The sequence below is a fragment of the Porphyromonas somerae genome, from assembly GCF_022845615.1.
Lineage (GTDB): Bacteria > Bacteroidota > Bacteroidia > Bacteroidales > Porphyromonadaceae > Porphyromonas_A > Porphyromonas_A somerae.
Map to the genome: position 1 here is coordinate 1094891 of NZ_AP025559.1, position 115343 is coordinate 1210233.

The window sequence follows — 115343 nt, forward strand, 5'->3', positions numbered from 1 at the left end:
ATGACAAGCTAGATGGATTGAGGGAGTCATGGAATAAAGGTGGCGTCCTTGAATACATAGAGAGCTATAAGGCGGGAAAGCTAAATGGACTATGTGAAGAGTGGTATGACAATGGGCAACTCTATTCTCAAATCAATTTTAAGGATGGGAGGGAGTATGGACCTTATGAAACGAGATACCCTAGTGGGGCACTTTGGGTTCGTGGAAACTGTGTCAATGGGGAGCAAGATGGAGTTATAGAAGAGTGGTACGAGAATGGGAAACTATTCCAAAAGGAAACCTATAAAGAAGGTAACCCTCATGGTTTACATGAAGAGTGGGACGAAAATGGTCGATCACGTTGCAGGATAAACTACAAGAATGGAAAGAGGGAAGGAGAACAACTACAGTGGTACCCCAATGGACAGCTCCAATTTCGGATGTCCTTCAAAGAGGAGAGGAGGAATGGAGTAGAAGAAGAGTGGAGCAAGGATGGAAAGCTTATCTACCGAAAAAACTACAAGGATAATGAACTAGATGGCATTCAGGAAGAGGCAAATGCTGATGGAACAGTGACTCAAAGTCTATACAAGGATGGAGTGTTTCTGTCCTCAAAGGTGATTAAAGACTTCACAAACTGATAGAGAATAAAACAATAAACAAATAACAATATAAATATATGATATTATGGAAGCATTAAACAATAATAGTATGGAGAGGGATTATGAGTCCACCATCCCAAATGGGATAAGGGTAGAAAAGGAGTATTGGGATAATGGTGAGTTGAAGAGTATCACCTCCTATAAAGGCGATCTAAAGCATGGAGAGGCAAAGCGGTGGAACCAAGATGGTTTACTTATTAGTTTTGAAAACTACAAAGACGACAAACTAGATGGGCCATCAAAGAGTTGGTGGGACAATGGACAACTAGCGATCTCCACTAATTACAAAGATGGGAAAGTGGATGGCACCCTAGAAATGTGGAAAATAAATGGGAAGCCTGTAAGAAGAGAAAACTACAAAGATGACGTTGAACATGGGGCATTTGAGAGGTTCCACGAAAATGGGCAACTCTGGACACGAATTAATTACAACAATGGGGTGCCAGAGGGTCTAAAAGAACAGTGGTATATAAATGGGAAACTGTCCTACAGAGGGAATTATAAGAATGGAAAAAGGGAAGGTCTAGCTGAATGGTGGGAGGATAATGGGAAGCTCAATGGTCGTGAAAACTATAAGAATGGCAAAAAGGATGGGCTCTCTGAAAAATGGTACTCTAATGGACAACTAGAATTTAGTGAGAACTATAAAGATGGCAAACTAGAAGGTCCTCGGGAAGAATGGTACGAAAATGGAAAGCTCGCAGAGCGTGGAAACTATAAGGAAGGCTTTATGGATGGACTACAAGAGAGGTGGTACCCCAATGGGAAAATAGAACATCGCATTAATTATAAATATGGAAGAGCGGAGGGGAGCTACGAGTCTTGGTTTAGAAATGGGGAGCCCGAGTTTAGAGGGAGCTATAAGGATTGGGAGCTAGATGGGATATGCCAAGAGTGGTATGAAAATGGGGAGTTAATGTCCAAAAAGAAATACAATGAGGGAAAGGAAGATGGTCTTTGTGAGGAGTGGTTCGAGAATGGACAACTTTGGACTCGAGGAAATTACAAAAATGGGAAAAAAGATGGGTTGGCAGAGAGCTGGTACTCTAATGGACAAATGTCTTCTCGTGGTGAATATAAGGATGGAAAAGAGGAAGGAACCCATGAAAAATGGTACAAGAATGGGCAACCCTTCTATCAATATAATTACGAAAATGGAAAAATGGAAGGAGCCCAAAAAGAATGGCATGAAGATGGGCAACTTTTTACTAAAAGCACATACAAGAATGGAAAGCTAGATGGCCCTTGTGAGGAATATGGAATGGATGGATCAGCAATTAAAACTTTCTACAAAAATGGAGTCCCCAACGACCCTGATATTTCTATTGAGCAGACCTCCCAAGAGACCAAGAAGAAGATAACGCTAAAGCCTAAGAAGAAAGGAGGAGTGAAAATATAACAACATAAATAGATAATAGCATGGAAACATTAAGTAATAAAAGAGTACAGCAATTTGAGATTGGAGACAATCTCGCTACTGACCTATTAAACATGAAACAAACGAAAAGAGGTCGTGAAGTGGTGACAGACGAGGATGTAGCAGAAGTGAAAGACATCGTTGATGAGTGGTTAGAAGAGGAGGAGAAAGAAGATGATTAGTAAGAGAGTACTTAAAACAGCAGAAGGATGGCTAAAGAAAAGGGATGACCTCTTAGAGGAAGAGAGAAGTGCCTTCTTGAACTACATCAAACCGATGGATAATCTAACGGCACTAGCGACAGCAAAGTGGTTTGCAAACGAAGTGCTACGTGTTCCCGAGGACCAACCCAAGGTGAGCGAGGCAATCATAGTTGCGAAGAAGGCAAAGGTAGACCCACTCACCTACTCTAGCCCAATGAATATTCTAAACACCTTTAAGGAATACAAGATCAAGGAAAAGGCAATCGATCCTGATACAGTCCCTGAACTCACCAATGGCCGACCAATAGGTCCTCTTTCTTTTTCCATACGTGTCTATGACGTAGAAGACACTAAGGAAGGGCAGTTAGCCATGAGGAGGATTATCAATACTCATTGGGGTGAAGATGCTAACCCATGGTGTTTGTTGCAGGGTGATGGTAATGGCAACTTAAGTAGCGATGCTTGGAGGTATTGGGGTCACTATAATGGTGTGCCGAAGCGTGTGGCGTTTCAAGATGGAAAGCTACTCGCCTTTTGTGCAAATGACGAGAGGGTGGATTGTTGGTGGGATCGACAGGATGAGCCACATGATACTATCTCTTTTGAAAGCTTGATACCTAAGGATGAATTGGAGAGAACTGCTTCTTATGAGATGGATGAGTATGGTTATTTATATGGGCCTTTTAATATCCATAGGGGTAATGAGCAGAATGGGGTATATGAAGAATGGGATGATGATGGTGGACAGATAATGGTTCGTGAAAACCGCAAGAATGGAAAGCAAGAAGGTGTTCGTGAGTGGTGGTATGACAATGGACAATTAGAACAGCGTGAAAATTACAAGAACGGATTGCTAGATGGACTTTTGGAAAGATGGAGCTATAAGGGGAATTTAACTGCTCGAGGTAATTATAAGAATGGGAAGGCTCATGGTCTCTATGAGAAATGGTCTGACGGTGTATTGGAATCCCGCGAACAATATAAAGAAGATATGCTTGACGGTATTCGTGAGCTGTATTATAGCGATGGGTCGCTAAAGTCTAGGCAAATGTATAGTGTTGGTTTTCGCAATGGTCTTGGCGAAGAATGGTATGAGAATGGGCAGATAAGGGTTCGTGCCAATTATAAAAATAGCGATTTTGATGGTCTCGGGGAGGAGTGGTATGAGAATGGACAAATCAAATGCCGAGGAAACTACAAGGAGGGTAGATATGATGGATTATATGAATTGTGGTATGAAAATGGGCAATTGTACAGTCGGAAAAACTTCAAGAATTTTGAGCTAAATGGATTATGTGAGTATTGGCACGAGAATGGACAAATAGAATCTCGGAAATTATTTAAGAATGGCATATTTGTTGAGGACTTGACTGACGATGTAAGGTTTAGAAATTACTTAGCTCGTGAGGGGATAAGTGCCGAGACTATAAGAAGTGAAAAAACAAAAAAGATAACCTTACAATCCAAGAATAAGGGAGGAATAAAGAGATAACAACCTAAATAAATAATAGCATGGAAGTATTAAATGATAACAATATGAATACCAAAGAAGAGGCTCCCAACGCTAATGGACTTAGAGTGGAAAAGGAGTGGCATGAGAATGGACAACTCAAGAAAATGACAACCTATAAGGGCTACATGAAGGATGGGGAATGCAAAGAGTGGTATTCCAATGGGCAACTATCCACCTCAAAAAACTACAAGAATGGTAGACTTGATGGTTCTATTGAAGAGTGGTGGGATAATGGAAAGCTAGCACTACGTGGCACCTACAAAGAGGGAAAGAGTGAGGGGGTTCGGGAAGAGTGGTACCCCAATGGTGAACCTCGCTCTAAGCAACATTGGAAAAATGGAAAACTAGATGGAGTGCTAGAGTCTTGGGGACCCTATGGGGAACTAGACCAACGATGCACCTACAAGGAGGGGTTGCCAGATGGACTTAACGAAACGTGGTATGACAATGGGCAGCCTAGAACAAGGTGCAAATTGTCAAAGGGATTGGTAGAGGGGGTATTGATAGAATGGTACCCAAGTGGTCAGATGAGGGCAAAAACCAACTTCAAGAACGATGAGAAGGATGGTCTCCTAGAAAAGTGGTATGAGAATGGAAGGCTCAAAGCTCGGGAAAACTACGTAAATGGAAAAAGAGAGGGGCTAACTGAGTGGTGGCACGCCAACGGACGCCAAGAAGCTAAGATTGAGTTCCGACAAGGGGAGATGGATGGCAAAAGAGAGACATGGTACAACAATGGGCAGCTCCTCTCCACAAGCAATTGGAAGAGTGGTAAGCATGTAGGGCAAGCACTTTTCTGGGGGGCTGACGGTCAACTTCGAGCAAGAAAAAACTACGACGATGGTCTGCTTGATGGTGTACAGGAATGGAAAAACGATGATGGTACCATCTCACAATCTGTCTATAGAAATGGGTGGCTATTATCTGAAAGAGCGATCGATCACTTTACAGAGGAGGTAAAGGCGAATGAAGAATCTAAGAAGAAGATAACAATTGCACCTAAGAAGAAAGGAAGAATAAAAATATAACGACTTAAATAAATAATAGTATGGAAGCATTGAGTGGCAATAAAACAGAACAAATGAATGACGCTAACCCTAAAGGTGACATCTTGCCAAGGATAGACCACCTAACATCGATTATTGAAATACACACTCTTAAGTTGACAGGTGTTCAAGAGGCTTGCTATGAGAATGGACAGATGGCATATCGCAGATATTATAAAGATGGAAAAGAAGACGGAAAACATTATCAGTGGTACCCAAATGGGCAGCTCAAATCCACAATAAACTGGGTGGCCGGAGATTTTGAGGGTCTTCAAGAGGATTGGGATAAAGAAGGTCGGCTCATCGAGCGTAAGTATTTTAAGGGATCGGAGATACAGTGGCAAGAGCGGCTAGATATCACTTCTAAGAGAGTAAAGCGTGCTACCTTCAAGAAAGGGTTTTTGTGGTTTACCAATCAGATTGACCACTTCACCGACCTGACTGCCCAAGAGCCCAAAAAGAAAATAACACTAACACCTAAGAAAAAGGGAGGTATAAAGATATAATTAGCTAACGACATAATAATTTAATAATATGGAAGTATTGAACAAAAATACAGAAGTACAAAAAAAGACGATCTCTCTGTAGATGGTGTCAGAACAGAAATGGAATGGTACGAGAATGGAAAAGAAAAGAGTGTAACAACCTACAAGGGAGATGTTAAGCATGGAGAGTATAAGGAGTGGTACGAAGATGGGCAACTAAGAGTTAAGACCACCTATAATGAGGGCAACCTTGATGGTTTGTATGAGCGGTGGTACCCCGATGGGAAACGTGAGTTGGAGGAAAACTACAAGAGTGGAGAAAAAGATGGAGAGCAAAAGGAATGGTTTCGGGATGATGACCAAATTTGGAAACGAGAAAACTACAAAGCTGGAAAGCTAGATGGTCCTTATGAGTCCTATTGGGATAATGGACAGTTGAAGCAGAGTTGTGTCTATCTCAATGGTAAGGTAGAGGGCCTTGAGGTAAGCATGTATAAAAATGGTTCTTTGTTGTCTCATCGCCCATTTAAGGATGGCAAGTTGGATGGGCTCGTTAAACGTTGGTACTCTGACGGAGAACTTCAAGAGAGCCAGTTTTACAAAGAGGGGAAAAGAGAGGGTCTTTGTGAGCGGTGGAATAGGAGTGGGACGAAAGTGGATGCCTTCTCATTAAAAACAACTACAAGAATGGGAAAAAAGATGGTGTCCAAGAGATAATAAATATAATAGACAGACGTATTACACGGGCCTTTTATAAGGATGGAAAACTCCAACCTCAGGGAACACTATGAGTATGAGAATGTGATTAGGTTATAATAACTCCATTAGACCAACTTAAGGCTAGTAGGGGATAAGGAATAGGAGTGGCTTACTACTTCTGTTCCTTTTCTTATACACACGTCAAGGGATTAGAACACATAAAAAAAATACACAACGCCCCAAGCCTTACCCCTCTCTCGCATTCAAAATCATTTGATATGGCAAATAAAATCTCATGCGACAATTCGCAACTCTGGTTTTAGGAAACGAACCATCGTAATATTGCCTAGAAATTAATTCTAAATGATACACAAGATAAGATAAACAACAGAAAATGAAGAGAGAAGAATTCAAGAAGACCAAGTGGAGCGAAGAGACAAGCGTACTGGATTTGAGTTTACCGTGGCTCGCATATCTCTGGACGACAGAGACCCAGACATGAAGGCTACTATATAGGCAGACTTTGGCGGTAGCGAAGTGTTGCCTGTATTGGATGTTGATTTAGAGATGCGACTCTTGGGATTGATCATTATGGCAAGTATATGAGAGTGCCATGTGAGGATGTGGAGATTGTAAAGGAATAGTAATATGAAAAAGATGCTGTTTAACGACAAATACGGACTTACAGATGCCGTATTGCAAGGGAGAAAGACACAGACCAGAAGGATTATTAAGCCACAACCGATTCTCGATAAGAATGTTGGGATTAAGTGGAAAGGTCATGCGTATGGACTTGGATATACCAGGGAAGAAACCTTTAGAAACTTTCTTAGTTGTGTGAAACCTCCATATCAAGTTGGAGAGTTTGTTGCGGTGGCTCAACCATATAAAAACGTATTCTCCCCTGATGAGATATTATATGTAACACATGGAGAGGGGTATAGGATGGTAAAAGTAAAAAATATAGCTGGATGGAACAATAAGCTGTACGTCTGTGCAGACCTTATGCCTCACCAAATTCGAATCACAAATGTGCGTATTGAGCAACTACAAGATATTTCCGATGAAGAGTGCATAAAAGAGGGCATAAGAGAAGTATTGGGTGTTAGTAACAATTGGGGAAACTCTGCCACTCATACTGAATACAATGTTCCATATTATGATAAACGAGGAAATCAACAACTAATTAGAGGCTTGAAGTCTCAAGAAACCTATTCGTATCTAATTGACAAAATTAGTGGTATAGGTACTTGGGATAGCAATTCCTGGGTGTGGGCGTATGAATTTGAGTTAGTTAAATGAAAGGAGGTAATAATGGAAGATAACACCAAACAAAAAATCCTAGATAAGATACAAAAGCTGCTGAAACTCCAGCACTCAGCAGAGAATTTGGGAAATGAGGGAGAAGCCTATGCTGCTGCTACAGCAGTTCATAGACTCCTAACAACTTACAATCTATCACTACAAGATATTGTAGGAACCGGAGAAGAAGATAGTAATATAATTAAGTCAGACGATATTACCTATCGGAGTCAATTTGGGTGTCAATGGAAACTGTCCTTGCTGACGATAGTTGCGGACAATAACTATTGTAGTGTGCTAGTAAAATCATATAAACAACACATGCTTATTGTCGGTCATCAAGACAATGTAGAAGTTGTTAAAACCCTGTACAGTTATCTTGTTTCTGCATTTAATAAACTATCTGTCCGAAGAAGGGCGGAGTTTTCGGCGCAACTTCGTGAAGAAAATAAAAGGCTTACAGAAGCAGGGAAAAAGAAATTTATGAGATCATACTATATTGGAGCTGTAGCTGGGTTACTAGAGAATTTCAATAGTCATAAACCTACGTCAGAAGAAACGGGATTGATGATTTGTCATAAAACAGAGATCGAGAAATACCTTTCAGAAGATTCAACTTATAATGGTAAAACATTTAAGGGCAAAGGAATCAACAAAGACTTAATGTTAGAAGGGGTACTTGCTGGAGAAAATGATGGTCGCAACATAAATCTTAATAGACAAATTCAGTGCAATTATGAGAGATAATACAAAGCCAAATATCCTAGATAAGACCCAAAACGGATTAGATGGGAGAATTGGTAGGCGACAGATGGATAATGGATTATTAATGCAAAAGGAGATTGAGAGATGAAGACTAAGTGGTATAACTGGTGGGCGGCAAACGGAGATGTTACGGCGGAGTATGAGGTGTATGTGGATTGGAAAGAAATTCCACCATTTTGGGTGAAGTTCAATCTATTCATAGGGCTAGAAGTTGGCGACCGCTTTTGCGTAAACGTGACTGATTGGGAAGGTCGAGATGTCATAGCCCCTAAGAGGTTCGAAAGTCTTAAAGAAGCCCTTGATTATCTCTCCGATGTGGACTGCGAGAAGTATGTAGATGAGCGGCGGGAGGAGTTCTAAAAGATGATTTGATAGTGAAGCTATGCGAGTGATTGTAATGTGGAGTGGTGGCAAAGACAGCCACGCGTGTCTTATCAAAAGTGTAGAGCAGTATGGTGCAGTTAATGTGACAGCGGTGTTTTGCGATACCGGCTGGGAGCATAAAGACACACTAAAGCACGTTAAGACGATTGCAGATGCAAACGATGTGGAGCTGGTGACATTAAAGCCGGATTTGGACTTTAGCGAGTTGGCTATCAAAAAACGTATGTTTCCAAGCTTTGTGCGGAGGTATTGCACGATAGAATTAAAGGTGAAGCCATTTGTGGATTGGTTACTCACACAAGATGATAATTTTATAGTGGTGCAAGGGATTAGAGCGGAAGAAAGCCAGAGACGAGCAAAGTATGAGGTGGAGTGCGACTATTTTAAGCCGTGGCATACTGGTGAGGCTACTTATCGGAAGCGTGAGGTATTGGAGTTTGCGAGCCACCACGACGTGAGTGTGTCAAGACCAATTTTCAAGTGGACAGGACAGCAGGTGGTGGATTTTATCCTAAAGCACAACCAAGAAATTAACCCACTATATATGCGTGGCTCAAAGCGTGTCGGTTGCTACCCTTGTGTGTTTTGTAATAAGCGAGACATCAAGAACCTAGCAAATGATGAATGGTATGCACGGAGATTAATAGACCTAGAAAAGCAAGTGGAGCTTGAACATATTAAGCACAACCCCGACAAAGTGAATGTACCTACATTTTTCCGTATGGGAACGATACCGGAAGAGCTGTGCAAACGCAACGATAATGGAGTGCCAACCGCTAAAGAGGTATTTGCCTATGTGAAGTTGCAAGAGCTGGGTGCGTTGCAATTTGATGATGATAACTATTCGTGTATGTCTGTTTACCATGGACTATGTGAATAGAGTGAGGAGACAGTTGGGTTCTGGGACCACGGTATATATAAGGTATTACCATACAATCGTGTAGAGATATTAAAGTAAAAAATATTAAAGTAAAAATTTATGACTAGAGAAGAATTTAATCAAGTGCAATGGCACAAAGGAATGAAAGCAATTAGCAGATTGCGAGGCGTTGAACGAGTGATGGATGTTGTAGGTGTAGACTTTGAATTTTACAAGATAGGGTTGAATTATATGTCTACATCCATCAGTCGTGACTGTGAGGATGTGGAGTTGGTGGGTGGATTCGAGAGAGAAAAGCTTTGTGGTGACGTTAATAAAAAGGGCAAGGATGATCGAGTAAGGATTATTGCTAGAGGTGTGGTAGTAGATGCCTTGAAGAATATATCGATGGCTACATTAATAATCACAACAATTGTAATATTCTTTTTCCGACCCCACCTATCGGAATTGGAGCATGCCATCGTTTCCCTATTCGTAGGGGTCATTGTCGTGGTGTATACATCGCTTTTTTTAGGAGGAGTGGTGTATGAAATGGTATGCGAATGGCGAAATAAAGACAGACGTAAATGAAGAAGATAATGTTTAGCGACAAGGTGGGTTTGACAGGAGCCGTCTTGAAGGGCAAAAAGACAATGACGAGAAGAGTTATCAATCCACAGCCCATCTATGATGAAGAAAAGGGTTTATTATGGAATGGATGTTATAGTGGTCTTGGCACAGACAATCCTAGAGACGCTTATCGCAATTTTCGGCATAACTCACTTTACAAGGAAGGAGAGGTCATTGCAATAGCACAAAGCTATGCGACCGTTCTTAAAGGAGAAAATCAAGAGTACTCCGAAAAGGTCTTTAATCACCTAGAGTTGAATGGCTATGGAGCTGGACTTGACAACAAAATGTTCGTTCGTGCCGATTTGATGCCACACAAAATTAAGATCACAAGAGTGGAGGTCGATAGACTACAAAATATAAGCATTGATGATTGTTTCAAGGAGGGCGTAGGAAAAACACAAAACTTATACTACCGACTTCCATTATTTGATGGGCACTTCTATCGCACACCAATAACCGCATTTACAGCGATGATTGAAAAGACAAATGGAAAAGGGACTTGGGCAAGAAACCCTTATGTCTTTGTGTATGAGTTTGAGCTACTATAAGAAAAAAGGAGAGTGAATTTGAGTTGTTAAGTATTACTTAATAACTAAATTTAATAGGAGAGAGCATGAAGTGGTATAGGATTAGTGGAAAAGATGATTTAAATGGTAATTCTTAATTGTAAAATAGCGATTGAGAGGTAGACAATGGAGAATAATTTTATTTTTACGAATTGGCAAAGGTACACAGGGGATGAGCTATGCGAGGTTGACGCTTCTATACATGGCAAGAGGAGAAGAGAGGATTGGAGTCTAGAGGAGGTCTTCATCTGGATTACACTAAAGACTACAAAACAAACCGCCGTGATATTCCGCCACTACTTGGACGAGCGCCTACAAGAGGAGGAGGTTAAGTACTACACCGACACAATGGAGATGATGAAGGAGATTAAGGCGTATATAGACAATTTAGACAAGTAAAACACATGGAAGACTTTGTATTTGGCGATTGGGAGATTGACTGCGATACCGACAAGTTTACTTCCGTCATTAGGTGGATAACAAAGGAAAATGAGGATGGCAGCGTGCGGAAGATAATGATTTCGCTAAGTATCGGTAAAGGCGACAATCCATCGGTGATTGGGGTTCACGATCCAGAAAAAGACGTTGCGGGAGTTATATATTGCGATGACGTGGCAGATGCACTAAACAAGGTGGAGGGATTATATAAGATAAAGAAGAATTTTTATGAGTTGGATTAGCGTAACAGAGACATTGCCAAAAGAAGGTCCGCTTGTATTGAGCAAAACAGAGCTCTCTGAAATCGACACAGACATTGATTTGTGTCGCTATGTAGGAGGGAGGTTTAAGCTCTATATTCCGAATCAGCCAAATGACTGTGGGGCTCAAGGGGCAATTAGAGAAGACCTTACCAAGGTGACAAACTATTGGAAGCCTGCAAATTGATTTAATGTTGAACAATAAAAATATAAATGTAATGAGTTGGTTTAATTGTAAAGTAATCTACGATAAGCTTGTAGTAGAGAGTGGTAAAATGCGTAAGGTGAGCGAAGTATATCTTGTGAATGCAGAAGACTTTACTGAGGTGGAAACACTGATGGCGAAGTTCTTGAAAGGGAGGGGCCCTTATGTCGTTGACAGGGTCAGCAAAATACGCCTCTACGAGCTGTTTCTTGACAATAAAAGCGAGCGATACTACAAATGTAAGGTCGGATTTATCACTCTTGATGAAAAGGCAGGAGTGGAGAAAAGAAAGTATGTACAAGTATTCGTACAAGCCGATGATATTAACTTAGCATTGAAGTCACTACACAAAGGTATGAAGTACACCCTTGGAGACTATGAAGTTGCTAGTGTTGTTGAGACAGACTGCATTGACATTGTTAAATAAGCTTTGGAGGGTTTGAAGGAAATTCAACTCTTATGTGTGAAGTGTTAGAGTGGTGAAAAAATCTATCAATATGAGGGACAAAGACGAAATGACGAGCTATGAAACCCCCTATGAAAAGGAGCGGAGGGAGAGGGAGCATAAACTCTACAATGAGTATGTTACCCTCACAGCTGACGAGGGCAATTCAAAAACCATGGTGATGAAAAGCCTGATAAAGAAATATGGGTATCACTCCATCAGCACAGGCTATAGGATTATTAATAAGATAAACAAGGAGAGACAAAAAGGCTAATGGAGAAGAGAGAGATAATAGTTCGTGATGTTTTGGATTGGTACGATGGTGCTCAATTATTCTTGGGCATTGACCAACTGGGCAATAGCTATATATGCTTACTCGTTGAGCAGGAAGGTATAGACTATTTAACCGTAAGAGTGAACTACAAAGTATTGGAAAGTCTACTCAATGGAAAAATTGACCTTCGGGACCTATATCTAAATCCACCAAAGGAGGAGTATTACTTCGTCAACTCTAGTGATGACAGAAGGCTCTATATCCAAAAGGCAGATGAAACCTTTGCACCCAATGGAGCTATGCTACCTCGTCAGGGCTACAAGTTCAGTGCCGATGCACAAGCCATAGTAACACAGGGTGGGCATAAGAAGTGGAACATGGCAACATTCCAATATGGGCAAGTTAATATACTCCAAAAGGATAATGGGAACGGTACAACAACCCTCTCTGACAATGGTGAGGTTATTAGAAGCTTAGAGAAAGTTCAGAGCGACATTGCTTTGAAAAAAGCTGTGGATATGATTGACAACTGGAATATGATCGTGCACAACCAAAAAATAAGCACCGTCTCTAGTAGTGAGGAGAACTTTGGTGGAGCACTATATAATATTATTTCTTGTATTACGGCTTTACAACTCTATGGTTACACTAGTTAAGAAAACAGAAATGGATGACCCCCCTTAAATAGAGAGATAATATGGATTGGAATGAAGTGAAAAAACTAGCAAAATTTGTTTCACGATATGATGCTAAAACGAACGATTGGGAGTACTTGGAGGTAGTTAATATCAATGATCTGGTAAGTCTTGGGTTGGACGCTGCTGAGCTCAGCAAGGTCAAAAAGAGCTCGATTAGCACAACAGTGGTTAAGACGAATGGTGAAGAAAAGAACATGGCGGTTATCCCAATTTCTTCACTAGCAAACATTTTAGAGATGGATTTATGACACATGCAAGTTTATTCAGTGGAATTGGTGGCTTTGATCTAGCAGCAAAGGAGTTAGGTTGGACCAACCTATTTAACTGCGAGATAAACCCCATCTGTCGTAGAGTTTTAGACTACCATTTTCCAAACGTAGAGGCATACACTGATATTATGCAAGCAGATTTCAGGAAGTGGAATGGGAAGGTAGATGTGCTATCTGGTGGGTTCCCCTGTCAGCCATTCTCTTTAGCTGGTCATAGAAAAGGGGAGGAGGATGAGCGATTTCTTTGGCCACAAATGTTGCGGTGTATTAAAGAGTGTCAGCCAACTTGGGTCGTTGCCGAGAACGTGGTTGGGCTTCTTTCTATGACACAGTTGGGCGATACAAGTAGTATGGTCGTCAATGAAGATCTCTTTGGCAACAAGGAAATAAGCACAACAACCACACACGAGTTTACAATTGATAAGATACTGTCGAGTATAGAAGAGTTGGATTATTCGGTTGCCACCTTTGTCATACCAGCTTGTGCTATTGGTGCACCACACCGTAGAGATAGGGTGTGGATCGTGGCATGCAGGGAGGAAGAACAAACAACCCTAAGGGGAACAAACGAGACAACAAAAGAGGGTCCTAAGAACTTCTGGGACAACTTTCCTTCTCATTTTCCATTATTAGGTAATGACAACATTCCTAGAGAGTTGGATGATATTTCTTTCCCTAGGTGGAGATTGGAAGCTGTAAAGGCATTGGGCAATGCCATTGTCCCCGGAGTGGCAATTGAGATATTCAAGGCTATACAGAAAGTGAGTAATAAACAATTATAATATGGGAACTAGCCTCTTAAAATATAGTGCCAAAAAATATGCTCGTAATCTTTCTTCGGACAGAATGATAGATGCATTCACGAGGGAGATGTTAGGCAATAAAAATTGGCATAGTAGTCATAGGCACCTTAAGTGGAATGCTATTGTCGCCTATTCGGCAAAGACAATAAGCGAACGTGTACACTTTGTTGGAGAAAAGTCTTTAGGCAGAACTAAGAAAAACGAAAAATATGAGTTCTCTAAGTATTTGGTGTATAAGTTAATGCCATTCACCTCAAAGGAGAGTGATACACTTGAGGTGGGAGGTCTATTTGACACAGATGATTTTGAGGGCATAGACCTAGAAAACTCTCTATTACCCACCCCCACCGCTAGCGATGGGCAAAGAGGTGGACAAAAGGTAGATGGGAAAAAGAAAGAAAGAAGTAGTGGACAGACCTACAGCTCCAACATTGTAGACTTAGCAGTTAGTGAGCTATTACCCACACCTACCGCAATGTCTGCGAAGGGGAATGTAACGCAGAATAGAGGCTACTATAACCTCACTGACATAATAGCTGTAAGGTACCAGATAGAACCGATGGATGGTGGAACCTCTCTCCTTAACCCTCTTTACGTAGAGGAGATGATGGGCTTCCCAGAGGGATGGATTCTATTGCCATTTCTGAAAAACAAGTCCAAAGGGAACGTGAATGATAATTCAGTTGTCAAAGATTATTTGACAACTGAATCTGCCATAATAGAGAAAAACAATTGAAGAGATGAAAAACAACAAGTTAGAAAAATCCTGTGGAAAAGCACCTATCAATGTCAGCTTATATGAGTTGATTGGAGGGAGCATTCGCTCTCGGTCCAATATCAAGCGGCTAATTGAAAATGTTGATTGGGATAACAACTACCTACTAGACTTTTCTAATGTTCAATTTATGTCACGAGCTTTTTCTGACGAGCTATACAACTTCCTAAAGAGACATGCGAATGTCGTCATTAATGAAGAAACGATGTCGAAAGACGTTAGTGCTATCTACAAAGCGGTTAGAAGTAGTAGAGAGGGAAAAAGAAAGAGGAGTGAGAACAGTGGAGATATTATAATTCTAAATACGGTTGAAGAGGTGTCAGACTACTTTTCCTCATTCTAGTAGCCAAATAAAAGGATATGCGGTAATTGGAATGGTGTTGGGGTTGTGAAGACCATATCAATCAAACAATAGATAAAGCATTCGTCGCTTAATACCTGTACGCTGATGACGTTTTCAAGTTCGCTTATTTGATAAGTATTCTTCTTTATTTTTTTATGATTATGCTTTTCTTATATTGTTAATATCTATATCCGTTAGAAGATCTTTTTGACACTCTGTATAGTTTCTTAGAAACTTTTGAGATGCATCCCAATATCCCTTATAGGCTTTACTCATATATTTGTGAATTTTTCTTTGTGTTGCTATATCTGGAATTGGAATAAACACCGAGTTTAGAAATGCATCTTGCTGGACTCTTGCTCTTGATGACGAGGATCCTGTAGCTAGTCTTACTAGTTGTGACTTGACTAACTCAGATTGTAGAATAGTTGCGAGTACGTAATTACTAATAATCATCCCATCATCTTTTAATGATAAAATGTAGGCTTCTTTAGAAATAAGCACCTCATTGATTTCTTCTGGGATAATAAATACCCTGTTTAGCCTTGGGTTAATTCTAGTGTAGGCAACATCTCCCCCTTTTGCTAAATTAAAAGAGTCCCCTATTTCACTTCCTTTCAACTTTCTAATGTTTGATATTGTTCCTGTGTTAGGCGAAATGTCTGGAATTTCTAAATAGTAATACTCATCGTTTTCGAGTGGTTTTATGGGGCAATTATCTATATCGCAAACTTTGTCAAGTCTTTGAAGGTTGGGGAACTTGGAGTGAATTGCTTTTATGTCTATTGAATTTATTAAGTATGGAGAATCTATCCTATAACTAGTTACGTCTTCTTGTTTAATCCAAACATATTCTCCTCCATTTTTTGTGGTTTTAATGCCTCATCCGATATTCTGGGTGATGAGGGTGATTGTGATACCTTGAGACTACTGCGTCAGCCTGTATACACCAATCATCTTGCGGGATGAAATCCGCAAGATATGGGCGACGGAGTCTTTTTTCTCTTTGAAAAATTGAAAGAAAACTGGAAATCCATTATAATTGAGCGAATCATCCACTAAACGCTTAATTACACAATGGATACCAGTTTTCTACGACATGTATATGGTCTTGTTGGAGTCAAATGTACTGCTACACACTACAAAGCTAACAAAATAGTTTTAGATATAGAGTATTCTAAAACGAAAAAGAGGTGCCCGTGCTGCGGGGAATACACTCTCGTGAAGAATGGCTACCGGTATCGTAATATCCACGCACTACCAATTGGTTCCACCAAAACCATATTGCACATGAAAGTACAAAGATACAAATGCAAAGAATGCGGAAATGATGATTACGAGAGGGTCAGCTTTGTTAAAGGCAATAGGTCGTACTCTAATCGCTTTGCCAAGTACGTGGTTGATTTACTAAGGGCTATGACTATTCAGGAGGTTTCAAAAAGGTTGGGTGTTAGTTGGGATGTAGTGAAGGATATTCACACGACCTACCTTAAGAGACACTACAGCAAGCCCTCTTTACAAGGGGTGCAGTGCATAGGCATTGATGAGTTCGCTGTCCGAAAAGGACATGTTTATAAGACAATCGTAGTGGATCTAATCTCTGGAAGAATCCTTCATGTTGGCGATGGAAAGGGGGCGGATGCTCTTACAACGTTTTGGAAAAGGGTAAGGAAGAAGAACGTTCAGATAAAGTATGTGGCGACAGATATGTCATCAGCCTTCTCAAAATCAGTACGTGAGAATACCCCTGATGCCATACACGTATTTGACCACTTTCATGTCATCAAGCTAATGAATGATACCCTTGATAAAGTGCGAAGGGAGTTAGTGGCAAAAGAGGTGGACGAGGGAAAGAAAAAACTAATCAAGGGAACAAGATACCTCCTACTTGCCAACGGGGAAAAGATGATTGATGAGAAAGGGAGAACGAAGCTCCAGAAAGCACTCGCAATGAACGAACCCCTCTCTCAAGCCTATTACCTCAAGGAGGACCTGAGAGAAATATATAATCAACGAACCATTAATGAGGCAGAGGAAAGATTAAACAGCTGGGTGTCAATGGCACTAGATACAGATTCAAAACCTCTAATCTCATTAGCAAATACAATCAATGCTGCTAAAAAGGAAATACTCGCTTGGTATTATGGACGGCTATCAACGGCCAAAGTGGAGGGCATAAACAATAAAATTAAAGTGATGAAGAGAAATGCTTACGGATATAGAGATGATGACTATTTCAAACTTAGACTTTTTGCACTACATGACTGCCGTATCACACGAAATGTCGGATGAACCGTTTTAATATCATGACAAACACCACTTGATTGGCTAAATGTAAACTCAGCTAAGTCGTTGTCCGCCTCAATAGGTTTGTAGGTTGATTTCCCCACTTCGTAGCCAACAGCACTAGCTGTTCCGAGAAAAACGTACTCTGGCTTGTTGTCGAATAATTTATTATGTTTTCTTAGTCCGAGAATGGCAGTCTTTGAAACCGACTTTCCAAATGGTATAAAAGCTCCTTCAGGAAGACTAACGGAGAGCGTAATATAGCATTTAGACAAAATCCACTCTCTAAAGTATTGGTAACGAGGTAAGTTTAAGAGACCTTCTGGGAGAACTACATACAGTTCACCATTTTCCTTCAGTGACCTAATGCACTTTTCAACAAATAAAATGTCAAGTTCTTGACTTTCCCTTCCTATTCCAAGTTCAAACTCATTGAGGACGTCGTCAAACGTGTAAGGGATTGTAAAAGGTGGATTGGTAAGAACTAAGTCAAAGTAATTCTCAAGTATCTTCTCATTTCTTAGAGAGTCCCCTTGGTAGATATTATTATATCCATCACCATGCATAATTAAATTGATTTTAGCTAGTACATGCAGGTCTTCATCTGCTTCACCTCCCCACAGGCATTTGTCAATTAACTCTTCGAAAACAATCCTTTTTTGAGTCTCGGAGAGTGGAGAATTGAGAATCTTTTGGTTGACATGAAGGAATGATTGAATAAGGAATCCCCCAGAACCGCAAGTGGGGTCAAGGATTTTCTCACCGATATTTGGGTTCGCAAATTTTACAATAAAGTCAACTATTTCCCTAGGAGTGAAATATTGATCAAAATCGCCTCTCAAAGTTGACTTTAGAAAAATTTCATAAACCGCCCCCTTTATGTCATCTCCAGTTCCTAAAAAAGACCATGGTTCCAGTTTTTCAATAACAGAGAGAAGACATTTTTCATCTATGATGTTTATGCTTTCATTTGGGTTCGTATATATAGGGTATGATTGTTTCGCTTGAGAAAAAAGATTAAGGAAGACTACGTAGGGAGTAGTATCATCAGCTTTCGCCAATCTCTTTAGTATATCAATTTGAAATCTATTTGTTTGCCCATTTTTAGTTCTTCTCTCTTCATTCATTTTTACAAGGAGGATTTTTGTCATCTCCTTAAATGATTGATCAGAACGAATTAAACCTCTTTTTTCAATAATGTCCTTTGACTCTTTTATTATTGAATATAATTCTTCAGGCTTATTAAGAGTCAACATAAGGCTTTGAACCTCTCGGATTTCAATGTCAGAAAGTTCTCTTTTCCGACTTCTCGCTATATCTCGGATTAATTCACTTCTACTAGGGATTCCTGAAGTTTGTCTTCCTGTGTATATATTAGTTGTTATCACATCAAAGCCATTGGTTACAACTGCATATAGAGCTGGTGGAGTAGAAACCAATTTAGCGTAACTAATGCTTTGTAATATTTCTTTTTCATTTAATGAAATGTTTGGCGCTTTGACATCGATAATAATTTCAATATTGTTGTTTTCAAACACTTCAATATCAGAGATGACAGTTACACTCTTCGTCCCAGCTTGAACACTCATTGAGTTTTCAAATCGCATGTCCTTAATTTCATACTCCAATGATTTTAAGTAAGGGAGAATGATATGAACTTTAACATCTTCCTCAGTCTTAATTCTCTTGGAGTAGTCTGAGATATTATTTGTAATCCACTCTTTTATGTTCATCTTACTGCCATTAATATAATTTTCGTACAACAATACCGCCCCATACTGCATGCTGTTTGCATATTCATAATTAGTATCATAAACCCACTAACTGTGAATGCCGCCTCCCATTTAGATGCAGGATAAACTTTCCTACTACAAATATACAATATCTCTTTCAAATAAGAGATATTTCCCCTATTGGGTATTGCTTGCTATGTCCATTTAGTTTAAGACTTAGATTGGTCCAATAGTTCTCTTAGTTTATATTCTCTTTTTTTCCACCTTCCTTCGTATGCGGCAATTAGGTGAGCCAAGGTGTTCTACTCCGTGACCAATAGATTTGCAATAATAACAATCAATATAACAAAGCAAGACATATCGATGGATGGTATTAAAGCAAATCAAAAACAAAAGATGGACGGTCTTGTTCTCCTTTCAAAAATGAAAGATGAGACTATAAAACTTGCCTTCTTTGACCCTCAATATAGAGGTGTCCTTGATAAATTGAATTATGGTAACGAAGGTGAGAAAAGGGGCAAGAGAGATCTAATTTGCCTCAAATGAGTGAAAAGACAATATTGGAGTTCATTAGTGAGATGAATAGGGTCTTAAAACCTAGTGGCTATCTAATGATGTGGGTGGATAAGTTTCACTTGTTGCAATCGATCAAAAAGTGGGCTACAGCTGTCAGCTCTTTTGAAATAGTGGATATGATCACTTGGGATAAAATGAGAATGGGGATGGGTTACAGGAGTAGGAGACGCTCTGAATACCTTGTTGTGCTACAAAAGAAGCCAACACTCGCTAAAGCAACTTGGACAATACACAATATCCCCGATGTTTGGGAGGAAAAAATAAAAGATAAAAGCCACCCTCATAGTAAGCCCATTGAGCTACAAAAGCAACTTATATTGGCAACCACAAGTGAGGGAGGCTATGTGTTAGACCCAGCAGCAGGAGGCTACTCTGTCCTCAAAGCGTGCGAGAAACTAAAGAGAATTTTTATTGGTTGTGATTTAGTATTTGATTAGAGATATATGAAGATAATAATTAGAACTACTATGCTAGTTTTTTTCGCATTAATAACTAGCTCTTTCTTTCCTAAGCTTTCAATACCGTACAATAGTAACGCAGCTTTATTTGTGGTCGTTGCCATATTATTTTCAATTGGTATGTCGCTCATTATTAGCGTTAACACAGAAGATGTTCGCAACCCAAGCTACTTAAAGAAGATTGATTGGGCATTCACTATCATTAGAAAAAGCTTTATAGAAGCATTCACCATAGCATTATCCCTACATTTGGTCAATTCAATTATTCCGAGTTTCTCCTTTTCATTCTATCGGCTTCACTTTGATCTATCTGTCCTTGTAATGATCGTACAAACGTTCATCATTATCTATTTTATTTATAACCTATCTGATATAGCAGACTTCAAGAAAAGATTGTCAGATAGGATTAGAGAGGAAAAAGAGAAAAAGGAAGTAAGCTAATACGAGATACGAGACCTTTCGTGATAAAGAAAAGAGAGGGTGGCTAATAAATAGCTACCCTCTCACGTTGTGAATCAAAAGTTATTCCCTAAAAGTAATCAATCCACAACAACCAAAACGGTTACAATGGTTGCAACCGAATCAAAGATAGCAACTTATTTTTAAGTCACCCAAACTTTAACATTGTTTATACTTTTAGAGGTCGAAAAAGTCGCTTTTTAGTTAGATATATTTTTCTAGTTCAAAAATCTTTCGTATATTTGTGGTACGTAAGGGGAGGAGAAAGTTTGACCACATCAACCAAAACAGCGAAGGGTGCAATGCTTAATAACCGCACAACTAAAGAGATGACAACATTTACATTTACTCGTGAGACCCTAGAGAATGGTAAGGTTTACTTTGATAGGTTCAGTGATTGGTGCAAGAATGATGTTTTAGACCTTGAAGCTATTGCCAATCAAGAGCGATACTGCTGTTGCAATTGCGGTTGTCTCACATATGAAGAAGTGATGGTGTCGCTGAGTGATGAAGCCGATGGTGGCTTTCTAGATAAGATTGCCAAAAAGTTAGAGGAAATGGGTGGTGGTGCTTGCATTTGGAATTCCAACCGAGATGAGTTTGAATACTTTACAGAGGAGGAACTTGCAAACCTAACAAGCGTATGCTTTGATGGTGACAGCTACGAGGTTGTGGAGCTAGACAGCGACAACATCAAAGAGGTGCTTACCTATGTGAATGAGGAGATACGGGAGTATGACGACCAGGTGAGGTTTCTAAATATGATTTGGGGTTCGTATGATGACCTCGCAAGGTATAGCCACGAAACCCGCAAGTGGAAGCCAGTCCAATACCTAGAGGAGCTTTAATGATGAATGATATTATCCAAGCTATCAAGGACGAGATGAAAGAGCAGGCGATAACAGCATATCGCCTAGGTCAACTCTCAGGAGTTAGCAGAGTGGGAATAAAGGGAATCCTTGATGGAGTTAACAGCCCCACCCTTGACACCCTACAAAAGATCTTGAAGCCACTAGGGCTACAGATTAGAGTTGAAAAAGGAAAAAAGGAAGAGGGACAAATAGATCGGGATTCGCTGAAATAAGTTGCTATATAGCAGCTAGTTGGAGAGCAAGAAAAGTGGGAGAAATGTTTGGTGGATTAGTGGAAAATTGGTATCTTTAGGTATGAGAAATAAGATGATTTCCAGTGACTTATGAGGATAAAATTGTATATTGACAAACCAAATAAAACGAGATAATTATGAAGCGGATAATGAATCAATTGGGACAGAGCTCGCAAAGGAATCTATTAGCGAAGGCAGCACTATATACACTAGTGGGATGTATGGCATTAATGAGTTGTAACGGAAAGGACAGACCTATCCCTCCGGAACCGACACCAGAGCCTAAGCCTGAGGAAGGACAGAACGAAAAGAAACCTGATGTGGAACCACCTACAACCTTTGAGGTCGCTGTTGAAGCATACGTAAAAGAGAAAAATGGTGTTCTAAGAAAAATAGAACATCTCGAAGAAGACCAAACCAACTATGGGTATGGGACCATTGTTGGCGATGGGCAGTACAAAAAGAGTGACCCTGTAGTGGTAAGTGCGAGTATAAATGACTTTCTTAAACACTCTTTGATCGCAGTGTATGAAAAAGATGGGAAAGGTGGATATACTGAGGACAAAGGGCTTGTGGACAAAACTCAAACCATCTCGGAGGGTTATAAGTTGGAGAAAAACATATCTGCTGAACTGACGTTTCAGATAACAGAGAACATGACTTTTATGGTGGTCTTTGAGGACTACGTGGCACCCCCTATTCAGTTCGCGACACACGAGAGCCACTCATACTGGGCTCAAAAGAATAAGGAGGCAACAGCATATATTAAGCCAAGAATAAAGAGGTATAGTTCTCCGAGAGAGGCTATGCTTGCGACAAATATTACTCTCAATGCTCCCCAGCTTGACGAGTCAATGGTGGAAAGAACTATATATCGGGAAAATCCTTTACTGATTGACTACAACACAAGGGTGTTAAGCCCCGTTAGGAGAACAAGAGGCGAGTGGGACAAACTAACTCGATATACTTATGCACTAATGACACTTAGTGGCGAGGTGGTAGAAGTCTTTCCACCCTCCTATAACAATGATGGCTTTATATCCACATTGCTCACTTACGTGACTGCCCCCGAGGGGACATATAGAGTTGCCTTGCTTTGGAACCGACCATCCGACAGGGAGGTGTGGCACCTAATCCCAATAATACCAACTTTCACCAAGTTTGATGAGCTATATTGCAAGTCGTTGGGATGGGAGGAACATACTTTTTTACCAGAGGGACAAAATTGGTGGCGAGACACCGACATTATATATGTCAAAAACAGAGAAAAAGAAAGCGATAACGTCCCAATATGGGGCAACCCTAGGGTGAAAGAACTAAAAAGAGTAACAGATGTGGAAATAACTATTTCTGTCACTAATATCAGCAATCAAAGGATAGAAGGGGATGTGGTCATCGCTGACGGATATAAGAAATGGTTCCATGAAGAGGGCAGAGCACTAATGGACCAAAGGATGCAGATGGTTTGGAAAAAGGAAGGGAAAGGAGAAAGGCACATGTATGACACTTGGGAGTTTGACCGAGGGATAGAAAAGGTTAGACTTGAACCATACGAAACAAAAGAGGTGACATATTTAATCAAGGACAGAACCTACGCTAGAGAGAAATTGTCTGGCTCATTTCCAACTGCTAGTGAAGCAAGAGGAAGCACGAGGTATTCATGGGATTCTTTTTTCCACGGATTCCATACAACTATATATTGGGAAGGAGTGGACAGGAAAAGAGAAAGAATGCTCAATGGCTGTCAATACGAACTAAACACAATGAGGGCAAGAGATTGGGGCAGCCTATCGTCAAGGCATATATGGACTTATAGCACAGAATTTGACGAAGTTGGGAAAAACTGGGATGCCAGTGACTGTGTAATCGATGTGATATGGCCTAATAAGACTAGCATATACCCATCAAGGCATTGTATTCGCCTATAGTAAAATAGTTAAGGGGACGTTAGAAGCGTCCCCTTAACTCATTCCAAAACTCACTTCTGAATTATACAATACGAGCTTGTCTTAACCACCACCCCCCAAAGGGGCAACACAAATGCAACAGATTACTCTTCATCGTAGTCAATGTTGGCAATCTTAATATAATTGTACCTGAGATCGAAAAACCTTCTGCCCTCCTCAGTTTTCTCATGAAAATCCATCTTCATCTTTGAAGGCAGAAGCTCATTAGTCCTATTATAAAAATCGATATACTGCTCACGATATTTAGACAAAGCATCGTTAGCAGCATTCCACATCTTAAGCAATAACTCATCATTAATCGGAAGTCCTTGTCGACCTCTTTGATACTTATATGTAAATGGCTTACAATACACATCATCCCGGCCAACTATTCCTTTCACTGTGCCTTCGGCTAAGTACTTTTGCATTTCTCTAGTTTTAGGAGATATTAAATTGGCAAGCTTTGTGTCGGCAGCATCTACGAAAAGAAGTGCTCGAGCACGATGAAGACAAGGAAGTATTTGAGATATTCGTTTACCCTTCACCAACACATCATAAATAGCATTAGAATAGCCATAGTCATATTTATCAACAAAATATGCACAATAATCATCTATAGTATCATCATCACCATCTTCAGCATACTCCCAATATTTCATATATTCCTTGGCCTTACTTTCAATTTCTTGTTTTACACTAGTATCATTCCACAGGGAATAAACTAGCTCATTACCTCCATTGTGCTTCTGAAAGAAATACATAAAATCATCAGTGAAGAATTCATAGGTTTCTGATACTGTCCAACGATACAAAGGAGCGTAAAAGCGACTGTTAATAGCTTCTATATCATCTTCAAATCCCTTGAACCCGTTGTTCATTGCTCTCTGAAACACTCCGTTCTGTTCTTTTATGTGATCAAGAATAGGGAAAAGTCTAGGTGCTGAAAAATTTCCACTATATCTTTCTCGAATAGGGGGAAAAGCGTCATAATCTTCCACATTGGTGTTTGGGTCTTTCCAATCACCACCACTTAATCTTAAACGCAAGCTGTAATGCTTTGTCTCATCCAAGCTTTCAGGCATCTTAATGATGAGCCCTTCTGCAACATTAGAAACCCCTTCTTGCATTTGAAGCGTATTAATATTAAATGAGGAGTTCACAATGTTATAGCTAGCATTATCTGGGTCAAATATTCTGTACCCCAGCTCCTTCACGTAAATATCGTGTTTTGCCTCAACACTAAACTTTAGCTCTTTTTGATGCTTCTTTAGATAGTCCCACGAATAAAATGTGGCTAAAGATAACTCTACATCCTTTCCCGACCCAGCTAGACCTAGAAGTTCATTGGGATTGCCAGCACGCAACGTTGAACCATCGCCAACATCATCAACTTCAAAAACAATCTCTACTCCGGGCGTGTTGGAATCCCACTCTTCAACCACCGAAGCGGGAGGGGTCTCCGTCTCACCACCTTCAAGACGCTTGTTAGGACAAGGCTTGTCCGAGGGTTCACAGCTTGCGAACCCAAGGGCAAGAACCGAAAGAACTAGCCCTTGCCACATCATCAAATTAATTTTCTTCATACTCATAAACTTTTTAATTAATTAAAAATCTACTATACATTTAGCGTCATCACATAGACACACTATTTACTTAGCACAAAAATACCAGATGCCTCATCCACCACCCACTTATTCCAATTGCCGCATACGATTGAAGAAGGGAAAAAGAAGAAAAGAGATCTGGAATAGGGAACTTCTTATTAGTCTCCAAAAGTTCTACGTATGTTTCTTATGTGTTGGGTAACAATCCTTGAATTATTGCCATTCTCTTGGCATTGTTGGAGATAGCTCATTAGTGCTGGCATATTTTGATACCTACAAGGAGGGTTTGAACGAAGTATATCTTGTATAGTACTTGCCAACTGATTGGAGTATATCAAGCTTGTATCAAAAGGTATTTCATTCACATTTTTGAAAACACAAGAACCATAGAAGACAACAACAGAGTAGAACGGCACATCGGCAACAAGTCGGAGCTTTTTCCTTAGCACTTCTATATGTCGATTATTCTGCAATATAGGATTGTAAAAATGATTTTTACTGTGTCTGAAAGTCTGGCACCAGCTTTCTTGCGTACCATTACCGAATATCCAACCGCTAAAATCTTTTACTTCAAAAACTATTATTCCAACATCAGTCACTGCTAGAGCATCTACTTGCGTGTACCACTTCAACCCATTTTGAACATATAAGTCATAAAACACATTTGAGGCAGGTATTCCACCACCTATGATAGAGCTTACACAATGCCTTTCAGAGAAGGTTCCTCTCCTTCTCTCTCGCTTTCTAGCACGAAGAGAGGAGGAATAATTAAGTAAGACTGCTAATATAATAACACAACCTACCAGCAAATAAAACTTTACCAAAGGGTCCATACTCAATTAGTTGATTTCAAATTATTCTAACTATTCTTCCTTTTTTCAATTCCATATCTGGTAAAAGCCCATTTAGGAGGCAGAGCTCCTCGAGATCCCAATTCTTCTCCTCACAAAGTTCCTCTAATGTGGCGTCAGCTTTTAGTCGATAGGTACGGAGACTACCCCCCACCCTCTTCTTAGGATAGAGTGACTTCGTCCAAAGAAAGGTTTTGTTCTTAACCGTAGACTTATTGAAATCAATTATCAATGATGGATTGAAGTCTCCACCAAGAAACCGAGTCTCAAAGTGCAGGTGTGGTCCTGTGCTTCGCCCTGAGTTACCACTCAATCCAATAACATCTCCAGCCCTTACGACATCGCCACGAAATGACAACACTTTACTCAAGTGAGCATATACAGTCTCGAGACCATTGTAATGTCTTACCACCACATAATAGCCATAACCCTTTTTCTCGTTCCCCGTTGTCCGTACAACGCCATCCCATGCTGAATAGATTGGAGTATTCATTGGAACAGAAATATCCACTCCACGATGCATTCTACCCATTGACTTCCTCCAGCCATATTTACTACTTGTACGGCCCAACCCATCTGTGGGAGAGTAAAAAGGCAACAAATCAATATGGGCACTCTTAGGGAGGCTAACACTTCTTCCTATATATGGATTTACCCTCTTTGATGCCCATGAAGCGTCATCATACCATTCGCTAACAGGACCATTGGAAAAAGAGAAAACAAAAGGCACCATTATGCACAATAAGACGTATATTATCTTATGTCTCATTTCGTTTTGTGCCTATTAATCATCTGTAACTAGCAAACCACAAAGCAATGGATCAGCAGCTATACGAGCAGTCTCATCTTTAATTATTTGCTCAACCTCCTTTTTTATCCCTATATAATTGTCTTGTACAATCTGAGGTAGTCGGTCCTCACCTTCATCGTCTATCATATTTGCGAGGACAGGCAGTGGCTTCCAATTTGCCGACTCTTTTTCTATCTTCTTTGTATCAACTACGATCTGGCAGTTAAACATCTTAACCTTAATATTCTCACCAAAGTTGTCCACAACAGAGCCTACAAATTGTCCTTGCGACAAAGTAGAGATCTTACTTGATGGAATTAGATTGTGCATTTGACTAGATAGAGATACAGATGTACCCGTTTCGTTAATAGAGGTCGATTGCTGTGCTTGCACATTCTGCCCAAACCTCTTTGACAGTGAATCTGCTGTATCTCCAGTCACCTGCCCACTAAATAGATTACCAATTGTATTGATGATAGCCTTCGCTTGCTTATCGCCATAGTCCCTAATAATCTGAGTGAAGTCTTGGAAGCCAAGGCATACAGAGATTAAGTTACTACGGGCTGTTGCAATCAAGTTATCAAGACCTCGGAAATAAATAGTCGGCAACTCATCTACAATCACGCTACATTTCTGCTTATACTTTCTGTTTATTCGAGCCACTAATCGGAAGTTGATAAGACCCAAAGCAGCTGCATAGATATTTTGTCGCAATGGATTATTACCAACGCATAAGATCTTTGGATCATCTGGGTCATTAACGTCAAGACTAAAGTCATTACCACTCATCACCCAATAAAGCGATGGAGAGGTAATACGAGCAATACCAAGCTGTGCACTCGCAATCTGACCTTGTAACTGATCTTGAGCACCGCCCTCCCATGCGCCTACGAACGGTCTCATATAGTTAGTCAGCTCATCATAAGACATCAAAATTGGAAAGAGCTGTTTATAGTCAGTACTAATCAACTCTAGCAAGTGAGGAAGAGTACAATACTTTCCATCTTGATACAACTTTAGGAACCAGATACATGCACTCGTAAATATAATAGCAGATTCCGTAAAGAACTCACCTTGCTTCTCCACCCAAGTCTTATTAAGGTTCATCATAATAACGTACGCACTCTCGTATGCGTCTGAAATATCCTCTAGGAACGATGGGTGCAAAGGATTACAACGGTGCGTTTTTCGTAAGTCATCGAAATTGACGATATAGAAATTAGGGATTTTACCTTTTTGCTTCTGTCCGGGTCCCGTCTTCACCGTAACATCTTTATACCGCTCTTTGTACAGCTCAAAGTGGTTGTATGCTATCTCCGTGAGGTCAGGAAACTTAAAGTCATATATATACATTGTAAACCCCTTTTCAATATGCTGCCTAATATACTGATTGATGACCGCAAACGACTTTCCCGAACCCGGCGTCCCGAGGACCATCGTAGCACGGAAAGGATTAATGACATTTATCCAACCCTCATGAAACTTCTTCTTATAATAGAAACGGCTCTTCAAATTCACAGAAAACTCATTATCCATATACTCTTGGTTCTGCATAAACGACTCATTCTCGTCATTGAAGGGGTCATCAATATTCTGGTTATATGAGATGTGCTGTGACACTAAGACAGAGCCATAAAAAATAGCGAAGAAAGATAGTAGGCTTACGACAACATAGATCAACATAGACAACGGTAGTAGTATGACACTAATCAAAAATATTATAGTGCCAACCGCTAATATTGAAATGGCGATTTTAATATCAACATCAGGTTTCTTTTTTCCACTAGAACCAAGACAACTTATCCCCACCATAAGAGCCACAACCATTTTTGAGACCAATGGACCATTATAAAAACCTATCGGCTTGAAAAAGGCAAGAAATAAATCATCCACTATTGGGTGAGTCAACCCTATTTGAACAAATAGAGGTTTACACCAAACATAAAAATGTACCAATAAGAAAAAGAAGGAGACCATTCGAAAGAAGTCCACCATCTTATCTAATTCTGTATTTGCCATATATCAACTCTCTTTAATAATAAACAATCACAGCAAAACTAAATGAATGGGCTCCACTTGAGCAACAATTCAATTTGCCGCATAAGTAAGACGCTATAAACAAGAAAGCCTCAGTAAAGATAAACTCTACTGAGGCTTTACAGCACTTGATATAAGCGTACTAAGACTTATTAGAATCGCTAGTCTTACTATCCTTCTTCTCTAGTGGTGGCAGCTTAGCTTTTTGCTCCTCATACGATCTATAAGCCTTCTCAAAATCAGAGGCCCATCTCTGCTTTTCAGCGGCCCAAAGGTCTGTATTTGCAACACGACTAAGAGCATCAGCATGGTCTTTTTGCAGTTCCATAATCATCTTCTGCAAATCCGCATTGCTCCTCTTTACCATAGAGAGCTCTCTAGTCATTCTTCGAATATCTCTTCGAAGAGCATCTAGTTCTACAAGGTCAATAGACGAGGGGTCATCTTTGTAGTCTGGCAATGGGTGTCTACCCAACATGTCATTATTTTCTCGCTCCACAATATTTTCCACTCGTTTATCTTCATTCATAATGGCATTAGCTGCGTTCGCATAGTCCATCATTGGGGAGGAACGGCTTTCAGACTTCTCCTTTTCCTTCCCATCAGATTGGTTCTCCTCTTGCCCTTCGCTTTTTCCCATGGGATTATCGCTAGACTGTTCCAGCTCTTCACCTCCATCATCAAGGTCAACCGAATTATCAGTTTCCTTTTCCGAACCTCGTTTATTCTTAAGTCTATTTTCAGTAACCATAGGATAAATGAGGTAAAAAGCAAGGGTCAACACAATAATCAGAATGATGATCAGCCCACCAACCTGTAAGATAATATTGTTAATCATTTTCAACCTCCTTTCTCAAACATTTCACAATTCTATCATAAGGGTTTCTTTTGAATGTTGACTTCACCTTATCAGCGTAAGGGTCACAAGCATCAATAATACCCTTCAAAACAATATTTGACAACAGGTCTTGAGGAGAGATAGTAGGCTTAATGAAACACAGACACCGAGCCAAATCAAAGACATCGCTGTCTATCTCAATGGTCACCTTGCTATTGCTATAGTCAATCTGAGCAAACAAGTCGATGTCAGTTGGACTTTTATTTTCTTCCTTCTCCATAGCCTCAGAAAACATCTTCTCAAACTCAGCCTTACTGCTGTTGTTCGGTTTCATGGTCTCCCTCCTCTAGCTTCTCTGTGGGCTCAGAGGGCATTTCCTCTTCTGCACTTTGGGTTTGCTCAACTGGTCTCTCCTCGGGGACCTCTGGCATAGGAACTGGGGTACGACCGAAAACCCTCTTGATCTCCTCTACCGACATAGAGCAAAGGTTCTGGTAGGTTGCCAATATCTCCTTGTGCTTTTCTGAGAGATCCGACATAGCACCTGTCACATTCCCCGTAAGCTCTGTCAACTCATCAAGCTGTTGCTTCAAATCCTCAATGATAGTCTTATGAAGAATAATAGGATCCTTGATCACTTGTGGCGCTACCTTCTTATCCTCAATAATACCAGTATCAAGGAATATTTCTTCTGCCACCTGATGAACATTCGTCTCCTCCAGATACAACTTCGATGGTTGCAAATAAACCGAGACAAAGAAATCCATATTCTCCCTTGAAACACAGCTAAAATCTCGAGAAGCACCTCTAAAATGAAGCACTGTGTTTTGAAGTGTAGCAACATTAGCCTTCGCTGCCTCATCTTCCAGCCATGCCTTTAGGGCTAAGTCACAATTCTCATCATTGAACTGATTGAAGAGCAAAAAAGACTTCTTCAATCGAGGGGTCTCTTGTCCACTCTCGTTTACGAGCTTTAGACCGAAGTTAATGCCTTGCATCCAATAAAAAGTAGGACGTGAGTTGACAGAGTCAATGACAGTCGGAAGGATGATGTAATCCATCTTAGTCAAATAGATATACACCGCCGAGTACCCTTGAGAACCCATGAAGTCATAAATATAGACATCATAATCAGGGTAAGTTTCCTCCACCATCTCAGGCATAACTGTCACGTCAAAACCATCCTTCATCTTGTAGATTGGTGGTGCAATCTTCTTGGTAACCTCCATACCACGGCTCTCAAAGATTTCTTTGGCGAGCTCTGGGTGTCGATTGATGAAAATATCATCACGCTGTTTCTGAGCTGTGATAGGAAATTGATAATAGTCACAATCAACAAAGCAGACCTTCTTTTTATAGGTCTCTCCTAAAATGGTACCAAGTACCATTGACAATGTGGTCTTACCGATACCACCTTTTAGCCCTGCTAGGGCAATTCTAACCTTCTCCATAGTTAAATAATAAATTAAAGTTATTGATATATGTGATTAACAATCACTACTACTCTTTTTGTTCCTTAAGCCACTTCGTAAATAACTCGATAGCCCTTTTGTCCAGCTCGCTCAAATCCGATGCCTCTTCTGGATCGTCAGGAGTTAAGTTATCAGTGACTTTCTCTTCTATTTTTTCATCGACCTCTTCGCTATTCTCGCCCTTATTTAAGGAAGGGAAAAAAGAAGAAGAAGCTAGGTCATCAGGCATATATGGGACATCCTCCATGAGATATTTTATCTTGGAAATTCCCAAAGAATCAATCCATTCTTCAATCATGCGAAGCTGAGTTGCAGACACATTATTGTTTTGAACAAACCCTTTCGTCTTATTCAAAGCTAATAAGAGTTCATCTATTTTACTTACAATAAAATCATTATCAATGATGTGTCGCTCTTTAGTTACCCTACGAGCCTTGACCCCATTTTCCACTTGTGCCCCATCGATAAATTCAATGATATTTTTCACCACCTCACTAGCATTTGTCACGATGAGGGTACCATCATCTGGGACAATTGAAATTGATTGGAAGAAGACAGATTCATTCCCAGATACGTCTACTCCCTTCCCAATTAATTCATTAGCGAACACCTCAGATTTTACGACTTCCAATCCCTCTTCTTTGGCTGTTTTTACCCACCACTCTTTATGTCTTCTTTGGTCTGGATCATCAATATTATACTTATTGAATAACAACATTATTCCTTTATTTCGATCGCCATAACCCTTCTGACCTAGTGAATAAAGCATACCTCTAATCCACATATAAGATGGTCTCAAACTGGTGTTATCTAGTATTAAAGGTACAATAATATAGTCCATCTGAGTTAGTTGAAGCATAAACTCGGGCTCCACTTCTGACCCTTTTGTGTCAAATATAAACAAGTCACACTCGGGATGACGAGACTCAACACCTTTGATGGCACTCTCTGAAAGATCTCTTATTTTCTCAACTGGCAACGGTGCAAAATACTTTGATTTATTTGCTCGCTTTCCATTCAACTCTTGAAAGAAATTTGGCTTGTTTAATAGAAGTGTTTCTTCTGTTTTAGACAAGTGAGACAATGTTTCTTGGTATTCATCGCAATCTACTAAACAGACTGTCTTGCCATATAATTCACGACTAATAAGGCCTAAAAACATCGCAACGGTAGATTTTCCCGTTCCTCCCTTTATGCCTGATATAGCGACCCTTATTTTTCTTTTTTCCATTTCAATTATTATTATTAATAACTAACATTCTAATGCTTTTTTCCATCCAAAACAAATTTGAGAACTAACAAATAAACCCCTCGGATTAGATCATGAGTAGAGAGGTCATCAGAGTTTGAAGGTCGAAATCCTTCCACTTTATTCCACACGTCTTTCTTCAATCTAATCGTTCTCACCTTGGAATTATTTCTTATCCTCATTTGAGAAATAGATGATCTATTCTCTTGAATAAAAGTCCTTACTTGATCCTTTTCTCCATTGAACAAGTCATCTTCAAGTGTTGTTTTCAGCAAAAACCTTGTATCTCTAATAATTTTATCATACTCCTTATTATCTACCTTTTCATTGACACACATCGTTTCAATAAACTCATCATTTATAGGGGTTCTCTTCCAATTATTAACATCACCACTTCCCTCGTACGATGCTTTATTCAACTGTTGAAACAAGGCGTCTAGGGTTTTAGAGTTGTCAGAAGTTAGCATTTTGCTAACCTCCTCTCGTGTCAAAGCTAAGATCACTTCGGGGTCTTGTATTCCATTAAATGCACACTCTTTATAGTACTTGCATGCGTTCACGTATGGGTCTGATTTCTCGTCATACTTTTCTTCTTTTTCCAAACTTTGTTTGTAAAGAGGAGATATAGCAGCATTCTTTTTTGCGACCACAAGATGATCGTAAAAGTCTAAAGGGCTCTCCCCATGCTTCTCTGCTATTTTTTTCAATTTCTCAATTGCGCTCATGTCTTAGACATCTCTAAAGTTTTGGAATTACATTTACGCCACAAATGTACGTTCGCAAATTGGATTTTTGGAGACTTACCCAATTGCCGCATACGATTAATTTGAAAAAGGGAAAAGAGGTATGGGGGCGATAGAGACCAGAGACCAGAGACCAAGAGACCAGAGACCAAGAGACCAGAGACCAAGAGACCAGAGACCAAGAGACCAGAGACCAAGAGACCAGAGACCAGAGACCAGAGACCAAGAGACCAAGAGACCAGAGACCAAGAGACCAGAGACCAAGAGACCAGAGACCAGAGACCAGAGACCAGAGACCATAAAATATACCCTATTGCAAGATGTGTCTTTTGTATACAAAAGACGTACACCCCTCCCCAAGCCCCTCCGGAGGCATTGGGGAAGTGGTGTTGTTACTCTGCTCCAAAGTCGCAGAGTGTGGGTTCCCTTTCCTTGCCCGAGGGCAAAATCCATGGTCAATCTTTATTGAATTTAGGCACATCATTTTCAGATGTTTACTCCTCCTATAACCTTAGAACCCAACTCACGCTATGCGACAATTGGGGAATTTTGAGGATGTGCATTCTTCTAAACACCTTTGCCCTACGTTCCAAATGTAGTAGGACGAAGGTAAAAGAACATAAGCTATTGGTTATGGGAAACGGAAGAAAGATTGAAAAAATACAGAATAAATCGGGTGAGAAAATAGTCTCATTTAGAATGCAAAATGAAGACTTTGAGATATTGAATCGTAAGATGAAAGAGTTAAATCTGAAAACAATATCTGACTATTTAAGGTTTTTAGTGAGCGAAGAAGAGGTAAAAGTAAGAGAGGTTTACAAAGAAAACCCAGAGCTAATTGAACTACTAGAAGAGTTAATCTATCAGACACGGATGATCGGAGTTAATATGAATCAAATCGCTTATGGGGTTAACATTGGTATGGGTATTCCAGATGATTTCTTTCCTTGGGCGAAGGGTGTCATTCAGAAAATCAATAGGCAATATAAGGATCTATTGATGGAAATGAATAGAGATTTTACTATTAAAGAAAGGCTATGATCACCAAAATACAACCACCTCATCCCTACCTCGCTGTAACACTTAGATACAACTTTAGAAAGGTCGAGAAGGGAGAAGCGTCAGTGTTATACACTAGAGGTTTGAAGTTCAAAAACACAGAAGATGTATTCTTTGAAATCACAAAGCAACGCTTTTACGACACACTTCCCGAGCACTATAGAACCGTAAATATTGTATTTCATGCATCTATAAATCCACACAAAGATGACAACTTGGACGACCAAACAATAGAGTATTTTATTGATGACTACATGGAAAAACTTGGGTATGGAGGACAGCCATATATTGTCTTCAAACACGAGGATATTGATAGGACACACTACCATGTTGTTTCATTGAATGTTGATAGCAAAGGAGAAAAAATAAACGACCGCTTTCTAAAGAAAAGGTCTTGGCAAATACTAAAAGAACTCAGTAAAAAATATGGGATCAAGCCACCAAACCAACACTTAAAAGAGGAAAAGGCAGAGAAGTTAGCCACTGCTCCCACACCGATTATTTACTCAGAAGGTAATTTGGCGAATAGGATAAAAGAGGTTGTTGATTATGTTATGGATGTCTATAGTCCAAAGAGTATTGGTGAATTATCTGCATTATTATATGGCTATAATATTTCGTTGGAGACAACAAAAGATGAGAGCAAGACAAATGAAGAAGAGAGTGGTTTAGTTTATAGTATCATTAAGGAAAATGAAAGAGTTAGTGTAGGGATTAAGGCCAGCGATCTCGGATATTATTATCTTAGGAAGCAACTTGATGTACAATTCAAAGCCAATAAAAAACAATGGAAGGAGTACTTATCTAATAGAATTAAATATGCGGTCATTTGGTCCTTACGGAATGCCAAAGATCCAATTAAGTTTATTGACAATCTGAATGACTTAGGGATAAGTGTTCGGTTGTTAATTAATGACGAAGGGAGAATCTATGGTGTTACTTATATTGACCTAAGGAGAGGCATTGTTTGTAATGGGTCGTATGTTGGAACAGAGTTTTCAGCAAATGCTCTTGATGACTATTTCAACCAGCGAGTAGGACATCAGTGGACCTTAAATAAAGAGCGTGCATATTGCATAGAAAAGGCAATAAGTAGAGCCTTACATACTGACTGCTCGTTTGAGGAGTTCATTAAACGGCTATCGGATATGAGTATTGAGACCATGGTGGAAAGGGACGAAAATGGAGAAATCAGCAATCTTATTTTTGCAGATAACAAACACCATGTTCTTATTAGTTCTAATGAACTTAGCACACACTATTCTACCCTACTCCTCAAAAATTACTTTGAAGAAGGTGGTGAGAACTTTTGGATTAACGATGTTATTGACAAGCCCTTATGGGCAGAAACACATGCAAAAGACACATCACAACGATACTCACGCTCCGATAGAAACGAGTTGCTGGATGATATTATTGATGGTTTAGGCGGAAATACTGGTGACAATAATGCCGTAGCAATTGGAAAAATGTATCAAAGGCAAGCAGAGAGGAATTGGGGAAGAAGAAGGAGATAGATTAGCAACTACTATAAATGTAGGAGAACTCTATGAGAAAGAAAATACTCAAAAACAAAGCACCCCTAACGAAATCAATTCGCTAGGGGCAGAAAGTGCATCGGAGGTGGTACGAGTTGTTTAACATCATTGATAACTCTCCCGATGTCAGAACAAAGCTACAAATAAATGTGGATTTTAGACTGTCGGATGGGAGCAACTACACAAGACACAATAGGAAAAAGAAAAATGATAGCAGAAAATGGACTACACCTCGCTCCTCAAAACGCTTAACAGGGGAGAGCTAATCCCATATACAAATACTACAATAATAGAATAATATTATTTATATAGCGAATTATTTTGTAAGGTCAAAAATACTTCGTATGTTTGCATAAAAGAATAAAACAATAATCGCATAGCAACATTAATATATATCAAATTAAAGCACTAAAAGTATGACAAAAGTTATTTCTGTGGTAAACCACAAAGGGGGGGTCGGTAAAACGACCACATCTGCATCCCTTATTGCAGGGTTGACTAACAAAGGCAAGCGAGTGATTGGTATTGACATGGATGGGCAAGCTAACCTGACCTCTCTATTAGGGATTGGTGAGCAAGAGGAAAATATCTACACCGCTCTAAAGGCTGGTAATGGATTACCTATCTACCTGAATGATTTTGGAGCGAAGGTTGTTCCTTCGACATTGGATCTTCAAGCTGCCGAAGTGGAGCTCTCAAACGAGCCCGGCCGTGAGCTACTGCTAAAAGGACTTCTAGCACCTTATCTCTCACAATTGGATTACGTCATAATTGACTGTCCTCCCTCACTCGGTCTTCTAACGCTTAATGCGTTGACTGCCTCTACTCACGTGATTATTCCAATTGAAGCAGAACCACTATCACTTAAGGGGATGAGCACTATTCTTTCTATTATCGACAAGGTGAAGTCAAGACTTAATAAGGATCTACAGATTATGGGCGTTCTTGTCACTAAGTTTGACGGTCGTAAGATCATTAATAGAGAGGTACTACAGGCCGCTACCACCCACTATCCCGGTCTCGTGTTTGACACTAAGATCAGAGATAATGTACGGCTTGCTGAGACGGCAGCACTAGCCAAGGATATATTCTCCTACGACTCAGACTCAAATGGAGCGAAGGACTACCAAGCACTCTGTGAAGAGCTTATTCAGAAAGAGGACAGTTCTGTAGAAGCATAAAAGTATAGAATAATTGTATTATATTTGTAATCCAACAACTAAATTAAACATTCAATATGGCTAAGAAATTTGAGGGTCTTGACAACTTGATCCAACCTACAACAGACAACAAGAAGACAGAAGAGCCTAAGAAGGGCACTGAAACAACCACTACTAATGCTGAATATGTAAACAGTAATATACCTCTATTAAAGGAGCAACACACTAAGCTTCGCATCCTAGCGATGTTACAGCAAAAAACGCTCAAGCAGCTCTTTACTGAGATGATAGACGAGTACCTCAAGAATCACGAAGTACCAATCTAATTGAGGACCCTTTTATTCCATCATACCTCCACTTGGAGGCATGATGGAATACATTGGACAAAGACATCGAAATATAAAGGAGGGACAAGAAAGACACTAAAGCTACGGAACAAAAAACGTGAAGAAGAGGTTAAAATATGGTTGCTAAAAAACTCTTTGGAGACTATGATTGCACCAAGATAATCAGCTACATTGACTTTTCAGCAACGAAGAAGAGTCTCAGCTACCCTCAATAGTTCCTGCAAAGAAAACTCCTGTTATAATTCATACAGGTTGTAAGAATCATCTTCTAATTGAACCCAAATAGAAACCCCTTTAGAAAGAACTTGATCACCCCTCTCATTACATCTATATGCTGTAGAGTCGTAAACAAAATCCGGAATAAAGTTATTAGAGGGTATCCAAATCCTCTGTAGGCAAATTCCTTTAGAGCCTTTCTTATTGCATGAAAGCGACAACTCATTCATATTCTGATTCAGTTAAATCAACTTGTTTACGATAGATCTAATTTTCGAAGCTTCCTTGTTGGCTTCTAGGTAATCGCTATAACTTGTCTCTGCATTTTCAATGAGCTGGTCATATCGAACCACCCGAGCCCCAACAGACTGTAAGATTCGCTCTATTTGGTCTGAGTCCACATCCTTAAAAGCATTCGGACCAACTATAAGTATAGTTTCAATAGGTGTGGTATCATTGGGATCAATTGCTTTCAAGCACTTCTGTAAAGCATTTCTATACTTATCGACTTGCTCAGCTGCATTAAAGATGTTGTACTTATACGTCATCTCGTACCGCTTGAGCTCAATGATGATGTGCTTACCAGCAACGTTCTTGTATCGAATATCTATTCTAGCTTTACGCTCTTCTTCCGTCAGACTCTCAGACACTTCGTTAAATTCTTTTGTGACACTGCTCTCAAGACGCTCAGAGCCTTCTGTTGCCCTTTCCCAAGATGAATCTAATAACCAAAGATGGTTAAACAGGTGCTCTTGAAGAATTTTTTCTTTGCTGTTTTCATCACAATATGCCGTCAATTGTTTCAGTACAGAGACCCTTTGAGACGCAATATCATAATAGAGGGCTGCCTCGACGTCTTGCATCCTTGAAAAGACTGAACCAAACTGCTCAAGCATATCTGTACTATCCAACTTTTCTAGTGCCGAGAGATTATCTGCAATCCGCAAGCGTTCAAAAGCAAGAATGCCATAGCCATAAAGCTCTCGTTTTTTATCGAGGTCGTCATCGTCTATCGTTGAGTTCTCAATGGTTTGAAAGATTCTCTCTGCTTGTCGCTTACTATCTCCCTTAAGAGTTTCAAACCACTCTTTAAGCTCTGGAATATCCTTCTGTCCCTTCTTCACATTAGTGTCATTCCGAAGCTTTGTCCAATCCCCTTGGATTCGCTTGAGAATCTTCTGCACAAACGCTTGAAGAGCTATATATCTTTCATCTGTATCTTTAATCTGTTGCCTATTACTGGTAGCAACATCGGGAAGATCGTCTTCGTCAAGGAAGTCTGCACAGATTTCGCCGACAAGGTAGCTTGCATATACGCCACCCTCAGAAAAGCTTGAGAGGACATCTTCTTGAGCAAGCTTACCCCTGACGATAATAGATATTTTGTTATTGCTCGCATCATCATTCTTCAAATCGCTCGGTTTAGAGACAGAGCCAATCCAACCACAGACCTTATACCCTTTTTCTAAATCGCCTTCTAGCTGAATAGGCTTTTCTAAGAGGTTTGTATTGTTGCCAAGTCGCTTTACGTCATATTCGCCAATAAACCAAACATAGTTTACCTTGTCAATATACCCCCTATCTGTGATAGATACGGGGTTCCCATTTATTTGAATTTCAAAAGGGTTATCCTCAGTAGAAATGAGAGAAAATCTGCGAGCTATATTTCTACGCAAGTATGTCTCGGACTGGGAGACCCCTTTTTTCAACTCTGAAAGCTTGATAAAGGTACCCGATTCTCCCAATAAGGATGGGTCAAAAGGTTCTTCTCTTGGGGAAAAGGTACTTGCTCCATCACGTATCACTTGTTCTAGTTCATCTCGTTCGATAACAAAAGCCTCGCCAGCATCTTCTTTGCACTTAGTATGAACTTCAATCCTATCGGCAATTGAAAACAAAGACAACTTCCCAATCCCCTTTCGTCCCATTACTGGTCGCTTAAAGTGAGAAGAAAGCGCTTCTCCTGAATCGCGCTTTCGATAACCTACTTTCAAATATTTCTCGTTTATATCAGACAGACTCATCCCATTTCCATTGTCTAGGATGGTGATGACCGGATCAGGTCCTTTGTTTATACTAATGTTCACTTCAGTGGCATCTGCGTCATAGCTGTTTGCCACGACTTCGGAAAGGACTGGAGGAATACTACTATATAAGTTAATGCCTAAATGCTCTAGGACATTTAGATCCATACTCATAGAATACTTACTCATACTTAAGAATGCTTCAAATGGTTAGTTAGACTTTTGCCTATCACCTCTCCCAGTCGGGGAGGGACAGCGTTGCCAATATATCTTGAGGCTTTAGTTATAGAGACTTCCTTTTCATTAGAAAAGAATTGATAGGACTTGGGGAAGGTTTGGAGCAGTGCAGCTTCCCTTATGGAGATTGCTCTATCTTGTGTTGGATGACCAAAGCGACCATTGCCATAGCCCGTGCAAAGAGTGGTCATTGTTGGAGCGGGCTTTTCCCAAACCATTCTGCCATATACACTACCAAAGCTCTTTCCTGTTTCTTTTTTATGACACTCTAAGCGTAAGCTTTCGGGCCAATCTTGCCAACCACCACCATAAGGGGTGTGCTGAATACGTTTTAGGTTCAAAGGGGACAATATCCTAGCTCGATGAAGAGGGTCGTTGGGGTCAACCTCTCCCGCACTAAGAGGGGGCAAGTCTCCAATAGCATCCTTTACAGTGGCGTAATTTGAAGGGTTGTTAGTTGGTGGAATCAAATCTATCGCTCCAAACTTAGAGGCTAACAATACTAGTCGTCTCCTATTTTGGGGAATACCATAATCAGGACAGAATACTTTATTTACAGAGACAAAATAACCCTCTCTTTTCAGAAGAGAAACAAAATCCGCTAGGACTGGCTTCTTCTTAAAGGCTAGAATTTGAGACACATTTTCCATCGTCACTAAGTCTGGACGCACTTCTCTGATTAAGCGGCCGAACTCGTAAAGCAAGTCGTATTTGTTGGGATCTTTCTTCTTATTCTTGAATGCATAAGAAGAAAACGGCTGGCAAGGAGCACAACCTGCTAAGACCTTGATGTCAACCCCGTCTAAAAGGCTTGCAATCTCACCCCCACAGACTGACCGAATATCTTTATAGATGAATTTAGCATTGTTATTCTTTTCATAGGCAAAAGCACAGGTCTGATCAATGTCATAGCCAGCCAAGACTTCAAGTCCAGCTGTCTTAAGGCCATAACTCAGACCTCCAATACCACAGAAAAGATCTACAACGCCTATTCTCATAATGTCCTTACTTCCTTGTATTTGAATGTTTCATAACTCATTTAGCTTTGCTCCGAAGAAGACTCTCCCTACAAATATACAACTTTTTCACACACAGTGATAGTGATTGAAAGCTGTGGCAATATTACCACACTAATAGCGACAAAAACGTTAATGCTAGCTTCTATGATATAAGAGAGTACTTTCAAGGAAGAGACACAAATGGGAGGATGAATAATACAAGTGAGGATAGCACATACAATACACTTATAGGCAACCTAAGACAAGCGGTAAAATACCTTGCAGATCATAAGATAGCACCAAAGGTGTATCTTCATGGATTTCTCGCTAGCGATACAAAGTCAAATAAATAAAATACGAGGTAGAAGATAATCTGCAAATAATAGACCTTAATATAAACTATTAACACGTAGGCAATTTCATCACCTACATTATAGTTACGGCTTCATGCCCTTAGACTTCTTTGCTTCTGATAGATTTATACTCTTCACATTGCTATTACACCGTATGTGAAGTAATCGATTAGAGAGAGGATGGTTCGCTCCATAAAGGAGATTCTCAAAGAAACGTTCCAAATGAACATACTCTCTTGTTACCCCCTTATCTAAGTTTTGAAAGTTTGCACGTACGAGGGCATTTCGGAAGTACCATGAGTTCTTCTTAAACAAGTCGTTATCTACCTTGAAGCCCAATGTGCGAAGATATTGAATCGTAAAGATAGCTGTTGTCCTTGTATTACCTTCGCCAAAAGGGTGTATCTGCCATAGACCAGCGACAAATCTTGTTAGGTGAGATACGATCTCCGAAGGCTCTTTCAAAGAAGAATAGTCAAAATTACGTTCTATACTTAAATCATACTCAAGTGTAATTCCGAGTGGCTCAAAAGGGGTATACCTTACTGTGTCACCGTCAAGGACCCATTCTTTTTTGGTGATATTATATTTTCTTAGCTGACCTGCGAATGGAAATACACCATCAAATATCCGTTTATGAGTAGAAAGAAAACCGGGCACTGAGAACGAAAACGCTTTTTCACCAAGAACCTTTGCAATGTTTACTGCCACTTTGTCGGCCTCCTCCGTATTCCCATCAATCTCAATCCTCTCCTCCTTCCTTTCGTAATAGCTTTTAACGAGTTTTTCTACTTCCCCTATCGTGAGCTTATCATTAATATGCTCCTCAGATTTCTCACGAAGATACTGAGACACCTCTAGCCCATCTACAGCTTGAAGGCCAATAGCTGCATCCCACGCCTCTCTTTTCTCTTTTGAACTAAGGTCACCTTCAATTATATATTCACCATCTATCATATACACTCAAGCTAAACGTCATAAAAAACATTGTTACTGTAGACACCTACTTATTAGTAGCTCTTACAAATATACCATATTGTCATGAGAAAGCCAAATGTATTTCAGTTCCTCGGAAAGATGTTTATTTTCAAGTAAAATAGCTCGGTGTGTTTCCCAACGCACCGAGCTAATCATTCAATTATTATTCAAACCAAATACAGTCCAAAAAGACCTTAATTGCTAGTAATTAATGTGGAATTAGGCATTACAGCCTTCTTCCTTTCTTGTTCTTCTCCAACTTTGTAATCTTTATACGCTTAAAACCAAGTGCATGTGTCCGAGCCTTATCATACAATTGCTTAGTAGCCTCTATACCACTATCGATTGTCTTTGACACCTCCTCTTTAAATGACGTCACTTGCTTCTCCACACTACTCTTAACTCCTTCGAAACCCTTTGAAACACTCTTCTGAGCAACATTGTACATTGAACTAAAGAATGACTTCATTCTAAATGTACGAGCAGAAGGGAAAGCCCTTGAATTCTTCTGATACGCCACCGCAGACTCACCCACCGTTGCGATCAAGTTGTTACTTAGGGATGTGAGCTCATTTTGTAAGCTATTCAGGGTCTGCAAAGAATTACCTATACGGTTCGCCATTCCTAGCAGAACGGTTTGTTTGATGTCGGGGTCTAGATCTTCTTGCGTTGCCACCGCCATAATATCCTCATCAAACAGCTCAGGATGTTTCCTGCCCTCAAGCAAGTCATAAATCTCAATTATAGAAGACTCCTTCAATTGAATTGAGAAGTCATCTATTGAAAGTTCTTTTTCCTTAAGAGGGGCAACTTCCAACCCAAACTGATCTGCAATAAAGCTATGACTAACTGATTTATTATATCCTAAAGATTGAGCGAACTGTTCCTCACAGCTCTTGAGTACATCAGCTCGAAGGTCACCCGATAGGTATGGCATATTCTCCTTTACAAAACGCTCATATAGGTCAACTCTAGCGTTGATAACCCTCTCTATCATCTCCGAAGAGAGCTCTTGATTTTCAATCAAACTATGGAAGAGCTTCAAGTCATTATTCTCAATTGCTTTTGCAAGGAGTTGCTCCTGCTGAGTGTCCGTCAATGTCACATATTGTGAAAGATTATACAACAACTCTTCATTTTGACGAGTCAAAAGATTTTCCACCACACAAGGGGGCAAGTATCTATTTTTAGTCAAAGCCTCCAGTAGAGAGCCATCTGCCTTTTCGGCTAGAAGGGATAGCACCACAGGATTAGAAATGGTTCTAACACATATTTCTACTATTGATGGATTTTTCTCCTCTTTGGCTCGGTCCAATATATTTTGAGCCTCTATCTCATCAAGCACACTCGTTGCTCGGTCTAATGCGAGCGATGACAGCTCAATACGAGTATCATATATAAAATCATTTGCAAAGCTCAAACTTGAAGTTTGCCTTGGTGAATACTGAAAGACCGCCATTGCAACATCTAAATCATGATGGTGCCCTAGTCGGTTAAGGTCGGCACGAGACATATTAGGATTACTAATAGCACCAATCAGCACCTCTTTACTATAGTCAGTTGCCTTCTCTACTATATAACCTAATGTGCTACCACTTAGCTTTTTATTCTTCACCGCCTTCACCTTCACTTCTGATGGGTACTGGGGGTTGTCAATCAATGATAGTAGTGTGCCATCATTTCTAGCCCACTTAGCGATAGTCATTAGGTCTTGTTCATTACTTCTACTAAGCATATTTCCTAACTCTTAAACATTAAACAAACAACTCATTAAAATGGTAGGTTCTCGTCACCTTGGGCTTGCCCTTGGACTTGTGCTTGCGAATGATCTTGAGACACCTCCTGAGGAGTTTCATTCTTACTTGCACTATCCTTACTTCCTAGCAATTCAATTGTATCGACATACACCACCGCAGCAGGCATTGCCACTCCTTCTTTATCCACATACGCAGTTATTTTCAAAGCACCTACAGCAGCCACTAGTGTGCCTTTTTTCAAGTAAGGCAATAGCTTCTTTAATCCTAAGTTAAAGTTAAGCTGATACCATCTCAAACTCTTTTGATCTTGTTGCTTCTTACTCTTCACAGGGGCACATGATGCCTGTATAAACTTCTCTTCACCATTAATTGTGACTACTTTAGCATCAGCTCCCAAGTAACCAACCAACATTATCTTCTCCATAATTCTCTTTTTTATTATTAATCTAGTATTTTTCAACAAACAACTTTCTTCATCACTCTTGTGAACAAGAGGCACCTCACATACACATACCTCGCTTAGGACCATTTTGATGACCCTCGGGGACAGTAATAGACTTTTTTCCCTCAATAAGGGTCATCTCAGGCCAATCAGGAGCTATCTTATGCTTCGTAAAAATCTCCTTTGCTCGGTCTTTTATCCTATCGTTATCCGTGTTCGCTAGATATTGATTCTTATACAACTCAGCCTCAATAGTGTAATGTACGTCATCATCTATATTCAGCATATCAGAAAGCATATACAATAGTAACCTATCGCTCTTAATATTATGACACAACTCTTTGACCAGACCCAAGTTGTCGGCTAGTTTCGTTGGGATATAAACAAAGACAATATGGTTTGCCAAGGTGTCAAACTCCATCTCGCTCAAGCCTAAGTCCTCATTATCATCGCCAATATGCTTAATGAAATCCACGCTCTTCTCTGGTCCATAATCCTCTAGGACCTTCCCAAATAGGACATGTTCATCTACATCATAAATAAAATTCGACAGTTGGTCTACAAATTCAGAATAAGCATTGTAAAGAATTGATGGTATGCCTCCAGCCAATACATTACTCACCCATTCACCACCCTGATCGTGGACCCCTTCGCTTGTAAATACGAGCAAATCTTGTGCGTTAGGCATAAATACTTTTTCGGCTAGTTCATAATCACGAAAAGCACTATAGGCTCCATATCCATCTTTGCCGTCATACATGTAATCCCAGTATAGGCTATCAGGATAATTGACCATTCCCTCCTTTGCCATACGTAGAAAAGTATCATTGAAGCTGTAGTCATTATCTGGCTTAAAGTCCTCAAAAAGCTTGTCTATACAATCGCTCTTAAACTGTTTAAGTACATCCATAATTCAAACAATAAATATGAGTTGGCAAGCTGTGCCTTGCCTGCCAACTCCTTACCATTAAATACTCTTCTTAACGCCCTTGTCCTTAGCAGCAGAGATCGTCTGACTCTTTTGTGAAGTCTGTCGCTTCTCTTGCGACTTGACAACTCCTACGATCTCTTTAATCTTAGGAGCTTTCTTGGAGATAACCCCACGCTCCTTCTGATACCTAAGAACCGTATTTTCGCTAAGGAACTTAGTATTCCATGTGCTTGCATCGTACATGAAATACGAGTCAAAGGTCTTATCGTTATAGCGACTTTGAAGACCAGTAAGTTTCACAACGTCACCCCGCTTAAGAGTTTCCATCTCCTCTGGAGTGAATGTATGACCACAAACTTGCTCAGGGATCTGCTTTACAGCGTGCTCCACTCGCATATAACGCATCGCATTAGTAATAGGATGCATGCCCACAAAAGCTTCAAACTTTTCTCCATTTCTATTGGTCAGCTCAACAGCCCTACCAATTGAATTAGTGGACAACAGCATGAAAATATCCTCCTCAGTGAACTTATGTCCCATATAAACACTATCTTTCTCCCTGAGGTCAGGAAAAGGTCTTTTTGAGGTCAGTAGCAACTTCACCTCATTACTCTCTTTGTCAATATAAACTCGAGCGGTACCCTCTACTATCGCACGTTCTTTAACATCAGGAATATCTCTCCCTTCTGCTTTGAACAACTCACGATCCTCGTAAGTAAACTGCTCTCGCATATAGATAGGTAGAGCACTTGTCTCTAGCCCAGCACAAAGAGTTTTCACCAAATCATGTTGTCTCTGCAACCAATTAATGTCTATCCCATTATACTCCATCAACTTCCATGGCAACTCTGCCTCTCTCAATGGGAACTTTTTCTCTTCACTCATAACAAAAACATCTAAAAAACATAATAAAACATCTACACAGAGATGGAGCGGCACAACTCCATATCCATCGCAAACATACCCGCATAATAATAGCCCTACCAGCTTTACCTAATTGCCGCATGAGTTCTTTGTGGTTAGTTAGAACTAGATGAAAAAAGAGAGAGGGAAAATGTCAAGGAGGAGAAAGGGGGTCAAGGGACTTTAGCGGAGTAAACATCGCACCATTACGCCTAGAAGTGAAGGCAAAAAAGATGTGAGCCAGCAACGCCAGCCCACATCCTCACAACATCATTAACAATCTACATGATAAAACAATCTATTACTTTATCGACACAAAGGTACTACCCTATAAGACAATCCAAACACTATTCCAATTGCCGCATGAGATCTGGAAAATGACTCTAGTAAAGTGTACCACTCAAGCATAGCAAAATTAATGGTCGTCACCTGAATGGTTATTATTGGGGTCAGCCGATAGCAATTTCTGCACGAACCTAGGAGAATTATAATTGTTGAAATACCCAAGACTCACTGTGTACTTATTAGGCTCTACCCTATAGAGCATTATAACTACTCTCCTTTTCTCTAGCTCCGTTAAGCCATCTCCAACTTGATGGAACCAACAGAGATAAGACTTATTTTCTTTTGAAAAGAAGCTCTCAAGATCCTCATTATGTGGTATAAACTTACCACCACCATAAGAAAATTCTGCATCTACTGAAAAAGTCATGAAGAGGTTGTTAAACTCCATCTTAGCCGTTTCGCCATCAAGTGTCTCTTCGTTAAGCACATAAACGACATAGACCTTGTCACTATGAAGCCCAACCGATACCTCGCATAGCTTCCCAAGGAAGTTGCCACTAAGGTTATCTTCATCGACCTTAGAAAAACCTTTTTTCTCAAGTGCAGAGAACACCTCTTGTTTAGTACCATCTACTGGCACCCCAAGGAACTCTGTCACACACATTTTATTCTCCATCTTTTCTTGTGCATTAAAGGTCCTCACCATAGGAAAGGTTACCACCATTGATATAGGAAATCACCACGCAGAAACCACCTTCAACCCTATTGACAGTAAGAGCAACACGTTTGTTTTGGACTTGTTCCAAACAGTCATCAACTTGGAAGAACCACGCCGAATACAACTTGTCGTGAACAGACATTTCATAGTCTACGTCTTCCTTGTCAGAGATCTTTTTGCCACGAAACCACTTGTACTTTGGGTTATTATCAAGCTGAGAAAAAAGGGTGTTAAAAACTAGCGATACAGATGACTTGTCAATAGGCAAAATTGGAGTCACTACGACTGCACAAACACGCTCCTTATTAGTCCTAACGACCACCATAGAACGTTCACCATTGAAGTCTCCTAACAAACCATCCTCATTTATTCGCATAAATCCCTTCTTCTCTAAGGCAGACACCATCTCCTCTTTAGTCCCATCCACTGGAATCCCCATAAACTTAGTCACACAATCTTGTGCAAAGATGGGGACACTAAACAAAAGCATTAGTAAGAGAATACTCCTTTTGAATGTCACCATGCAATGGAGGCGACTACAAACCAACGTACTATTAAACAAGTTTTTCATATTGCTACTATTTTATTGATATATGCTATTATTATTCTATTTAATCATTGATTTAGTTAGTCACAAAATGACCAATTAAAACACTACATTGAACGGCCACGCTTCCTCTCAGGCTTATTCAACTTTCGGTCATTCACCTTTGAAACCTTCTGCTGCTGCCTCTCGTTATATACCTCTTCTATCTTATCCTTTATCTCAAATCGCTTTGTCTCTAGGCAATTAAGAGCATTTTCAAGTGTTTTGGTATCCATCAGTGGCACATAGAGGTCAAGAGTCTCTTTCAAATAGTGAGAAAAATATGGGTATGCCATCCGGCAACCCTCTTTCAGAGCTTGTGAAACAACTATATCAGGGAAAGTATGAGTGTCATACTTCTCCATATATGCAGCGGCAACCTCATACCGATCCAAGTCATCAATCTCAAGAGCATCAAAATGCTTGAAGTAAAGGTCTTTTGTAAAGTCCATTTCAGAATAAACATCCAAATGGGCCCTCTTCAAGTACTCAGAATCTAGTCCATTTTTAGCGAGGTCATAAAGACATTCTGTAGCATCGCCAGCCCACTTTAGAGCTGGCACAATCAACTCGTCGTCAAACAGGGGACTAACGTTCCCATAGGCAAACTCTAATGCGTCTTTAAGCAAAAATCGCTCAATTAAATTTACATCACGCTCCTCTGTTGTCATGTTATGTAAACTACGAAGCCTCTCTCCCCAAAAATAAACGTGGGTCTCTCTAGCAATCTCCTCATCTGACGACCGATCATAAAAGTAGGTAATGCCATGTTGTCTACCTTCCCTTGACATATCTTTATACACTAGGTCTACCCTCTCGTCATAGCCATACTTTATATCAACATAATGCCTAGAATCTCCTCCTTCAATCCGGACCTCTCTTGCCCTTAGGTCATCTCTCTTTTCCATATTCATTAATTATCAATAGATTAATATTATTTCTTCACTTGGCTACCCCTACACTTATAGAGATAGCCCACCCCTACTCTTCCTCTTTAAGGTAATCTTCTTAGGAGCCTCCTCTTGCTCCACCTCCTTAGAGGGCCTCACACTAGGTTGCATTCCTCCTACTATTGAAGCCACCTTACCGTAGGTTTTACTAGTCGCATTCAAGCGATTTCCGATAGAGCGAGAATCATCAATGCTCTTATCTTCGATAACGATGTGACTCCTCTCTATACTCTTATACAGCTCCAACGTTAGGTCCTTATCCAAAGTCATCTCAAAGGGACTGTTTTGGAACCCACACTTATTACCTTTCGGAACCGTTATGCTATGAACGAGGAAGTCATTCTCAAACATATCTACGAGGTCAATCTTTGCTAGGAAAGTAAGGTTGCCCAACTCTGGTGAAAGGTCCTTCACCTCATTAGCAAATGAAGCGTACGACACACACTCATTACCATTCCTCTCAGAAACGTCAGGAAAATCCGCCTTAAAAGGAACTCCTAACTTCTGTAGCTCATCAACGACCTTGATTGGATTCAACTGTAGCTGATCAATCGCCTTACCAACAGCTGACTCACCATTAGAATAACTGAATTTCAAGGGGCTTAAGACAGGAGGCTCAAGAGCATAGATCCCACTCACTCGAACATTAAGAATGCCATCCTCACCCGTCTGACGCAAGAGCGTATAGATATAGTCATTATCATCAAACGTTTGCAACGAACGAACATAATCTGTTATATCTTGGTATGTTTCATAGTCATCATCCAAATCATCGTAATCTGGACCACAGATAAACGTCCACACCTCCTCCTCGGTGATACCACGATCTCCTAGCTCCTTTTCAACAAGGTCGTACAAAATCTTATCCACAACATCCAAGTCATTATCACGGAAATAAGAGTCTAGTAGATCATAGAAGAAGCAAGCTCCCATATCAAAGCAATCTTGTAACTCTACGAGAGAGTTGTTGAGATTATCCGTTTCATCTACACTCCTCAATTGATACGACTCTTCTAACAAATCGTAGATGTCATCTATCGTCAACATCTCTTTTTCTTTATTCATATCCATAAACGACTAATTTATTACTTACATATTCTTATGATTAGACTTAACACCCATACCACCTACCCTTAAAGGGTCGCTAAAGTCGGAAAATCCAAAAGGCTGCTCTTCATCAAAGAGGTCTTCGTCCATTAGAGAAATTGCAAAAAACTCTGGAATTGATTCAAACACATCCTCCACAAACTGTGGGGGCAAGTCATCTACAATACCATTAATAATGAAATCACAACCTAGATACCCCTCCTTGTATAAGAGGTTCTTTTCGCCCCTAAGATCATCTACTAAAAGCGAGTATGCATCACCATTAAGGTAGCACTCATAACGTATGAGGTCACTATTCAAGAAAAACTTACACACCTCATGAAAACGCCTCGCACTATAGGTGTCAACGAGCTTCACCACATCCTCCTCCGTCAAAAAGGCATAGCCAAGCTGTGAGCTATCCCAAAAGCTAGCAGCTCTCTTTGTACTCAATATCTTTCCCATATCACCAGTCATATATACTGGCACCAACTTCACTGCGTTAAATTTCTGACGAAGCACACACTCATACTCCTTCCATGAGCCAATGTCTGTGGTGTCAACCACATACTCCTCATCACCAAGGTTAAAGAGTGAAGTCAAAAAAGAGAACTTCCAAAACCCATCACTTTTGGTCCTTGGATTCGCCTTTTCAGAGTGACAGTAGTTAATTATCACTCTTACTCCATTATTGAGCTTATCATAAATAGCAGGATTACTCCCTGTCCTTAGGTCATAAAAGAAATTGTCATTCCCTCTCCTACCCTTATTTCTCTGTTTTCTACCCATAGTTTATCTTTATCTTTTAATTCCGTTTTTACCTTTACTCTTAGGTGCAATCGTTATCATCTTTTTCTTTGTCTCAAGGAACCCATCTGTTTCAACACGATTGGAAGGCTCACCCTCAACAAAAGTATGACGCACCACTTTTCCAAGCTTTTTACTCCATTGCTCTGATAGGCCATCTTTCACTCCGTTTTTGTAAGTGCAACGAACCAAAAGGTTCCCATTTAACGACCAACGAGTATAAAGTCCATCTTTATTACCATCTTTGTAAGTACAACGTTCTTTTAACTGCCCATTCGTATGCCAACTCTCACAAAGACCATGCTTTTTGCCATCTTTATAAAAAACACTTTTTTGGAGAAGTCCTTCTTCGTTCCTAACTAGACATAGACCATTGAGGCTCCCGTTAACATAACTCCATTGACTTCCAAGTTGGCCATCACGGCTCCAGCATTCATGCATCCCTTCAAATTCTCCATCCTTATAGGTACAGCGTTCTGCAAGCTGACCATTTGAATGCCATTTCTCAAAAAGACCATCTTTATTACCATCCTTATAGGCACAGCGTTCTGCAAGTTGACCATTCGTATGCCACTTCTCACAAAGACCATCTAGCACACCATCCCTCCAGAAGCTATGTTCTTGAAGACCACTAGCACCATACCACTCAAACGACCCATTAAGTTTTCCATTTTGATACATTCCACAGAAAATGGTTTTTCCATCACTATCTATACAACTAAATAAGCCATCGGACAACGCAGGCACCTTACCCGAAATAGATAAATCACCATATACCTCAGACACAACCTCTAAAAGGTCATAGTGAGGTGTATAGTTATAAAATTTAGAGGTGTGATGCCGAATATATGGAACATACTCAGTCGCATCTTTCCACATCGTCACAGGGACATTCTCTATAACACTCATGCTCATAGGATTGCCTGACTTTGCCTGTTCTTTTAGAAACTCCAAGAACTTAGCAGACCTAAGAAACTCTTGAATAAAAGTTCTTGTAATCATGCTCTTAGGCACTTCATAATCATTAATTGCTCTTTGGCTATTTTCGCTCCGTGAATACCCTATATATCCCATACTTCTAACTCCAAAACAACTTTATATCCTCCCTTTTTAATTCGTTATTATGTTCTCATCATTTTATTCCACTCTTCTTCCCCTTAGGTCTTATCGTTATTTTCTTCTTGCTGTCTTGGGTAGGCGGCTCTGTGAAGTGGTCAACTAGCTTCCCCGATTGTATAACCCCATCTTTATAAATGAATTGGTTTATCTTACCAAAAATTGGGGCCATCCTCTCACATAGCCCATGCTTCCCTCCCTCTTTATAGCTTTCTCGACTTAGTAATCTACCATCCTCCCACCACTGTTCACTGAGCCCATGTCGTTGACCGTCCTTGTAGTTTGCTCTCTCTTCTATTTTTCCGTTGGGGTACCACTTTTCACATAGTCCATCTAGTTTGCCATCTTTATAGTTCTCCCTAACCATAATTTGGTCTTCATTCCACCATGTTTCATATAGACCGTTGAGCACACCTCCCTCTTTATAGTTACAGCGTTTTTCTAATTGCCCACTTTCGTTCCATTCTTCTGAAAGACCACATGGTATTCCATTCTCATCTTCTTGTCTCACTGACATCAAACGCCCATTTTCGTACCACCGCTCACGAAGACCATCTTGAGATGAGCGTTCAAAATAAAGCTTATGATTCATTCCCCTCAGGAACTCAATCTCCCCTCGCTCAGGGTGAAGGTCTTTAGCTTTAATTCGGGATAATGTGGCTTGCTGTCCCTCATCCATATTCACCACTTCTGCTGGCCTTAGGTACTTTACCCTCTCCCCATCTTTATATAGTTCTCGTGTCAGCAATCCTCCTGTTGAATCCCAAGTTGTTAAAACACCATCTAGCTTGTCGTTCTTATATGTACCTCGTGAAAACATCAGACCGCTCTCATCCCTGTATTTCTCAAATAGACCCTCCTTCTTTCCCTCTTTATAAAACCCACGCTTAGCTAGCAATCCACTCATGTGCCTGACTTCCCGAAGGTCCTCTAATTTTCCGTCCTTATAGGTTTCGTTACAAAATAAAACGCCATTTGTGTACCAACTCTTATGTTCTCCATGCATTACATCGCCCTTATAAGTAGAGACCTCACTAAGCTGTCCATTATCGTACCACCTCTCAAAATGGTTAGAGGAGACACGCTCAAAGTATTCCATGCCAAAATCTCCTTTAACAAATTTAATCTCCCCTCGCTCAGGGTACTGGTCATTAGCTCGCAGCTCTTCCAAAACTTTTTTCTGTCCTCCCGTCATAACTTCACCCCTCCTTTCTTTTTAGACTTAAGGGTTATCTTCTTTTCAGACCCTATAGATTTTTCATTGATAAAGTGGTCAACTATCTTTTCAGACTTGAGAACCCCATCACTAAAAACCTTCTGTATCACAGTTTTATAACCTCCATAATACTCAAACAAGCCATCTTCCTTACCATTTTTGTAGTTTCCACGCTCTGCGAGCTTTCCACTAGGGTACCACCGTTCAAATTTCCCATCACTCTCTCCATCTTTATAATTTACTCTGGAGTATGGCTTTCCATCTTCATACCACTCCTCACAAAGCCCATTCAACTTACCTGCCTTATAGATTGCACGAACATCCAACTGACCGTTTTCAAACCACCATTCACGAACCCCTTCTAGCTTTCCATTCTTATATTCACTCTTTAACCTTAGATTTCCATTGGGGTGCCAACCTTCTAATGCTCCCTCCAATTTAGATTCAATATAGTAGCCACGAGATTTGAGTTGCCCATTCTCGAACCACTCCTCACAAAGACCATCTTTTTTACCCTCCTTATAGCTCTCCCGAACCACAAGGGTCCCATTTTCATTCCACTCTTGGCATATCCCATCTAGCCCTCCATCTTTGACTAAGCTCTTCATCCATAACTGACCATTATCATGCCAACGCTCCAAATGATTAGGCGTAAGACGCTCAAAGTACTCAAAGCCAAAATCATCTTTAGCAAGTTTAATCTCCCCTCGCTCAGGGTGAAGGTCATTTGCAATCAGTTCATCTAAAACCTTTTTCAATCCCTCCTTCATAACTTCACGCCTCCTTTCTTCTTAGGTTCTTGAACCTTAATCCGCTTTGGTGACTCCTTAGCCTCAAGTGGCAACAACTCAAAAAGCTGACCAGATTTATAAAGACCTCGTTCTTTTAATCGTCCACTTGGAAACCACTCCATACAAATGCCATTTCGGCTACCATTCTTGTAGAAGCTACGCTGCTCTAACTGACCATTGAGATGCCACCGCTCAACTAGACCCTCCCTCATGTCCTGCACGAAGGAAGAACGCTCTGACAACTGTCCTGTATCATACCATTTCTCGAAAAGACCACTAAGCTCTCCATCCTTATAATTGCAGCGTCTCTCTAGTCGCCCATTAGGGTACCGACTCTCCCATAAACCATCTTGTCTGCCATCTTTGTAGTTTCCACGACTCTCTAGTTGCCCACTCCTATTCCACCGCTCACAAAGACCCTCTCTTTTCCCCTCTTTGTAAAACTGGCTCTCTTGAAGTTCTCCGTCAGAGTACCAACGTTTAACGAGCCCATCCAACTTGCCATCCTTAAATGGGCGATGAGACAACAAAGAACCATTTTTATACATGCTTACCTCAAGGCCCTCTACCTTACCATTGAGATAGACACAACTCTGCTTCAACTGTCCATTATCCCAATAGGACTCATAAGGACCATCTAGCTTACCCTCTTTGTAGTTACACCTCTCAGCTAGTAGACCACTAGGGTACCAAACTTCACAAGTTCTGTCTCGCTCCAAACGGAAATAATAATCTTTGAGAAGCCCATCCATGATCAATTTAATCTCACCTCGTTCAGGATGCTCGTCATTAGCTCTTATCTCCTCCAATTTTTCCTTCTGTTCTTTTGTCATAGCTTCACTCCTCCTTTCTTGTTGTTTTTCATAGGGTCAACACTGTTGTCCAAATCCTTTTTCCTATTATCTTCAACCTTTTGTTCTATATCAGTTGTAAAAGACATGTTTTCCATCGCCTCACCCACCACCTTTGAGAGGTCAGAAGACGAACCATATAACTTCGCAGATGCCTCCGAATAAAAAGACCTCTCCTCAGGGTGGTAGTCATATTGAATACACCCATTAACAAGAAAAGGGTACTCCTCAAAATCATCAAGGGCGATCGATAGATCAACCAGCTCTTTCTTTCCGAGGGTCAAAGGACCATCACGAAAATCCTCTGTTATACCCTCCACTATAGTAGAGCAACTATGTGAAACCATATCTCTCCACACACCAAGAACCCCATCAGGAGAATAGGGGTTAAAATTCTTCATCTCCTTATACACATACCCCTCACAATCCCAAAAATCAACAAACTCATCAGGGTACATTTTTATTGCTTTCTCCCCTTCCGAGTAATAAATAACATCATCAGAGATAAAACTAGCTATCTCATCTGCTAATTCATATTTATCCTCAAACGACTCACCCTCATTGTCAAGTAGGGCATTAAACACCCTATCCTTACACTCATCAACAAAATTCTCCTTCATAATCTATAGTTATTTATTAATGCCTATTTATCTCCCATACACAACCCAAAAAGCACCTTCCAAAGGAGAGCCTTCTAATCTCATAATTTCAAACCCTTCTTCTTAGGTTCTTGAATATTGATTTGCTTTGGGGTCTTCTTAGAAGTCTCCAACGCTTTGTCCACTCCCTCCTTTTTTGTTTTTTCAACCTCCTGTGTCTGCTCAAAAGACTTCGATTGCTCTTGTTCAGGAGAGGGGAAGTACATTGGAAGAGCCTTAAAGACATCTTCCGCAAACCCCTCAGGGATAAAGGCAACCAACATATTCGCCACAAAGTCGGTGCCATAAAACTCACCAAAACTATCAATCGTCTCGCCAGTATTAACGTCTTCTACCATCATAGAATAAGACTCGCCATTCAGATACCCTTCATATACCTCCAGCTCTTGCTTTAAGACTTCTAATGAAGCCTCATGCAAGTCAGTGATGCCATAAGTATCTGCAAGGTGTTTTTGGTTTTCAGCTGTGAGGAAAGCGAATCCTATCTGACCACTATTCCATCTGTCATTAGGGTCAACAATGCTTAATGCTAGATGTGAATGATCTGTCATGTATAATGGCACCATCTCCACAATATCATATTCCTCTCGTAGTGCCTCCCCATACTCCTCCCAACTATCGTAATCTCTAACATTCAAGCGACAATCCTCATCGCCCAAGTCATACTTTCTATGAGAGCATGATAAGCTCCAACTATTCTCCCATTCTCTAGGAGACTCTGCGGTAGAGTCATAACCAATAGTCAACCTCTGACCATTATGGATCTTATCATACAATACATCTCTACTTCCCTCCAAGTCATAAAAAACACCACTCTCAGTTCTCTTCACATCTTCCAACTCACTCATAACACTTTTATATCATCATTCATTAAAAAAACCATCTGCTCAATCATCACTCTTTATAAGCCTCTTCCTTTTTTAGTCTCCGGCTTAGCTAGGACAATACTCTTTGCACTGCTTTGATCAAGACCTTGATCCTCTACTTCCTTTTCTTTGCCTATAATCTTATAGAGCAAGTCTTGGTCTATATAATCGATTGGACGGATCCCTGTGTCTTCACATCTGAATTCACAGAGTGTTTTAATCCCACAAAGCTGTTCACGCAACTTTAGATCTACCTGCATATTTAATAGGACATTTAGTTCTGTAGTATCTAAGTGGGTGATCTCTTTCCAATCGCTTAGCTTCTCTGATAGAAGTGGCATATAACCCATTCTAGGAGTAAAAGCCTCTTTAATGGCAGACTCAAACTTCGGAGAGTTCATCGCTTCACGATGCAGCTCCTTCAACTTTTGGGTGTTCAACCTCACCTTCTGAAAAATACGATCTGTAGAATAGTTGTAATAGGCAGGACTTGAGACCTCCACTTTTGCCTCAGGAATACTTTTTAATAGATCAGGGTAGACCCTATTTATACTATCTATATACTCCTCCATGTAACACTCGCTGATCTCCTGTTGGTATTTCTCTACATCTATAGAGCAGTATAGGTCACCTACCTTATCCAAATCACTTTCTGCCCCTTCATTGTCTAGCAACCAATTGATATCATCTTCTATGGAATCACTATTCCATAGGGACGATTCGTAGAAACCACAGAAGCCTAGTGCCTCTAGTTCAAACTCTACCTCACCTCCTTTTTCTAAAGTCACCTCATTAATCAATCCTTCCTTCTTCATAACCCTTGATAATTTTTATCCATAAACATATTACCATTGAGAATAGAAACATTCTAACTCTCACATTACAAATGTGACCAGTTCCCGTCCAACAAGAGCAAAAGACCCAATTGCCGCATGAGAATAAGGATGAAAAAGAGGAAAAGTAAGGGGGCGATTGGACAGATGAAAGAGGGTGAAGATCTCACATCTCCACCCTCTCTGCACAAAATCACTTATACTATGAAAATTTCAACCACTAGCACAAAAATACCTGATGTCACATGTACTACCCACTCTTTACAATTGCCGCATGAGGATGAAGAGGGAAAAAGAGAAAAAGAACCCCACACAACTCATAAAATGAATGTGTGGGGATGTGTACTTATGTTGATAATGCTCTATTAAGCTCACCTCTTCCTTTTTGCTCCTTTCCGTGAATGGCTGCTTCTTTGACTATTCTCTGTTGCTAGCTTAGAAGACTTATTAAATATGTGCTCATGCTTTTTCACAGAATGCTTTGGGACCATCTTATCTAACACTTCGGGGTCAATGTACAGAGTTGGTTCTATATAACTCTCCACACAAATCACCTCACACTCTTTATTGATGTTGTTTTTTGTTAGACTAGCGTTGTAGAGGTTTGCTGACAGATGAAGAAGTATATTTAGCTCTCTCATATTAAGGTCTTCAAGGTCCCTCCAATGTTCGAAATTAAGGGAAGGTATTTCAGCGGAGCTAGATCTAAGTACAAGATCGGGGTACTTTGCCCTCTCTATAAAATTCTCAAAGATAGGGTTCTCACAACACTGTTGATGTAGATCTTTAAGGTTATTCATATCAATCCTCACCCTTTGATATATCTCGTCTGTATTAACGGATATAGTTTGTGGACTCACCATTTTAACCTTCTCATCCTCTATCTCCTCAATAATTGGCTTAACCATATTAATACAATCAATATAAGCTCCCATATAAACTTCGTTCATATCAGCCTTATATTGTGCCACATCTATAGAGGAATATAAAGTCTCAATATCCTCTTCTCTAATTCTATTTTCTTTCACCCCATTGATTTCTAGCTTTGAACGTGTCATATCCCATATATAATCGGGGTCCCATAACACTGAATTATTGTAACCACAGAAGCCAATGGCATCTAGTTCAATAGTCACATACCCATCATATATCAATAGTTCTTCTACCTTCATATCACTACAAATAAATCATATCACATAAAACATCAATAATAACTCTTATGGGAGAGATAGCATCCTACTAGGATAGCAACCTCTCCACCCTTCATTAGCCGTTTTTATATCTTTCGCCCACTTCTTTTTTTCTTATCATTCGGAGCAAGGCTAATGGACTTCTTCTTCTCATTCTTATACTTTGAAGCAATTTGCTCCATTAGGTCAGGATCTACATAAGATTGCAACTGCACATCACTTAGAATTGCATGTTCAAAACAACACTCAGTTATATTATAAAACTTAGTGTTATATGGTGAGCTCAGATCGTTATTTAGATTCGCATTAATGTAAAGAAGATTATTGATCTCCAATGGACCAAGAAGAGCCAAATCGTCCCATGGTTTGTCTGGATTGTCCAACTCCCGCCCATCAATGCTATTAAGGTGAAATGGCAATTCATAATCACCTTTTTCAAGAGCTTTGGGAAAATTGGGGTCAGCTATACACGCTGCATGCAATTCCTCTAATTTAGCAATGTCAATAAGCACTTTCTGATAAAGCTCGTCAGTGCCGAAACCGTATAGATGAGCAAGATGGATCGGCTCACCCTCTATTGTCTCCACAAGGTCAGGATAGGTTTCATTAATACAATCAATATAATAGCTCATTAGAACCTCATTCATATCCTTAATATATGCCTCCTCGTTAACAGAGTCGCAGAGAGCATGGACATCGTCATTAGACACCTCTACCGACCAATCTCCGATCTCTTCTTTAAGATCATCTTGTACGATGTCAAACAAACTGTCGTAGCACAACAAGTTAGAACCATAGTAACCGCCAAATCCGAGGAGGTATAAATCAATCGGGACCTTCCCATTTACAGGTTGTTCTCCATTACAAGCAAACTTATAATCTCTTACAATATCCATATCGTTTATTTCTTCAACACTATCTAAGCCTTCACCATTGACATCAAAATGATTACGCACTCTACTGACACTTGGGTTATAAGCAGGATCAATGATCACTTGGTTCTTTCCCATCTCAATACCATCGGGATATTCAACCCTACCCTTATATTTTCCATTCTTGTGCCAACTCTCTCTTGAATACATAAAGTTTTCTTTGCAGTAAAAGCGCATGGAGCGTTGACCATTCGGGTACCAACTCTCTTGTAAACCATCTCGCTTGCCATTCTTATATTGGCAACGATTTAGCTTATTCCCATTCGCCCACCAACTCTCATAGAGACCATTCTCCTTGTTACCTCTCTCAAATATCTGAACCTCTCTGTTAAAAGTGATCTCTCCCAAATCGGGAGATGGGTCATTTTCTTTGATCCTACTTATTATCTCATCTGTCCACCACATAACACTATCGTTTTACAACCTTCAAACTACATCTAAACCTTTACAATCTCTCAACTATCCTCTTTGTACTTACACTACTTCGCCACAAATCACTCGTTACACCTTTCTTCCTTTTCCTTGCTTCTTATCAATAGATGGAAGGTTAATGGACTTCTTCTTCTCATTCTTATACTTTGAAGCAATTTGGTCCATAAGGTCAGGATCTACATAAAATTGCAATTGCACATTGCTCTCAAAAGCACAATCAATACAATACTCAGTTATATTATTATAACGAAGTCTATTAAACCCATTATTTAGATTAGCATTAATGTAAAGAAGATTATTAATCTCCAATGGACCTAGACTCTCTAGCTCATCCCACGGCTTATTGGGATTAGTCATTTCCCGCCCATCTATACTATCGAGATGAAATGGAATTTCATAATCGCCTCTTTGGAGGGTATTATAAAAATTGGGGTCAGCTATACATGCTGAATGTAACTCCTCTAATTTAACGATGTCGACAAGTACCTTTTGATGTATCTCATCAACATCTATACCGGGTAGATAATGAAGAATAGTAGGCTCATCCATTATCGTCTCAACAAGGTCAGGATAGGTTTCATTGATACAATCAATATAATAGCCCATTAGCTCCTCACTCATATCCTTCTTGTATGACGCCTCGTCAACTGAATCACAAAGGACACGCACATCGTCATCAGACACCTCTACTGACCAATCTCCAATCTCGGCTTCAAGGTCAGCTTTTACAATATCAAATAAGGCATCATAATTCATTAATTCAGAACCATAATAACCACCGAATCCGAGGAGGTACAAATCAATCGGTAGCTTCCCATTTACAGGTTTCTCACCATTACAAGCAAAATCATATTCTACTGTAGTATTCATAACTTAACTCCTCCTTTCTTCTTAGCTTTTAGAGTTATATTCTTAGGTTCCTTGTCAACTACTGTCTTAGCGACAAGCTCCTCTTGGCTTAATTCTTGGTCCTCTTCGTGAAAACCAATGTAATCTTGGATAATCTCTGTAACCTCTTCCATGCCACCCTTCTCCATCACCTCGTTTGCCTCTTCTAGGCTTATATCCTCTACATTATCAAGAACCCTTGTATAAAAGAAATCTTGGAAATCATCTCCTATGCGATGGGCGACCTCCTCTACAACAAGCCGTGAGAGATAATGGAACCTAGGATCATCCAACGACAATGGCTGACCAAGCTCCTCTTCTATCTCTTTAGCGAAGCTCTCAATATCATCCATATATCTCAAGTAAAAATCCTTCGTTTGAGAGTAATAAACGAAGTCTCCGAGCAAATCACCAGCACCGAATTCAGAAAGATCATTGAAAAAGCTCTCGCCCCTATCATAGTTCCTGATACCATCTTGAAGGGACTCTTTCACCTCATCGCTGAATGAATAGTCATTCAACTCCATTCGCTCCATTAAGTCGTCTAGGGTGTCCCAGATAGACTCCAATACAAACTCCCTTGGGTCAAATTGGCTCCTCGCTTCTGCTCTCTCACGTAGCTCAGCAGCGTGAGCTTCCAACATCTTTTCAACCTCCTCTTTGGGGGCGAGTTGATCAGGACCAACGATTCCCGGAGATGTCGCATAAACTGGCTCACCCCAAAGCCCATTCTCCCCGATAGGTGTATGCTCCCAAATATCGGGAGAGAGCCCTCTTAACTTAGTCACCCTCGGGCCCTTCTCAATACCATGATGGTACTTAGTACAAAACTCAAGGGGACCTTCTTTGGTCCACTTCTGATAAAAGCCATGTAGTCGTCCATTCACGTCATAACCATAACTTCGTTCTAACTTATTAGTCGCTTGGTCATAACAAACTACTTCCACCTCACCCACCTCATTGGTTGTCTCTCTATACACCAATAAACGCTCTTCTTTTTGCTCTTCTTTACTCATAACAAAACATCCTCATAAACAATTCACATCTCTACCACGGTGGAACCACACCACCTTTTGACAAACATAACCGTATCACGAGAGGTGACCCCGACTCGCCTAATTGCCGCATAAGGAGGAATATGTAAAAAGAGGAAGAAGCAAATAGGCAAGGGGGGCGATAGGACAAACGAAAGAGGACAAAGAACTACATCTTCGCCTTCTCTACACAAATAAAACTAGAAAAAAGAGTTGCTACAAAAAGTAGTCACTACTCAGAGATACTCAACATTCTCGCAATTGTCGCATACGATTGAGGACGAAAAGCAAGAGGGTGCAGATCTCACATCTCCACCCTCTCCAAAACAAAAATTCATAAAACTGTATACCTAGACAAGTAAATACATAGCAAAGGTAATGAGCGAGACCGAAGCGAGCGAGGCTCACCTAATTGCCGCATAAGGGTGATGGAAAAAGAAGAACGGAATTTGCAAGGAGAGCAACATCAAATACCCACATTTTCAATCAAAGAAACTTAAGAAGCAACTTAGAATAGGCAAAATACGCTCTATGTAAAATAGATGTTGTATATTTGTGGTAGGAAAGTGGATTATTGCATCCAATCGAAAGATTATATACAGTTGGTTGTTTCTATTATTTGATGAATGAGTGTATTTAAGTCAAAAGGGTTTCATGGGACTAGCTATGAAAGTGCAAATAGCATACTCATTAATGGGTTTAACATCTCCGTTGGAGATGATGAGTGGCTCGGCGATGGAGCTTACTTTTTTATTGATGGTTTAGAAGACCCACAAAAAGCAGCGGGTCAATGGGCATGCGTGAATGCATGGGACAACAAAAGTCATCAATACCGATATAACGAATATGCCATACTAGGTGCTACAATATCTACAGAAGAGTCTAATGTGCTAGATTTGAGAGAGCAGAGAGGTTGCGAAGTATTTAAGTATGTACTGCAAAAGCTAGAGACAAAACTGAAAAACGAATACAGAAAACGTAAAGTGATCTTTATTGATGGGCTTGTAATAAACGTTGCAAGAAAATATCTTTTTCCGGATCTTGTTGTTTCAATAGCGAATGTATATATTAAACTTACGAAAGAAACTAGGATCTATAGAGTCAATAGGGTCTCTCAAAACTGTACTATTTGTGCTGTATATTCACCAAACGAGATTGTAACTGATGTAAAAATTGTAGAAAAAGGAGATATACCAATATGAGACTAGAAGATGTAAAAGATAGAATAGATAATTTCTTTGATCAAATCTCAAGCGAGGAATTATTTGATATACTTACAGAGGAATTTGGATTTCCTGTGGAGTACTCTAACGATGGTCTATTTGAGGTAGCATCGTCAGGTCCCCTAACAAGACAATATGAACTAGATAGAGATGCAAATGGTCATATTATCAATGTACCCACAAGCAAAGTTAATTACATCATTTATGATGATGTAGATGGCATTAAGAGGTGCGAGAATACCTCATTTGAAAGGAACAATAACGACACGACTCCCTTTGCGGCATAAAATATATGAACATTCAATTAAGAAAATGGAAGGTTGCAAAGTTGGACTTGCAACTTTATAACCAAGAAGATAACACCGAGGAAGCCAACCGCTCTTTCAAATTTTCTTATAAGACAGCTGGTCTACCTCGGAGCAAAAACTCGTTCGTTGTTTCTTTTGAGGTCAGTATTATAGGTCAAGACTTCAAGATGGATTTGCTGATGGACTTCTTTTTTGTAACAGATAACGATCTTAATGACAAGTTTTTCAGCTCTCCATTTGCGAAAGTAAATGCCCCAGCTATAGCCTTTCCATATATCAGAAGCTATATCTCTAACCTTACAATGCAATCAGGTTATGAGACAGTTGTACTCCCCTCTATAAACTTTGTCAAACTAACAGAGGACAAATAACATCTTACCATCTTATTTTTTGAGAGGGCGTATATTATCAAGTCTATGTTGAGATAAACATGCCTCTTTACATTTAAGACAAGAGTCTCTAAACTCCTTCATGGAGGGTCCTACTAACCCTAGTGCTTTAATCTCTGCTACATCTTGTTCCAGTTGTTCCCTTGATACTGTATCAAGGTACTGTTGCATTAAATCAACTATCTTTCCCATATATAGTCAATTAATGGTTGTGTGCCTTTTTTCTTCTTATACATATCTAAAGACACAACAAAGATAACAAAAAAAACAAGTGCCGAAACATGGGAGATTAAGAGATACCAAAAGCTTACTCTCTCTTCACATGAAAAATATGAGAGAAGGGTTATGACAAAAGTAGGCTAAATATGATTTTCACAGTTAACGCTTTAATCCCCTATTTCCTTTAGGTGGGGTGATTGCTATACCCTTTTTGAATCTCAGCTTTACTCTTTCTGCACTTGCCCTTCTCTGAAGAGAGCTAATCGTCTCAGAAAGTAAGTGTGTACGACACCATTTTATTTCATCTGGCTCCAATAGAGGAGCTAAAGCAGAGAGTATTCTATTGTTAGGAAACTCCTCTAAAATTTTAATATCCACAGCCAGTTGTTCCAAAAGGGTACGTCCCTTTCTTTTCATTATAATCTCTTCATTTGGAAAAACATCTCTCTGTTCAAAGAAACATATATCATATATATCTCTTGTAGCAATCCCTGTGCGTTCTTCTAAAGCGATAAGCTTATGAGCGTACATATCTGACAACGACATAACATTAAGAGAAAAGCTATCAAACGTAAGGGTTTCAAATTGCTCTCCCCAATAGCGATTGGAAACTTCAATCTTTAAGTTCCAAAAACCACTACCATAACTCAAAACGACTTTAGGCCCAAAGAAGCCTAGGTTACTATCAACTATCTTCCCATACTTACTAGCAATAGTAAGTATGCGTTCATAAACAAAACGCTCTTGCTCTTTATCGACCAAAGTAAAATCCAAGTCAACGGAGAAGCGTTTTATTTCATGAAAAAACATCAATGAAGTTCCACCTTTGAATAGCAATAGTGGAGATAATTTCTTGTCCGACGCTATATCTCGGAGTATATCATATAGATACCTATAATGTTTATCAGTCGTTGCTGTCATAATGACAATATTGTTGAAACACGCTCTGTTAAAGCCTTGTTGTTATAAATTGGAAGTAGATCAAGAACCTTTTCCACGTTTAATGGGTCTATGTTCTCATAGGTTCGCCACTTATCAACATAGCATAGGTCGAGAAACGCACGCTCCACTGTAGCTATCGTATAGTTTGGATTAGCAATCTTACCCCTCCTATTTATCAGAATGGAAGTTGAGAGCTTCCTAAATAGAAAAACTTCACCAGAAGGATTAAAGATATGCTTTGGTTGGTACGAGGCGAGTGTTATTGAATTATCGTATTGAAAAATGACACCATGCATCCTAAGTACTGTCTCCATTGATATATACGAAGGCACTTGAATCTTGCAGGCGAACTCTAAAGGATCATACGAAGGTAGTGCATACACACCTTGTCTTAACCTGAGAATATCACCGCCTCGCACTAATCTTGACAATCGATTGGGCAAGACAGCAGCAGGATAAAGACCTCTGGTCAAAAGTCTTATCTCTTGAATGCTGAACACAGTCTTTCCAGACCGATATAATAATCCTACTATCGTTTCCATATTGCAAACATAAGCTATTATTACCATATATACAAATATCGACTCGCATTTCAAGACCATACAAAGTTCCCCATAAAGACATAAAGGAGCCCGACTGCATATCACAGAAGGGCTCCTACAAAGAGATAAGACAAGACAGACTACAACAAACTGTTAGAACAGCACCTTGAGTCCACCTTCAAAATAGGGTCGCACCACTGTGTTTGTAACCGTTCCCCAAAGGAAATGGGTGCCCAACCCCATTGTAACAGCTAATTGCGTTGTTAGGTAAATATCTGAATGCAAACCGACTTTTCCTCCATAGATAAAAGCTTGCGTCTTATCTAGGGAGTTATCATCTGGTAGCGTTTTATCACCCTTATTCAAAAGCTCATAACCTAGACTTAGACCTGCAAATCCATATAGGTTAAAGGTCCTAGCAAAGTCACCAATAATAAAGAGGTTATACCCTCCATTAGCGACAATAGTCATATCACTAATAAAAAATTCCTTTTTGGGAACATTGTTCTGCTCAAAGTCAAGACCGACAGACCAATAGTTTCCTCCTTTAAGAAACTGGGCATACTCCACACCAGCTGTAAATGATTCTTTGGTATGAAAGGGCTTGCTCCGATAGGGAATACCACCTTTCACAGACACCATTTTAGTTCCTACAAACATCACCTGAGCATCTGCCTCTTGAGAGACAAATGGTAGTAATGTCAACGCAAATAGAATAATACAAAATACCTTCTTCATATCTTTTTTTCTATGATTTCTCTCCTTGGAAAAAGGAGAACTGAATTAATTTATCTTCCTAAAGTTATCTAATTCTCTCGCCTTCAAGAGGTCGTTGCCGTCAACAATCATATTGAGGGTACGTCCACCATTTTTCTCAAACAGTGAAATCTCCAACACCTTACCATCAGGCATTGAAAAGATAGGAACAGCAAAAATAATATTTGCTGACCCTGAGCCATTCACTCGTTGCACTAGGTTATGGCACCTTACAGGAGTGATAATCTGCTCCTGCATAGCACTACGCTTAGCTAGCTTTTTGTCAACCACCTTAAACCCAATATAGTCAATAGGGTAGCCTACCTTAGAAGAGTTCTTTACGAAGAGGTGGAAGTAGTACATACCACCGTGATAATATAGTGCCTTTAGCTGTAGCTGAATGCCATACTTCTGAACACCTATATGGCGGAAATAGATGCGGCCTCTCGATGCTATATACTTCATTGCAGCATCTACCTCTCTGGGGCTCTCTCCATAAAGGTCACTCGTTTGAATCCCAATGTTATTTTGAGGTGTTGTGAGATCTACGTCTTGATTAGCATAGCTCTGCATCTCAATATTCAACTTTGGTGGTTGGTGGTTATAGCGAACATTATAGTTATAAAACGAGCCATCCTCGCAGACTACACTTAGATTGGTCTCGTCCTTGAAATACTCTGTAACTGCTTTCACCCTCAATATGTTTTGAGCATCAGCAGGCACATCTGCCGCTATATTTGAAGTTCCGAGGTCCACATAAACCACTGGACTTGGGAATATAATATGCACCGTTTTAATAGCACTCACCTCTAGGTAATAGGGGACTATCACTTGGTCAGAGGGGATGCCTCTTGTAGATGCCCTATTATCTTGAGCATGTACAATTAAAGGGGTCATTAAGAATAGACCCAAGATAACTGACGATATTTTTCTTATCAACATAATCAACTATTTTTATCATTCATTAAAAATAACTTATAACCAGACCGAATGGTCACCGTAGGAACTCTCTGTTTGCCCTTTAGCATACTACCCACTCCTGCTACGACACCTCTAGTAACAATCCCTGCCGCCGCATCCTTGGCAGAGCTATTCATCGTAAAACCTTGGGAGGCACTAGTACTTGCCTGTAGCAGACCATCACCAAGTGCTGACGCTGTCTCACTAGCAGCTTGCACTATATCGCCATCAGGGACATAAATACCCCTCTGTGCATCAATATCATAAACAGAAAGCTGTACCTGCATGATACGACCCTTGTACTCCACATTGCTAACAACCACATTAAGGCGATTACCACTAAGTTGCACGATGCCATTTACAATCGTTCCTGCCCTTAAAACAGTGTTACCTGCATAGGCATCTTCTGTGAGACGTATAGGTAAGATGTCCCCGTCCTTCACTGTGATCGTCTGTTGGACGGTCGCTTTTAAGGCATTTCGAAGAACACCTTGCTCCTCTTTGTCCTTTGAGCTACCACCATGAAAAGGAGACTTCGTAATTCCATCTCCACCTAATAGAGAGACCACCTCGCCACGTTTTGCTGTAACTTGTAGCAACTGCTTTCCATCACTAGATTCGGTACTACGCTCGGCAGCTTGAACTCGCTGTGCCATCTCATTATTGTCTGAGACACTTTGCTCATACAGCTCCTTATACGTGTTCACCTCTTGTCTGAGAGCTGACTTCTCCTCTTCGGCTTGTTGCTGTACCATCTCTAATGCAAACTGATCGTTATTGCTTTGATAACGCTCTTGAAGCTCTAAAATTCGCAACATACGCTCATTATCAGTAGCATCATCTGTTATACTCACATCATATCTCTCTGAGATCTCGTTGTTGGCGGTTTCCATCCGCTGCGACTCAAAAACAGAGGAGAGGGCTTCCTCCTCCTCGGTCGGTTCTTTCTCCGGCTCTATCTTATTGTCAATACCCTTGCCCATAATATCAATAGTCTTGGCATTAGGCAAATCCTCTACCACGCTAGAACTAGTAGGGTCCCTATCGCCATCAGAGACGAATAAGGGTCGTACAAGAACATATACTATGCCAAGTGCCATCAAAATTAGCAGGATAAGGACGATTAGATTCTTCTTTTCTTTCAATAAATCCATATCACCACTATTCTTTAATTAGTTCAATTCTTCACCATCAACCTCAATCGTATTGCTATAAGCGTCAAAAATATCATCTCCGCTAGTAGTCTCATCAAAGCCCTCTAGGAGGTCATCTGGCACAACACTTCCATCTTCCAACATTCTTGCTTGAGCCTGAGCCTTCTGCTCCTCGAGCTGCTTCTGAATCATCTCCTTCTCTTCTTCCAATTTCTTACGCTCGGCCCGCTCACGAGGGTTACCCCAAATTGCATTGTAGGTTTGAAGACCTAGCCCAAGTAGGATCAAAGCCAAAAGGAACCAAAGCAACTTGTTCACATGTCGTTGCGGGATAGCATCTGAAATCTTACGAAATAGGTCTGGCTTCTCTGCAACGCCCTCCTTCACATCTTGGGTATCGACCTGTTGCTCCAAACCCTTCTCCTCCACACTCTCTAAACTCTTTGTCTCTTTCTCTTTTTCCATCATAATCGTTCTATTAATTAAAAGTTATACGTATTAAAACCTATTGAAACCTCTTCTCTCAGTGCTGTTAATCTTGCTATTATCAAGGACTCTAAACTGTGTCAGCATGAACCCACTAGGATTATTGTCACTACGAACAACATCTACGAGCCCACCCTCACTGACAAAGTTTCGTGTCTCAAGCAAGCTAGCCCTAGTGATACGCTGTTTGCCATAATACCTCCATGTGTAAGGGTAACTATCCATATTCACCTTGATAGAGTCACAAATGATGGTTTGTATCATATCACCATTCACGATACGCTGATAATAACCCTTCTCTGCGAGGTCCGAATAGTAGACGTAAGCACTATTGTCGGCCATAGCAATCGCACTATTAAGATTATTGTTAATAGCCTTATCATCTGGTGTAAGGGTTAACAACAAATCATGAAATCTACGGACATGCTCTCTTGCCTCTATTGGGCGACTCATCTTAGCATCTTGATTGGTAGCCAGCATCATACTTCCAGACTTGTCTAGGACGTAAATGACACGTTTTGATTCTTGCACCTGCATATAGCTATACATCAAGGCACCAAGACAAACAATCAAACAAAAGAAAATAAATGTAAGCGTATAAAAACGCATCTTTTTGTAGTTCGTCTCCAAATTAGGGAGGATCTTAAAGTCTGCCATATTAATACTTAGTTTTTGGTTATAGTTTATTTATTAATCTTGTCTGTCTCTTTGTGGGTACCAGAGGGGTATGCCAGCCATCAACCTTGCTTGGGTCAATCGGTCCTCTAAAGCCGTCCATCTCTGCACCTCGTTGAAAGCCCTTGAAGAGCATTCCTCTGAACTCCTTACTATCCTGCTCTCTCTTCTCAGCATTTGTCAATTCAAACTTGCCATCACCCTTATATCGACCTTCCTTATACCTATCTACTAGCTCTTGTTGGTCGGGGCTCAAGCGTACACCACGGCTCTTCATTGCAAGCAATTGCTTAGCTTGTTTACGCAGATCTTTCTTCTCGGGTTTGTTGTTCTCAGCAGCAAACCGCTCACCCTTCTCCACTCGCATTTGAGTGAGCCCCTGCTTATATTCAGTAATGTCCTTATAGGTAAAATTACCATGCATCATAGCTCTAGCAATATCCACTGTGCCACGACCCGCTCTACCCACCTTATCTCCGACATATTGGGTTGCTCTATTAATACGACCATTGGAACCTGTCCTCTCCCCACTCTTGGTTAACTTCTTATCCCAAGTCTCCTCGAACGAATTGGTGACCACACCTCTACCAATTCCCCGCATAACACCTGCTCCAAGACCTCCGGCAACTGCACCTGTAACAGCAGAGGTTTTCATTGTCGACTTTAGCATCGCACTATTTAAGTTGCCAGCACCTCCTCCCGATACAATATACTCGCTGATCTCAGGTATTTCGAAATAGAAGTAGCTAACCATGATAAGAGCCAAGAACATCACCAAGGCAGCATCAAATGAATCTCCAAATGAGCTATTCATCTTAACAATAATGAAGTTGTTAAGGTATCGCAGAAGATTCGCCATAGCTGGCCAAAGACCAACAGAAATGTAACGAGCCACCCAATCCCTAAAACTACTTTGAAGGGGTGTAAATTGGCTCAATGCCAATGTGACTGGACCAAAGATGGCTAAGAAAACAAGGTAGAAACGGCTCATCATGTTTATTATGACATAAGCTATTCCCCCTAGAAACTCTGCTATCCACGCAAGGGCTGGAAAAAGAATATCATACTTGAAGGTCAAAATAGCCTCTCCAATCTCCTGTTGAAAGTACCCTTTAGCCCCCTCAAAAATAAATGCACCAATACTTTTAAGCAAGCTCTTTTTCTTCTCATTTTCAGCCTTTTGTTCCTCTAGTTTCTTCTTGCCCTTCTCCCGAGCTTGGTCAAAGGCAATCGTCTCGACCTTCTCCGTCTCATACGTTGATTTAACTCCATTGCTAATACCACTAAGCGTTTCATTTAGGAGAGAAGTTACAACACTGAAATTCGTAATGACAAGGGCAATGCAAATAGGGCGAATCAATGGATAGAGATCTATTGGTCTATTGGATTCTATCATTGGCAATAGAACCTTAGCTAGGTAAATAATAATACCGATGCTAGCCAATACAACAGCAAAGTCTTTAATAGGGTCTAACAGCCCCCAAACCGTATTATCAATCGAATTAAAGACGTTTGTAATGAAGTTGTCCGCACCATCAATAGTGTCTCGAATGCCACCATTGATAACATCACCAATATCCCTTGTCCCTTCTGTAGCACTCATGGCGTCTTAAAATATCTTTTTCACAATATTCTTTGCCGTTCCGGTAGAATTACCTACGCCACCACTCTGAATTATAAAGCTTGCTAGCGAGGGAACCTGCAAGTAGAGAGTAGCTGAAAACAGTAACAATAATATTGAGACGAGAACAGCCGAGAAGGTGGGTTGGAGATTATTTGCGATTGCCATAACTATCTCATTGATGATAGCTCTGACAAGCGAAGCCAACCCCGGCCAAAGACCGACTGACAAAAACCTCGCTAGCCACTGTGACGCTGAGCCAGCAAACATCTTAAACTGGCTCAAGCCGAAGCTTAATGGACCAACAATAGCCAAGATAACAAGGTAGAACTTACTGAACAACATAAGTCCCAAGTAGATTAACTGCCCTAACATCATCGCCAACCATGCAAGAGTAGGGATCAGCAGACCATACACACCCTGCATCCACAACCATGTCCAAAAGTTTGAATCATCTACTTTTTCAGCTTCAACTTGCCTCTTGGTCAAATCTTCGGCGACCTGAATACTCTTATTTGGCAAATGGATAAAGCCATAGTCATCAACTGGCATCTCGGTACCATAATAGTTATATGTTCTTTTGGCATTAGGTGGAGGAACAGATACCGTAATTGGGGTATCAGAATTTGATCGCCCTGTCATCTGGTCCACTTTATCCATAAACGTAGAGAAGTAACTATTAACATCTTGTGTTGGAACCATCTTGCCGATGGCATTACCTAACCCTGTACTTATCTCACTACCTGCCTTCGTCAGTGTAGTAAAGTTTGCAATCACCAAAGCAACAAATATTGGCTTTAGAAGTGGATAAATCTCAATTCGCTCTGACCGCTCAATCATCGGTAGCAGGACGGAAGCAAGGTAGACAATACAACCAATACCCGCTATGACGGTACTCAAGCCGATCAACAGATCGGCAGAGTCCATCATATTATCAAAAACCTCATTCAGCGAATCTGCAATGGAGGTAACCCCACTATCTACAAAATTCTCGCTAGCCATAATAAATTCTCCTACCTCTAAAGCCAATAACTCTCACAATACTTTTGCCACTAAGACTAGAGCCGCATATTCAGGAAGCTCTCTCGGAATGCAGCATCCTTTACCCTATTCTCGTGTCTTAGCTCTGCTCTCTTAACATAAACAACGAGGTTTCTCGCTGATCCGAGCACCATTGCTTGTTCATCTGATAGCTCTTTCAGCATCTGTAGTCGCTCGTAGTCGCTCATCTTCAATGTGCCATTCTGGCTAACAAGGCTGTAAAGCTTTTTCAGGTGGTTAAAGCTATACTCTTGGATAGAGACGGCATTATTCAATACATACTCGTACTCTGCTAAAGTCAAGTACTTACTTCTTGAAGTCAAGTTGATAGCAGCACCACAATATCCTTGGATGTCACGTGTATGTCCAATGAAATTAAGCATATCACGATAGTCCTGAACACCACCGCTAAGAAGCTTTAGGTCATTGTAGTAAGTGTTGGTCGCCCTCCACAAACTATCAATGTCATTATTCATACCACCACAGATCTCGTTAAGTCCTGCCAGCTTCTTGTCCATTGCACCTGTTCCCTGCAAGATCTCCTTTACGACCTTAATCATCGCAGCATTTTTAGCTGTCTTTGATGATATTCCCAACAACCTTCCAAGCCCACCAACAATTGCCTTTCCAACCTCATAAACTTGGGCATTTGCCACAGGGACTGTAGCTGAATACCCTCCCGTAAACAGCAACAGCACCAACATAATTTGTCTAAACTTTTTCATAATCATACCCTTCTAAAAGTTAACTATTAATACACTTCTCTAGCCCTTTTCTCCTCGTCTGCACTAGCGAGGTTATAAAGAGCTTTATCTATATTCCCTTCACATAGAGCAAGCTCCTTCTTCACCTTTTCCTTCTCGCTACTCTCGGTCGTATAGGCATAGTACTCTGTTCTGCTCACCTCTGTAGCATAAACAGCTCCTACACTCTCACCAAGTAGGATGAACACATCTTTTGATGGGTTCTTACCCTTGATCTCTACCTTGCCTGTATTGATGGACAGTACCTGAGCAATCTGCTTTTCGTTAAGTCCTAGTAAGTAGGCAATTGCATCAAAGTGTTCTGCGAACTTACCCATGTCAAGCACTATCTTACAGTCGCTGTTGTTTACGATGGTGTCTTTCACAACTTTATTGCCTACAAGGTCGGAGATGTTTTGTGTTACTACCATCGCCTCGCCATAGAACTTACGCACCGTACGATACAGATAGGCAATAAAGTCGGCCATATTACCATTCGCTAATGCACTCCATGCCTCCTCAATGACAATCACCTTACGAACGCTCTGTGGCAATCTCCTCATCTTATTAATGAACATCTCAGTAATAATGATGGTGATGATTGGTAGTAGCTCTGCGTTATCCTTGATCTTATCAATCTCAAAGACCACAAACCTCTTTTTCAACAAATCGATATTGTCATCACTATTAAGAAGGTAACCGAAGCGGTTATTCTTATAGTATGGTGTTACCGTAGTTAAAAAGTTATTGAGGTCAAAGTCGTTATCATCTATATAGACATCGCTCGTCTCCATCACCTCACGATACTCTATATGCATGAAATCATAGAAGGTATCAAAACATGGACGAATGTGACGGTCCTCTGTCACAAACTTGATATAGGCATCTACAGCACTTCCCATCACACTACGCTCTGTGTTGGTGATAGGGTCGGAGGTGCCCTTCCAAAGTGTGAAGAGTAACATCACCAATGAGTTTTTCTTATCCTCACTATAGACGTAGTCGTCTGTATAGAATGGATTAAAACTCAATGGGTTGTTCTCATCGTAGGTATAGTAGATACCATCTTCGCCCTTTGTCTTGATATTAATGATCTGGCAAAGGTGTTCGTAGCTATGTCCTACGTCCACAATCACCACATGGGATCCTTGCTCGTAATATTGTCGTAGCATGTGGTTCATGAAGAAGGACTTCCCAGAGCCCGAAGGTCCTACAACAAATTTATTTCTGTTGTTGATGATACCTTTCTTCATCGGCTCATCGCTGATGTCAATATGGACAGGACGCCCTGACAAACGCTCGCATAGCTTAATACCAAATGGGGAGAGGCTATCTCTATAGTTCGTCTCTATAGTCATTAAGCAAGTGGCATTTGCTAGAAAGCAGACAAAGGTATCTTCTGGGTCTAGGTCGGAGCTATTCCCCGGAATACCAGCCCAAAAGAGTTGTGGAACGGTGTGTATCTCTCTATATGGAGTGATGTTGCACCTTGCTAATGCCGCTGAAACCTTGGCATTATTACGAGAACGATCATCATTACTCTTCGACAAGCTCAGCACATTGACGTGAACTCGCACAAGCCGTGCCGAATCCGCTCCTTGAGCCTTTAAGAACTCTGATAGGGACTTAAGGCTTTCCTTATTACTTCCTCCAAAATTGGACAAGCTCGTTAAGCGATTCTTCCTCTGTTCTAGCTTTGCCAAAACAGTCTGTGTGTCCTCAAGGAAGATATACTGGTTTACTATATGGTCACAAGGCAACAGAAGCCCAATTGGGCTCAAGAAGGAAAGGTGCTGTTTATGGGAACCCACCGAGAACATCTCGTTCTGAACAGATGAGGAGACCATATTTGGAAGCAGCTCTATATCTGCTACGCTATGAGCATCTATATAGTAATCCCCTACTCTAACACAGTCGGGCATCAGCTCTATATCTGTTGGTGCAATATCTTGATAGAGAGTGAGGTACTCTTCAAGAATCCCCTTCTTCATTGGGTGCCCCTCTTCTGAGAGTGTCTGCCCTACTAGGTCATCACCTTTAAGTCGTTTAATATCCATCAGCCCTGACTCCTTAAAGATCTCCTCAAACTGCATGAGCTTATCTGAGAAGACTTGAAGCTCTGACATATCAAAGGCATTGAATGGCAAAAGACGCTTCTGGGTCAGTGATGAATAGAGGGTTGTGGCCTTGAAGTTTTTTCTATTGCATTTTGTAATAAATAGATAGCACTTATGTTCTTGGTAGGGTCTTGATAAGAAGTGTTTCTCAAAGGCCATATCAAAGTAGGTGTACTCCTTCTTGCTGAAATCAACCTCGTACTTCTTGCTGATAAAATGGTCTTGCTTATGAACGATAGTCAAATCTGGTAGAATATTGATAGAGCGTTGCCAAATAGATTGGACTCGCTCGTAATCAACTTCCGACAGACTGAATATCTCTGGCAATGTGACTTCGTAGCAAGCTGTAAACGTTGCCCGCTTACTGATTAAAAAATCACTCTCCACTGCAATGATTGGGAAGTACTCTTCTAAACGACCTACTTTTTTTGTTGTCTTGAACATAACTCTAAATGTGCTAACCTCGTAGGAGGGGTAATCCCACCTACTATTACATTGGGAACTTTCTTACTCGCAATACTCTTAGAAAGACCACCACGACCATATTTTCTCGAGATTCTAACCACCATATAGGCAAAGGCACCAAATAAGCTCATAGCAATTAGAAGTCCAAAAAAACCAGCCCCATAAACGACTGATGCAAAGAGGTAGCCCCCTACGGTTACGAGCAGACCGCCAAATAGGGCTAGGGCATAAGTAAAACTTAAACCCCAAACACGTATCTGACGCTCTGCTCCTTTATATACTGAAACCTCTAACACAACTTTGACCTCCCATTATTGCTTAAAAGCCAAATTATATTCCGCCTCCGATCTTAAACAAGGATTTAGCGATGCTGATGGCAATGAAGAACACCACAAGACCCCCAACCCACATCATCAGTTTCTTCTTAGCTTCATGGTCACCCTCTTGGAACTTAACAACCAAGGTGATTAGAGCCACTACCGCTAAGATGCCAGCAAGCACTTGAACGATACTAATAACATTAGCAGCGGTGGTTCTAAGGCTCTCCGTAACCTTCCCTAGCTCCGCATTTACCTGTGTCAGACCTCCTTGTGCAAAGGACTCTGTGGCGGGCAATAATCCCAAAAATCCGAAGTAATACAACTTCCTTAAACTAGTCCGTCCATTAGACAAAATGTTCTTTCTCATAATCTTATCTCTCTTTTTATTTGTTATAAATATGATTACTCGTTTTCATACGCCAAAGATAGGTAGTCGCTAACCCATAAACACACCCTTCCAATTGCCGCATGAGATTTAAGCTAGAAAAGACGGAAAAAGGAAGAGGGGAGGGTGGAGAGAAGGCGCAAATGGTTGTAGCAAAGGCAAGAGGGTGAAGATCTCACATCTCCACCCTCTCTAAACGATTAACAGTTTATCCCCAAGATCGCTTATACTTCAAAGCAATCAAGCAATTAGAGATTATGCCACAAAGATAGATAGTTACTAGCCCATAAACACATTCTCACAATTGTCGCATACGATTTAAGTTGAAAAGATGGAAAAAGGAAGAAAAGGGGGAGCTAGGATAGTGGAAAAGGTTACAACAAAGGAAAGAGGACGGAGATCTCACATCTCCGCCCTCACAAAGAAAAGAATTCAGTAAAACAAATTGTACGTAACAAAGGTAGCCTCATATAGAGGAGGGTGCAACTTCTTCCAATTGCCGCATACGAATGGTCACAACAAAGCAAGAGGGTGCAGATCTCACATCTCCACCCTCTCTAAATTATTTTCTAATTAATTCTAACTAATAAAGTGTTCACTTATACTTCAAAGCGATAAGATATGTACACAAAGGTACATCCCTATAAGTCTATACCAAAACTCTCACAATTGCCGCATACGAGGGAGAATGAAAAAGAGAAAAAGGGAGAGGAATAAATAGATTGGAAACCGCTGATATAAGTTGCTATAAAGCAGCTAGTTAGAGGGCGAAAAGTGGTCGAAACATTTTGTGGATTGGTGGAAAATTGGTATCTTTAGGTATGAGAAAGAAGATGAGTGCCAGTCACTTATGAGGATAAAATAGTATATTGACAAACCAAATAAAAACAAGATAATTATGAAGCGGATAACAAATCAATTGGGACGGAGCTCGCAAAGGAGTTTATTTGCGAAGGCAGCACTATATACAATAGTGGGATGTATGGCATTGGTAAGTTGTAAAGGAAAGGACAGACCAGTTCCTCCCGAACCAACACCTCCCCCGACTCCGTCACCCACTCCTAGTGATGAGATTAGACTAGCTCTTTCCCTAACAAGCGGAGGGGTCATTGCTAATGGGAAACTAGTTAATGAGTGGAAGACTAATGATGAAGTAAAGCTATGGGGGATAATAAAAGATGGCAACAAGGCAATACCACTAGTCGCAAAGCGATTGGCAAACGGTCAGTGGTCTGTGTCATCCACACCTGCCCATGAATGGAAGTTGGTGGAGAGGGTAGCCCTCGCTTACTTACCTACTGCCATTAAAAACTACAATCCAACAAAGAGCTCTTTTCGATCTCCGATGGAAACCAATAAGATCATTGGTGCTTTTAGGCTGTCACATTATTATGATGACATGCTGATAGGTGAGGTGCAGAACCCACAAAAGCAGATCGCCACTACTCTCGCTTCTCCATACAAGCAGGTGCAGCTGATCCTACAGAATGGAACATTCTCTAAAAAGGTCAATGGAATAGAGGTGGAGATTGAGGGTGTGCTAGCTAACGCCACCTTATCTAAGGAGGAGTGGCAAGGTGAGCCAACCACTCTAAAGATTAGCTATCAAGACAGGAAGGAGGCTTGGAAAGGTGAAGAAGCAGATACTCTGTTCTTCGCTATCCCAACGGCTACCAACAACGTAACGGCGACAATTCATTATAGAGATGAAAAAGGAGAAAGCAAGGAAGAGCAACAAGAGGTGTCTCTAACAAAAGGAGCGGTTACAAAGTTACTATTCAGATTTCATGAGGAAGAGATCGTCAACCCTCCTCTTGCCTATACCATACCTATAGACACGAAGTATTGGTCAGATGCCAACCAAAAGGCATGGAACCTACTACATGCTAATTATGGTGGTGAGATAGATGAGAAGACAGCACGAGAGTATTATGGCTGGACAAACTATCGACCGCTAACAGACGAGGCTATGCACACTAAGATCCTCTATAAGGATGACGTAAACCTTTTAGCTTGGGTGGCAGAGATGAAGGAGGAGCAGGTGATGAAAGGAAGAGATTGGGGATTAATGCTCGGACTAGAGACACTAGATGGAACACTCGTGGAGGTCTACCCCCCTCTCTACTTTGACACCATTGGTGGCTATATACCATCAATGAATGGTGGAAGAGATGGTTATTATGATAACTACTGTTACATCACTGCACCCGCTGGGGAGTATCGTATGGTATGCTTTGTGAAAAATCACAAGGATTATGTCGGTACACGAAATGGAGCGAATGAGAAGTGGTATAAGCTGCCTTACCTAGACTCAAGAGACTATGACGAGACAATGAGACTAGGCGGAGTCGGGAAGAAGTATCTAAATGAGCGGGTCCCATGGGAGAAGTCTCCTTATAATGGAATAGAGAGGGTCACGGTTATAGATAGAGTATCTAAGCATAGTGTAGCACCACGATGGAGAATGGGAATGACCTATCAGAGCAGAAAAGACTTTGAGAACAATAACCCTAGCTACTCTAGTGGCATTGATGGACACCCATATAGGAAGATAGATATTGGCACCATATTGGAAGCTACTCTCGTTAACAACAGCAATAACACTCTACGAGGAACTATAGTCGCTAAATGCGAGTACCTACCAATGTTCAACCCAATAGGCTACTGGAGGTTTGACCTACACAACGATAGGTATAGAAAGATTTCTGGAGAGGGTGCTGTAATAAAGTTTTGGAATGCTTGGTGCCATGAGGTAGGAAGAACACCGGTTAAGCTTCTCCCAAATGGAGAGAATAAAGTACAAGTGGAGATAACCAACTATACTTGGAAGTGGAATAAAGAGGGAGAATGTGGGGGTCAAATGCTTGGGCCAGATAAGTACATACACTTTTATTGGGTGGATGAAAACGGCAATGAAGAGATGATGAAGCGTGTTGACTACATCTATATTAACAACTCACAGAAAGTTAACTTCGGTGACCCACAGACCAATAAAAATATGAATATTGGATTTGATGATGTTGGAAAAGGTGATTGGAGAGAATTTAGGGTCGGTTATGGACCATCAGAGGGACGATCTGCACCACCCAATTCTAATGGGTTTAATTTCTTCTAAAGGAAAAAGCAAGCAATAAAAGGCGAGCGGTCTACCCTACTCCTTCAAGTTTGTGGAGGTCTCTTGAAGCTATTTATATAATACTGTTTATGTTAAGGTCAAGTACAAGCATTTGGTGCCAGAGGATATTGTTAGATCGAAAGTAAATCTTAGTCCTATTTACATCCCAAGAGCGAATATGAATAAAGACCTTATCGGTTGGACTGGCGATCGTTATCCCGGAGATAACAATATCGACTATAATAAAATTGAGTTGCCATTACAAAATACTTCTACAATTCGTGAATACGACTATGTTTCTCCAACACAGAACTTTGTAGGCAAGCAGGAGAATACTTATTCAGAGTTCGTCATTGATTGTGCAATGGACAAACCTAGCATACTAGATGGTGTGCCTTCTGACCTAAGGAAGTTTAAGGTGAAAATGAAAATATCAGGAGTGGTTACTCCTATTGCTAGGTTTGTATACCAATACGAAGATGGCAGTGTAAGGGATAGATTTGTTTGTTACCGAAAATTTCTCTCTAAAAGGCACAAGTTTGATAACCTTGCTATTGATCTAACTATGCCCGCAGAACATCATGGAACCTATATTTCTTCTTGGACAAAGTATGATGGTAGAACTTTAATACTATCACTTATTACGCCTTCGCTCTATGATTCAGAGGTAAACAAAGAAGAGTTAAAAGTAAGAGAGTCTTATGCCCGTACATACGGCCTTAAGGGTTTCCCAATGGACTACAAGTGTTGGTATCTTGCCAATAAGGGAGATTGGAAAATAACAGAAGCAGCGATTGAGCCTATCATTTACGGTGACAAAGTTTATATGTTTGATTGCACTACTTATTAAATTCTCGCCAGAAACAGATGGAAGTTACTTTCCCAATTTCTGGAAGATAAGGCTATATAAGTACTAATTATTAATATACCCACATAGGAGAGTTCCTGTGTGGGTATATTGTTAGTATTATAGAAAACCCATTAAGGGGTTACATAGTCATAATCAAAGTCATCATTTCGTCCAATGCCATTACCATTGAGTATATTAGCTAAACGCCTCTCCATATCAATAACTTCATTCATATAAACTGCTACTAGCTGTGCAAATTTGGAACGGTCTACTCTATGCGTTCCAATATTGAAGTATTCTCTTGAACCACTTTTATTCAAAAGGTTTTGCACACGAGTAAGGAATGCAACTGTTTCGTGCCTAAAGTTTGATTCTGTTGTCAAATAAGGAGATAAGAATTGTAATTCTTCAACCGTAGCTAAAGCCATAATATCATATCCAACATAGGGGCTACGAGGTTTGTATCTGAGCAATTGGCGATAATAGCCATCTCTTATATCCAATAGCTCTTGATCAATAGTAGGTACATTTCTTTGGAACTCGCTTAAAAAGGTGTTAGTAGATTGAGGTACAGACGCTAAAGAACCTCTATATTCTCTAGCTAGATACTCTTCGCAAGCAACAAGGAGATCTTGAAATAGATTAGACGCCAAAATTTGTCCATTTATAGCGTATTTATCTCCTACGCCTATTCCCAGTGTCCCTAACGTCTTGTCCACATCAAAAAGGTATAACGAAGGGCAATAAGGCTTTCTTGGAAAATCACTTGGCACATTTGCGTATCTGACCTTAACATAAACAGTATTATCGGTGCCGGGACGATACTGGCAGGTAAACTTTGTAGCATCTTCACCAAGACCTAGCTTCTGAACACCACTTTCAGACTGTAGAGCAGGGGTAGCAACATAATCATTCTGTATTGCGTCCGTCTTACCCCTATGAGTGCCAGCGGGGTCAGTGCTGTACCTCCAACTCCAACCTTGGAACACAACATCCTCCTTGGCATAGTACGTAAGGGCGACCTTGATTTCATTCCTATTTTTAGGCTTTGGCTTAAACCCTAGGTTCTCAACTTGCACATCACCATACGCACCAGCTTCATAAGGTGTAAAGCTATAACCATCCTCTCCTAGAGCAGTACGAGTGGCCTCACCCGTCTCAACATTCTCCATCTCTAGCATCACTGTCACACCCTGACTAGTGTTGGGTTCAGCACCCTTCCTATTAGGACAAGGCTTGTCTGAGGGCTCACAGCTTGCGAACCCCAAAGCAAGAGCTGATAAAACCAACCCTTGCCACATCATCAAATTAAAACTTTTCATTCTCATAACCTTTTTAATTAATTAAAAATTCTCTTTATACCTTGTGTCATCACATAGATGCACTATTCACTTAGCACAAAAATACCTGATACCTCATGTACTACCCACTCTTTCCAATTGCCGCATACGATTGAATAGCTAAAGCAACGGTAGGGAAGAGGTGCTCATGTAAAAAGCAAGTGGGCAAAGATTCACACCTTCACCCACTCTAAAATAATTTCACCTATCTATTAACTTATGAGTTTATCAAAAGCTATTACAAAGCTACCTATCAACTTGGGCAATGGAGAGAAAATCCAATTGCCGCATAATATTCCAATCACATTCACTTTGGGTCTATAATAATCTTATTGTTTACCCATGACGACCCAACAAATGGGCTTGGGTTACGAAACATATAGCTCTTCCTATATAGTAGGTTCCCATCTTGTAGCAAAGGATATTCCTTACCGACTACTAAACCCTTATCATTTGGTGTATGATACGTGATAGTAGCACAAATATAAGATAGATACCTATTCACACTAGGTCTCCTCACCTTGATGTTATAGGGGATGGCAACTTGATGTGACGTAAGTGGAGGAATGACATACTCACCCTCACCGATCTTATCTTCCCATGTAGTCATCTCATCGAGAGCCAAACGGCTATGGTTCTCAAATGGCTTTCGCCTATTGTACAGGCGGATAGTCACCTTTTGCTCCTTATCAGAATAATTATTGAGCCACCAGTAAGATGTCTCAGGGACATTGTACTGTGGAGTGGTGATCGTGCTACTATGAATCTTACCAGAGTTCGCAGTTAGATAGATTGTAGATGAAAACACACACTGCTCAGGATGGACATTGAAGTATTTATCCTCTGGTATGTCATCATCCTTCTGGTCTGGTTCATACCATTTCCCTCCATTTGTTCTGAGAAGAAGTTGATGGCGGTACCGTCCAACCTTTGGGACAGACAAGAAGAATGGTACTGAAAAGCCATCGTAATGATAAGGCAGTACCGATAAACCACTATAGATTGGCGACTGACAAACCACATTCCCTTGCTCATCACGGACCAAGACCCTATACTCTATATTCTCCTCTCTATCCGTACGATTATCCAACCAAAAATTCATTACCACGCCTGAGTTATTACTCAAGTCTTGCATATATTGATGTGTAGCGGTATATTCATAATCCGTAAAGAATATATCATCAATCTCAGGGACAGGCAAGCCGATCCCCTTATTTTTCTCCTTAGGTGTTAATGGAACCACCTCCTTACTATTGAATACATCTACCACTGCCACATACTCCTTATTGCTCTCCACCTTTTCAAGTTTCATTGAAAAATAATGTTCAACACCATCGATCACGACAAACACCGTAATCTCAGTATTAGTCTGAGGCATCATCAGACAAGTCTGCTTATATAGCTTCCCATTCGTAGCCAATTCTTGAATTGAACTATTTATAGGACGATAGATAGTGACCCTCTCATACTCTGGTATATTCATACGATTAAAAACCCCTTTATGGAGATCTAACCAACCATAAGAATACCTTGGAGAGAAACGGATTTCATCCACTCTTGAAGAGGATGGAAAAGAAGAGAAATCAAATAAAAAAGAGAGGGTCGCTTGCAACTGCTTGAACTCTAGGTTAAGTGTTCTATCAGAGCTTTGGTCTAGGTCAAGACGAGCATAATAAACAGGCTTTTGGTCTGCCTCTTGTACAAGAACACTACCATCAACATTCTTAAGAATATCAGGATAAACAGAAATGACTAGAGATGGTTCTGTTATCACACACGACTCTTTCAATTGCCATAGGGGTCCATTTTTCTTGGCTGTGGTAAACAACTTCTCCCTATCCAAATTTTTATCCCAAACTGAAAAGTAGAGACCCTCTTCACCTAAAATAGACCCCTCCGCCCTAAGTGATGTTATCGCTGTAACAGCGCCTGATGATTGAGGGTCAATATGAGGTGGCTCATAAAGCTCTTTCGTACATGCCGACAAGAAGCTTAAAGCCGCCAAACACAGAAATGACAACGTTTTAATTTGATTCATAGACTTAGCTCTAACTTGTTTAATCATTTTACAATCTTGTTGTGGGGCCACTCCCCACCATTCCTTTATCAAAAGCGTTAGTGGGGGGAGTCACCCCACCCACTAACTTTGTAAAAATGAAAAAAACAAGAGATTATTCTTCCCCTACTCCAACATGATAGGTTACTGCCTTTTGGGTAAAGGTCACCTTCGTGCTCTTAACAACGGCATTCTTAGCACCCTTCCATGTCACCGTGAGAACGCTTGAACGAGACACCTTCTGCTCAGTATTCTTACTTGCAGCATAGATATTCTTAGTACCGTCTACCTTAATCCAATTAGCAACCTGACCATACTCTGGTACCAATTCAACCTTCAACCATTGAGCCTCTGGTTGCACCACACCATTTTTGTACGACTTATAGAGAGCAAAATACTTCTTGCCATATCCAAAGTCTTTAATATTCTTCTGTCCACCAGTACTTGGGAACTCATAAGATGCATCCGATGGTAGAGAAACCTCCTTACCGTTTTCATCCACAATCTTATCAGGGGTCTTTCCTCCATTGTTTGGGTCTACACTACTATCATAGTAAGAATCCTGTTTAACGGTGAATGTCCGCCATGTACCCTTTCCTTGACCAACGCCATCCTTACCAACTTCTACAGTTGCAGTACGAGGACCCTTCTCCATACTAATATATGGCTTTACAGTGTAGGACATTGAACCATTACCCTTAGTAATCGTTAGCCAATCAGCGGAAGGAGTCTTAGCATCCCAATTCTTAAAGTTAGAATTAGTAACTGTCCACCCTTGGATCTTACCTTTAGGATCCTTCAAAGGAGAGTACTCTTCGCCAACAGTTGTAAAAGTACCATTAGTACCTTTCTTCCCATCAATATTACTCTTGGTTAGATTTTCAAGCTTTCCGTCAAGCTTTAGGTTGCGATACTCACGGTCTTCACCCTTGACACCAATAAATATAGCAACAAAATTTAGGTTCTTTTCTACAGGAATTGTGATGGTCTTGGTCTTATCATTACCAAGCTTTTGACCCGCTTCTTGGGTATGATTACCAGCCGCTCCCTTCTCATAAAGGGTAAAAAGCTTATACTCACCCTTTGCCGTTGCTGTAATAGTAGCATTCTCTCGATAGAAGTATGTACCACCTCCAGTGATAGTACCCCTCTCATTATCTATTTTCTCTGTTGCCGACTTTAGGTCATTAGCAACAAATGGAACTAGGGAGCCATCCTCTTGCATGAGGAGCGCCTCTGTAGTCACTACAAAGCTCTGCTCGCTTTGATCCACTGGGAGCTCTCGACTGTTGTCACAGCTTGCTAGCCCCAAACCGAATGTGCCAATTGTAGCACACATAATAGCACTGCGAATCTGCTTTTTTACATTCATAATTTCTTCTGTTTTAAGTTATAAATAAATTACTGTTTTAGTGAGTGGAGGGGACACCCCCTCCACTTATAATAAATCTGATTAGTCTATCTCTACATTAACATCGTAAGTCTTTGGCTTCTGCTTAACATTAACAGTAGTAGTGTCAACCGTCTTACCATCCACCTTAAAGCTAACAACCACGTCAGCGGAACGCTCTACCTTACCTTGGTTCGCAGATGCAGCATAAGTAGAATCCTTCTGCTTGAGCCAATCTTGTGATGGTTTGCCGAAGTCTATCTCTACCTTCTCCTTCACCCACTGGTCCTTAGGCAGTAGCTCACCATCCTTATAGGTTGGCACCGACACATAGATAGGACCTTTTAGAGTCTTATCAAGGTCTTTGAAGTCCTTCTTATCACCATTAGGGTCAAAAATAGCCTCAATCTGTGCCTTGATGTCAGCAATAGTACCATCGCCATAAGTAAACTCTGAATCAGGTGTCAACTCATCAATCCCCTTGTAGAAAGATGACTGAGTAACTGTCACTGACACCCACGCACTTGGAAGAGCTGGGTCTGTAGCATCCTTACCAACCTTTACGACAGCCTTTCTTGCAGGAGCCTTTGCTACGAATGGCTTGGCTACAAATGAAACCTTACCTGTCGCCTTATCAATGTTTACGGTTAGCCAATCACTTGCAGGAGTTGGCCCAACGGTGTTCCATGCCTTATAAGAACTATTGACTACACTTAGACCTGTGATCTCACCTGTTGCTGTCTTGATAGCAGCTACCTCCTCACCAATCGCAAACATCTCCTTGGTCTGAGGACTCTTTGAGTTGCTTTCATCCGTCACTAGTGCAAGAGTAAAGTCACTACTCTTATTGTCAACCTTAAGATTGCGGTACCCCTTTTGTTGCTCATCAATATTCGTGAAGATTGCCACAAATGTCATATCCTCCGTGATATTAAATGACAGGGTCTTCTCCTTCTCGTCTACAGTGCCATTGGCTTTAGTGAAACCACCCTTCTCTTGCTTCTCATAAAGCTGATGAAGCGTATAAGGATTATTGGCTACAATCTTTAAGTTCACGAGGTCGTTATAGAAATAACTACCATCACCTGTGACTGTCGCCTTACTAGCGTCACCAATCACAGCCCTAAGGTCAGTTGTAAATGGAGATAAAGAACCATCTGCCTCTTTAACAAAAGTCTCCACCTTAACACTTACCGCCTTCTCAGTTGGAACCTCAATGTCCCGAACCGCTTCGTTTTGACAAGAGCTAAAGCCAAGCATTGTGGCAAAAAGCCCAAAAATAGAACAAATAAAAAACTTTTTTCTCATAAAATAAATTATTAATTAGTTTGTAAATTCAATACATTGCGTCACTCGTCAATACCCAAGTTGATACCGGGGTTCTCCACATTACCACCTTCATCTCCAGTTCCAGTGCCAGTACCATCACCATCTCCGGGGCCATCTCCAGTTCCAGTGCCATCACCATCTCCGGGGCCATCTCCAGTTCCAGTGCCATCTCCATCTCCGGGGCCATCTCCAGTTCCAGTGCCATCTCCATCACCAGTTCCACTATCACTATCACCATCAATCACCACGTCAACACCATCCTCTTTGTCCTCCATAGTGATAAACACCTTCACATCACCGATGACGAGGAAAACAAAGTTTACATCATATCCCTTAGGATTTGATGGCTTTATGCGGTTATTGTACTCAATAAGACTAGTTGGTAGCGTTTTAGGGTCATAGGCCGCCTGATAGTCAAATCTCACCCACTTTACCTTCTTACCCGAGTTGGGCTTAGGGTTAATTCCAATCTCACACTTCTCATTAGAGAAATAGTCTCCTAAACCTGTAACCACGGCCGACCCAATATTCACGGGACCTCTCTCTAGTGCCCTTAATGATGTTGAGGAAAACTCCGTCTTATGGAATTGTCCATCGCCATCATCTACAAAAGCTGTCAATGTATAGTTTCCTCTAGGGTCGTGAGAGGGTTCGTCTTTTGAGCTTAAGTTCTCACAAGAGAACAATGCCAAACTCAGCAAACCAAAGAACATCAACGCAGCTATTCGTCCAAATCGTCTCATACTTTATTACCTTCAATTGTTCCAAAAGATATGGTATCAGTTGCATTCTCAACGTCTACAACCTTGACACCACCAATCTCTATATTCAAATCTTCTAAATTACCATCACTAGAAGCAAATGTGGCAACGAACGTCATATCGTCCATAACATTAAATGTTATAGCACAGAGAGTGTCCTTCACCTTTTTATACCCCTCCAATAGAGATGTCTCATTCACTAGACCCCTCTCCTTCGTATAACCACTCTTTCCCGACTTCTCGTAAAGAGCCACTAGCTTAAACTTACTATTGGGAAACACATTTGCTTGAATTGTTACTCTCTCGCCATGCAAGTAGGAACCGCCACCAACTATCTGTCCAATACCATCCTTTTTGATTGTACTACTCCTCATGGACATTCCATCAGTAGTTACTCCGATGATTTCCATAGTTGTACCAACGCTAACGCTACCTAGCGACCTCTCAGCTTTACGACAACCTTGTGTTGCCAAAACGAGAGGCAGCAATGTAAAGAGAGCTACAACTACCTTACTTACCGTCAGGGTCTTCACCCGGTATCTCAACATTGACATCATAGGTATTAGGTTTTTGTGTTAACTCAAAGCTATGTCTCTCCCCATCAACCACAACCACCAACGTTAGTTGAACAGCAGTTCTTCTATTATTAACAGGGCAGGTCAAAACGTAACGGCCATTCACATGCTCTAAAACATAACCCTCTGGATTATTCATTAGAACCAACTCAAAGGGGACTGGACCACGCTCGGAATTGATCTCCTTCCCATACTGCCAATAATGTGTAATCTTCTCCGCAGAGACAACCAAAGGCACCTTACCACCTTGAGGGGGAAGCTGACTTGGAGACAATGATGCCACCACCTCCACCTTTTTCGTCACACAATCCATATCTGGGAACCAAGACCCAGACCTCATACATGACGACATAAACAGTGCTAATAGGGCAAACACCCCTATAACTATTCCTTTTTTCATATACATATTTCTTTTAGATTAAAACTCTAGTTCCTCTTTGAACAATCCATATTCCTTGATAAGGTCATTCAACTCTGGGTCAAGTTGTGCTCTGAATATCTTATACCTATCCAACTTTCCTGCATTCAAAAGACACTTTAGAGACTTCTCTACCTCTCCCTTTCTGTAGTACAAGATGGCTAGAAGATACTGAATGTCTGCCCCCTCCTTCTCCTCATGATTGATTAGGATTGGAAGAGCCTCATCATCATATCCTAAGCTCATATAGGTAATCGCCAAGTTGAAATCCTTCGGATAGTCAGAAAGGATAGACAATGCACCTCTATAATCTCTTGCCCGAAGCAACTCACGACCCTCATTGTACTTCTTATCAATCACAGTCGTATGAATGGTGTCTTTCACCATATCTCTTCTATGAGTATGAAGCACGAAGTCAACACAGCGTAAGCTAGGATAAGCCTCTTCTCTAAGTTGCTTATAGACCTCAGGATAAGACGAGCGGATCTTCTGCTCCCTCACATCCTCGTCCCTTTCATTATTGATGAATGCCAAAATTCCATCTCTCACCTCTTCTGGATAGACGTTTAGAAGCACCCAGCTCTGAACACCAGACCAATTCTCACCCTCTGAATGAGCCTTAACATGACTAGGTTTCAAGTCATTAAACACCTTATTCTTAATTAGATAATCCCTCAGGCCTTGAGCCCTTCGCTCAGACAGTGAGCGGTTATACTTCGCACCACCCTCTGGCGAAGAATAAGCTTTCATTGTGATACTATCTAACACCAGCTCGCCCGTGAAATCAATGGACTGAACTAGACTATCCAACTTAGTTAACTCTTGAGCATTATTCGCAAAACTTGGATCCACCACAGACTTGGCAACAGGGAAGTCTATATATAGCTTTTCAACCTTATCCACTTGCCTATACACTACCTCTTTCATATAACGAGGAGCTTCATCAATGAAGTCTACCATTGCAGAGATATTGTATAGAAGAGTATCTGAGCCGGGGACCTCATACCGACTTTGGTCAATAGCAACAATCTCTCCAAAGAGTGCCAGACGAACCTTTTTCATATATTGGTCTGTGGTCAACTCTTGGGTATAATGGTATTGCCAACTATTATTTGCGTCAACTATGGTATCAAGGCGAGCAGCTATATGAGGAAACTTCACAAGCTTGTCCTTCATAGCCTCCTGCTCCTCCTTTTTACGCTCATTCTCTGCCATTCGCTGATAGTTCCAAAACTTCTCTTGAATGCGAACGCTATCCTCTGGGGTCACCTTCTGCTTCACAATCTTTTTGTCGCCAAAAGCAAACTCTGCAAAAGACTTTGGGATCATATCATCTTCAAGGTTTCTATACAACCAATATGAAGGAAGTACCAATCTCCAATCATTCGCATCAACACTACCCCTATTACGATCTACCTTACTATTAAATAGGCGATAGCGTTCATTGATCTTATTCTCCCAATCAATCCAACGGTCTCGCTGGATCAATTGTTTCTGCCATGCAGCATGATACTCAGCCTCAAGGTCACTCATAGCTTTATTGTAGCCCTTGTGATTGAGCATCTCTTGCCAATACAAAGAGTCGGGGATAATAGAAGTAATAAACCTCTGATACTCCTCATACCCCTGCTTCTGCTTACGTAGGAAGTCAGCACCCGATAGAAGTACTGGCTGAAACTCTATAGTCTCATCGTTATCCTTAAAGGCGGTTGGGTAAACTCTAAGTTGCCACCTATCATCAATCAAAGTCTTAGGAACGGTAATAATGAAGTCCAAATCGACCTTGCCATTACGTTCTACGATTCCCTTGCGAGTAGTCGTCACCTCTACACCTTGAAGCATAAAGTTAGCACTGACATCGTTATCTTTGCGTTGATCTTTTTCAATAGCATATAGCACATTACCCGTATCATCGGTTATCTCAAAATATTGAGGCAATGAACTTTTCAATGTGTCCATACCACTATAATGAGTAGTACCATCAGCGAACTTTAACCCCAACCTATTATCATTGGGATCATGCTTCTCTAGCTTACTTGTCAGAGAACCACAGCCAGCTAAGATAATTGTAGCTAGCCCTAGAACGGTTCCAATTTGCAATAAACGGCTATTAATTCTTGTCTGTCTCATGCCAGTAGATTAGAATAAATAAACAAGAGATACAGCTGCCTTTGTAGGTAGCACATAAACTCCATGACCATCTTTTTTCAAATCACCACAATTCTTACATTCAGACTTTAGATAGTCTAAATACATAACCGAACCACCTAGCTGAAACTCTACATTCCAGTTCTTCCAAATTGGAAGAGCGTAGCCGACATCCAATCCTCCGCCTACACCCCAACCTGCATACTTAGACTTCATAATTGAAGGAATGCCGATATGGTAATTAGCATAGATATAATGTAGACCAACAAAAAGATTGCGATAAGTCTCATCAAACCAATACCTCACCTGTGGTCTAAACACATAGTTCTGCGTTCTTAGCTTTTCAACACGGAAAGGGTTAACGGAAAGGTCCAAATGCAAGCTCCATGTTCTATCTACTGTCGCTGAAAACTCTCCATTTATACCTGTCCAACCCAACATGGGGACGTTGGTACTTAACGAATAAAACTGTGCTTTACTCTCTGGCTTGTAGCCAAAGGAGAATGCAATTACACAGAGAAAAATAAAAAGTCTCTTCATTTCTGTCTTTTCATTTAATTATTAATTAATTCAACTATTATTTCTATATGGCAAAAGTAGCTCCTATCCCTAAGGCCAGGAATTAATACAAATTGCCGCATACGATTATTCATCATTAATTAGGTTTTTCAACACTGAACTTGAAATCAACCTTCTCCTCATTTCCAAAGCTATCTCGAACCGTAAGAGAAAATCTATGTGCCCCATGTGAGTATGGAGCATAGACAAGCGTGAAAAATTTATCCCCTGTCATAGGGTCTACCTCCAACGTAGGTATCACCCAATCGTTAGCCTTGAACTCATTAAGCTCTTTGTTGTAATAGGCACGTCCATCACCTTCTGCACTAAAGTACTTCACCACATAATAATTGTCTCTCAAAGAGATATTCTCCTTGAGCTGGATGCGGATTTTATTACTTGACCCAATTGAAACTTTCTCTCGGTATTCATCTGGGACAACCTTAAATCCCGCCTCTGTTGCAACCTCAATGTTTGATTGACACGACAGGAGACCAAATAAACACCCCACAAAAAGGGTCACGAATAATAGCCAATAACTTTTCTTATAATCCATGTCATTAATCTATTTAGATGTTATAATCCTCTTCCCTTTGACCTCTTTATATGCTTTTCCACCTCTTCTCTAAGTGGCACTTGTGGAGACCACCTCTCTTTCGTTGCATTGAATCTCTCATAAGCCTCCTGTGGGTCGAGGGAACTAATCTCTTGTTGTAGAGACTCTCTACCCTCCAAGGATCTCTCCATCTCTTCCTTTAGTAGCCAGTTGAGTTTCTTGCCACCACTCTCTTTCTCGATAGACTGGATAAAGACAGGCAAACAGACTTCATTCTTATCAAGAACCCACTCCGCAAGCTCTCTCATCTTATCACCACCAAAGTTGACAATGTCAGTAAACAGTCCCTCGACCAAGCTAGCCTTCTTTATAAAATCAAAGGCAATCTCTCCTGCTATAGGAGAAAGGTCCTCTAAATAGGTTAGCTCCACTCCAAAGAACTCCACAGACTTGGGGTCCTTTTCATCGTAGACAGAGTCAACATCACCATCATTAGTAACCACCCACTCCACACTAGGGTCCTCAAAGACCTTGAGTACTCCAAGCCAATATTCTTCACCATTCTTTTTTACCTCTTCATAATCAGAGCGTGACCAAAGGCTATAATTCTCAGGGATATATCCATCCTCCACACCTACCCACTCTTGTTCGACCTCAAAGAGCTTTCTCATATCAATACCACCTTCTCCTATGTAGTCAAACTCAAAACAAGGAGGCCACCGATCCGCAACCTCTGCCATTACAGCAGGAACAACCTTATTACCTTCTATATCCATATCCACAATAAATTAAAGTGTTACTTCACGTCAATAAGCACACAAAGCTAAGGCCTCTATATACCCCACCATAAAAAATCCAATTGTCGCATGGGAATACTCTTTGGAAAAAAGGAAAGAATTACCTATGAAGGGAGCAATGTGATTGGCAATCACACTACGAAGGAGATGTTATCGTCATAGAGAATAGGGTTAATCCCTATCTCTCCTATTCAAGAATTGAGCAATAAAAAGGAACAGAACTAGTCAACAACGTGACTGTTTCTGTTCCCACTATCCCTTTAATCACAAACTCAATTAATGGTCATAGGCGGGTGGCTCTTTGCCACGTGGCCTTAATTAGTATTTGACAGGCTTCCTTGTACCGGACTTAGATAGAGCGACCTTTCTTCTTATCTGATGGTGGTGGAAGGTTTATCTTCTTGGGCTCTTCACCTGTAGACGCCTGACCCATTGACATCTCTTGATTTTGCTCTTGCTCCTCCCTCAAATCCTCTTCTAAATCATTGACATAACCCTTAACAATCTCAGTGACCTCTTCCATACTACTATACTCCATCAAAGCCTTAGCGTCTTCAAGGTTTAGCTCTTGTACGTTATCATAGACCTTTTCCTCAAAGGCTCGTTGGAAGTCATCACCAACACGATAGGCTATATCATCAACAACTGCCCAAACAGCATAATTGGATCTAGGATCCCCTAGTGACAAAGGTTCTCCGAACTGCTGACCAAGATCATTAATATAGTCCTCTATATCATCCATGTGCCTTAAGTAAAAGTCTTTAGTTTGAGAGTAGTATATAAACTCACCCAAGATACCTGAGGCACACCCACGGGCAAGGTCGTCAAAAAAGCCAGCACCCTGATCGTAGTCTACAATATGAGTTTGAAAAATCTCTTTCAGCTCATCGCTGAATGAGAAGTCGTTCACGCCACAACCCTCCATTAGGTCATCTAAGGTCTCCCAAACAAGATTGGAAATAAACTCCTCTGGGTCAAAGGCTAACTTTTTGTCATCAAACTCCTTAGTGCGAGCTTCCAAGATCGTCTGCACCTCTTCTTTAGGGATAACATAACTGGCTTCTGCACTAAACGCTCTTGATGAATAGACAGACTCACCGAGTGCTCCATTCTCACCGATGGATGTATGCTCCCAAATGTCGGGGGCGATACCCTTCAACTTTGAAACTCTAGGACCCACTTCAAGACCATTTTGATACTTAGTCTGTAGCTGGATTTTCCCTTCCTTATCCCACTGCTCATAAAAACCATCAAGTCTACCATTCCGGTCATAGCTAAACCTCCGCTCAACTTGACCAGTTACGGCATCATCGCAAAACACATCAATACCTCCTTTGTCATTAGACTGCTCTTTGTACGTTAAAGTACGATAGTCAGTATAGTCCTCTAAGCTCATAATAAATACATCATCTAAAACATTAAACATCTACACTATGGGGAAGTACCCACTTACGGCAAAAATAACCGGGTTCTAAAGGCACAGCAATTGTTGCCTAATTGCCGCATACGATGGAGGATGAAAAAAGGAAAGTGGGCAACATCAAAATAAAAAGGACGAGGGTTATGCCCTCGTCCCCTCATGAACAACAAATCTACACACGTGAGAGTGTCTCAAAAACACAACACAAAGGTACTACCCTATAAGACAACTCCAACATTCTTCCAATTGCCGCATGAGAATGAGGATGTAAAAGAGAAAAAAGGAAGATGGATAAATAGATTGGGACCACTGATGTAAGTTGCTATATAGCAGCTAATTATAGGAGAAAAAGTGGTCGAAATGTTTGGTGGATTGGTGAAAAATTGGTATCTTTAGGTATAAGAAAAGAAGATGAGTGCCAGTCACTTATGAAGATAAAATAGTATATTGACGAACCAAATAAAAACGAGACAATTATGGGAAAGCAAATGGAACAATTAAGATGGAGATCGCAAAAAAATATATTTGCGAAGGTAGCACTATATACATTAGTGGGATGTATGGCATTGGTGAGTTGTAACGGCAAGGATAGACCAATTCCTCCCGAACCAACACCTCCACCTACTCCCTCGCCCACCCCTAGAGGGATGGTGAAGTTGAACCTATCACTGACAAATGGAGGGGTCATCGCTGATGGAAAGCTGGTCAATGAGTGGAACAGCGGTGACGAGGTGAAGCTGTGGGGCATAACAAAAGATGGCAACAAAGCAATACCACTAGTAGCAAGATGGATGGCTTATGGTCAATGGTCTGCACTAACCACTCCTGCTGACGAATGGAAGTCGGTGGAGAGGGTAGCTCTCGCCTACTTGCCTACCCCAACAACTAACTACGATCCAACAAAGGGCACTTTCCAACCTCCAATGGGGACCAACAAGGTCATTGGTGCTTTTAGGCTGTCACACTATTATAATGACTTATTGATAGGTGAGGTACAGAACCCACAAAAGCAGATCTCCACTACTCTCTCTTCACCATACAAGCAGGTGCAGCTGATCTTACAGAATAGCACATTCTCTAAAAAGGTCAATGGAATAGAGGTGGAGATTGAGGAGGTGCTAGCTAACGCTACTCTATCTAAAGAGGGGTGGAAAGGTGAACCAACCACTCTAAAGATTAGCCATCAAGATAAGAAGGAGGGTTGGAAAGGTGAAGAAGCAGATACGCTGTTCTTCGCTATCCCAACAACTAGCGACAACATAAAGGCGACTATCCATTATAGAGATGAAAAAGGGGAAAGTAAGGAAGAGCAGAAAGAGGTGTCTCTAGCACAAGGAGCGGCTACAAAGCTACTATTCAGATTTCATGAGGAAGAGATCGTTAATCCTCCTCTAGCCTATACCATACCAATAGACACGAAGTATTGGTTGGAGGCAAATCAAAAGGCTTGGAACCTCCTACACTCTAACTATGGTGGTGAGCTTGATGAAAAGACAGCAAGAGAATACTATGGTTGGACAAACTATCGCCCACTAACTGACGAGGCAATGCACACTAAGATCCTCTATAAGGATGATGTCAACCTTTTAGCATGGGTGGCAGAGATGAAGGAGGAGCAGGTGATGAATGGAAGAGATTGGGGTCTGATGTTAGGACTAGAGACACTAGATGGAACCCTCGTAGAGGTCTACCCACCTCTCTACTTTGACACCATTGGTGGCTACATGCCTTCAATGAATGGTGGAAGAGACGGATATTATGATAATTACTGCTATATCACTGCACCAACAGGGGAGTATCGTATGGTCTGCTTCGTGAAATCTCATAAAGATTATGTCGGCACCCAAAATGGAGCAAATGAAAAGTGGTATAAGTTGCCTTATCTTGACTCAAGGGACTACAGTGAAACTTGTCTTTTGGGAGGCGTTGGCAAGAAGTATCTAAATGAGCGAATACCTTGGGAAAGGTCACCTTATAACGGAACTGAGAGGCTTACGGTGATAGATAGAGCCTCTAAGAATAGTGTGGCACCACGATGGAGAATGGGTATGACCTATCAGAATAGAAAGGACTTTGAGAATAACAACCCTAGTTATACAAATGGGATTGATGGGCACCCCGACCGAAAAATTGATGTAGGCACCATATTAGAAGCAACCCTCGTAAACAACAGCAATAACACCTTGCGAGGAACAATCGTTGCTAAGTGTGAGTATCTGCCGATGTTTAACCCAATAGGCTATTGGAGGTTTGACTTGCACAACGACAGGTATAGAAAAATTTCTGGAGAGGGTGCTGTAATAAAATTTTGGAATGCTTGGAGCCATGAGGTGGGTAGAGCACAAATCACGCTACCCCCTAACAGCGAGAATAAAGCTCAAGTGGAGGTAACCAACTATACTTGGAAATGGGAGAACGAAGGGAACTGTGGAATGGAAATGCTTGGTCCAGATAAGTACATACACCTCTATTGGGTGGATGGAAATGGAAATGAAGAGATGATGAAACGTGTGGATTATATATATATGAATAATGCCCAGAAGGACAACTTCGGTGACCCAACAACAAATCGCAATTTCAATTATAGTAATGGCTGGTATCAAAATCTAAATTGGAGAGAATATAAGGTGGGATATGGACCATCAGAAAGCAGGTTTACACCCGAAGCAAATGGCTTTAACTTCTACTAGTTGTTTATGAAAAATAGAAAGGATCGGGACAAACGTCTCGATCCTTTCCTAATTATAGTATCATGGAACTAGTTGCTATATAGTCTCACCCTTCTCTTTAAGGAAGGTTTTCCACAAAGTCATAGGGTCGTTTTGTGAAACGTACACCCAATAATTGGGTGCCCAAAGAGCCTTTTCCTCTTGAAACTTTTTGATTTGTTCAAAAGCATAACGAGCCTCAATAGAATACGTGAAGTAACTAAATCGTGATAGCCGACCTGCATTAGACACATTTGGAGTAAAGAAATCTTTATACATTCTCAAATAACTAGCAAACTCCCTATGCTCTGGGTATGCTGGGTCAGTGAATGTTGCAGAGTATTTTTTGTCAATATCTTGACAGAGCTTCCACCCGACATAAAACTCCTCTATAGATGGCAAACAGTAAAGCGTCTGGTCAATATACCAGCTCATGGCTCTTACACAGGCATTAACAGGGAGGTCTAATTCAGAACTCTCCAACTCCGGGAAAGAAGGTAATGGACGGCCAAGCCCTCCACTCTCTCCACTACCCTTAAACAAAGGTAGGTTAGCAATCCCCATTTGTACATACAATCGCCTTAATGCTCCCTTCTGCTCTCCCTCCTTTTTAAGATCAGAGAGATACGTTTCAGATAGCTTCTTATAGACGAAATCAAAATTTGTTTGATACTTGTCATAAGAAATAATTCGACTACGCCAATCTTTCATATAACCATCTAGTTTATTAAGCTCATTTAGCAAGTCAGCTTTATAGGGAGATCGACATGATGAAGAGCTTAGTTTAGTACGTAGAGTTCTAGCATAGTTTATTAACCCATCCATCCTATCATCTTTAAGCTCGACACCATCAAAAAAAGGACCCATGACAACGTGTCCTCTTGGGCTTGGAAAGAAAGGGCGGACTTTTGCATCATAACGTTTATATTTCACTCTAACTAAAACTTTATTCTCCTTGCCTTCTCTGTATTTACATGTAAAGAGAGTCATGGGTTGTGGAAGCTGCACCTGTTGTATATTATTTAACCCCTGAACATAGAAAAGTTGGAGATAGTCGTTACAAGGCTCGCCCTTGGCATCTCTATAAAATCCAACGTAATCATCAGCATATCTCCAACTATAGCCTTGTAAAACAACATTTTCCTTAGCATAGTAGGTAAGACCAACGTCAATGTCATTTCTTTTCGGTCTTTTTGGTCTCCACCCCAACCCACGAACTTGTACATCACCATTCGCACCTGCTTCATAAGGTGTAAAGTTATAACCATTCTCTCCTAGAGCTGTTCTAGTGGTTTCACCCGTCACCACATCCTCCATCTCTAGCATCACTGCCACTCCCTGACTAGTGTCACCATCAGCCTCCTTCTTGTTAGGACAAGGAGTGTCCGAGGGCTCACAGCTTGCGAACCCCAAAGCAAGAGCTGAAAGAAGCAGCCCTTGCCAAATCAAATTAATCTTCTTTATTCTCATACTTTTTAATTAATTAAAAGTGTACTATATATATTATTGTGTCATTGCATAGACACATCACTTATTTTAGGCAAATGTGCCTGATGGATTATGTGTTGCCCAGACTTGCGAATTGCCGCATACGATTAAGAATAAAAAGCAAGAGGGTGCAGATCTCACATCTCCACCCTCTCCAACAAATTATACGTTCAATCAAAAATGAAAAAGAATCCATTCGCCACAAAGATAGGTAGTTGATAACCCACAAACACATTCTCACAATTGCCGCATGAGATTGAAGTTGAAAAAGGGAAAAGGATAGTGGCAGACATGGGGTAGCCACCAATACAAAATCAAATCATATCTAGCAAAGCTAAGTGTATCATGTGCGGTATCATAGAGATTATCGCACCAATCTGTAGCGACAACTCAATGTACCTCGCATTTCTGTCACAGAAATACGACATACATCGCATTTCCGTCACGGAAACCCCAAAACAAGGAAATCAATTAAGAGCCAAGATAGTTGGAAGGAAGAGGACATTTTCTCCAATACCAACCCACTCCTTATTTATTTTCAAAAGAAAACAAAGCACGATATGCGGGCTTTAATAAAATCGACTCAATTTAGACATCCCAAAGAAGAGAGGGAGGGGACTTCGCTGAACATAACCCCCACCACCCAAGATGGGTAAGAATACTAATTACTTCAATTATCGGAGCAACATTCCACAGAAACGACAAGTATATTGCATTTCTGTGACGAGAATGCGAGGTGCATCGGATTTCTGTGACGGAAATACCACAAAGTAAAGTAAAGTATAGTAAAGCAAATAATAACCCCTTATATTCCCCTTAAATTAATTGCGGAGAAAATAAGCCCAGCTTAGGTGGATGAAAAAAAAGAAAAAGAAAAGCCGACCCCCAAAAAGAGAGTCGGCTAAAACAAAAAGTGAGAACAGCGAATTTAGATCTTGCGGCCTTTTTGTTGCGAAACTTCCTTGCGGACCATTTTTTGCTCTGAAAGATTCAAGTCACTCATGATTTTTTCATTCACATCCTTAAACTTGCCGAGCCAATCTCTACTGTCAACAAAATTAGGCAAAGTCGCCAAATGGGAAGTTGCGAGGTCACCGGCACGGTCGTTATCAAGCAATCCATAGACCCACTTGTAGTCCTTGAGCTCATCAATAGCCTTATCCACCATCCCTACCCCATTCAAAACGACAGAGGTAAAATTCAAGGATTGACCTTTCCGGACTCTGTCAGAGATATAAGATAGTGCGTCAATAAAGCCCTCAAAGACCACCGCACACCCCTTGTCAGAAGGATTGCCACCATTCAAGATGGATATATCCTTAGGTGCAAAGCTTCGCTTCGCATACTTACTTCTTAGCTCGCAACCGCCAGATCTATTTCCAAAACCAATTCCATAAAGCTTTTTCGTGCGAGTTGGGTCAAGATAAACGACCACCCTTGTAAACCTCTGAGCAACACTCGGAAGAACCCCTCGAGAATTGAGATAATCCAATAGGAGAGGATTATTGAGTGGATAAGTTGCCACCACCTTTTCTCTTTCTTTTTCCAATGTAGCACTAGAGGCGTCTTTTCTAGTTTGCACCCCAAGAGGAATACCATTACTAATCTCCTGCAACTTCATAAAAATCTCCCTAGTGTTTTCTCGTGGTATATCAAAAAGTAAAGAGCATAAAGTTAAGACTCCACCCTTATAATCAGGGTTCCCCCAATCTGTAAATACACTTCCTCGTACTTGAAACGATGGTTTCGTCTCTTCACGAAATGGGCTTAGATACCACGTTGAACTACCCTTTTGGTAGACAGGCGTATGTCCACACCGACTAAGAATTTCATCAATCGAAATGTCTTCAAGATTCATCTGCATCATATCATTATTTGTTTAATAAGTTTCCAGCAAGATAACTTAGCCTCCTCACAGGTGGACAGGTTCTCAATTTGCCGCATAGATAATGCAAATGATTAAATTATTTTTCGGTTGTGTTTGCGTATACGATAAAAATTCGTATATTTGTCCCAGACAAGTTTCTATTGGTCCTTCTAGCGTGAAGGAGAGTGAAACAAGTCAACTGAAAGGATTCTGGTTAGCACTTTGGCAACATTTTGGCAACAAGGCGATTTTAGATGTTCCATAATAGAGTGAAACACAAGAAATTATAAAATAAGAATGAGTTCCGTCTTCGGCTCAAAGTATACAGGCAAATGCATATGGTTATAAGGGAGTGCAGACAAGCATTTCCTTATTTTTTTTGTGATAAGCTTGCCGTAGATACCATCTAATTGAAGCGGGAATAATGGCTAAACAATACTCTTTTGATTGATGTGGTATCAAGAGTATTGCAATGTGCATATCAAAATAATCATTGCAAAAAAACAACATATTGTACTTGGCAAATAGTCGGCTTTTCCCTACATTTGTGGAGAAAAGCATTGTAGTAATAACAAACTCTTAGGAGCGGGTCTCTTTTGATACTTCTCCGATGAGCAAAACCTATTAAAAGACCACTATGATTATTTGCATTCCAAAGGAGATAATGCACGGTGAGAGCCGAGTTTCTGCAACTCCTGAAACTGTAGAGAAGTTTGTAGCCGATGGTGCTACAGTCTATGTAGAGGCTGGTGCTGGTGAGCCTTCATTTCACCACGACAATGACTATGTAACTGCTGGTGCTCAGCTTTTGACTGATACTGAAGAGCTGTACCAAAAGGCAGATGTTATTCTTAAAGTCAAAGAGCCTCTATTCAATGAGAGACTTGGAAAGCATGAAGTAGATATGATGCATGAAGGCCAGGTATTGATTACCTTCATACACCCTGCATCACCTGTAAATCACGACATGGTACGCAAGCTGGCTAAGCAGGGCGTTATTGCTTTGACGCTTGATGGCATTCCACGCATATCTAGAGCTCAAAACTTAGATGCGCTCACCTCTATGAGTACCTGTGCAGGGTATAAGGGCATCTTATTAGCCGCTAATGAATTGGCCTACTTTATGCCTCAGATGTTTACTGCTGTAGGTCAAATCAAACCTGCTAAGGCAATGGTTATAGGAGTGGGAGTTGCTGGTCTTCAGGCACTAGCCACTGCACGACGTCTTGGTGCTATCACCTACGCTGCAGATATTCGTCCTATGGCTCTGGAGCAAGCCACTAGTTTGGGAGCTAAGCCAATTGAAACGGGCGTACCTGCTGAATTGGCAATTGCCGAAGGAGGATATGCCAATAGTTTACCAGCGGATGTACTAGCTAAGGAGCGTGAGATGCTATTCCCTACTATCAAGGAGATGGACATCGTATTTTGCTCTGCACTTGTTCCTGGTAAGATTGCCCCAACGCTTATCACAGAAGAGATGGTTAAGCAGATGAAGCCTGGCTCTGTGATCGTGGATATCTCTATCGACCAAGGCGGAAACTGCGAAATCACCCCTCCAGGAGAGACAGAGAGGAAGCACAATGTAACTCTTATCGGTATCAAAAACATTCCTGGTCTACTGCCTAATAGCTCCACATGGATGTTTGCCCAAAATGTTTACAACCTCGTGAAGTACCTTACCAAGGATGGCAAGATTGCTCTAGATATGAGTGATGAGATTTGTCAGAAGATCCTCGTAACTCGTGACCATGAGATCGTACATCAAGGCACACTTGAGGCAATGAATAAGTAATTAATGCACGCTAAAGGAGGTATACTTCGGATCTAATGTCCGCCAGTATACCTCCTTTGACTTTTTACCAATTGTATATGAGTCCAATATTATTAGTACTGGTATTCATAGTATCCTCTGTTGTTGGGTACTTTGTGATTAAGAAAATACCAAGTTTGCTCCACACCCCACTTATGTCGGGAATGAATGCTCTCTCTGGAATTACAGTAGTTGGTGCCATAATCAGCCTACTTCAGTTTGTTGGCTTCACAGAGCTGACTAGGTGGTTTGGAGGTGCTGGAATCATCAATACAGCAATAATTATCTCTGGCATTGCCATTCTCTTGGCCATGATCAATATTGTAGGTGGTTTTGGGGTTACAGAGCGTATGCTCCGGATGTTCAAGTCTAAAAAAGGCAAAGAGAAAGGAGGTAAGTCATGAGTGTGTTTCTAAGCTATCTTATTCCTATTCTCGTCGTTGTGGGACTATGGATGATGAGTCGAGTTCCCACTGCAGTACAAGGCAACCGATTGAGTATCATTGCGATGATACTTGCGATATTAGTTGCTTTTTCTGGTGGTAGTCTTACAGCCATCTTGGTTGCATGTCTATTCTTGCTATTGGGTGGTGCTATCGGACTTGTGCTAGCACGTAAAGTGACTATGATTCAGATGCCACAAACTGTGGGGCTACTTAATGGTCTAGGTGGTGCTGCATCAGCACTCGTCGGTATCGTAACACTTGGTGTTACTTCTGTATCAGCTAGTATTGTTGTTTTTTTTCAGCAACCCACCTTCCATTTTGAGGCTTTTACTGCTGTACTTGCCATTGTTATCGGTATGGTAACACTTACTGGGAGCCTCGTAGCAGCTGGAAAGTTGCATCGAGTGTTAAAGCAACAACCTGTCATATTACCCTTTCATAGTTTGATAATGTTAGGATTACTTGTGCTATCCTTAGTTATGCTTATATGGGGTGGATGGTTCCTTAACACCGATAACTTCATTTGGATTGCACTCCTTACTGTGGTGGTTTCAGGCCTCTTTGGATGGATTTTCACTATTCGAGTAGGTGGTGCTGATATGCCTATAACCATTTCACTTCTCAACTCTCTGAGCGGTGTAGCTGGTGGTATAGCAGGTATGGCAATTGGCAATGTAATGCTGGTAGCGATAGGTGGTATAGTGGGGGCTTCTGGATTGCTTCTCACGCAAGTGATGTGCAAAGCGATGAATAGGAGCTTACTTGATATTCTATTGGGCAAAACATCTGCACCAACTCAAGCAAAAAAGAGTTCTACTCCACCTCCAACACCTAAGGCAGAGCCTCAAGCTTCAAAAGAGAGCACTCTAAGTGAGGAGATGAAGGCCGCCAAGAGCGTTATCATCGTGCCAGGATACGGTATGGCATTGGCTCAAGCTCAGCATCAAGTTAAGCAACTTGGACAAGCCTTTGAGGAGAATGGTGCTAAGGTACGCTATGCTATCCACCCTGTAGCTGGTCGTATGCCAGGCCACATGAATGTGCTACTTGCAGAGGCCGATGTAGACTACGAGGAGCTCTTTGAGATGGAGCAAATCAATGATGACTTCAGCAACACCGACCTCGTAGTAGTGGTAGGAGCTAATGATGTGATCAATCCAGCGGCTCGTGAGGCAGAGGGCACCCCTATTTATGGTATGCCTGTACTCAATGTGGACCAAGCAAAGAAGATCATCATCTGCAACTACGACCTCAAACCAGGTTATGCCAACGTCCCTAACCCACTCTACAAAAATAAGGAGAAAGTGACCATGATGCTAGGTGATGCAAAGGAGAGTGTCGGCAAACTCATCAAAGAGTTGCACTCATCAGCACCTGCAGCTACCCCAACCGCCAATCCATTGAGCGAAGAGATGAAGGCTGCTAAGAGCGTGATCATCGTACCAGGGTATGGTATGGCATTGGCTCAAGCTCAGCATCAGGTTAAGCAACTTGGACAAGCCTTTGAAGAGAATGGAGCTAAGGTACGCTATGCAATCCACCCAGTAGCTGGTCGTATGCCAGGGCATATGAATGTGCTACTTGCAGAGGCCGATGTAGACTACGAGGAGCTCTTTGAGATGGAGCAGATCAATGACGACTTCACCAACACCGACCTCGTAGTAGTGGTGGGTGCTAATGACGTGATCAATCCAGCGGCTCGTGAAGCAGAGGGCACACCTATCTATGGTATGCCTGTACTCAATGTGGACCAAGCAAAGAAGATCATCATCTGCAACTACGACCTCAAACCAGGTTATGCCAATGTTCCCAACCCACTCTACGAAAATAAGGAGAAGGTGACCATGATGCTAGGCGATGCGAAGGAGAGTGTCGGCAAACTCATCAAAGAGTTTCACTCATCAGCACCTGCAGCTACCCCAACCGCCAATCCATTGAGCGAAGAGATGAAGGCTGCTAAGAGCGTGATCATCGTACCAGGGTATGGTATGGCATTGGCTCAAGCGCAGCATCAGGTTAAGCAACTTGGGCAAGCCTTTGAGGAGAATGGAGCTAAGGTACGCTATGCAATCCACCCAGTAGCTGGTCGTATGCCAGGGCATATGAATGTGCTACTTGCAGAGGCCGATGTAGACTACGAGGAGCTCTTTGAGATGGAGCAGATCAATGACGACTTCACCAACACCGACCTCGTAGTAGTGGTGGGTGCTAATGACGTGATCAATCCAGCGGCTCGTGAAGCAGAGGGTACCCCAATTTATGGTATGCCTGTGCTCAATGTAGACCAAGCGAAGAAGATCATCATCTGCAACTACGACCTGAAACCAGGTTATGCCAATGTCCCCAACCCACTCTACGAGAACAAGGAGAAGGTGACCATGATGCTCGGTGATGCTAAGGAGAGTGTCGGTAAACTGATTAAGGAGCTGAATAGTTAGCAACACTTGAATAACTTTGTAATCGAGTAGGTCGGGAAACGAAAGTTTTCTGACCTACTTTCGTTTCCTTCCCTCTCACACCACCGTACGTGCCGTTCGGCATACGGCGGTTTAATTCGTTTTCAAAGAGTGTCTAATCGCATAGTAGTCTAAGCAACTTACAAGGCCTCTGCGGGCAAGTACATCTTTCGATATAGCTCGTACCACGCCTGTACGTCTCACCACCCATTCGTAGCGGTCTCCGCAATAGGAGGTGAGTTTGGCTAAGTCGTTGCAGATACCAAGCTTGCGTAGTCCCCAGGCTCGTTTGTGTGGAGTTTTCCATTGCTTCCATATCACCTTACGTAACATCGTGCGTAGATGTTCGTCTATCCCTGCCATCTTGCCTTTCATGGCTACAATGGCAAAGTAGTTTATCCATCCACGTATCACTCTGTTGAGCATTGTGATGCGGACAGTCATGGAGATGCTCCACGAGCGTTTGCATAGTTTCTTCAGTTTCCTGACAAACTTCGCTACGGAGTCCTCGTGAGGTCTTGCCGTCCATTGCTTGCTCTGAGGGGATTTGTAAAATCCAAAACCGAGGTACTTGAGTTTGATCGGTCGACAGACGTGTGTCTTGGTGGCATTGACCTTGAGCCCGAGGACACGCTCTATCCATTGGGTGACAGAGTGCATCACTCGTTTGGCACTGGCTTCGCTTCCTACTGCTATAATGCAGTCGTCAGCGTAACGAACATAGTGCAGACCCCGTCTCACGAGTTCCTTATCTAGCTCGTTGAGCATCACATTGCTCAACAAGGGGGACAAATTGCCACCTTGGGGCGTGCCGAGTTCTGTAGCTTCGTAAAGACCATTCTCCATTACGCCCGACTTCAGATACTTGCGTATCAAGCTTTCGGTGTCTGGGTCTTGGATGACCCGACCTACATAACTCATCAATTTGTCTTGAGGAACATTGTCGAAGAACTTCTCCAAGTCTATGTCAACTATCCACTCCGCTCCTGCGTTGAGGTATTCCAAAAGCTTCTGTACGGCTTGCTCGCAGCTCCTGCCGGGGCGGAAGCCGTAGCTGTTCTCTTGAAACTCTGCCTCGAAGATAGGCGTGAGGACTTGGACAATCGATTGTTGAAGAGTTCGGTCGATAACTGTCGGGATACCTAGCTTGCGTACGCCTCCGTTGGGCTTAGGTATCTCAACCCTCCGTACAGGGGCTGGCTTGTACCTGCGCTCTAGAATGGACTGCTTGATGCTCGTCCAGTTGGCGTTCATGTAGCCGCGGAGTTCCTCGACTTTCATGCCGTCTATACCCGAGGCGCCCTTGTTGCTCACAACGCGATTGAGTGCCTCGCGTACGTTATTCTTGGCGACTATCTGTTCGATTAGTTTCATCTTCCGTCTTTCTTAATTTCCGCTTCCAATGCATACGTGCTTAGCTCTATGTGGGCGCTCGCATTGACGTTTTGAACGTTGCCACTCGTCAGCAAAGACATCGGAACATACATTCTTGATTAACGTTACAAATTATTCGGTCCTTCGCCTTGTCCTGCACGAGAACGGCTACTTCGACCTCTGCTGACTCCTCGACATTCGTTGTTACTATCCTATAGGACTGCCGAGGCCTCACGGGATAAGTCATACATCTTTCATCGTTTACCTGCCTAATTTACGCATCAAGGTTAACGGTTGCCTTTAGGAACTTCACTGTCTCTGGCCAGCTTGTCCGCTTGATACGCCTTGGTATTAGGTTTCTGTTCGTCAGGCCACGAATTCGCTATTGCTTCTTCTCTCCCAAGGGTCACCCCTTGAAACTTGCAAGTCGCTATGGGGTTCGTTGGCAACTACGCCCCGAGTGGACTTTCACCACAGATGTATGACATGCCCGTCATACCAGAAATAGAGGGTGCATAAATCTTTATGCACCCTCTATTTTTATATGACATCGCTTAGTCTAAAAACAACTTACACAAAGTTTGAAACTTCAAGACTTGCTCAGCCCCATGCTTGCTCATACCTTTGACAATCTGTTCCACACTTTTTTCTTTAGTGGGATCACCACTTTTTGAAAAGAAACAGTCTGCGAAACAGATAATCTGCTCTTCAAGAGATATAGGCACCATCTCTCGGTGTGGTAAAGGGAGATTTCTTTGGATGATCATTTCCAACGTTATCCCCACACCAGTATGCCGTTCACAGATCAAAGCATGCTTAGGAAGTCCTTCAGACATAAGTAGCTCACTACCGATAACTCCATGCTTAATATAGGGCTCCTCACCCACACACCCAATACTAGGTGCATCGCATCTAAATATACCTATATCGTGTAGCATCGCTCCCTCGTATATCAAAGCCTTGTCCAGCTTCCACTCTTTTCTTCTCCTCGCAATTTCCAACGCTTTTTTAGCTACACATTCGCTATGAATGGTGAGGATTTGATAGGCTTGCGAGTGTTTCTGATAATACTTTTCTAATATAGCATATACATCAAGACCTCCCTTAGGGGATCTTAATTCCTTTCCTTTTGTTGCCATGAAACAAAGAGAACTAGCTCCGTTTATAGGATGTTAATTGTAGATTTGCCGAGCCTATTTTCAGTTCGGCTTTAATCTTAACAGGCACCTGGTCTCGATCCCTAGTTAGCCACACTATGATTGCGCTTTTGCCTTTCTTAAACGTCTTATCATCCACCCTTATACCTACCTTCATTGCCTGCCTCCTTGTGCCATCCGGCATAGAGATAGTCTCTGTACCAAGTACTTGGTATTCTACATTCACCTTGTCTCTACCGAGCGATACAGTCGCCTTGATAGGCGATGACTTGGTAGTATTTACATAATCAAAAGTGCGCAATAGTGCCAAAGTCGATAGCAAGTCTACCACTTCCACCTCCGACTTCTTAAATATCATAGTGGTATCGACTTTGATTTCCCCATTAGCATTTCGCGTATTCTTTACACTGATGGTTGATGGTGAGTAGTTATAAGTCGAGATATCATTAGCGATATAACCATTTTCATTGACACGCTTCTCGAATCTAAGAGGAAGCTTTTGTGCACTATAGAGGGTCTCCAGAGTATCGCGCATTGGGTAGAAAGTATCAGCAAGGCTAGTGGTACGCATCAATAACTGACTAAAGTATTGACCGTCTCGCGTTTGCCTATTTGTAATAGATGCTTCAGCGAGTTTTCCCTTAATCAACCCCCACTGAAAGTTGATACTATACTGCAACTCTTCACCACTCGTAAAGATTGCAGACTTAGGCAGCCTACTTGTCTGTGCCCAAGCCCCCCATGAGAGAAGACTCATTAATACAACTACGACTCCCCTCGTAAATACCTTAATCTTCATACCAATATCTATTTAGTGCTCACTATCAAACCATACAACAATAAGATAGAGAGCAATAAACTTCGTTTAACGACTCTCTGGTAGAGGGATGATGTCAAACCCAGTATAGGGGCGTAGTGCTTTGGGTATTACGATGCCTTCAGCAGTCTGGTTATTCTCTAGAAGTGCAGCTACAATACGAGGTAGAGCCAGCGCACTACCATTCAGTGTATGACATAGTTCAGTCTTTCCCTCATCATTCTTAAATCTGCATTTTAGGCGGTTGGCTTGGAAACTCTCAAAATTGGAGACAGAGCTTACCTCAAGCCATCTCTTTTGTGCTTCAGAGAAGACCTCGAAGTCAAATGTTAGTGCTGAAGTAAAGCTGATATCCCCACCGCACAGGCGTAAGATACGATAAGGGAGTTCTAGCTTCTGCACCAGGCTCTCAACATAGGCGACCATCTCTTTGAGAGACTCATAAGAGTGCTCAGGGTGATCAATGCGTACGATCTCAACCTTATCGAACTGATGAAGACGATTAAGCCCCCTCACATCCTTCCCATAGCTACCAGCCTCCCTACGGAAACAAGCAGAGTATGCTGTTACCTTAATAGGAAAATCCTTAGCCTCTACAATCACGTCACGGAAGATATTAGTTACAGGGACTTCCGCTGTAGGGATCAGATATAAATTGTCTATATCGCAATGATACATCTGACCTTCCTTATCTGGTAGCTGACCTGTTCCGTATCCCGAATCCTCATTGACTACATAAGGAGGTTGAACCTCTAAGTAACCTGCCTCTCTTGCATTGTCTAAGAAGAAGTTGATAAGAGCACGTTGCAAACGAGCACCATATCCTTTGTATACAGGAAATCCAGCTCCTGTGATCTTAACTCCGAGTTCAAAGTCAATAAGGTCATATTTCTTTGCTAGCTCCCAATGAGGCAGTATCTCAAGCCCCTCTGGGAATGGTCTAATTTCACCTCCAGTTCTTTCAACTTTATTATCCTCAGCAGTGAGTCCTTTTGGCACGGATAGATGTGGAGCATTAGGTAACTCAATAACTAGCTGATGGATCTGAGACTCCAGCTCCTTTTTTCTCGCCTCTAAATCCTTAGACCATTCCTTTAGCTCCGATACGGCTGACTTAGCTTTCTCGGCCTCTTCACGCTTTCCCTCACGCATCAGAAGCCCTATCTCCTTGGAGATTTTATTTTGCTCCGCAAGAGAGTTATCCAAAGCACTCTGAGTGGAGCGACGCTCTTCATCAAGAGCACGTAGCTTTTCAATCACCTCGCGAGCATCTACATTTTTAATCGCCAGTCTCTCAATAGCTTCATCGCTATTCTCCAAAAGATATTTAATTGTCAGCATTTCTTATTACTATTAAAATTACGATACCATCCTCTATAATGTAGTACCTATATCATATTTACCTTTTACAAAGATACAAATATATCCATATTCAGTATAATCTCAATGTAATTATACTTCATGCTTCAACGTATTTTCGTGGGAGCGGTTCAACCTAGTGAAGAGAATACCCACCAATATTCAAGGACTTTTAGGTCCTCAATCTCTTATTGCCGGAAAGTTATACCCACATTATCTTGGTTGGCCATCAATTGTAAATTTAGATGCAGGCATGATGTCTTAAGGCGGAGCTCAAATGCTTTTTATAATTAACTGAAATAAAGCACTATAGCTAACCCCTAACTGAGATGTAACTAAGCGATCGGTTAGTTGCATCTCGGCAAATGCTTAGTTGCAACTCAGTGATTGCTTAGTTGCAACTAACTTTTACCTATCCTAAAGCCTAATCGTTGGGGGCACAAAAAGAACCACAAAACATAGTAGATTCCTTTGCCAATTTTCTCTCCAACGGCATACGAAATTGTTATTTAGCAAGTATTGATGAATTAGTGAGCTATAGTCTTATTTTATACTTATCTTTGTGGAAATAATGAGAAAGGGACACTTGGGTATGGATATCGGGAATAACGACCCACTTGCCTCAGAAAAATAATTACAACCCGAATACGAACTCAAAAGCAAGAAGAGTATTTATTGACTATGAATGGAAAAACCGTTGTAACAGGTGTGATAGGAGCTGATGCTCATGCGGTTGGCAACAAAATCATCGCTTATGCCTTATCTCAAGCAGGCTACAAGGTGGTTAATCTTGGAGTGATGGTTTCTCAAAGCGAATTTATTAACGCAGCTATAGAGACTAATGCTGATGCTATTCTCGTCTCTTCGCTCTATGGTCATGGTGAGATTGACTGCCAAGGTCTAAGAGAAAAGTGCGATGAGGCTGGTCTAAAGAATATACCACTATTAGCAGGTGGTAACCTCGTTGTAGGTAAGCAGGAGTTTAAAGATGTAGAAGCTCGATTTAAGAAAATGGGCTTTGACTGTGTTTATCCACCAAATACCCCAATCGAAAAAACCATAGAAGACCTACATAAGATCTTTGGGCTATAGTACTTCTCAGCATTATGTCTAAATTCTATGCATTTGCATATATCAAACGACTTAATAATATCTGACTAAAAGATGAAGTACCTTACCGCTGACTTTGGAAGCACGTACACCAAAGTGACAGCTATTGATACCGACAAGTGCGAGATAGTAGCTACAGGTGCCGCCTTTACTACTATTGAGACTGACGTGATGGAGGGTCTCTCAAATGCCCTTAGTGATCTTGCAAACAAACTTGGATCCCCTTGGCAATACGACCGTTTTCTGTGCTGCAGCAGTGCAGCAGGTGGGCTCAAGATGATTGCCTCGGGCCTTGTCCCAGAACTGACTGCCAAAGCAGCTCGAACAGCTGCTAGCAGTGCAGGAGCAAAGGTGGTTAAGACCTACTCCTTTGAGATTAGCCGTAAGGAAGCCGAGGAAATTGAGCAGATTGCTCCTGACTTGATACTCCTTTGTGGAGGGACTGATGGTGGTAATCGCGAAACCGTTATCAATAATGCCAAGCGATTGTCGACCGTTAAAGGCAATTTCACTATCGTAGTGGCTGGCAATAAAAATGCTTCGGAAGAGGTAGATAGAATACTGACTGAGGCAGGAAGGCCACACGTCATTACAGATAACGTGATGCCCGACTTCAATACACTCAATGTGATTCCTGCAAAAGAGTGTATCATGCAGCTATTTATTGACCAAATTATTGATGCCAAAGGATTGCACCAAGCTCAGGCTATGGCCAATAATGAAATCATCCCTACCCCATTGGCAGTTTTGAGAGCGTGCGAGCTACTCAGTATGGGTACACGCAACGAAAAAGGGATTGGTGAGATGTTGGCTGTAGACTTAGGTGGAGCAACCACTGACGTCTATTCAATTGCTAAGGGTGAGCCACAATCTGCTAATATTGTACAAAGAGGGCTTCCAGAGCCTCATAATAAGCGTACCGTTGAGGGCGACTTAGGCATGAGGTATAGCCTCTCATCACTAGCCGATGAGCTTGACCTACACGATGTAGGTGCTGAGCTGGGACTCACAGCTGATGAGCTACAGGATTGGGTCAATACTTGTGTAGCAAAGCCCTCCACACGAGCCACAGACGATAGAGAGTCCAAGATGGAAAAGGCTCTAGCCAAAGGGGCTGTCTCAATAGCAATTGATCGGCATGTTGGGCATATGAAGTCAGTGTATACCCCTATGGGTCAACTATATACCATTGATGGGAAAGACCTCACTAAAGTCGAAAATGTGTTGGGCATTGGTGGAGCCATTATCCATAGTGATGACCCAGCATTCGTGCTTAGTGGGGCTCAGTTTGATCCTGCACACTTTGAAGCTGCTAGACCAAAGGAGCCAAAGTTCATGATCGACAAAACTTATATTATGGCATCGATGGGGCTACTCAGCCAAGAACTACCAGACGTGGCACTTAAAATAATGAAGAAAGAGCTCGTTTTGGTGAACTAAATTACATAGAAGATACGCTTAGTAGCTTCTATCATTATATGAGATTATGACAATTAACAACCCACACTTATATATAAGTAAACTATAGTATGGAAATCCGTAACGTCCGCATTAGCGATGCAGAATTTCAAAAAGAGAGAGAAGAGGTCTTACAACAATGGCCTACTGGCGCACATGTAGACTTTGAAGAGGCCGTAGAATACCAGAAAAAGATTCCAAAGTCACAGCGCTTTGATGAGAAGCTCCAAAAAGCTGATAAAGCTGGTGTAACATTGATTCAGCCTCGAGCCGGTGTAGCACTTTATGATGAGCACATTAAGCTCCTACAGTTTCTTGAGAGAGAAGGCGAGGCAGATCTTCTCCCATCTACTGTTGATAGCTACACACGTCTGAATAGATACAACGAAGCACAAGTAGGTATTGAGAAGAGTAAGGAGAGCGGGCGCTCGATGCTTAATGGTTTTCCAATTGTAAACTATGGAGTAGAGATTTGCCGTACAGTAACCTCATCATTGAGGAATCCAGTGCAAGTAAGACACGGTACCCCTGATGCACGACTCCTAACTGAGATTTCAATTGCAGGTGGATTTACATCTTACGAGGGTGGTGGCATCTCTTACAATATCCCCTACTCTAAGGATCACTCACTAGCTAAAACCATCCGCTATTGGCAGTATACAGATAGACTGTGTGGTATGTATGCAGAAGCTGGTGTTGATATTAACCGCGAGCCATTCGGGCCCCTTACAGGTACATTGATTCCTCCATGTATCTCCAACTCTGTGGCGATCATTGAGGCTCTCTTGGCTGCCACACAAGGTGTTAAAGACCTCACAGTGGGATATGGTCAGTGTGGTAACCTCATCCAAGATGTGGCTGCGATCCGTGCCCTGAAGAAGCAAACTAATGAGTATCTAGCCAAGTATGGATTTGGTGATGCAAAGGTAACCACAGTATTCCACCAATGGATGGGAGGATTTCCACAAGACGAGGCAAAGGCGTTTGGCGTGATCTCTTGGGGCTCAGCTGCTGCTGCTCTTGCCAAGGCTACTAAGGTTATCGTGAAGACTCCTCACGAGGCGATGGGTGTACCTACTATGGAGGCGAATGCCGCTGGTCTTCGTGCTACTAAACAGGTGATATCTATGCTAAGAGACCAAGACTTTACAAATATCCCAGCGGTAGTTGCCGAGGCTGAGATTATTGAGGCAGAGGTTAACCAGATATTGGATAAGGTGTTCGAGTTAGGTAATGGAGACCTTGCACAAGGTGTCATTGCTGCCTTCGAATCTGGAGTACTCGATATTCCTTTTGCTCCAAGCAAGTACAACGCCGGAAAGGTGATGCCTGCCCGTGATAATAATGGTGCAGTCCGCATTATGGATTCTGGCAACCTTCCACTCAGTCAGGACATTCTCAACTTCCACCGTGAGAAGCTAGAGGAGCGTGCCAAGAGTGAAAATCGTACTGTTAGCTTCCAGATGGTGATTGACGACGTATATGCTATCAGCAAGGGTTTCCTTGTTGGTCGCAAGCAATAACAATAGAAAATACAAACAAAACAATTAACTACATATACTACAATTATGAAAATCAAAAAGGTAGTTTGTGCAGCTGGTAAGACAGGTTTTTACTTTGACGACCAGCGTGCCATCAAGAGAGGTGCCGTAAGTGATGGTGCTTTCTACTCAGGAGAAGTTGTTACAGAGGGCTTTACGAGTGTTCGTCAGGCAGGTGAGTCTATCTCCGTTCTATTTATTCTAGAGGATGGACAAATAGCTCACGGAGACTGCGCAGCAGTTCAGTATTCTGGTGCAGGTGGTCGTGACCCTTTGTTCCTAGCTAAGAACTTCATTCCTGTAATCCTCAAGGAGATTGCTCCGATGTATGAGGGTAAGGAAATTACCACTTTCCGCGAAATGGCTGATAGAGTGGATAAGTTTGTACGCCCAGAGACTGGAAAGGCTTTCCACACCGCAATCCGTTATGGTGTGACCCAAGCTTGTCTTGATGCAGTTGCTAAGAGTCAGCACAAGCTTATGGCTCAGGTGATTGCTAAGGAGTACAACACCAAGATTGCTGATAAGATGATTCCTATCTTTACTCAGTCTGGTGACGATCGCTACGTCAATGCAGATAAGATGATCATGAAGGGTGCAGAGGTGCTTCCTCACGCACTATTCAACCACGTAGAGCAAAAGACTGGTCTTAAGGGCGAGAAGCTACGTGCTTATGTAGAGTGGCTACGCAATAGAGTGATTGAAAAGCGTACTTGTGAGAGCTATAACCCTATCTTCCACATCGACGTATATGGTACCCTTGGAGTGGTATTTGACAACGACTTTAAGAAGATTGCCGAGTATATCGCTGACCTTGCAGAGGTAGCTAAGCCATTCCACCTCCGTATTGAGGGTCCAGTAGACGTTGAGGAGAAGCAAGCTCAAATCAAGGCACTTCACGCTATCCGCCAACATATGGATGAAATGGGATGCTCTGCAGAGATTGTTGCCGATGAGTGGTGCAATACTCTAGAGGATATCATCGACTTCTCTAAGGAGAAAGCTGGGCATATGGCTCAGATCAAGACCCCAGACCTTGGTGGCATCAATAATGCTATTGAAGCTGTGCTTTACTGCCAGCAGCACGATATGGGAGCTTATCTAGGTGGTACTTGTAACGAGACCAACCGCTCTGCTGAGATCTGTGCACACATCGCCATGGCCACCTCTCCAGACCAAATGCTAGCTAAGCCTGGTATGGGTGTAGATGAAGGCTACATGCTTGTGTACAATGAGATGAGTAGAATTATTGCCCTTAAGGACATCATCTAAGTGAGTATAAAGAAAGAAATGGAAGAGATTAGAGTATTATCCCCAACCGCTATTCTTGGTTATGGCTTCCCATTGGAGTCATTCCAAGAGGGTATGAAGCGTAAACCAGATGTCATTGCTGTGGATGCAGGGTCTACCGACCCAGGTCCATACTATCTAGGTGCAGGCATCTCTTTTACAGATCGTAATTCTGTAAAGCGTGACCTTGAGATTATGATTCCTGCAGCTATTGAGGCAGGTATTCCTGTAATCATTGGTTCGTCCGGTGGTTCAGGTGGTCGCCCTCACGTAGAGATTAATCGCAAGATCATTGAGGAGATCGCACAGGCTAAGGGGCTAACCTTTAAGTATGCAGAGATTTCAGCTGAGTTTGATAAGGAGCTAGTACGTAAGTACTTTAAGGATGGTAAGATCACTCCACTGTCTCCAGCACCCGAACTCAAGGAGCAGGACATTGACGATGCAGTACGTATCGTAGCACAGATGGGTGAGGAGCCATTTATTGAGGCGCTCAATAATGGTGCTCAAGTGATCCTCGCTGGTCGTGCTTACGACCCAACTGTATTCTCCGCACTAGCTATCTCTAAGGGTTATCCAAAAGGACTAGCTATCCACATGGGTAAGATCCTAGAGTGTGCAGCTATCTGTGCACTTCCAGGCAGTGGTAGTGACTGTATGTTTGGATACCTCCGTAAGGATCACTTTGAGCTAGAGACTCTTTCTCCAGACCGTAAGTGTACTACCTTATCTATTGCTGCTCATACTCTTTATGAGAAGTCAAATCCTTATATGTTACCTGGTCCTGGTGGACGTCTTAACCTTCACAATACCACTTTCGAGCAGGTAGCCGATAATCGAGTACGTGTAGCCGGTACAGTATTTGAGCCAACCGATGGTTATTTCGTGAAGCTAGAGGGTGTAAGGCGTGTAGGATATCGTACAATTGCTGTAGCCGGTGTTACAGACCCTATCTTCATCAGCAAGGTAGATGAGATCACCGAGGCGGTACGTGCAAGAGTGGATAATAACTTTAAGGACTACGGAATGAGCAACTATTTCCTAGACTTTAAGGTCTATGGAAAGGGTGGCGTGATGAATATGTTCCCAGGCGTTAAGTGTGATACTGGCAACGAGCTTCTCATCATCATTGAAGCAGTAGGAGCTACACAGCAAGAGGCTGATACTATTTGTAGTTTTGCACGTAGTACGTTGCTACACTTTGGCTATGAGGGTCGTATCTCTACTGCTGGTAACCTCGCATTGCCATTCTCACCATCCGACGCACACATGGGTGAAGTATTTGAATTCAATGTCTATCACCTAATGAAGGTAGAAAGCCCAACGGCTCTCTTCCCTATTACTTACCGTGAGTTCAATAATGGAGTAGCTAAATAAAGGAAGGATAAAACTATGCAAACATATAAGTTAGTCGATATGGCTTCAGTGATCAGAAGTAAAAACTCTG

Annotated in this window: 115 protein-coding genes (2 of these 115 running past the window's edge); 50 read left to right on the top strand and 65 right to left on the bottom strand. The window is 41.2% G+C overall.

Translation table 11 applies throughout. The features are described 5' to 3' along the window. From MWL85_RS04750 to MWL85_RS04860, 23 genes are all read left to right on the top strand, one after another. On the top strand, positions 1 to 620 hold the 3' portion of the coding sequence (locus MWL85_RS04750; RefSeq protein WP_244401638.1) for a toxin-antitoxin system YwqK family antitoxin. The gene continues 337 nt to the left of window position 1, outside the view; only the last 620 of its 957 coding nucleotides appear in the window; the start codon falls outside the window, past its left edge; its stop codon occupies positions 618 to 620. 46 nt (positions 621 to 666) lie between these two features. Continuing rightward, positions 667 to 2040, top strand: a complete 1374-nt coding sequence (locus tag MWL85_RS04755) for a toxin-antitoxin system YwqK family antitoxin (protein ID WP_244401639.1) — start codon at positions 667 to 669, stop codon at positions 2038 to 2040. A gap of 20 nt (positions 2041 to 2060) precedes the next feature. Then, positions 2061 to 2240 (top strand): hypothetical protein, encoded by a 180-nt coding sequence (locus MWL85_RS04760; protein WP_244401640.1) that lies wholly within the window; start codon positions 2061 to 2063, stop codon positions 2238 to 2240. Continuing rightward, the gene (locus MWL85_RS04765) at positions 2233 to 3753 is read left to right on the top strand and encodes a toxin-antitoxin system YwqK family antitoxin (RefSeq protein WP_244401641.1); all 1521 of its coding nucleotides are present in this window, start codon (positions 2233 to 2235) and stop codon (positions 3751 to 3753) included. Before MWL85_RS04760 ends, MWL85_RS04765 begins: the two co-directional genes overlap by 8 nt. Before the next feature lie 44 nt (positions 3754 to 3797). Beyond that, positions 3798 to 4802, top strand: a complete 1005-nt coding sequence (locus MWL85_RS04770; RefSeq protein WP_244401642.1) for a toxin-antitoxin system YwqK family antitoxin — start codon at positions 3798 to 3800, stop codon at positions 4800 to 4802. 20 nt (positions 4803 to 4822) lie between these two features. After that, a complete protein-coding gene (locus tag MWL85_RS04775) occupies positions 4823 to 5326 on the top strand; it encodes a toxin-antitoxin system YwqK family antitoxin (protein ID WP_244401643.1) in 504 nt (167 codons plus the stop codon). A gap of 99 nt (positions 5327 to 5425) precedes the next feature. Then, positions 5426 to 6022, top strand: coding sequence for a toxin-antitoxin system YwqK family antitoxin (locus MWL85_RS04780; protein WP_244401644.1), 597 nt, complete (start codon positions 5426 to 5428; stop codon positions 6020 to 6022). Positions 6023 to 6652: 630 nt separating this feature from the next. Beyond that, positions 6653 to 7306: a hypothetical protein gene (locus MWL85_RS04785; protein WP_244401645.1), complete on the top strand. Its 654-nt coding sequence runs from the start codon at positions 6653 to 6655 to the stop codon at positions 7304 to 7306. 12 nt (positions 7307 to 7318) lie between these two features. Continuing rightward, positions 7319 to 8053 (top strand): DUF2786 domain-containing protein, encoded by a 735-nt coding sequence (locus MWL85_RS04790; RefSeq protein ID WP_244401646.1) that lies wholly within the window; start codon positions 7319 to 7321, stop codon positions 8051 to 8053. Between the two features lie 102 nt (positions 8054 to 8155). Beyond that, entirely contained in the window at positions 8156 to 8431 is a 276-nt protein-coding gene (locus MWL85_RS04795; protein WP_244401647.1) for a hypothetical protein, read from the top strand. Between the two features lie 22 nt (positions 8432 to 8453). Further along, positions 8454 to 9335 (top strand): phosphoadenosine phosphosulfate reductase domain-containing protein, encoded by an 882-nt coding sequence (locus tag MWL85_RS04800; protein WP_244401648.1) that lies wholly within the window; start codon positions 8454 to 8456, stop codon positions 9333 to 9335. 99 nt (positions 9336 to 9434) lie between these two features. Beyond that, positions 9435 to 9905, top strand: coding sequence for a hypothetical protein (locus MWL85_RS04805; RefSeq protein WP_244401649.1), 471 nt, complete (start codon positions 9435 to 9437; stop codon positions 9903 to 9905). Then, on the top strand, positions 9902 to 10495 hold the full coding sequence (locus MWL85_RS04810; RefSeq protein WP_244401650.1) for a hypothetical protein: 594 nt from the start codon (positions 9902 to 9904) through the stop codon (positions 10493 to 10495). The genes MWL85_RS04805 and MWL85_RS04810 overlap by 4 nt, the downstream gene beginning before the upstream one ends. Positions 10496 to 10639: 144 nt before the next feature. Next, the gene (locus MWL85_RS04815; RefSeq protein ID WP_244401651.1) at positions 10640 to 10912 is read left to right on the top strand and encodes a hypothetical protein; all 273 of its coding nucleotides are present in this window, start codon (positions 10640 to 10642) and stop codon (positions 10910 to 10912) included. A gap of 5 nt (positions 10913 to 10917) precedes the next feature. Continuing rightward, a complete protein-coding gene (locus MWL85_RS04820; RefSeq protein ID WP_244401652.1) occupies positions 10918 to 11193 on the top strand; it encodes a hypothetical protein in 276 nt (91 codons plus the stop codon). After that, positions 11180 to 11398, top strand: a complete 219-nt coding sequence (locus MWL85_RS04825) for a hypothetical protein (RefSeq protein WP_244401653.1) — start codon at positions 11180 to 11182, stop codon at positions 11396 to 11398. Before MWL85_RS04820 ends, MWL85_RS04825 begins: the two co-directional genes overlap by 14 nt. A gap of 31 nt (positions 11399 to 11429) precedes the next feature. After that, positions 11430 to 11843, top strand: coding sequence for a DUF4494 domain-containing protein (locus tag MWL85_RS04830; RefSeq protein ID WP_244401654.1), 414 nt, complete (start codon positions 11430 to 11432; stop codon positions 11841 to 11843). 70 nt (positions 11844 to 11913) lie between these two features. Next, positions 11914 to 12135, top strand: coding sequence for a hypothetical protein (locus MWL85_RS04835; protein ID WP_244401655.1), 222 nt, complete (start codon positions 11914 to 11916; stop codon positions 12133 to 12135). Next, the gene (locus MWL85_RS04840; RefSeq protein WP_244401656.1) at positions 12135 to 12791 is read left to right on the top strand and encodes a hypothetical protein; all 657 of its coding nucleotides are present in this window, start codon (positions 12135 to 12137) and stop codon (positions 12789 to 12791) included. The genes MWL85_RS04835 and MWL85_RS04840 overlap by 1 nt, the downstream gene beginning before the upstream one ends. A 41-nt stretch (positions 12792 to 12832) precedes the next feature. Next, the gene (locus MWL85_RS04845; RefSeq protein ID WP_244401657.1) at positions 12833 to 13081 is read left to right on the top strand and encodes a hypothetical protein; all 249 of its coding nucleotides are present in this window, start codon (positions 12833 to 12835) and stop codon (positions 13079 to 13081) included. Beyond that, positions 13078 to 13884, top strand: coding sequence for a DNA cytosine methyltransferase (locus tag MWL85_RS04850; RefSeq protein ID WP_244401658.1), 807 nt, complete (start codon positions 13078 to 13080; stop codon positions 13882 to 13884). The genes MWL85_RS04845 and MWL85_RS04850 overlap by 4 nt, the downstream gene beginning before the upstream one ends. Positions 13885 to 13972: 88 nt before the next feature. After that, entirely contained in the window at positions 13973 to 14641 is a 669-nt protein-coding gene (locus MWL85_RS04855) for a hypothetical protein (RefSeq protein WP_244401659.1), read from the top strand. A 4-nt stretch (positions 14642 to 14645) separates the two neighbouring features. Beyond that, a complete protein-coding gene (locus MWL85_RS04860; RefSeq protein ID WP_244401660.1) occupies positions 14646 to 15023 on the top strand; it encodes a hypothetical protein in 378 nt (125 codons plus the stop codon). Positions 15024 to 15182: 159 nt separating this feature from the next. Here the strand turns inward: MWL85_RS04860 and MWL85_RS04865 are convergent, their stop codons facing one another. Beyond that, the gene (locus tag MWL85_RS04865; RefSeq protein WP_317221531.1) at positions 15183 to 15902 is read right to left on the bottom strand and encodes a restriction endonuclease subunit S; all 720 of its coding nucleotides are present in this window, start codon (positions 15900 to 15902) and stop codon (positions 15183 to 15185) included. 198 nt (positions 15903 to 16100) lie between these two features. On the opposite strand from MWL85_RS04865, the gene MWL85_RS04870 reads away from it, so the two are divergent. Beyond that, complete coding sequence (locus tag MWL85_RS04870; protein ID WP_244401661.1) at positions 16101 to 17315, top strand: ISL3 family transposase; 1215 nt, start codon at positions 16101 to 16103, stop codon at positions 17313 to 17315. Here MWL85_RS04870 and MWL85_RS04875 read toward each other — a convergent pair. Next, positions 17255 to 19042: a type I restriction-modification system subunit M gene (locus MWL85_RS04875; RefSeq protein ID WP_244401662.1), complete on the bottom strand. Its 1788-nt coding sequence runs from the start codon at positions 19040 to 19042 to the stop codon at positions 17255 to 17257. The two genes, MWL85_RS04870 and MWL85_RS04875, sit on opposite strands and share 61 nt — an antisense overlap. A gap of 363 nt (positions 19043 to 19405) precedes the next feature. On the opposite strand from MWL85_RS04875, the gene MWL85_RS04880 reads away from it, so the two are divergent. From MWL85_RS04880 to MWL85_RS04905, 6 genes are all read left to right on the top strand, one after another. Next, on the top strand, positions 19406 to 19588 hold the full coding sequence (locus MWL85_RS04880) for a hypothetical protein (RefSeq protein ID WP_244401663.1): 183 nt from the start codon (positions 19406 to 19408) through the stop codon (positions 19586 to 19588). Beyond that, complete coding sequence (locus MWL85_RS04885) at positions 19585 to 20055, top strand: DNA methyltransferase (RefSeq protein ID WP_244401664.1); 471 nt, start codon at positions 19585 to 19587, stop codon at positions 20053 to 20055. The genes MWL85_RS04880 and MWL85_RS04885 overlap by 4 nt, the downstream gene beginning before the upstream one ends. A 6-nt stretch (positions 20056 to 20061) precedes the next feature. Beyond that, entirely contained in the window at positions 20062 to 20517 is a 456-nt protein-coding gene (locus MWL85_RS04890) for a hypothetical protein (RefSeq protein ID WP_244401665.1), read from the top strand. Between the two features lie 347 nt (positions 20518 to 20864). After that, on the top strand, positions 20865 to 21383 hold the full coding sequence (locus MWL85_RS04895; protein ID WP_244401666.1) for a hypothetical protein: 519 nt from the start codon (positions 20865 to 20867) through the stop codon (positions 21381 to 21383). Further along, complete coding sequence (locus MWL85_RS04900) at positions 21383 to 21619, top strand: helix-turn-helix domain-containing protein (protein WP_244401667.1); 237 nt, start codon at positions 21383 to 21385, stop codon at positions 21617 to 21619. Before MWL85_RS04895 ends, MWL85_RS04900 begins: the two co-directional genes overlap by 1 nt. Positions 21620 to 21777: 158 nt before the next feature. Then, a complete protein-coding gene (locus tag MWL85_RS04905; protein ID WP_244401668.1) occupies positions 21778 to 23568 on the top strand; it encodes a hypothetical protein in 1791 nt (596 codons plus the stop codon). Positions 23569 to 23690: 122 nt separating this feature from the next. Here the strand turns inward: MWL85_RS04905 and MWL85_RS04910 are convergent, their stop codons facing one another. The 9 genes from MWL85_RS04910 to MWL85_RS04950 all read right to left on the bottom strand — a co-directional run bounded on the left by MWL85_RS04910 (position 23691) and on the right by MWL85_RS04950 (position 33152). Further along, entirely contained in the window at positions 23691 to 25169 is a 1479-nt protein-coding gene (locus MWL85_RS04910) for a hypothetical protein (RefSeq protein WP_244401669.1), read from the bottom strand. Between the two features lie 179 nt (positions 25170 to 25348). Further along, entirely contained in the window at positions 25349 to 26023 is a 675-nt protein-coding gene (locus tag MWL85_RS04915) for a nuclease-related domain-containing protein (protein ID WP_018028953.1), read from the bottom strand. A gap of 16 nt (positions 26024 to 26039) precedes the next feature. After that, a complete protein-coding gene (locus tag MWL85_RS04920; RefSeq protein WP_244401670.1) occupies positions 26040 to 26573 on the bottom strand; it encodes a M23 family metallopeptidase in 534 nt (177 codons plus the stop codon). Between the two features lie 252 nt (positions 26574 to 26825). Beyond that, complete coding sequence (locus tag MWL85_RS04925) at positions 26826 to 28850, bottom strand: YWFCY domain-containing protein (RefSeq protein ID WP_244401671.1); 2025 nt, start codon at positions 28848 to 28850, stop codon at positions 26826 to 26828. A gap of 160 nt (positions 28851 to 29010) precedes the next feature. Beyond that, entirely contained in the window at positions 29011 to 29706 is a 696-nt protein-coding gene (locus tag MWL85_RS04930) for a hypothetical protein (RefSeq protein WP_244401672.1), read from the bottom strand. Next, a complete protein-coding gene (locus MWL85_RS04935) occupies positions 29699 to 30040 on the bottom strand; it encodes a hypothetical protein (protein ID WP_244401673.1) in 342 nt (113 codons plus the stop codon). The genes MWL85_RS04930 and MWL85_RS04935 overlap by 8 nt, the downstream gene beginning before the upstream one ends. Then, positions 30018 to 31157 carry a nucleotide-binding protein gene (locus tag MWL85_RS04940; RefSeq protein ID WP_244401674.1) on the bottom strand — a complete coding sequence of 380 codons (1140 nt, stop codon included), beginning with the start codon at positions 31155 to 31157 and terminating at the stop codon, positions 30018 to 30020. The genes MWL85_RS04935 and MWL85_RS04940 overlap by 23 nt, the downstream gene beginning before the upstream one ends. 49 nt (positions 31158 to 31206) lie before the next feature. Continuing rightward, the gene (locus tag MWL85_RS04945; RefSeq protein ID WP_244401675.1) at positions 31207 to 32409 is read right to left on the bottom strand and encodes a nucleotide-binding protein; all 1203 of its coding nucleotides are present in this window, start codon (positions 32407 to 32409) and stop codon (positions 31207 to 31209) included. Positions 32410 to 32438: 29 nt separating this feature from the next. Continuing rightward, on the bottom strand, positions 32439 to 33152 hold the full coding sequence (locus MWL85_RS04950; protein WP_244401676.1) for a hypothetical protein: 714 nt from the start codon (positions 33150 to 33152) through the stop codon (positions 32439 to 32441). A 651-nt stretch (positions 33153 to 33803) separates the two neighbouring features. Here MWL85_RS04950 and MWL85_RS04955 point away from each other — a divergent pair. The 4 genes from MWL85_RS04955 to MWL85_RS04970 all read left to right on the top strand — a co-directional run bounded on the left by MWL85_RS04955 (position 33804) and on the right by MWL85_RS04970 (position 37253). Then, positions 33804 to 34211 carry a plasmid mobilization protein gene (locus MWL85_RS04955; protein WP_244401677.1) on the top strand — a complete coding sequence of 136 codons (408 nt, stop codon included), beginning with the start codon at positions 33804 to 33806 and terminating at the stop codon, positions 34209 to 34211. Continuing rightward, entirely contained in the window at positions 34208 to 35746 is a 1539-nt protein-coding gene (locus MWL85_RS04960; RefSeq protein ID WP_394802114.1) for a relaxase/mobilization nuclease domain-containing protein, read from the top strand. Before MWL85_RS04955 ends, MWL85_RS04960 begins: the two co-directional genes overlap by 4 nt. A 437-nt stretch (positions 35747 to 36183) precedes the next feature. Then, the gene (locus MWL85_RS04965) at positions 36184 to 36948 is read left to right on the top strand and encodes a ParA family protein (RefSeq protein WP_244401679.1); all 765 of its coding nucleotides are present in this window, start codon (positions 36184 to 36186) and stop codon (positions 36946 to 36948) included. A 56-nt stretch (positions 36949 to 37004) separates the two neighbouring features. Continuing rightward, complete coding sequence (locus tag MWL85_RS04970; RefSeq protein ID WP_244401680.1) at positions 37005 to 37253, top strand: hypothetical protein; 249 nt, start codon at positions 37005 to 37007, stop codon at positions 37251 to 37253. Between the two features lie 479 nt (positions 37254 to 37732). Here the strand turns inward: MWL85_RS04970 and MWL85_RS04975 are convergent, their stop codons facing one another. The 19 genes from MWL85_RS04975 to MWL85_RS05065 all read right to left on the bottom strand — a co-directional run bounded on the left by MWL85_RS04975 (position 37733) and on the right by MWL85_RS05065 (position 56859). Further along, on the bottom strand, positions 37733 to 39703 hold the full coding sequence (locus tag MWL85_RS04975; protein WP_244401681.1) for a BbrUII/HgiDII family restriction enzyme: 1971 nt from the start codon (positions 39701 to 39703) through the stop codon (positions 37733 to 37735). Positions 39704 to 39705: 2 nt separating this feature from the next. After that, on the bottom strand, positions 39706 to 40749 hold the full coding sequence (locus tag MWL85_RS04980; protein ID WP_244401682.1) for a DNA cytosine methyltransferase: 1044 nt from the start codon (positions 40747 to 40749) through the stop codon (positions 39706 to 39708). 437 nt (positions 40750 to 41186) lie between these two features. Further along, positions 41187 to 42059 carry a Fic family protein gene (locus MWL85_RS04985; RefSeq protein WP_244401683.1) on the bottom strand — a complete coding sequence of 291 codons (873 nt, stop codon included), beginning with the start codon at positions 42057 to 42059 and terminating at the stop codon, positions 41187 to 41189. Between the two features lie 247 nt (positions 42060 to 42306). Next, positions 42307 to 43815, bottom strand: a complete 1509-nt coding sequence (locus MWL85_RS04990; RefSeq protein ID WP_244401684.1) for a hypothetical protein — start codon at positions 43813 to 43815, stop codon at positions 42307 to 42309. Positions 43816 to 43850: 35 nt separating this feature from the next. Then, positions 43851 to 44261: a single-stranded DNA-binding protein gene (locus tag MWL85_RS04995; protein WP_244401685.1), complete on the bottom strand. Its 411-nt coding sequence runs from the start codon at positions 44259 to 44261 to the stop codon at positions 43851 to 43853. Between the two features lie 76 nt (positions 44262 to 44337). After that, the gene (locus MWL85_RS05000) at positions 44338 to 45189 is read right to left on the bottom strand and encodes a hypothetical protein (RefSeq protein WP_244401686.1); all 852 of its coding nucleotides are present in this window, start codon (positions 45187 to 45189) and stop codon (positions 44338 to 44340) included. 57 nt (positions 45190 to 45246) lie between these two features. After that, complete coding sequence (locus MWL85_RS05005; protein WP_244401687.1) at positions 45247 to 46095, bottom strand: DUF3945 domain-containing protein; 849 nt, start codon at positions 46093 to 46095, stop codon at positions 45247 to 45249. 433 nt (positions 46096 to 46528) lie between these two features. Next, positions 46529 to 47074 (bottom strand): hypothetical protein, encoded by a 546-nt coding sequence (locus MWL85_RS05010; protein ID WP_244401688.1) that lies wholly within the window; start codon positions 47072 to 47074, stop codon positions 46529 to 46531. 13 nt (positions 47075 to 47087) lie between these two features. Beyond that, the gene (locus MWL85_RS05015) at positions 47088 to 47687 is read right to left on the bottom strand and encodes a hypothetical protein (protein WP_244401689.1); all 600 of its coding nucleotides are present in this window, start codon (positions 47685 to 47687) and stop codon (positions 47088 to 47090) included. An 83-nt stretch (positions 47688 to 47770) separates the two neighbouring features. Continuing rightward, positions 47771 to 48610: a hypothetical protein gene (locus tag MWL85_RS05020; protein WP_244401690.1), complete on the bottom strand. Its 840-nt coding sequence runs from the start codon at positions 48608 to 48610 to the stop codon at positions 47771 to 47773. Between the two features lie 54 nt (positions 48611 to 48664). Continuing rightward, complete coding sequence (locus MWL85_RS05025) at positions 48665 to 49717, bottom strand: hypothetical protein (RefSeq protein ID WP_244401691.1); 1053 nt, start codon at positions 49715 to 49717, stop codon at positions 48665 to 48667. A gap of 24 nt (positions 49718 to 49741) precedes the next feature. Beyond that, positions 49742 to 50527, bottom strand: a complete 786-nt coding sequence (locus MWL85_RS05030; protein ID WP_244401692.1) for a hypothetical protein — start codon at positions 50525 to 50527, stop codon at positions 49742 to 49744. 9 nt (positions 50528 to 50536) lie between these two features. Beyond that, complete coding sequence (locus tag MWL85_RS05035) at positions 50537 to 51619, bottom strand: toxin-antitoxin system YwqK family antitoxin (protein ID WP_244401693.1); 1083 nt, start codon at positions 51617 to 51619, stop codon at positions 50537 to 50539. 58 nt (positions 51620 to 51677) lie between these two features. Next, positions 51678 to 52856 (bottom strand): toxin-antitoxin system YwqK family antitoxin, encoded by a 1179-nt coding sequence (locus MWL85_RS05040; RefSeq protein ID WP_244401694.1) that lies wholly within the window; start codon positions 52854 to 52856, stop codon positions 51678 to 51680. Further along, positions 52853 to 53647 (bottom strand): toxin-antitoxin system YwqK family antitoxin, encoded by a 795-nt coding sequence (locus MWL85_RS05045; RefSeq protein WP_244401695.1) that lies wholly within the window; start codon positions 53645 to 53647, stop codon positions 52853 to 52855. The genes MWL85_RS05040 and MWL85_RS05045 overlap by 4 nt, the downstream gene beginning before the upstream one ends. Beyond that, entirely contained in the window at positions 53644 to 54501 is an 858-nt protein-coding gene (locus MWL85_RS05050) for a toxin-antitoxin system YwqK family antitoxin (protein ID WP_244401696.1), read from the bottom strand. The genes MWL85_RS05045 and MWL85_RS05050 overlap by 4 nt, the downstream gene beginning before the upstream one ends. Further along, the gene (locus MWL85_RS05055) at positions 54498 to 55139 is read right to left on the bottom strand and encodes a hypothetical protein (RefSeq protein WP_244401697.1); all 642 of its coding nucleotides are present in this window, start codon (positions 55137 to 55139) and stop codon (positions 54498 to 54500) included. The genes MWL85_RS05050 and MWL85_RS05055 overlap by 4 nt, the downstream gene beginning before the upstream one ends. An 80-nt stretch (positions 55140 to 55219) precedes the next feature. Further along, positions 55220 to 56026: a hypothetical protein gene (locus tag MWL85_RS05060; protein WP_244401698.1), complete on the bottom strand. Its 807-nt coding sequence runs from the start codon at positions 56024 to 56026 to the stop codon at positions 55220 to 55222. A 53-nt stretch (positions 56027 to 56079) separates the two neighbouring features. Continuing rightward, a complete protein-coding gene (locus MWL85_RS05065; protein WP_244401699.1) occupies positions 56080 to 56859 on the bottom strand; it encodes a hypothetical protein in 780 nt (259 codons plus the stop codon). Between the two features lie 129 nt (positions 56860 to 56988). Between MWL85_RS05065 and MWL85_RS05070 the strand changes: the two genes are divergently transcribed. Continuing rightward, positions 56989 to 57246 carry a hypothetical protein gene (locus MWL85_RS05070; protein WP_244401700.1) on the top strand — a complete coding sequence of 86 codons (258 nt, stop codon included), beginning with the start codon at positions 56989 to 56991 and terminating at the stop codon, positions 57244 to 57246. Positions 57247 to 57248: 2 nt separating this feature from the next. Here the strand turns inward: MWL85_RS05070 and MWL85_RS05075 are convergent, their stop codons facing one another. The 4 genes from MWL85_RS05075 to MWL85_RS05090 form a co-directional block, all read right to left on the bottom strand. Beyond that, entirely contained in the window at positions 57249 to 58049 is an 801-nt protein-coding gene (locus tag MWL85_RS05075; protein WP_244401701.1) for a hypothetical protein, read from the bottom strand. A gap of 104 nt (positions 58050 to 58153) precedes the next feature. Next, positions 58154 to 59404, bottom strand: coding sequence for a toxin-antitoxin system YwqK family antitoxin (locus MWL85_RS05080; protein WP_244401702.1), 1251 nt, complete (start codon positions 59402 to 59404; stop codon positions 58154 to 58156). A gap of 96 nt (positions 59405 to 59500) precedes the next feature. Next, positions 59501 to 60301: a hypothetical protein gene (locus MWL85_RS05085; RefSeq protein ID WP_244401703.1), complete on the bottom strand. Its 801-nt coding sequence runs from the start codon at positions 60299 to 60301 to the stop codon at positions 59501 to 59503. Further along, positions 60298 to 61335 (bottom strand): DUF7222 domain-containing protein, encoded by a 1038-nt coding sequence (locus tag MWL85_RS05090; RefSeq protein WP_244401704.1) that lies wholly within the window; start codon positions 61333 to 61335, stop codon positions 60298 to 60300. Before MWL85_RS05090 ends, MWL85_RS05085 begins: the two co-directional genes overlap by 4 nt. A gap of 644 nt (positions 61336 to 61979) precedes the next feature. Here MWL85_RS05090 and MWL85_RS05095 point away from each other — a divergent pair. The 3 genes from MWL85_RS05095 to MWL85_RS05105 are packed head-to-tail and all read left to right on the top strand — an operon-like array spanning position 61980 to position 63255. Further along, positions 61980 to 62555 carry a poly(ADP-ribose) polymerase family protein gene (locus MWL85_RS05095; protein ID WP_244401705.1) on the top strand — a complete coding sequence of 192 codons (576 nt, stop codon included), beginning with the start codon at positions 61980 to 61982 and terminating at the stop codon, positions 62553 to 62555. Continuing rightward, positions 62552 to 62863 carry a hypothetical protein gene (locus tag MWL85_RS05100; protein ID WP_244401706.1) on the top strand — a complete coding sequence of 104 codons (312 nt, stop codon included), beginning with the start codon at positions 62552 to 62554 and terminating at the stop codon, positions 62861 to 62863. Before MWL85_RS05095 ends, MWL85_RS05100 begins: the two co-directional genes overlap by 4 nt. Before the next feature lie 5 nt (positions 62864 to 62868). Further along, entirely contained in the window at positions 62869 to 63255 is a 387-nt protein-coding gene (locus MWL85_RS05105; protein ID WP_244401707.1) for a protein-export chaperone SecB, read from the top strand. A gap of 396 nt (positions 63256 to 63651) precedes the next feature. Here the strand turns inward: MWL85_RS05105 and MWL85_RS05110 are convergent, their stop codons facing one another. The 13 genes from MWL85_RS05110 to MWL85_RS05170 form a co-directional block, all read right to left on the bottom strand. Further along, entirely contained in the window at positions 63652 to 64413 is a 762-nt protein-coding gene (locus tag MWL85_RS05110; protein WP_244401708.1) for a nucleotidyl transferase AbiEii/AbiGii toxin family protein, read from the bottom strand. Then, entirely contained in the window at positions 64410 to 64976 is a 567-nt protein-coding gene (locus tag MWL85_RS05115) for a type IV toxin-antitoxin system AbiEi family antitoxin domain-containing protein (protein ID WP_244401709.1), read from the bottom strand. The genes MWL85_RS05110 and MWL85_RS05115 overlap by 4 nt, the downstream gene beginning before the upstream one ends. Positions 64977 to 65129: 153 nt before the next feature. Beyond that, positions 65130 to 65714, bottom strand: coding sequence for a conjugal transfer protein TraO (locus tag MWL85_RS05120; protein WP_244401710.1), 585 nt, complete (start codon positions 65712 to 65714; stop codon positions 65130 to 65132). Between the two features lie 45 nt (positions 65715 to 65759). Beyond that, entirely contained in the window at positions 65760 to 66674 is a 915-nt protein-coding gene (gene traN, locus MWL85_RS05125; protein ID WP_244401711.1) for a conjugative transposon protein TraN, read from the bottom strand. Between the two features lie 2 nt (positions 66675 to 66676). Then, entirely contained in the window at positions 66677 to 67846 is a 1170-nt protein-coding gene (gene traM, locus MWL85_RS05130) for a conjugative transposon protein TraM (RefSeq protein WP_244401712.1), read from the bottom strand. 18 nt (positions 67847 to 67864) lie between these two features. Beyond that, complete coding sequence (locus MWL85_RS05135) at positions 67865 to 68314, bottom strand: hypothetical protein (RefSeq protein WP_244401713.1); 450 nt, start codon at positions 68312 to 68314, stop codon at positions 67865 to 67867. A 30-nt stretch (positions 68315 to 68344) separates the two neighbouring features. Further along, a complete protein-coding gene (traK, locus tag MWL85_RS05140) occupies positions 68345 to 68989 on the bottom strand; it encodes a conjugative transposon protein TraK (RefSeq protein WP_244401714.1) in 645 nt (214 codons plus the stop codon). 19 nt (positions 68990 to 69008) lie between these two features. After that, positions 69009 to 70610, bottom strand: coding sequence for a TraJ family protein (locus MWL85_RS05145; RefSeq protein WP_244401715.1), 1602 nt, complete (start codon positions 70608 to 70610; stop codon positions 69009 to 69011). Positions 70611 to 70616: 6 nt separating this feature from the next. Beyond that, positions 70617 to 71630 (bottom strand): TraJ family protein, encoded by a 1014-nt coding sequence (locus MWL85_RS05150; protein ID WP_244401716.1) that lies wholly within the window; start codon positions 71628 to 71630, stop codon positions 70617 to 70619. Between the two features lie 56 nt (positions 71631 to 71686). Beyond that, positions 71687 to 72394 (bottom strand): hypothetical protein, encoded by a 708-nt coding sequence (locus MWL85_RS05155; RefSeq protein ID WP_244401717.1) that lies wholly within the window; start codon positions 72392 to 72394, stop codon positions 71687 to 71689. A gap of 26 nt (positions 72395 to 72420) precedes the next feature. Then, on the bottom strand, positions 72421 to 74973 hold the full coding sequence (locus tag MWL85_RS05160) for a TraG family conjugative transposon ATPase (protein ID WP_244401718.1): 2553 nt from the start codon (positions 74971 to 74973) through the stop codon (positions 72421 to 72423). Beyond that, positions 74949 to 75290 carry a DUF4133 domain-containing protein gene (locus MWL85_RS05165; RefSeq protein ID WP_244401719.1) on the bottom strand — a complete coding sequence of 114 codons (342 nt, stop codon included), beginning with the start codon at positions 75288 to 75290 and terminating at the stop codon, positions 74949 to 74951. The genes MWL85_RS05160 and MWL85_RS05165 overlap by 25 nt, the downstream gene beginning before the upstream one ends. Before the next feature lie 34 nt (positions 75291 to 75324). After that, the gene (locus tag MWL85_RS05170) at positions 75325 to 75681 is read right to left on the bottom strand and encodes a DUF4134 family protein (RefSeq protein ID WP_244401720.1); all 357 of its coding nucleotides are present in this window, start codon (positions 75679 to 75681) and stop codon (positions 75325 to 75327) included. 916 nt (positions 75682 to 76597) lie between these two features. On the opposite strand from MWL85_RS05170, the gene MWL85_RS05175 reads away from it, so the two are divergent. Together MWL85_RS05175 and MWL85_RS05180 are read left to right on the top strand one after the other, a co-directional pair. Continuing rightward, positions 76598 to 78814 carry a hypothetical protein gene (locus MWL85_RS05175; RefSeq protein WP_244401721.1) on the top strand — a complete coding sequence of 739 codons (2217 nt, stop codon included), beginning with the start codon at positions 76598 to 76600 and terminating at the stop codon, positions 78812 to 78814. Between the two features lie 178 nt (positions 78815 to 78992). Further along, positions 78993 to 79664 carry a hypothetical protein gene (locus MWL85_RS05180; protein WP_244401722.1) on the top strand — a complete coding sequence of 224 codons (672 nt, stop codon included), beginning with the start codon at positions 78993 to 78995 and terminating at the stop codon, positions 79662 to 79664. A 131-nt stretch (positions 79665 to 79795) separates the two neighbouring features. Here the strand turns inward: MWL85_RS05180 and MWL85_RS05185 are convergent, their stop codons facing one another. The 12 genes from MWL85_RS05185 to MWL85_RS05240 form a co-directional block, all read right to left on the bottom strand. Next, a complete protein-coding gene (locus tag MWL85_RS05185) occupies positions 79796 to 80986 on the bottom strand; it encodes a hypothetical protein (RefSeq protein ID WP_244401723.1) in 1191 nt (396 codons plus the stop codon). A gap of 325 nt (positions 80987 to 81311) precedes the next feature. Further along, positions 81312 to 83042, bottom strand: coding sequence for a hypothetical protein (locus MWL85_RS05190; protein WP_244401724.1), 1731 nt, complete (start codon positions 83040 to 83042; stop codon positions 81312 to 81314). Between the two features lie 133 nt (positions 83043 to 83175). Then, positions 83176 to 84432, bottom strand: coding sequence for a hypothetical protein (locus MWL85_RS05195; RefSeq protein ID WP_244401725.1), 1257 nt, complete (start codon positions 84430 to 84432; stop codon positions 83176 to 83178). An 81-nt stretch (positions 84433 to 84513) separates the two neighbouring features. Beyond that, positions 84514 to 85758 carry a hypothetical protein gene (locus MWL85_RS05200; protein WP_244401726.1) on the bottom strand — a complete coding sequence of 415 codons (1245 nt, stop codon included), beginning with the start codon at positions 85756 to 85758 and terminating at the stop codon, positions 84514 to 84516. Positions 85759 to 85799: 41 nt separating this feature from the next. Continuing rightward, the gene (locus MWL85_RS05205; protein ID WP_244401727.1) at positions 85800 to 86522 is read right to left on the bottom strand and encodes a hypothetical protein; all 723 of its coding nucleotides are present in this window, start codon (positions 86520 to 86522) and stop codon (positions 85800 to 85802) included. Then, entirely contained in the window at positions 86519 to 86950 is a 432-nt protein-coding gene (locus MWL85_RS05210) for a hypothetical protein (protein ID WP_244401728.1), read from the bottom strand. Before MWL85_RS05210 ends, MWL85_RS05205 begins: the two co-directional genes overlap by 4 nt. A gap of 100 nt (positions 86951 to 87050) precedes the next feature. After that, entirely contained in the window at positions 87051 to 87515 is a 465-nt protein-coding gene (locus MWL85_RS05215) for a hypothetical protein (RefSeq protein ID WP_244401729.1), read from the bottom strand. An 18-nt stretch (positions 87516 to 87533) separates the two neighbouring features. Next, the gene (locus tag MWL85_RS05220; RefSeq protein WP_244401730.1) at positions 87534 to 89663 is read right to left on the bottom strand and encodes an OmpA family protein; all 2130 of its coding nucleotides are present in this window, start codon (positions 89661 to 89663) and stop codon (positions 87534 to 87536) included. 9 nt (positions 89664 to 89672) lie between these two features. Further along, a complete protein-coding gene (locus tag MWL85_RS05225) occupies positions 89673 to 90221 on the bottom strand; it encodes a DUF3575 domain-containing protein (RefSeq protein ID WP_244401731.1) in 549 nt (182 codons plus the stop codon). A 115-nt stretch (positions 90222 to 90336) separates the two neighbouring features. Continuing rightward, positions 90337 to 90795, bottom strand: a complete 459-nt coding sequence (locus MWL85_RS05230) for a TraQ conjugal transfer family protein (RefSeq protein WP_244401732.1) — start codon at positions 90793 to 90795, stop codon at positions 90337 to 90339. 20 nt (positions 90796 to 90815) lie between these two features. Continuing rightward, positions 90816 to 91571 (bottom strand): hypothetical protein, encoded by a 756-nt coding sequence (locus MWL85_RS05235; RefSeq protein WP_244401733.1) that lies wholly within the window; start codon positions 91569 to 91571, stop codon positions 90816 to 90818. A gap of 370 nt (positions 91572 to 91941) precedes the next feature. After that, complete coding sequence (locus MWL85_RS05240; protein ID WP_244401734.1) at positions 91942 to 93018, bottom strand: DUF7222 domain-containing protein; 1077 nt, start codon at positions 93016 to 93018, stop codon at positions 91942 to 91944. Between the two features lie 554 nt (positions 93019 to 93572). Here MWL85_RS05240 and MWL85_RS05245 point away from each other — a divergent pair. Continuing rightward, a complete protein-coding gene (locus MWL85_RS05245) occupies positions 93573 to 95702 on the top strand; it encodes a hypothetical protein (protein WP_244401735.1) in 2130 nt (709 codons plus the stop codon). 75 nt (positions 95703 to 95777) lie between these two features. Here MWL85_RS05245 and MWL85_RS05250 read toward each other — a convergent pair whose 3' ends face one another. Beyond that, positions 95778 to 97046, bottom strand: a complete 1269-nt coding sequence (locus MWL85_RS05250) for a hypothetical protein (protein ID WP_244401736.1) — start codon at positions 97044 to 97046, stop codon at positions 95778 to 95780. A gap of 1090 nt (positions 97047 to 98136) precedes the next feature. Beyond that, positions 98137 to 99075 carry a DUF8464 domain-containing protein gene (locus MWL85_RS05255; protein WP_244401737.1) on the bottom strand — a complete coding sequence of 313 codons (939 nt, stop codon included), beginning with the start codon at positions 99073 to 99075 and terminating at the stop codon, positions 98137 to 98139. Positions 99076 to 99712: 637 nt separating this feature from the next. Here MWL85_RS05255 and MWL85_RS05260 point away from each other — a divergent pair. From MWL85_RS05260 to MWL85_RS05270, 3 genes are all read left to right on the top strand, one after another. Next, on the top strand, positions 99713 to 100870 hold the full coding sequence (locus tag MWL85_RS05260; RefSeq protein WP_018028183.1) for an NAD(P) transhydrogenase subunit alpha: 1158 nt from the start codon (positions 99713 to 99715) through the stop codon (positions 100868 to 100870). Positions 100871 to 100947: 77 nt separating this feature from the next. Next, positions 100948 to 101292, top strand: a complete 345-nt coding sequence (locus MWL85_RS05265; protein ID WP_026161704.1) for an NAD(P) transhydrogenase subunit alpha part 2 — start codon at positions 100948 to 100950, stop codon at positions 101290 to 101292. Next, positions 101289 to 103772: an NAD(P)(+) transhydrogenase (Re/Si-specific) subunit beta gene (locus tag MWL85_RS05270; protein WP_244401738.1), complete on the top strand. Its 2484-nt coding sequence runs from the start codon at positions 101289 to 101291 to the stop codon at positions 103770 to 103772. Before MWL85_RS05265 ends, MWL85_RS05270 begins: the two co-directional genes overlap by 4 nt. A gap of 111 nt (positions 103773 to 103883) precedes the next feature. Here MWL85_RS05270 and ltrA read toward each other — a convergent pair whose 3' ends face one another. The 4 genes from ltrA to serS form a co-directional block, all read right to left on the bottom strand. After that, positions 103884 to 105164, bottom strand: a complete 1281-nt coding sequence (ltrA, locus tag MWL85_RS05275) for a group II intron reverse transcriptase/maturase (RefSeq protein WP_244401739.1) — start codon at positions 105162 to 105164, stop codon at positions 103884 to 103886. Between the two features lie 554 nt (positions 105165 to 105718). Beyond that, complete coding sequence (locus MWL85_RS05280) at positions 105719 to 106303, bottom strand: HD domain-containing protein (RefSeq protein ID WP_244401740.1); 585 nt, start codon at positions 106301 to 106303, stop codon at positions 105719 to 105721. Positions 106304 to 106316: 13 nt separating this feature from the next. Further along, positions 106317 to 107120: a DUF3108 domain-containing protein gene (locus MWL85_RS05285; protein ID WP_021903530.1), complete on the bottom strand. Its 804-nt coding sequence runs from the start codon at positions 107118 to 107120 to the stop codon at positions 106317 to 106319. A gap of 66 nt (positions 107121 to 107186) precedes the next feature. Further along, on the bottom strand, positions 107187 to 108479 hold the full coding sequence (serS, locus tag MWL85_RS05290; protein WP_244401741.1) for a serine--tRNA ligase: 1293 nt from the start codon (positions 108477 to 108479) through the stop codon (positions 107187 to 107189). A 699-nt stretch (positions 108480 to 109178) separates the two neighbouring features. Here serS and glmS point away from each other — a divergent pair. From glmS to MWL85_RS05320, 6 genes are all read left to right on the top strand, one after another. Further along, positions 109179 to 109589, top strand: a complete 411-nt coding sequence (gene glmS, locus MWL85_RS05295) for a methylaspartate mutase subunit S (RefSeq protein WP_018029165.1) — start codon at positions 109179 to 109181, stop codon at positions 109587 to 109589. A gap of 72 nt (positions 109590 to 109661) precedes the next feature. Next, positions 109662 to 111047 carry a methylaspartate mutase accessory protein GlmL gene (glmL, locus tag MWL85_RS05300; RefSeq protein ID WP_244401742.1) on the top strand — a complete coding sequence of 462 codons (1386 nt, stop codon included), beginning with the start codon at positions 109662 to 109664 and terminating at the stop codon, positions 111045 to 111047. A gap of 89 nt (positions 111048 to 111136) precedes the next feature. Continuing rightward, on the top strand, positions 111137 to 112588 hold the full coding sequence (locus MWL85_RS05305; protein ID WP_018029167.1) for a methylaspartate mutase subunit E: 1452 nt from the start codon (positions 111137 to 111139) through the stop codon (positions 112586 to 112588). A gap of 45 nt (positions 112589 to 112633) precedes the next feature. Beyond that, a complete protein-coding gene (locus MWL85_RS05310) occupies positions 112634 to 113878 on the top strand; it encodes a methylaspartate ammonia-lyase (protein ID WP_018029168.1) in 1245 nt (414 codons plus the stop codon). A gap of 18 nt (positions 113879 to 113896) precedes the next feature. Further along, a complete protein-coding gene (locus tag MWL85_RS05315; RefSeq protein WP_021903534.1) occupies positions 113897 to 115273 on the top strand; it encodes an acyclic terpene utilization AtuA family protein in 1377 nt (458 codons plus the stop codon). A gap of 15 nt (positions 115274 to 115288) precedes the next feature. After that, positions 115289 to 115343: the start of a DUF4387 domain-containing protein gene (locus MWL85_RS05320; RefSeq protein ID WP_021903535.1), read on the top strand. Its footprint extends 266 nt past the window's final position; only the first 55 of its 321 coding nucleotides appear in the window; its start codon is at positions 115289 to 115291; its stop codon lies beyond the right edge, outside the window.

Bases quoted from the DNA above. Each gene is read 5' to 3' on its own strand.
- MWL85_RS04885 (WP_244401664.1), top strand. From the start codon at position 19,585: ATGAGTGAAAAGACAATATTGGAGTTCATTAGTGAGATGAATAGGGTC.
- MWL85_RS04950 (WP_244401676.1), bottom strand. From the start codon at position 33,152: ATGAGCGCAATTGAGAAATTGAAAAAAATAGCAGAGAAGCATGGGGAG.
- MWL85_RS05080 (WP_244401702.1), bottom strand. From the start codon at position 59,404: ATGTGGTGGACAGATGAGATAATAAGTAGGATCAAAGAAAATGACCCA.
- MWL85_RS05195 (WP_244401725.1), bottom strand. From the start codon at position 84,432: ATGAATGTAAAAAAGCAGATTCGCAGTGCTATTATGTGTGCTACAATT.
- MWL85_RS05110 (WP_244401708.1), bottom strand. From the start codon at position 64,413: ATGACAGCAACGACTGATAAACATTATAGGTATCTATATGATATACTC.
- MWL85_RS05240 (WP_244401734.1), bottom strand. From the start codon at position 93,018: ATGTTTAATGTTTTAGATGATGTATTTATTATGAGCTTAGAGGACTAT.
- MWL85_RS05270 (WP_244401738.1), top strand. From the start codon at position 101,289: ATGAGTGTGTTTCTAAGCTATCTTATTCCTATTCTCGTCGTTGTGGGA.
- MWL85_RS05090 (WP_244401704.1), bottom strand. From the start codon at position 61,335: ATGAGTAAAGAAGAGCAAAAAGAAGAGCGTTTATTGGTGTATAGAGAG.
- MWL85_RS04855 (WP_244401659.1), top strand. From the start codon at position 13,973: ATGTTAGGCAATAAAAATTGGCATAGTAGTCATAGGCACCTTAAGTGG.
- MWL85_RS05205 (WP_244401727.1), bottom strand. From the start codon at position 86,522: ATGAGACGATTTGGACGAATAGCTGCGTTGATGTTCTTTGGTTTGCTG.
- MWL85_RS04890 (WP_244401665.1), top strand. From the start codon at position 20,062: ATGAAGATAATAATTAGAACTACTATGCTAGTTTTTTTCGCATTAATA.
- MWL85_RS05305 (WP_018029167.1), top strand. From the start codon at position 111,137: ATGGAAATCCGTAACGTCCGCATTAGCGATGCAGAATTTCAAAAAGAG.
- MWL85_RS05260 (WP_018028183.1), top strand. From the start codon at position 99,713: ATGATTATTTGCATTCCAAAGGAGATAATGCACGGTGAGAGCCGAGTT.
- MWL85_RS05155 (WP_244401717.1), bottom strand. From the start codon at position 72,394: ATGAAAAAGTTTAGACAAATTATGTTGGTGCTGTTGCTGTTTACGGGA.
- MWL85_RS04835 (WP_244401655.1), top strand. From the start codon at position 11,914: ATGAGGGACAAAGACGAAATGACGAGCTATGAAACCCCCTATGAAAAG.
- MWL85_RS05070 (WP_244401700.1), top strand. From the start codon at position 56,989: ATGAAAAAGAGGAAAAGTAAGGGGGCGATTGGACAGATGAAAGAGGGT.
- MWL85_RS04785 (WP_244401645.1), top strand. From the start codon at position 6,653: ATGAAAAAGATGCTGTTTAACGACAAATACGGACTTACAGATGCCGTA.
- MWL85_RS04970 (WP_244401680.1), top strand. From the start codon at position 37,005: ATGGCTAAGAAATTTGAGGGTCTTGACAACTTGATCCAACCTACAACA.
- MWL85_RS05220 (WP_244401730.1), bottom strand. From the start codon at position 89,663: ATGAGACAGACAAGAATTAATAGCCGTTTATTGCAAATTGGAACCGTT.
- MWL85_RS05000 (WP_244401686.1), bottom strand. From the start codon at position 45,189: ATGGATGTACTTAAACAGTTTAAGAGCGATTGTATAGACAAGCTTTTT.
- MWL85_RS04895 (WP_244401666.1), top strand. From the start codon at position 20,865: ATGACAACATTTACATTTACTCGTGAGACCCTAGAGAATGGTAAGGTT.
- MWL85_RS05245 (WP_244401735.1), top strand. From the start codon at position 93,573: ATGGCATTGGTGAGTTGTAACGGCAAGGATAGACCAATTCCTCCCGAA.
- MWL85_RS04850 (WP_244401658.1), top strand. From the start codon at position 13,078: ATGACACATGCAAGTTTATTCAGTGGAATTGGTGGCTTTGATCTAGCA.
- MWL85_RS04980 (WP_244401682.1), bottom strand. From the start codon at position 40,749: ATGAGAATAGGCGTTGTAGATCTTTTCTGTGGTATTGGAGGTCTGAGT.
- MWL85_RS04870 (WP_244401661.1), top strand. From the start codon at position 16,101: ATGGATACCAGTTTTCTACGACATGTATATGGTCTTGTTGGAGTCAAA.
- MWL85_RS05095 (WP_244401705.1), top strand. From the start codon at position 61,980: ATGAGTGTATTTAAGTCAAAAGGGTTTCATGGGACTAGCTATGAAAGT.
- MWL85_RS04755 (WP_244401639.1), top strand. From the start codon at position 667: ATGGAAGCATTAAACAATAATAGTATGGAGAGGGATTATGAGTCCACC.
- serS (WP_244401741.1), bottom strand. From the start codon at position 108,479: ATGCTGACAATTAAATATCTTTTGGAGAATAGCGATGAAGCTATTGAG.
- MWL85_RS04815 (WP_244401651.1), top strand. From the start codon at position 10,640: ATGGAGAATAATTTTATTTTTACGAATTGGCAAAGGTACACAGGGGAT.
- MWL85_RS05045 (WP_244401695.1), bottom strand. From the start codon at position 53,647: ATGAAGGAGGGATTGAAAAAGGTTTTAGATGAACTGATTGCAAATGAC.
- MWL85_RS05200 (WP_244401726.1), bottom strand. From the start codon at position 85,758: ATGAGAAAAAAGTTTTTTATTTGTTCTATTTTTGGGCTTTTTGCCACA.
- MWL85_RS04960 (WP_394802114.1), top strand. From the start codon at position 34,208: ATGATCACCAAAATACAACCACCTCATCCCTACCTCGCTGTAACACTT.
- MWL85_RS04955 (WP_244401677.1), top strand. From the start codon at position 33,804: ATGGGAAACGGAAGAAAGATTGAAAAAATACAGAATAAATCGGGTGAG.
- MWL85_RS05025 (WP_244401691.1), bottom strand. From the start codon at position 49,717: ATGAATAAAGAAAAAGAGATGTTGACGATAGATGACATCTACGATTTG.
- MWL85_RS05060 (WP_244401698.1), bottom strand. From the start codon at position 56,026: ATGAGTGAGTTGGAAGATGTGAAGAGAACTGAGAGTGGTGTTTTTTAT.
- MWL85_RS05135 (WP_244401713.1), bottom strand. From the start codon at position 68,314: ATGATGGAAAAAGAGAAAGAGACAAAGAGTTTAGAGAGTGTGGAGGAG.
- MWL85_RS04770 (WP_244401642.1), top strand. From the start codon at position 3,798: ATGAATACCAAAGAAGAGGCTCCCAACGCTAATGGACTTAGAGTGGAA.
- MWL85_RS05250 (WP_244401736.1), bottom strand. From the start codon at position 97,046: ATGCTAGAGATGGAGGATGTGGTGACGGGTGAAACCACTAGAACAGCT.
- MWL85_RS05230 (WP_244401732.1), bottom strand. From the start codon at position 90,795: ATGGATTATAAGAAAAGTTATTGGCTATTATTCGTGACCCTTTTTGTG.
- MWL85_RS05030 (WP_244401692.1), bottom strand. From the start codon at position 50,527: ATGGGTAGAAAACAGAGAAATAAGGGTAGGAGAGGGAATGACAATTTC.
- MWL85_RS04765 (WP_244401641.1), top strand. From the start codon at position 2,233: ATGATTAGTAAGAGAGTACTTAAAACAGCAGAAGGATGGCTAAAGAAA.
- MWL85_RS05015 (WP_244401689.1), bottom strand. From the start codon at position 47,687: ATGAAAAACTTGTTTAATAGTACGTTGGTTTGTAGTCGCCTCCATTGC.
- MWL85_RS05210 (WP_244401728.1), bottom strand. From the start codon at position 86,950: ATGGAAATCATCGGAGTAACTACTGATGGAATGTCCATGAGGAGTAGT.
- MWL85_RS05005 (WP_244401687.1), bottom strand. From the start codon at position 46,095: ATGAGTGAAGAGAAAAAGTTCCCATTGAGAGAGGCAGAGTTGCCATGG.
- MWL85_RS05310 (WP_018029168.1), top strand. From the start codon at position 112,634: ATGAAAATCAAAAAGGTAGTTTGTGCAGCTGGTAAGACAGGTTTTTAC.
- MWL85_RS05065 (WP_244401699.1), bottom strand. From the start codon at position 56,859: ATGAAGAAGGAAGGATTGATTAATGAGGTGACTTTAGAAAAAGGAGGT.
- MWL85_RS05055 (WP_244401697.1), bottom strand. From the start codon at position 55,139: ATGAAGGAGAATTTTGTTGATGAGTGTAAGGATAGGGTGTTTAATGCC.
- MWL85_RS04925 (WP_244401671.1), bottom strand. From the start codon at position 28,850: ATGGCAAATACAGAATTAGATAAGATGGTGGACTTCTTTCGAATGGTC.
- MWL85_RS05265 (WP_026161704.1), top strand. From the start codon at position 100,948: ATGAGTCCAATATTATTAGTACTGGTATTCATAGTATCCTCTGTTGTT.
- MWL85_RS04920 (WP_244401670.1), bottom strand. From the start codon at position 26,573: ATGGGTAGAATGCATCGTGGAGTGGATATTTCTGTTCCAATGAATACT.
- MWL85_RS04930 (WP_244401672.1), bottom strand. From the start codon at position 29,706: ATGATTAACAATATTATCTTACAGGTTGGTGGGCTGATCATCATTCTG.
- MWL85_RS05280 (WP_244401740.1), bottom strand. From the start codon at position 106,303: ATGGCAACAAAAGGAAAGGAATTAAGATCCCCTAAGGGAGGTCTTGAT.
- MWL85_RS04905 (WP_244401668.1), top strand. From the start codon at position 21,778: ATGAAGCGGATAATGAATCAATTGGGACAGAGCTCGCAAAGGAATCTA.
- MWL85_RS04840 (WP_244401656.1), top strand. From the start codon at position 12,135: ATGGAGAAGAGAGAGATAATAGTTCGTGATGTTTTGGATTGGTACGAT.
- traN (WP_244401711.1), bottom strand. From the start codon at position 66,674: ATGTTGATAAGAAAAATATCGTCAGTTATCTTGGGTCTATTCTTAATG.
- MWL85_RS04975 (WP_244401681.1), bottom strand. From the start codon at position 39,703: ATGAGTAAGTATTCTATGAGTATGGATCTAAATGTCCTAGAGCATTTA.
- MWL85_RS05145 (WP_244401715.1), bottom strand. From the start codon at position 70,610: ATGAGTGCTACAGAAGGGACAAGGGATATTGGTGATGTTATCAATGGT.
- MWL85_RS05315 (WP_021903534.1), top strand. From the start codon at position 113,897: ATGGAAGAGATTAGAGTATTATCCCCAACCGCTATTCTTGGTTATGGC.
- MWL85_RS05225 (WP_244401731.1), bottom strand. From the start codon at position 90,221: ATGAAGAGACTTTTTATTTTTCTCTGTGTAATTGCATTCTCCTTTGGC.
- MWL85_RS04825 (WP_244401653.1), top strand. From the start codon at position 11,180: ATGAGTTGGATTAGCGTAACAGAGACATTGCCAAAAGAAGGTCCGCTT.
- MWL85_RS04995 (WP_244401685.1), bottom strand. From the start codon at position 44,261: ATGGAGAAGATAATGTTGGTTGGTTACTTGGGAGCTGATGCTAAAGTA.
- MWL85_RS05255 (WP_244401737.1), bottom strand. From the start codon at position 99,075: ATGATGCAGATGAATCTTGAAGACATTTCGATTGATGAAATTCTTAGT.
- MWL85_RS05175 (WP_244401721.1), top strand. From the start codon at position 76,598: ATGAAGCGGATAACAAATCAATTGGGACGGAGCTCGCAAAGGAGTTTA.
- MWL85_RS05120 (WP_244401710.1), bottom strand. From the start codon at position 65,714: ATGAAGAAGGTATTTTGTATTATTCTATTTGCGTTGACATTACTACCA.
- MWL85_RS04910 (WP_244401669.1), bottom strand. From the start codon at position 25,169: ATGAAGAAAATTAATTTGATGATGTGGCAAGGGCTAGTTCTTTCGGTT.
- MWL85_RS05160 (WP_244401718.1), bottom strand. From the start codon at position 74,973: ATGTTCAAGACAACAAAAAAAGTAGGTCGTTTAGAAGAGTACTTCCCA.
- MWL85_RS05180 (WP_244401722.1), top strand. From the start codon at position 78,993: ATGAATAAAGACCTTATCGGTTGGACTGGCGATCGTTATCCCGGAGAT.
- glmL (WP_244401742.1), top strand. From the start codon at position 109,662: ATGAAGTACCTTACCGCTGACTTTGGAAGCACGTACACCAAAGTGACA.
- MWL85_RS05215 (WP_244401729.1), bottom strand. From the start codon at position 87,515: ATGAAAAAAGGAATAGTTATAGGGGTGTTTGCCCTATTAGCACTGTTT.
- MWL85_RS05035 (WP_244401693.1), bottom strand. From the start codon at position 51,619: ATGGGATATATAGGGTATTCACGGAGCGAAAATAGCCAAAGAGCAATT.
- MWL85_RS05185 (WP_244401723.1), bottom strand. From the start codon at position 80,986: ATGAAAAGTTTTAATTTGATGATGTGGCAAGGGTTGGTTTTATCAGCT.
- MWL85_RS04940 (WP_244401674.1), bottom strand. From the start codon at position 31,157: ATGGAGAAGGTTAGAATTGCCCTAGCAGGGCTAAAAGGTGGTATCGGT.
- MWL85_RS04760 (WP_244401640.1), top strand. From the start codon at position 2,061: ATGGAAACATTAAGTAATAAAAGAGTACAGCAATTTGAGATTGGAGAC.
- MWL85_RS04820 (WP_244401652.1), top strand. From the start codon at position 10,918: ATGGAAGACTTTGTATTTGGCGATTGGGAGATTGACTGCGATACCGAC.
- MWL85_RS04790 (WP_244401646.1), top strand. From the start codon at position 7,319: ATGGAAGATAACACCAAACAAAAAATCCTAGATAAGATACAAAAGCTG.
- MWL85_RS04935 (WP_244401673.1), bottom strand. From the start codon at position 30,040: ATGAAACCGAACAACAGCAGTAAGGCTGAGTTTGAGAAGATGTTTTCT.
- MWL85_RS04990 (WP_244401684.1), bottom strand. From the start codon at position 43,815: ATGCTTAGTAGAAGTAATGAACAAGACCTAATGACTATCGCTAAGTGG.
- MWL85_RS04805 (WP_244401649.1), top strand. From the start codon at position 9,435: ATGACTAGAGAAGAATTTAATCAAGTGCAATGGCACAAAGGAATGAAA.
- MWL85_RS05235 (WP_244401733.1), bottom strand. From the start codon at position 91,571: ATGGATATAGAAGGTAATAAGGTTGTTCCTGCTGTAATGGCAGAGGTT.
- MWL85_RS04875 (WP_244401662.1), bottom strand. From the start codon at position 19,042: ATGAACATAAAAGAGTGGATTACAAATAATATCTCAGACTACTCCAAG.
- MWL85_RS05150 (WP_244401716.1), bottom strand. From the start codon at position 71,630: ATGGCTAGCGAGAATTTTGTAGATAGTGGGGTTACCTCCATTGCAGAT.
- traK (WP_244401714.1), bottom strand. From the start codon at position 68,989: ATGGCAGACTTTAAGATCCTCCCTAATTTGGAGACGAACTACAAAAAG.
- MWL85_RS05020 (WP_244401690.1), bottom strand. From the start codon at position 48,610: ATGGAAAAGAGAGATGACCTAAGGGCAAGAGAGGTCCGGATTGAAGGA.
- MWL85_RS04880 (WP_244401663.1), top strand. From the start codon at position 19,406: ATGGATGGTATTAAAGCAAATCAAAAACAAAAGATGGACGGTCTTGTT.
- MWL85_RS04900 (WP_244401667.1), top strand. From the start codon at position 21,383: ATGATGAATGATATTATCCAAGCTATCAAGGACGAGATGAAAGAGCAG.
- MWL85_RS04775 (WP_244401643.1), top strand. From the start codon at position 4,823: ATGGAAGCATTGAGTGGCAATAAAACAGAACAAATGAATGACGCTAAC.
- MWL85_RS05085 (WP_244401703.1), bottom strand. From the start codon at position 60,301: ATGAATACTACAGTAGAATATGATTTTGCTTGTAATGGTGAGAAACCT.
- MWL85_RS04845 (WP_244401657.1), top strand. From the start codon at position 12,833: ATGGATTGGAATGAAGTGAAAAAACTAGCAAAATTTGTTTCACGATAT.
- MWL85_RS04830 (WP_244401654.1), top strand. From the start codon at position 11,430: ATGAGTTGGTTTAATTGTAAAGTAATCTACGATAAGCTTGTAGTAGAG.
- MWL85_RS04780 (WP_244401644.1), top strand. From the start codon at position 5,426: ATGGAATGGTACGAGAATGGAAAAGAAAAGAGTGTAACAACCTACAAG.
- MWL85_RS05050 (WP_244401696.1), bottom strand. From the start codon at position 54,501: ATGACAAAAGAACAGAAGGAAAAATTGGAGGAGATAAGAGCTAATGAC.
- MWL85_RS04985 (WP_244401683.1), bottom strand. From the start codon at position 42,059: ATGATAGATGGTGAATATATAATTGAAGGTGACCTTAGTTCAAAAGAG.
- MWL85_RS04945 (WP_244401675.1), bottom strand. From the start codon at position 32,409: ATGGAAAAAAGAAAAATAAGGGTCGCTATATCAGGCATAAAGGGAGGA.
- MWL85_RS04915 (WP_018028953.1), bottom strand. From the start codon at position 26,023: ATGGACCCTTTGGTAAAGTTTTATTTGCTGGTAGGTTGTGTTATTATA.
- ltrA (WP_244401739.1), bottom strand. From the start codon at position 105,164: ATGAAACTAATCGAACAGATAGTCGCCAAGAATAACGTACGCGAGGCA.
- MWL85_RS05115 (WP_244401709.1), bottom strand. From the start codon at position 64,976: ATGGAAACGATAGTAGGATTATTATATCGGTCTGGAAAGACTGTGTTC.
- MWL85_RS04860 (WP_244401660.1), top strand. From the start codon at position 14,646: ATGAAAAACAACAAGTTAGAAAAATCCTGTGGAAAAGCACCTATCAAT.
- MWL85_RS05010 (WP_244401688.1), bottom strand. From the start codon at position 47,074: ATGGAGAATAAAATGTGTGTGACAGAGTTCCTTGGGGTGCCAGTAGAT.
- MWL85_RS05285 (WP_021903530.1), bottom strand. From the start codon at position 107,120: ATGAAGATTAAGGTATTTACGAGGGGAGTCGTAGTTGTATTAATGAGT.
- MWL85_RS05105 (WP_244401707.1), top strand. From the start codon at position 62,869: ATGAACATTCAATTAAGAAAATGGAAGGTTGCAAAGTTGGACTTGCAA.
- MWL85_RS05040 (WP_244401694.1), bottom strand. From the start codon at position 52,856: ATGACGGGAGGACAGAAAAAAGTTTTGGAAGAGCTGCGAGCTAATGAC.
- MWL85_RS04795 (WP_244401647.1), top strand. From the start codon at position 8,156: ATGAAGACTAAGTGGTATAACTGGTGGGCGGCAAACGGAGATGTTACG.
- MWL85_RS05075 (WP_244401701.1), bottom strand. From the start codon at position 58,049: ATGAAGGTAGAAGAACTATTGATATATGATGGGTATGTGACTATTGAA.
- MWL85_RS04810 (WP_244401650.1), top strand. From the start codon at position 9,902: ATGAAGAAGATAATGTTTAGCGACAAGGTGGGTTTGACAGGAGCCGTC.
- MWL85_RS05100 (WP_244401706.1), top strand. From the start codon at position 62,552: ATGAGACTAGAAGATGTAAAAGATAGAATAGATAATTTCTTTGATCAA.
- MWL85_RS05190 (WP_244401724.1), bottom strand. From the start codon at position 83,042: ATGAATCAAATTAAAACGTTGTCATTTCTGTGTTTGGCGGCTTTAAGC.
- glmS (WP_018029165.1), top strand. From the start codon at position 109,179: ATGAATGGAAAAACCGTTGTAACAGGTGTGATAGGAGCTGATGCTCAT.
- traM (WP_244401712.1), bottom strand. From the start codon at position 67,846: ATGGATTTATTGAAAGAAAAGAAGAATCTAATCGTCCTTATCCTGCTA.
- MWL85_RS04800 (WP_244401648.1), top strand. From the start codon at position 8,454: ATGCGAGTGATTGTAATGTGGAGTGGTGGCAAAGACAGCCACGCGTGT.
- MWL85_RS05170 (WP_244401720.1), bottom strand. From the start codon at position 75,681: ATGAGAAAGAACATTTTGTCTAATGGACGGACTAGTTTAAGGAAGTTG.
- MWL85_RS04965 (WP_244401679.1), top strand. From the start codon at position 36,184: ATGACAAAAGTTATTTCTGTGGTAAACCACAAAGGGGGGGTCGGTAAA.